93 protein-coding genes and 1 tRNA gene (2 of these 94 cut by a window edge) are annotated in these 114,499 nt (G+C 70.8%); 49 read left to right on the forward strand and 45 right to left on the reverse strand.

From position 1 onward, the window contains the following. Positions 1–725, forward strand: the 3' portion of a protein-coding gene (locus G4D85_RS06005; protein WP_164008733.1) for an FRG domain-containing protein. The gene continues 64 nt to the left of window position 1, outside the view; only the last 725 of its 789 coding nucleotides appear in the window; its start codon lies beyond the left edge, outside the window; it ends in the stop codon at positions 723–725. A 10-nt stretch (positions 726–735) separates the two neighbouring features. On the opposite strand, the gene G4D85_RS06010 is transcribed toward G4D85_RS06005, so the two are convergent. From G4D85_RS06010 to G4D85_RS06025, 4 genes are all read right to left on the reverse strand, one after another. Further along, positions 736–945 (reverse strand): hypothetical protein, encoded by a 210-nt coding sequence (locus tag G4D85_RS06010; protein WP_164008735.1) that lies wholly within the window; start codon positions 943–945, stop codon positions 736–738. A gap of 169 nt (positions 946–1,114) precedes the next feature. Next, entirely contained in the window at positions 1,115–3,457 is a 2,343-nt protein-coding gene (locus tag G4D85_RS06015) for a xanthine dehydrogenase family protein molybdopterin-binding subunit (protein WP_164008738.1), read from the reverse strand. After that, positions 3,454–3,924 carry a (2Fe-2S)-binding protein gene (locus tag G4D85_RS06020; protein WP_164008740.1) on the reverse strand — a complete coding sequence of 157 codons (471 nt, stop codon included), beginning with the start codon at positions 3,922–3,924 and terminating at the stop codon, positions 3,454–3,456. Before G4D85_RS06020 ends, G4D85_RS06015 begins: the two co-directional genes overlap by 4 nt. After that, positions 3,917–4,765 carry an FAD binding domain-containing protein gene (locus tag G4D85_RS06025; RefSeq protein ID WP_164008742.1) on the reverse strand — a complete coding sequence of 283 codons (849 nt, stop codon included), beginning with the start codon at positions 4,763–4,765 and terminating at the stop codon, positions 3,917–3,919. Before G4D85_RS06025 ends, G4D85_RS06020 begins: the two co-directional genes overlap by 8 nt. A gap of 268 nt (positions 4,766–5,033) precedes the next feature. Here G4D85_RS06025 and G4D85_RS06030 point away from each other — a divergent pair, with 268 nt between their 5' ends. From G4D85_RS06030 to G4D85_RS06050, 5 genes are all read left to right on the forward strand, one after another. Further along, positions 5,034–5,849 (forward strand): TadE family protein, encoded by an 816-nt coding sequence (locus tag G4D85_RS06030; protein ID WP_164008744.1) that lies wholly within the window; start codon positions 5,034–5,036, stop codon positions 5,847–5,849. Positions 5,850–5,879: 30 nt separating this feature from the next. Then, on the forward strand, positions 5,880–7,535 hold the full coding sequence (locus G4D85_RS06035; RefSeq protein WP_164008746.1) for a TadE/TadG family type IV pilus assembly protein: 1,656 nt from the start codon (positions 5,880–5,882) through the stop codon (positions 7,533–7,535). 124 nt (positions 7,536–7,659) lie between these two features. Then, positions 7,660–8,739, forward strand: a complete 1,080-nt coding sequence (locus G4D85_RS06040) for a pilus assembly protein (protein ID WP_205525428.1) — start codon at positions 7,660–7,662, stop codon at positions 8,737–8,739. Between the two features lie 268 nt (positions 8,740–9,007). Next, complete coding sequence (locus G4D85_RS06045; protein WP_240359096.1) at positions 9,008–9,628, forward strand: hypothetical protein; 621 nt, start codon at positions 9,008–9,010, stop codon at positions 9,626–9,628. A 35-nt stretch (positions 9,629–9,663) separates the two neighbouring features. Beyond that, complete coding sequence (locus tag G4D85_RS06050; protein ID WP_240359097.1) at positions 9,664–9,831, forward strand: hypothetical protein; 168 nt, start codon at positions 9,664–9,666, stop codon at positions 9,829–9,831. 14 nt (positions 9,832–9,845) lie between these two features. On the opposite strand, the gene G4D85_RS06055 is transcribed toward G4D85_RS06050, so the two are convergent. After that, positions 9,846–10,595: a hypothetical protein gene (locus G4D85_RS06055; protein WP_164008753.1), complete on the reverse strand. Its 750-nt coding sequence runs from the start codon at positions 10,593–10,595 to the stop codon at positions 9,846–9,848. Between the two features lie 88 nt (positions 10,596–10,683). Between G4D85_RS06055 and G4D85_RS06060 the strand changes: the two genes are divergently transcribed. After that, positions 10,684–11,274, forward strand: a complete 591-nt coding sequence (locus G4D85_RS06060) for a hypothetical protein (protein ID WP_164008754.1) — start codon at positions 10,684–10,686, stop codon at positions 11,272–11,274. Positions 11,275–11,277: 3 nt separating this feature from the next. Here the strand turns inward: G4D85_RS06060 and G4D85_RS06065 are convergent, their stop codons facing one another. Next, the gene (locus G4D85_RS06065) at positions 11,278–11,895 is read right to left on the reverse strand and encodes a hypothetical protein (protein ID WP_164008756.1); all 618 of its coding nucleotides are present in this window, start codon (positions 11,893–11,895) and stop codon (positions 11,278–11,280) included. Between the two features lie 223 nt (positions 11,896–12,118). On the opposite strand from G4D85_RS06065, the gene G4D85_RS06070 reads away from it, so the two are divergent. The 5 genes from G4D85_RS06070 to G4D85_RS06090 all read left to right on the forward strand — a co-directional run bounded on the left by G4D85_RS06070 (position 12,119) and on the right by G4D85_RS06090 (position 17,579). Continuing rightward, the gene (locus tag G4D85_RS06070) at positions 12,119–12,613 is read left to right on the forward strand and encodes a hypothetical protein (RefSeq protein WP_164008758.1); all 495 of its coding nucleotides are present in this window, start codon (positions 12,119–12,121) and stop codon (positions 12,611–12,613) included. Positions 12,614–12,635: 22 nt separating this feature from the next. Then, entirely contained in the window at positions 12,636–14,441 is a 1,806-nt protein-coding gene (locus G4D85_RS06075; RefSeq protein WP_164008760.1) for an acyl-CoA dehydrogenase, read from the forward strand. A 139-nt stretch (positions 14,442–14,580) separates the two neighbouring features. Further along, positions 14,581–15,390 (forward strand): hypothetical protein, encoded by an 810-nt coding sequence (locus G4D85_RS06080; protein WP_164008762.1) that lies wholly within the window; start codon positions 14,581–14,583, stop codon positions 15,388–15,390. An 80-nt stretch (positions 15,391–15,470) separates the two neighbouring features. After that, positions 15,471–16,202 carry a hypothetical protein gene (locus G4D85_RS06085; protein ID WP_240359098.1) on the forward strand — a complete coding sequence of 244 codons (732 nt, stop codon included), beginning with the start codon at positions 15,471–15,473 and terminating at the stop codon, positions 16,200–16,202. 165 nt (positions 16,203–16,367) lie between these two features. Further along, entirely contained in the window at positions 16,368–17,579 is a 1,212-nt protein-coding gene (locus tag G4D85_RS06090) for a DUF1615 family protein (RefSeq protein ID WP_205525429.1), read from the forward strand. A 29-nt stretch (positions 17,580–17,608) separates the two neighbouring features. Here G4D85_RS06090 and G4D85_RS06095 read toward each other — a convergent pair whose 3' ends face one another. The 3 genes from G4D85_RS06095 to G4D85_RS06105 all read right to left on the reverse strand — a co-directional run bounded on the left by G4D85_RS06095 (position 17,609) and on the right by G4D85_RS06105 (position 22,333). Next, positions 17,609–19,231 carry a hypothetical protein gene (locus G4D85_RS06095; protein WP_164008766.1) on the reverse strand — a complete coding sequence of 541 codons (1,623 nt, stop codon included), beginning with the start codon at positions 19,229–19,231 and terminating at the stop codon, positions 17,609–17,611. Positions 19,232–19,346: 115 nt separating this feature from the next. Further along, positions 19,347–20,930, reverse strand: a complete 1,584-nt coding sequence (locus G4D85_RS06100) for a M16 family metallopeptidase (protein ID WP_240359099.1) — start codon at positions 20,928–20,930, stop codon at positions 19,347–19,349. After that, complete coding sequence (locus G4D85_RS06105; protein WP_205525430.1) at positions 20,927–22,333, reverse strand: M16 family metallopeptidase; 1,407 nt, start codon at positions 22,331–22,333, stop codon at positions 20,927–20,929. The genes G4D85_RS06100 and G4D85_RS06105 overlap by 4 nt, the downstream gene beginning before the upstream one ends. A 157-nt stretch (positions 22,334–22,490) precedes the next feature. On the opposite strand from G4D85_RS06105, the gene G4D85_RS06110 reads away from it, so the two are divergent. From G4D85_RS06110 to G4D85_RS06120, 3 genes are all read left to right on the forward strand, one after another. Beyond that, entirely contained in the window at positions 22,491–26,714 is a 4,224-nt protein-coding gene (locus tag G4D85_RS06110) for a DEAD/DEAH box helicase family protein (RefSeq protein WP_164008768.1), read from the forward strand. 110 nt (positions 26,715–26,824) lie between these two features. Further along, a complete protein-coding gene (locus G4D85_RS49195) occupies positions 26,825–27,247 on the forward strand; it encodes a hypothetical protein (RefSeq protein ID WP_240359100.1) in 423 nt (140 codons plus the stop codon). A gap of 380 nt (positions 27,248–27,627) precedes the next feature. After that, positions 27,628–28,527, forward strand: coding sequence for a DUF3396 domain-containing protein (locus tag G4D85_RS06120; RefSeq protein WP_240359101.1), 900 nt, complete (start codon positions 27,628–27,630; stop codon positions 28,525–28,527). A gap of 59 nt (positions 28,528–28,586) precedes the next feature. Here the strand turns inward: G4D85_RS06120 and G4D85_RS06125 are convergent, their stop codons facing one another. The 6 genes from G4D85_RS06125 to G4D85_RS06150 form a co-directional block, all read right to left on the reverse strand. After that, positions 28,587–32,456, reverse strand: a complete 3,870-nt coding sequence (locus G4D85_RS06125) for a DEAD/DEAH box helicase (protein ID WP_164008770.1) — start codon at positions 32,454–32,456, stop codon at positions 28,587–28,589. 185 nt (positions 32,457–32,641) lie between these two features. Beyond that, the gene (locus G4D85_RS06130; protein ID WP_164008772.1) at positions 32,642–33,184 is read right to left on the reverse strand and encodes a hypothetical protein; all 543 of its coding nucleotides are present in this window, start codon (positions 33,182–33,184) and stop codon (positions 32,642–32,644) included. Positions 33,185–33,281: 97 nt separating this feature from the next. Further along, positions 33,282–34,427 carry a hypothetical protein gene (locus G4D85_RS06135; protein WP_164008774.1) on the reverse strand — a complete coding sequence of 382 codons (1,146 nt, stop codon included), beginning with the start codon at positions 34,425–34,427 and terminating at the stop codon, positions 33,282–33,284. A gap of 76 nt (positions 34,428–34,503) precedes the next feature. After that, positions 34,504–35,034, reverse strand: a complete 531-nt coding sequence (locus G4D85_RS06140) for a hypothetical protein (RefSeq protein WP_164008776.1) — start codon at positions 35,032–35,034, stop codon at positions 34,504–34,506. 89 nt (positions 35,035–35,123) lie between these two features. Beyond that, a tRNA-Phe gene (locus G4D85_RS06145) sits at positions 35,124–35,196 on the reverse strand. 90 nt (positions 35,197–35,286) lie between these two features. Next, positions 35,287–36,096, reverse strand: coding sequence for a sigma-70 family RNA polymerase sigma factor (locus tag G4D85_RS06150; RefSeq protein WP_164008778.1), 810 nt, complete (start codon positions 36,094–36,096; stop codon positions 35,287–35,289). Positions 36,097–36,215: 119 nt separating this feature from the next. Between G4D85_RS06150 and nhaR the strand changes: the two genes are divergently transcribed. Further along, positions 36,216–37,115, forward strand: coding sequence for a transcriptional activator NhaR (gene nhaR / locus G4D85_RS06155; RefSeq protein WP_164008780.1), 900 nt, complete (start codon positions 36,216–36,218; stop codon positions 37,113–37,115). 12 nt (positions 37,116–37,127) lie between these two features. On the opposite strand, the gene G4D85_RS06160 is transcribed toward nhaR, so the two are convergent. Both G4D85_RS06160 and G4D85_RS06165 read right to left on the reverse strand, forming a co-directional pair. After that, the gene (locus tag G4D85_RS06160; protein WP_164008782.1) at positions 37,128–38,726 is read right to left on the reverse strand and encodes an amidohydrolase; all 1,599 of its coding nucleotides are present in this window, start codon (positions 38,724–38,726) and stop codon (positions 37,128–37,130) included. 120 nt (positions 38,727–38,846) lie between these two features. Next, positions 38,847–39,059 (reverse strand): hypothetical protein, encoded by a 213-nt coding sequence (locus G4D85_RS06165; RefSeq protein ID WP_164008785.1) that lies wholly within the window; start codon positions 39,057–39,059, stop codon positions 38,847–38,849. 220 nt (positions 39,060–39,279) lie between these two features. Between G4D85_RS06165 and G4D85_RS06170 the strand changes: the two genes are divergently transcribed. The 3 genes from G4D85_RS06170 to G4D85_RS06180 are packed head-to-tail and all read left to right on the forward strand — an operon-like array spanning position 39,280 to position 42,798. Beyond that, entirely contained in the window at positions 39,280–40,590 is a 1,311-nt protein-coding gene (locus G4D85_RS06170; RefSeq protein ID WP_164008787.1) for a glycosyltransferase, read from the forward strand. A gap of 1 nt (position 40,591) precedes the next feature. Then, positions 40,592–41,959: an NfeD family protein gene (locus G4D85_RS06175; protein WP_164008789.1), complete on the forward strand. Its 1,368-nt coding sequence runs from the start codon at positions 40,592–40,594 to the stop codon at positions 41,957–41,959. Continuing rightward, positions 41,956–42,798 (forward strand): slipin family protein, encoded by an 843-nt coding sequence (locus G4D85_RS06180; RefSeq protein ID WP_164008791.1) that lies wholly within the window; start codon positions 41,956–41,958, stop codon positions 42,796–42,798. The genes G4D85_RS06175 and G4D85_RS06180 overlap by 4 nt, the downstream gene beginning before the upstream one ends. A gap of 9 nt (positions 42,799–42,807) precedes the next feature. Here G4D85_RS06180 and G4D85_RS06185 read toward each other — a convergent pair whose 3' ends face one another. Beyond that, entirely contained in the window at positions 42,808–43,290 is a 483-nt protein-coding gene (locus G4D85_RS06185; RefSeq protein ID WP_164008793.1) for a DUF2721 domain-containing protein, read from the reverse strand. A gap of 215 nt (positions 43,291–43,505) precedes the next feature. Between G4D85_RS06185 and G4D85_RS06190 the strand changes: the two genes are divergently transcribed. The 3 genes from G4D85_RS06190 to G4D85_RS06200 all read left to right on the forward strand — a co-directional run bounded on the left by G4D85_RS06190 (position 43,506) and on the right by G4D85_RS06200 (position 47,915). Then, a complete protein-coding gene (locus G4D85_RS06190; RefSeq protein ID WP_164008795.1) occupies positions 43,506–44,012 on the forward strand; it encodes a MerR family transcriptional regulator in 507 nt (168 codons plus the stop codon). Next, positions 44,009–46,705 (forward strand): VIT domain-containing protein, encoded by a 2,697-nt coding sequence (locus G4D85_RS06195; RefSeq protein WP_164008797.1) that lies wholly within the window; start codon positions 44,009–44,011, stop codon positions 46,703–46,705. The genes G4D85_RS06190 and G4D85_RS06195 overlap by 4 nt, the downstream gene beginning before the upstream one ends. Positions 46,706–46,808: 103 nt before the next feature. Further along, a complete protein-coding gene (locus G4D85_RS06200) occupies positions 46,809–47,915 on the forward strand; it encodes a hypothetical protein (protein ID WP_164008799.1) in 1,107 nt (368 codons plus the stop codon). A 27-nt stretch (positions 47,916–47,942) separates the two neighbouring features. Here the strand turns inward: G4D85_RS06200 and G4D85_RS06205 are convergent, their stop codons facing one another. After that, positions 47,943–48,770 (reverse strand): SDR family oxidoreductase, encoded by an 828-nt coding sequence (locus G4D85_RS06205; RefSeq protein WP_164008801.1) that lies wholly within the window; start codon positions 48,768–48,770, stop codon positions 47,943–47,945. 188 nt (positions 48,771–48,958) lie between these two features. Between G4D85_RS06205 and G4D85_RS06210 the strand changes: the two genes are divergently transcribed. Further along, positions 48,959–49,813 carry a S1C family serine protease gene (locus tag G4D85_RS06210; RefSeq protein ID WP_164008803.1) on the forward strand — a complete coding sequence of 285 codons (855 nt, stop codon included), beginning with the start codon at positions 48,959–48,961 and terminating at the stop codon, positions 49,811–49,813. Positions 49,814–49,816: 3 nt separating this feature from the next. Here the strand turns inward: G4D85_RS06210 and G4D85_RS06215 are convergent, their stop codons facing one another. From G4D85_RS06215 to G4D85_RS06230, 4 genes are all read right to left on the reverse strand, one after another. Further along, positions 49,817–50,122, reverse strand: coding sequence for a YkvA family protein (locus tag G4D85_RS06215; RefSeq protein ID WP_164008805.1), 306 nt, complete (start codon positions 50,120–50,122; stop codon positions 49,817–49,819). A gap of 89 nt (positions 50,123–50,211) precedes the next feature. Continuing rightward, positions 50,212–51,267 carry an ABC transporter ATP-binding protein gene (locus G4D85_RS06220; RefSeq protein ID WP_164008807.1) on the reverse strand — a complete coding sequence of 352 codons (1,056 nt, stop codon included), beginning with the start codon at positions 51,265–51,267 and terminating at the stop codon, positions 50,212–50,214. A 17-nt stretch (positions 51,268–51,284) separates the two neighbouring features. Then, the gene (locus G4D85_RS06225; protein ID WP_164008809.1) at positions 51,285–52,850 is read right to left on the reverse strand and encodes an ABC transporter permease; all 1,566 of its coding nucleotides are present in this window, start codon (positions 52,848–52,850) and stop codon (positions 51,285–51,287) included. 7 nt (positions 52,851–52,857) lie between these two features. Beyond that, positions 52,858–53,841 (reverse strand): iron ABC transporter substrate-binding protein, encoded by a 984-nt coding sequence (locus tag G4D85_RS06230; RefSeq protein ID WP_164008811.1) that lies wholly within the window; start codon positions 53,839–53,841, stop codon positions 52,858–52,860. A 231-nt stretch (positions 53,842–54,072) separates the two neighbouring features. Between G4D85_RS06230 and G4D85_RS06235 the strand changes: the two genes are divergently transcribed. The 4 genes from G4D85_RS06235 (at position 54,073) to G4D85_RS06250 (ending at position 57,349) form a co-directional block, all read left to right on the forward strand. Beyond that, positions 54,073–54,777: a nuclear transport factor 2 family protein gene (locus G4D85_RS06235; RefSeq protein ID WP_164008813.1), complete on the forward strand. Its 705-nt coding sequence runs from the start codon at positions 54,073–54,075 to the stop codon at positions 54,775–54,777. A gap of 10 nt (positions 54,778–54,787) precedes the next feature. Then, positions 54,788–55,624: a PfkB family carbohydrate kinase gene (locus tag G4D85_RS06240; RefSeq protein ID WP_164008816.1), complete on the forward strand. Its 837-nt coding sequence runs from the start codon at positions 54,788–54,790 to the stop codon at positions 55,622–55,624. A gap of 22 nt (positions 55,625–55,646) precedes the next feature. Next, entirely contained in the window at positions 55,647–55,922 is a 276-nt protein-coding gene (locus G4D85_RS06245; protein WP_164008818.1) for a hypothetical protein, read from the forward strand. Between the two features lie 110 nt (positions 55,923–56,032). Further along, complete coding sequence (locus G4D85_RS06250; RefSeq protein WP_164008820.1) at positions 56,033–57,349, forward strand: glycoside hydrolase family 2 TIM barrel-domain containing protein; 1,317 nt, start codon at positions 56,033–56,035, stop codon at positions 57,347–57,349. 571 nt (positions 57,350–57,920) lie between these two features. Here G4D85_RS06250 and gyrA read toward each other — a convergent pair. After that, positions 57,921–60,755 carry a DNA gyrase subunit A gene (gyrA, locus tag G4D85_RS06255; protein WP_164008822.1) on the reverse strand — a complete coding sequence of 945 codons (2,835 nt, stop codon included), beginning with the start codon at positions 60,753–60,755 and terminating at the stop codon, positions 57,921–57,923. A gap of 210 nt (positions 60,756–60,965) precedes the next feature. Beyond that, a complete protein-coding gene (locus G4D85_RS06260) occupies positions 60,966–61,748 on the reverse strand; it encodes a tetratricopeptide repeat protein (RefSeq protein WP_164008823.1) in 783 nt (260 codons plus the stop codon). 169 nt (positions 61,749–61,917) lie between these two features. Here G4D85_RS06260 and G4D85_RS06265 point away from each other — a divergent pair, with 169 nt between their 5' ends. Both G4D85_RS06265 and G4D85_RS06270 read left to right on the forward strand, forming a co-directional pair. Then, entirely contained in the window at positions 61,918–63,288 is a 1,371-nt protein-coding gene (locus tag G4D85_RS06265; protein WP_164008825.1) for a M24 family metallopeptidase, read from the forward strand. A 77-nt stretch (positions 63,289–63,365) separates the two neighbouring features. After that, a complete protein-coding gene (locus G4D85_RS06270; protein ID WP_164008827.1) occupies positions 63,366–63,734 on the forward strand; it encodes a response regulator in 369 nt (122 codons plus the stop codon). A gap of 75 nt (positions 63,735–63,809) precedes the next feature. On the opposite strand, the gene G4D85_RS06275 is transcribed toward G4D85_RS06270, so the two are convergent. The 6 genes from G4D85_RS06275 to ung form a co-directional block, all read right to left on the reverse strand. Next, complete coding sequence (locus tag G4D85_RS06275; protein ID WP_164008829.1) at positions 63,810–65,081, reverse strand: hypothetical protein; 1,272 nt, start codon at positions 65,079–65,081, stop codon at positions 63,810–63,812. Positions 65,082–65,104: 23 nt separating this feature from the next. Beyond that, positions 65,105–65,911, reverse strand: a complete 807-nt coding sequence (locus G4D85_RS06280; protein WP_164008831.1) for an acyl-CoA thioesterase — start codon at positions 65,909–65,911, stop codon at positions 65,105–65,107. 16 nt (positions 65,912–65,927) lie between these two features. After that, the gene (locus tag G4D85_RS06285) at positions 65,928–66,881 is read right to left on the reverse strand and encodes a TolB family protein (protein ID WP_164008833.1); all 954 of its coding nucleotides are present in this window, start codon (positions 66,879–66,881) and stop codon (positions 65,928–65,930) included. 93 nt (positions 66,882–66,974) lie between these two features. Continuing rightward, a complete protein-coding gene (locus G4D85_RS06290; protein ID WP_164008835.1) occupies positions 66,975–67,511 on the reverse strand; it encodes a hypothetical protein in 537 nt (178 codons plus the stop codon). Continuing rightward, a complete protein-coding gene (locus G4D85_RS06295; RefSeq protein WP_240359102.1) occupies positions 67,498–68,037 on the reverse strand; it encodes an RNA polymerase sigma factor in 540 nt (179 codons plus the stop codon). The genes G4D85_RS06290 and G4D85_RS06295 overlap by 14 nt, the downstream gene beginning before the upstream one ends. Before the next feature lie 95 nt (positions 68,038–68,132). Then, positions 68,133–68,810: a uracil-DNA glycosylase gene (ung, locus tag G4D85_RS06300; RefSeq protein WP_164009188.1), complete on the reverse strand. Its 678-nt coding sequence runs from the start codon at positions 68,808–68,810 to the stop codon at positions 68,133–68,135. Positions 68,811–69,087: 277 nt separating this feature from the next. Here ung and G4D85_RS06305 point away from each other — a divergent pair, with 277 nt between their 5' ends. The 4 genes from G4D85_RS06305 (at position 69,088) to G4D85_RS06320 (ending at position 75,824) form a co-directional block, all read left to right on the forward strand. Beyond that, positions 69,088–70,881 (forward strand): TadA family conjugal transfer-associated ATPase, encoded by a 1,794-nt coding sequence (locus G4D85_RS06305; protein WP_164008836.1) that lies wholly within the window; start codon positions 69,088–69,090, stop codon positions 70,879–70,881. Positions 70,882–71,171: 290 nt separating this feature from the next. Further along, positions 71,172–72,128, forward strand: coding sequence for a hypothetical protein (locus G4D85_RS06310; RefSeq protein WP_205525431.1), 957 nt, complete (start codon positions 71,172–71,174; stop codon positions 72,126–72,128). 14 nt (positions 72,129–72,142) lie between these two features. After that, positions 72,143–73,825 (forward strand): hypothetical protein, encoded by a 1,683-nt coding sequence (locus tag G4D85_RS50190; RefSeq protein ID WP_205525432.1) that lies wholly within the window; start codon positions 72,143–72,145, stop codon positions 73,823–73,825. A 139-nt stretch (positions 73,826–73,964) separates the two neighbouring features. After that, positions 73,965–75,824: a serine/threonine-protein kinase gene (locus G4D85_RS06320; protein WP_164008840.1), complete on the forward strand. Its 1,860-nt coding sequence runs from the start codon at positions 73,965–73,967 to the stop codon at positions 75,822–75,824. 2 nt (positions 75,825–75,826) lie between these two features. On the opposite strand, the gene G4D85_RS06325 is transcribed toward G4D85_RS06320, so the two are convergent. Next, complete coding sequence (locus G4D85_RS06325; RefSeq protein ID WP_164008842.1) at positions 75,827–76,597, reverse strand: transglycosylase domain-containing protein; 771 nt, start codon at positions 76,595–76,597, stop codon at positions 75,827–75,829. Positions 76,598–76,656: 59 nt separating this feature from the next. Here G4D85_RS06325 and G4D85_RS06330 point away from each other — a divergent pair, with 59 nt between their 5' ends. Continuing rightward, positions 76,657–77,349, forward strand: a complete 693-nt coding sequence (locus tag G4D85_RS06330) for a ferredoxin reductase domain-containing protein (protein WP_164008844.1) — start codon at positions 76,657–76,659, stop codon at positions 77,347–77,349. Here G4D85_RS06330 and G4D85_RS06335 read toward each other — a convergent pair. The 4 genes from G4D85_RS06335 to G4D85_RS06350 all read right to left on the reverse strand — a co-directional run bounded on the left by G4D85_RS06335 (position 77,343) and on the right by G4D85_RS06350 (position 82,991). Continuing rightward, positions 77,343–78,977: a WD40 repeat domain-containing protein gene (locus G4D85_RS06335; protein ID WP_164008846.1), complete on the reverse strand. Its 1,635-nt coding sequence runs from the start codon at positions 78,975–78,977 to the stop codon at positions 77,343–77,345. The genes G4D85_RS06330 and G4D85_RS06335 overlap by 7 nt on opposite strands. Further along, positions 78,974–81,154: a penicillin-binding protein activator gene (locus G4D85_RS06340; protein WP_164008848.1), complete on the reverse strand. Its 2,181-nt coding sequence runs from the start codon at positions 81,152–81,154 to the stop codon at positions 78,974–78,976. Before G4D85_RS06340 ends, G4D85_RS06335 begins: the two co-directional genes overlap by 4 nt. A 170-nt stretch (positions 81,155–81,324) precedes the next feature. After that, on the reverse strand, positions 81,325–82,452 hold the full coding sequence (gene dnaJ / locus G4D85_RS06345) for a molecular chaperone DnaJ (RefSeq protein ID WP_164008849.1): 1,128 nt from the start codon (positions 82,450–82,452) through the stop codon (positions 81,325–81,327). Between the two features lie 98 nt (positions 82,453–82,550). Further along, positions 82,551–82,991, reverse strand: a complete 441-nt coding sequence (locus tag G4D85_RS06350; RefSeq protein WP_164008851.1) for a hypothetical protein — start codon at positions 82,989–82,991, stop codon at positions 82,551–82,553. Positions 82,992–83,149: 158 nt separating this feature from the next. Between G4D85_RS06350 and G4D85_RS06355 the strand changes: the two genes are divergently transcribed. Then, positions 83,150–84,913: an ABC transporter ATP-binding protein gene (locus G4D85_RS06355; RefSeq protein WP_164008853.1), complete on the forward strand. Its 1,764-nt coding sequence runs from the start codon at positions 83,150–83,152 to the stop codon at positions 84,911–84,913. 9 nt (positions 84,914–84,922) lie between these two features. Here G4D85_RS06355 and G4D85_RS06360 read toward each other — a convergent pair whose 3' ends face one another. Together G4D85_RS06360 and G4D85_RS06365 are read right to left on the reverse strand one after the other, a co-directional pair. Next, positions 84,923–85,492: an imm11 family protein gene (locus G4D85_RS06360; RefSeq protein ID WP_205525433.1), complete on the reverse strand. Its 570-nt coding sequence runs from the start codon at positions 85,490–85,492 to the stop codon at positions 84,923–84,925. A gap of 9 nt (positions 85,493–85,501) precedes the next feature. Next, positions 85,502–86,779: an AHH domain-containing protein gene (locus tag G4D85_RS06365; RefSeq protein WP_164008855.1), complete on the reverse strand. Its 1,278-nt coding sequence runs from the start codon at positions 86,777–86,779 to the stop codon at positions 85,502–85,504. Positions 86,780–86,930: 151 nt separating this feature from the next. Here G4D85_RS06365 and G4D85_RS06370 point away from each other — a divergent pair, with 151 nt between their 5' ends. Then, positions 86,931–87,308 (forward strand): hypothetical protein, encoded by a 378-nt coding sequence (locus G4D85_RS06370; protein WP_164008856.1) that lies wholly within the window; start codon positions 86,931–86,933, stop codon positions 87,306–87,308. 979 nt (positions 87,309–88,287) lie between these two features. Here G4D85_RS06370 and G4D85_RS48815 read toward each other — a convergent pair. Then, positions 88,288–88,908: a hypothetical protein gene (locus G4D85_RS48815; protein ID WP_205525434.1), complete on the reverse strand. Its 621-nt coding sequence runs from the start codon at positions 88,906–88,908 to the stop codon at positions 88,288–88,290. 180 nt (positions 88,909–89,088) lie between these two features. Between G4D85_RS48815 and G4D85_RS06380 the strand changes: the two genes are divergently transcribed. Genes G4D85_RS06380 through G4D85_RS06390 form a run of 3 tightly spaced genes read left to right on the forward strand, consistent with a single transcriptional unit; the run spans position 89,089 to position 90,685 of the window. Next, positions 89,089–89,313, forward strand: coding sequence for a hypothetical protein (locus G4D85_RS06380; RefSeq protein ID WP_164008861.1), 225 nt, complete (start codon positions 89,089–89,091; stop codon positions 89,311–89,313). A gap of 46 nt (positions 89,314–89,359) precedes the next feature. Then, positions 89,360–90,121, forward strand: coding sequence for a hypothetical protein (locus tag G4D85_RS06385; protein ID WP_164008863.1), 762 nt, complete (start codon positions 89,360–89,362; stop codon positions 90,119–90,121). 3 nt (positions 90,122–90,124) lie between these two features. Continuing rightward, on the forward strand, positions 90,125–90,685 hold the full coding sequence (locus G4D85_RS06390) for a hypothetical protein (RefSeq protein ID WP_164008865.1): 561 nt from the start codon (positions 90,125–90,127) through the stop codon (positions 90,683–90,685). Positions 90,686–90,772: 87 nt separating this feature from the next. On the opposite strand, the gene G4D85_RS06395 is transcribed toward G4D85_RS06390, so the two are convergent. The 5 genes from G4D85_RS06395 to G4D85_RS06415 all read right to left on the reverse strand — a co-directional run bounded on the left by G4D85_RS06395 (position 90,773) and on the right by G4D85_RS06415 (position 98,151). Continuing rightward, a complete protein-coding gene (locus tag G4D85_RS06395; RefSeq protein ID WP_240359103.1) occupies positions 90,773–91,669 on the reverse strand; it encodes a hypothetical protein in 897 nt (298 codons plus the stop codon). Beyond that, positions 91,666–92,622 (reverse strand): hypothetical protein, encoded by a 957-nt coding sequence (locus G4D85_RS06400; RefSeq protein ID WP_164008867.1) that lies wholly within the window; start codon positions 92,620–92,622, stop codon positions 91,666–91,668. The genes G4D85_RS06395 and G4D85_RS06400 overlap by 4 nt, the downstream gene beginning before the upstream one ends. Position 92,623: 1 nt before the next feature. Continuing rightward, positions 92,624–94,165, reverse strand: a complete 1,542-nt coding sequence (locus tag G4D85_RS06405; RefSeq protein WP_164008869.1) for a pilus assembly protein — start codon at positions 94,163–94,165, stop codon at positions 92,624–92,626. After that, positions 94,144–94,938 carry a TadE family protein gene (locus G4D85_RS06410; RefSeq protein ID WP_164008871.1) on the reverse strand — a complete coding sequence of 265 codons (795 nt, stop codon included), beginning with the start codon at positions 94,936–94,938 and terminating at the stop codon, positions 94,144–94,146. The genes G4D85_RS06405 and G4D85_RS06410 overlap by 22 nt, the downstream gene beginning before the upstream one ends. Positions 94,939–95,103: 165 nt before the next feature. Next, entirely contained in the window at positions 95,104–98,151 is a 3,048-nt protein-coding gene (locus tag G4D85_RS06415; RefSeq protein ID WP_164008874.1) for a helicase-related protein, read from the reverse strand. 255 nt (positions 98,152–98,406) lie between these two features. On the opposite strand from G4D85_RS06415, the gene G4D85_RS06420 reads away from it, so the two are divergent. The 8 genes from G4D85_RS06420 to G4D85_RS06455 all read left to right on the forward strand — a co-directional run bounded on the left by G4D85_RS06420 (position 98,407) and on the right by G4D85_RS06455 (position 110,153). Then, positions 98,407–100,257, forward strand: coding sequence for a sensor histidine kinase (locus tag G4D85_RS06420; protein WP_164008876.1), 1,851 nt, complete (start codon positions 98,407–98,409; stop codon positions 100,255–100,257). A gap of 265 nt (positions 100,258–100,522) precedes the next feature. Beyond that, the gene (locus G4D85_RS06425; RefSeq protein WP_164008878.1) at positions 100,523–102,361 is read left to right on the forward strand and encodes a cytochrome c3 family protein; all 1,839 of its coding nucleotides are present in this window, start codon (positions 100,523–100,525) and stop codon (positions 102,359–102,361) included. 29 nt (positions 102,362–102,390) lie between these two features. Next, positions 102,391–103,554, forward strand: a complete 1,164-nt coding sequence (locus G4D85_RS06430) for an FIST signal transduction protein (protein ID WP_164008881.1) — start codon at positions 102,391–102,393, stop codon at positions 103,552–103,554. Positions 103,555–103,558: 4 nt separating this feature from the next. Next, complete coding sequence (locus G4D85_RS06435; protein ID WP_164008883.1) at positions 103,559–106,504, forward strand: response regulator; 2,946 nt, start codon at positions 103,559–103,561, stop codon at positions 106,502–106,504. Then, positions 106,497–106,907 carry a response regulator gene (locus G4D85_RS06440; RefSeq protein WP_164008885.1) on the forward strand — a complete coding sequence of 137 codons (411 nt, stop codon included), beginning with the start codon at positions 106,497–106,499 and terminating at the stop codon, positions 106,905–106,907. Before G4D85_RS06435 ends, G4D85_RS06440 begins: the two co-directional genes overlap by 8 nt. Before the next feature lie 90 nt (positions 106,908–106,997). Continuing rightward, the gene (locus tag G4D85_RS06445) at positions 106,998–107,894 is read left to right on the forward strand and encodes a tryptophan 2,3-dioxygenase family protein (RefSeq protein ID WP_164008887.1); all 897 of its coding nucleotides are present in this window, start codon (positions 106,998–107,000) and stop codon (positions 107,892–107,894) included. Beyond that, on the forward strand, positions 107,891–108,919 hold the full coding sequence (locus G4D85_RS06450) for a methyltransferase (protein WP_164008889.1): 1,029 nt from the start codon (positions 107,891–107,893) through the stop codon (positions 108,917–108,919). Before G4D85_RS06445 ends, G4D85_RS06450 begins: the two co-directional genes overlap by 4 nt. A 445-nt stretch (positions 108,920–109,364) precedes the next feature. Beyond that, positions 109,365–110,153: a dienelactone hydrolase family protein gene (locus tag G4D85_RS06455; protein WP_164008890.1), complete on the forward strand. Its 789-nt coding sequence runs from the start codon at positions 109,365–109,367 to the stop codon at positions 110,151–110,153. Between the two features lie 250 nt (positions 110,154–110,403). On the opposite strand, the gene G4D85_RS06460 is transcribed toward G4D85_RS06455, so the two are convergent. Then, on the reverse strand, positions 110,404–111,093 hold the full coding sequence (locus G4D85_RS06460) for a response regulator transcription factor (protein WP_164008892.1): 690 nt from the start codon (positions 111,091–111,093) through the stop codon (positions 110,404–110,406). 303 nt (positions 111,094–111,396) lie between these two features. Here G4D85_RS06460 and G4D85_RS06465 point away from each other — a divergent pair, with 303 nt between their 5' ends. After that, positions 111,397–113,343: a CheR family methyltransferase gene (locus G4D85_RS06465; RefSeq protein WP_164008895.1), complete on the forward strand. Its 1,947-nt coding sequence runs from the start codon at positions 111,397–111,399 to the stop codon at positions 113,341–113,343. Further along, positions 113,340–114,499, forward strand: the 5' portion of a protein-coding gene (locus G4D85_RS06470) for a sensor histidine kinase (RefSeq protein ID WP_164008897.1). Its footprint extends 151 nt past the window's final position; 1,160 of the gene's 1,311 nt are visible here — the first part of the coding sequence; its start codon is at positions 113,340–113,342; its stop codon lies off the right edge, out of view. Before G4D85_RS06465 ends, G4D85_RS06470 begins: the two co-directional genes overlap by 4 nt.

A 114,499-nucleotide genomic window follows, 5' to 3' on the forward strand; every position in this document is an offset into this window, starting at 1 on the left:
ACGAGGCGCTGGGACGGCACCGCCCCAGCTTCGTCTTCCGGGGCATGCCGCACGTGGAGCACGACCTGTCCACCGCCCTCAACCGCAAGGGCATGTTCGTGCGACAGGAGAAGGACCTGCTGCGCGCCTTCCGCAAGTACGCGCACGCCAATGCCCAGCAGCAGATGCAGTCGCTGTGGGACTGGCTGGCCCTGGCCCAGCACCACGGGCTGCCCACGCGGATGCTGGACTGGACGTTCAGCCCGAATGTCGCGCTGCACTTCCTCACCGAGGACACCGACCTGCGGGACCAGGACGGCGTGGTGTGGTGCGTGGACTACCGCGAGACGAACCGCCTGCTCCCGAAGCCCCTGAAGGCCCAGCTTCGGCGGGAGGGCGCGGACGTCTTCACCGGGGAGATGCTGGCCGCCGTGGCCGGGGACCTGAGCGCCTTCGACCGGATGGCGAAGCACCCCTTCGTGCTCTTCTTCGAGCCGCCCTCGCTGGACGCGCGCATCGTCAACCAGTTCGCCCTCTTCTCGGTGATGAACGGGCCCGCGCTGCGCCTGGACGAGTTCCTCCAGGACCAGAAGCAGGGCGTGCGCCGGCTCATCATTCCCGCCGCCCTGAAGTGGGAGGTGCGCGACAAGCTGGACCAGGCCAACGTCACCGAGCGCGTGCTCTTCCCGGGCCTGGACGGGCTGAGCCGCTGGCTGCGCCGCTACTACAGCCCGCGGCCCCGCTGAGCGCCCGCGCCTATGTCCGCGCGTGGCGGGGGTTGTTGTAGTCCAGGGCGAAGGGGTCGTTCATGGTGGTGTCCCCCGTCAGCCCGGCGGCCTGCTGCTGCTCGGTGAGCTCGCGCAGCTCCTTCTCGTGCTTGTTGCCGACGGCGCCGCCCACGATGACGGCCAGGATGAGGCCGTAGAAGATGACGACCCCGAGAAGAGTGAATCCCAGAAGCAACATGCGGTGAACCTCGCTGTCGGGGACCGCGCGTCGGTGACGGGCGGCCACGTTGACCTCACCCCGGCAAGGTGTGTCTTCCCGACGTTCGCGGCGCTGCCTCCCCGGACGCTCGCCGGGCGGCCGCCCGCCGCTCCACCGGGCAGGCGACCAGGCGCCGAGCGGGCAGGCCTCAGTCTTTCGAGTGCGCCTCCTCGCGCGCCAGCAGCGCCCGCAGCACGCGCTCTCCCGTGGCCGGTATCTGATTCACGCACGCGCCCGTGGCGTGGCGGATGGCATTGCAGACGGCGGGCGCCACGCCCACCACGCCGGCCTCGGCGACGCCCTTGGCACCGAACGGCCCGGGCCCGAAGGCGTGCTCCAGCAGGATGGGATGGATGGCGACGGGCACGTCGAGCGCGCCCGGCACCTTGTAGCCACTCATGGAGGGATTGACGAGGTGGCCGTCCTTCCACACCAGCTCCTCGGTCAGCGCGTAGCCGAGCCCCTGGACGAAGCCGCCCTGCACCTGTCCCTCGGCCGCCGCGGGGTTGAGCGCTCGGCCCACGTCGTGGACGCTCCAGGCCTCGAGTAGCTCCACCTTGCCGGTCAGCTCATCCACTTCGACCTCGGCCACCTGCACGCCGAAGATGAAGAAGCCATTGCCCATGGAGGGCAGCCCCTCCACCGTCGTGCGGCGCGTGTCGAGCTGCCACGCGGGAAACAGCCACCGGGCCGTGGCGACGATGGGCCCACCCTCGACATAGAGGGCGCGGCCGGCGATGGCTCCGAAGGAGACGGACACCCCTGGCTCCCCCCGGACGCCCACGAGCCCACCGGGCCTCAGCTCGAGCACCCTCACGGGACGTTCGAGAATCGCGCCGGCGTGCTCGAAGAGCTGCTCACGGACCTGCTCGCACGCCTGGGCGATGACGTGGCCCACGGTGAAGGTGGTGCGCGTGCCTCCGGTGCACCAGTCATACGGAGACGTGTCCGTGTCGGGACGGCTGAAGTGGAGCTGCTCCAGGGACAGCCCCAGCGCGCCCGCCGCGACCTGCGCGAGCGCCGTGTCCGAGCCCTGGCCGGTGTCCACCGCGCCAGTCATGACGTTGACGGTGCCATCCTCGTTGAGCCGGACGGTGGCGCTGGAGCCCAGCAGCCCGGACACGTGGCCGATGGCCGCCACGCCGATGCCGCGCCGCTTTCCGGGTGACGGGATGGCCGGGCGCTCCCGCCGACGGTGCCAGTCCGAGGCCTCGCGGGCCTTCTCCAGACAGGCGCGCAGCGTGCCGCTCTCCACCGGCGCACCGCCCAGCCACTTCTCCCCGGTCTCCAGTGCGTTGCGGAGCCTCAGCTCGATGGGGTCCATGCCCAGCGCCTCGGCGAGCCTGTCCACCTGAATCTCACTGGCGAAGTGGACCTGCGGGTTGCCGAAGCCCCGGAACGCGCCGGCCCGGAGCTTGTTGGTGTAGACGCTGAAGCACTCCACGTCGACGTGGGGGATGCGGTACGGCCCGCGCGCGAAGTAGCTGCCAATCGCCGCGACGAAGGGCCCGTCGTCCGCGTAGGCCCCGGTGTCGTAGTGGATGCGGACCTGGCGGGCGAGGATGCGCCCATCTCTCGTCGCGCCCGTGCGCATGTGGATGCGGGCCGCGTGGCGCGAGCGCATCATCCGCATGTCGTCCGTGCGGGAGAAGGTCAGCCGCACCGGCGCGCCGGCCGCCTTCGCCAGCGCGGCGGTGATGGGCTGGTTGGTGGACTCCACCTTGCCGCCGAACGCGCCGCCCACCCGGGGCACCAGGACGCGGATGCGGGACATGGGCACGGCCAGCGCCTCGGCGGTGATGGCCTGCACCCGGAACGCCGTCTGCGTCGAGGTGTGGATGGTGACTCTGCCGCTGTCGGGGTCCACCGCCGCCAGCGTGGTGCACGGCTCCAGGTAGATGTGCTGCTGCGCGGGCGTCTCGTAGACGTCCTCGATGATGGCGTGGCACCGCTCCCACATCCGCGCGGGCTCGCCCTCCACCAGCCGGATGTGCGTGGCGAGGTTGGGATGGCCGGGGCCGCGCGGCGCATGAAGCACGGGCGCATCTGGAAGCAGTGCCTTCTCGACGTCGAAGACCGCGGGGAGGACCTCGTACCGGATGTCGATGAGCTCGAGCGCCCTGCGGGCCGTCGGCAGGTCCACCGCGGCGACGGCGGCCACGGGCTCGCCCGCGTAGCGGACCTTGCCCCGCGCGAGCAGCGGCTGGTCCTTGATGACGGGGCCGATGTCGACAGGGGGCAGGTCCTCGGCGGTGAGCACCGCACGGACGCCGGGCAGCGCCTTCGCCCGCGAGGTGTCATACGACAGGATGCGGGCATGGGGATGCGGGCTGCCCAGCAGCGCGCCATGCAGCATGCCGGGGAGGACCAGGTCGTCGGTGTAGAGCGCGCGCCCCGTCACCTTCTCGCGCGCGTCCGTCTTCGGCACGGACTGCCCCAGGACTTCGCCCACGGGCTCCGGCCCGGGCTTCGGCTTCGCGTCGTGGCTCATGGACGCCCTCCCACCGAGGCAATGGCCTCCACGACGCGGGCATAGCCCGAGCACCGGCACACGTTGCTTCCCAGCGCGTGGCGGACTTCCTCCACCGTGGGTGCTGGGTTGTGGTCGAGCAGCGCCTTCGCGGCGAGGACGATGCCGGACATGCAGAAGCCACACTGCACCGCGCCGTGCTGGACCAGGGCCCGCTGTACCGGGTGGAGCTCGCCGCCCGTCTCGAGACCTTCGACGGTGGTGATGGCGCGACCGCTCAGCCGCGCCGGCAGGGACAGGCACGAGAGCACGGGCAGGCCCTCCACCAGGACGGTGCAGGCCCCACAGTCGCCCGCGTCGCAACCGCGCCGGGTGCCCGTCGCGCGCAACTCCTCGCGCAGCACGTCCAGCAGCGTCCGCTCCGGGGCCACCGAGAGCGCGTGGGTCTTGCCATTGACGTTGAGGGAGACGGAGACCTTGTCAGACATGGGCGCGCTCCCGGGCCTGGGACAGGGCGCGGCCGAGCAGGCGCGGGATGAGCATGCGCCGGTACTCCGCCGAGCCACGAACATCATCGAGGGGTGCGGAGCTGTCGGCGAGGAGGCGCCCCGCCGCGGCCACGGCCCCGGGCTCCAGCCGCGTGCCCACGAGCCGGGCGTCCGCCGCGTCCACGTGGAGCGGCACCGGCCCGCACGAGCCCAGCACGACGCGCGCGTAGCGGCACGTGTCCCTGTCCATGGCGAGGACCAGCGACACGGACACCGTGGGGTAGTCGGCGACCACGCGGCTGTACCGGAGGTGGTGGCCCACCGCGCCGTCCACGCCCCGGGGGATGAGGACACGCGTGACGAGCTCGCCGGGGGCCAGGGACGTCTGGAAGGCCCCCACGAGGAGCGACTCGACAGGGACGGTCCTCCGGCCGGAGGCCCCCGCGACTTCCACACGGGCCGAGGCCGCGACCAGGGCCACGGGCAGCTCCGTCTGCGGGTCGGCGAGGCACACGGAGCCACCCAGGGTGGCCATGTTGCGGATGGCGGGGTGCGCGAGCTGGCCCGCCGCGTGGCGAACCACTGACATGGCCCCGCACAGGCGAGCCTCGGCCGCGACGGTGCGGTGCGTGGACATGGCGCCCAGCCAGAGTCCCTCCGCGGTCTCCGTGGTGGTGGCCAACTCCGGGATGCGGTGCAGGCTGACCAGCATCCCGGGCGCGACCTGGCCCGCGTTCATCTTCGACACCAGCGAGGCGCCCCCTGCCAGGCAGCGCGCTCCTGCAGTGGTGGCGAGGAGCGACAGCCCCTCCTCCACCGTCTGCGGCTCCGCATATCTCATCGCGTCCCCATGAAGGCCCCAGGCCACTGAAAGGCCATTGTAACACAGCTACCGACAGGCCCCGGGCAGGGAACAGGCTCCTTGTCCCCACATCTGCCCCCGCAGCCAAAACCCGGAGCAGACATTGAACGAACATTCGACTGTCGGCCGCACGACAGGAAAGACAGACAAAAAGGCATCCACTCCAAACCATTGCAGTACAATCGTAGCCAGGCTTCAGGAAGCAATCGGACCTAAGGGCAATCCACTACACGCGCTTGAGAGGCCCATGTACCCGCATCGCCCACCCAATTCCTGTCAAGCAGGCCAGGCCGCGGTCGAGACCGCGCTCGTGGTGCCGATGATGGTGTTCTTCGTGCTGGGCATCATCCAGCTCGGCATGGTGCACCACGCCCGGCTGATGACCGAATACGGTGCCTACCGAGCCGTGCGGGCCGGCATCGTCAATCATGGCGACTGCACCATCATGGAAAAAGCCGCGCTAGCGGCCTTGCTCCCCACCCTCGCGCCTCTCCCTGACGAAATTGGCCGAGTCGACACCCTCGACAAGGCGATGAATGTCCACAGATTGTATGTCCAGGAACTCCGCATTCGGAAGAATGGATTCTATAGCGACGGCCCTCTGCCGCTTTTCCGGGTCCAGGTCGTCAACCCGAAGCTGAGTGACCTCGAGGGTCTCTTTGGAATCTATGGCTCCCATATGGGGACGATGGAGATCGACTACGACGATGTCCGGGATGACCGGGTCATCGAGGCGAACCTGCTGACCATCCGGCTGACCTACTTCTACGAATTGCGCATCCCTTTCGCGAACTGGCAGCTCCACACCTTCTATATGGGACGTGAGTTCCTGGATGAACTACGCGGGTTGCAGTTCGAGAACCAGCGTGTGGGTGGGCAGACAGCCACCGACTATCTGGAGGGCCGCGGCGCCACCAGGGACACGGACCATCGCGTCCTGGCGGAGCTGGCCGGCAAGGGGCTCTTCGTCATGCCGCTCATATCGACCTGGTCCATGCGAATGCAGTCCAACCTTCTCAACAACAACCAGTACGGACCCGGCAGATGCGCCACCGACAGCTGAGTCGGCGGTAGCCACGAACGGGGAACGAAAATGTTCCATATTCTCCGAAGGATGCGCCGTGACGAGCGTGGCCAGGCCATGGTCATTGGCGTCGTAGCCATGTTGGTGCTGGCCGTCAGTGTGATGGCTTCGGTCAGCATCGGGCATGGCGTCTACGAGAAGATCAAGCTCCAGGATGCAGCCGACGCACAGGCTTACTCTCTCGCCGTCAAGGAGGCACGGGCCTACAACTTCCTGGCGTACACCAACCGCGCCATGATCGTTCACTACTCGGCCATGCTCACGGTGATGTCCTTCGTGAGCCATGCAGTGTACCTGGAGCAAACAGTCGGTGGAGCGGCCAGCCAACTCAGGGTCATCCCGGGATTGGGAGCCATCTTCGCTGGGGTAGCAGCAGCCATCAAAGCCTGGCGAAGGACGGTGGACGCCTTCGCCAGCATCCTCATTCCAGTCCTGACGCAGCTCAACATCGCGCTCTGGATTGCACAGGAAGCCATGCTCTACGGCACGCTCCTCGACCTGCTTACCCGGGCCGATGCCGACGGCGTCCTCAAGCGTACGGATCCAAAAGCCCAACCAGGCTTCGCGATGAACTCCGGGCATCCCTACCCGACCAACCTGGCGCAGGCTGCAAATGAAGGCGTTGACCACTCGAACCTGAAGAACTTCCTTCACATCATGGATGACGGTCCCAAAAGCAGTGACCCAAGCTTTGACCTGACCGACCCGACAGGCCTCCGCATGCGCGCCAGACTCCTGCGGGACAACGCCCTGTCCGACCCGGACATGGCCAAGTACCGACTGCTGATGGGCAACCTCGCCAACTCTGTCCGACGTGAGTGGACGGCGGTGGGTACGGGCCCGCTTCTCATCGGGCGCAAGTGGGATTTCGAGATGTGCCTCCTGATTGGCCAACTCCGTATCGAAAAAACGGCAGACAGTCAGCTCAAGAGCTTCTCCGAGAGCTTCGAAGGGAACCGCAAGGACCAGCTCTTCGCATCGGATGACATCAAGATTGAGGTGCGCCCTGGCTGCTCCGGCCTCTTCGATTACAAGACTGTTTTCGAGCTCCGGTTCCGGGCGACCGCGGATGCACGTGGCGGCTTCCACCAGGAGAACGGCGGGCGCAAGACGACGCGCCACCATGAATGGCGGGGCATCACTCCCTTCTTGACCTCGGACACGAGCTTCGTCAGGCCCTCGCAGAATCACTTCGGCTACCCGTGCAACGTCATCCTCCTGTCCAAGGACATGGGCGCCAGACCGACTCCAACCGACGGTGACACGTCCAAGAAGGCCAAGGTCTTCCAGATGGGCAACCTTTCGAGGAATGCCTTCATGGCGGGGCATGGGACAGGCAAATGGGACGACAGCCAGGAGGAAGTGGGCGGAGGCTTCCTCGACATGACCTGGAAGAACGTTGGAGGCATCTACATGGACAATGGCTCGGTGGACGGCGACGCCTCGGACTTCCGTGCGAAGACGAAAGGAATGATGGCGATGGCGGTAGGCCGTGCCATCTACCACCGCCCCGGTGACTGGAAGGAAGAGCCCAATTTCTTCAATCCACTCTGGACGGCACGCCTGGCCCCGGTGAAGACACACTGGGAAAAAGAGGCCCTCAGTCAGATGGTCCCGGAATGGGAATTCAGTCAGCACTGGTTCGGCGACGCCCTCAACTACTGACGGAGATGTCATGCGACGACGTCCCCCCCCGCTCCCACGCCGCCTGGGCCGGAGTAGGTGCAACGCCAGGCGCTCACGGTCCTCGCGCGGCGCGGCAACGGTCGAGCTTGCCTTGTTGGCCCCCTTGCTGCTGGTTCTGGTCCTCTGGGCCAACTACTTCTGGGAGGTACAGCGTGCCCAGCTCAAAGCGACGGAGCTCGCCCGCTTCGTGGCGTTCGAGCGGACGGTTCGCCCCGATGTTGACGCCATCGCCGCCGAAGCTCACGAGCGCTACAAGGATCTCGACGGCTCCACGAAGACGGGGGCACTGGGGATGGGCTATCGCAACCGGCTCAGCGTCAGCGTGAAAGCCCAGGACACCGCGGCTCCGCTCACCCACACATCTCTGACAGCCTCAGGAGCAGTCGCGGGAATCAGCAGCATGGCAGGTACTGCCTTGCGGACCCTTGGAGAGACTCCGGATGATGTCGCCAGGAAGATGGGACTGGACACCCGGAGAGGGGCCGTCGAGGTGGAGGTCCAACTGGTTGTCGAGAATGGCATCATTCCCTACTTCATTGCCCTCTACACCACGGGCTTCATGGGTCAGGAGTTGAATCTCAAGTTTACCGAGCGCTTTCTTCTCTTCCATGACACGTGGCGCGCGTGGGAATACCGAGACCACCCGGGCGACACCCTTCGGCGGGTCGAGCAGCATACGCACGCTCGCATCACCCATGGGTCTTCCGGTGGACCTATCGTCTACGCCGGCGTTGGCTCGGGACCCGCGGGGGGTGGGCAACGCGCCATTGATGGCGTGCTCACGACCTTGAGACTGGATACGCCCTTCTCAGCGACCTACATCCGCGATTCGGTGCTGATCAAGAACGTCCCTGATGAAGGCAAGTTCGAAGCAGCGACAGGTACTCGCACGGCGCCTGGAGACATCTTGCAGGCAGCCTATTGGGTGAACGATGAAGACTGGTGCTTCGGCACCTGCGAGCCCAGGACCATCCAGCATAAGAGAGGCCTCATCAACGGTGCAGGTCGCGGCGACAACTGGCCGATGCGTGCCTACAACTGCCGAGGACCGTACTTTCAGGGCGCAACGAAGTCCGAGGCGCCGGAAGCGCTCTACTCAGAATCTTCGGATGCTCATGACCCACCACCGGCTGTGCCTCCAGGCGATTACCACAACTATGGAGGAGCCGCATGCGCGCCTTAGTCCCCGTGCTCCTCGTTCGCCCTGAGGTGAAAGGCACATGAAGTGGCGCTCGGACCGAACAGGCAGCGTGATGCGGTTGGTCGGACTTGGAACCCTGTTGTTGCTGGTCACTGTCGCGGCCACGCTCCGTGAGCCCCCACACGAGGCCCCGCCCCCGACCCTGCCATCTCCACCCGGAGGGCTTCCCCAGGTAGCGCCCGTTCCGAAGGCAGGGACGGGACGTATCCAGAGCCTGTTCCCCGTCTTTCCCCGGACCACATTCATCCCCATGGGACAGATGGAAGCCAACGGCAACCCTCTGGAGATGGCTTATTTCGAGACTCCGACAGCCCCTGGAGAAGTGCTGGAGTTCTACGCCCGGGAGTTCCGTCGGAGAGGCCACCGCGTCGCCAATCAGCCGGATGGCACCGGAGGCGGAGCGGTGAACTACTATGACACGGCCCGGGGCTCGCTCGTCTCCGTCACCGCCATCGGTGTGGGCGGAAAGCAGCCCAGGACCATGGTCTTCCCTTCCATCATCGAGGCGCCCCAGGGCATCCACCTTCACGGGAGCGCCCCGACGTCGCTCCCCCGCCCTCCCGGTGCCATGACCGTCATGAGGCTGGATGACCGCGGCACGGGGCCCTCCCAGGGCAGTATCACCCTCACCGAGCTCGCCCAGGGAACCCCGCGAATGCTCGCCGACTTCTACCAGGAGCAGCTCTTAAGCCGTGGCTATGCCCCCGTGCAGACCGAGACCCGCTCCGCCGCGCACGGCGTGGAGTTGCGCGTCTTCGAACGACCCGGGGAACGACTCTCACTCGCCCTCTCACCTGTCACCAAGGAAGGCCGACCCGAATCCCTCATCACAGCGGTTGTCGAGGACACCGCGAGCCCCAAGGAAGAATGACCATGCCCACATGGACTTCACATACCTGGCGTTGGATGCGACGCTCCCGTTCCAGGGGACAGGCTGCGACGGAGTTCACCCTGCTGCTGATGTCGCTCCTGCTCATCGGGTTCGGCATCGACGCCTTCGCGCCCGACATGTTCGCGGCTTTCACCATCTACGTGCGCGGCTTCTATCTCGTGCTCGGGTACCCGCTGGGTTGAGCGGCCCCGGCACCTCACTGTCCCGGCACGCGGGGAATGGCGATGGGCACGGTGCCCAGCTCGGGGCGGGCGCCGGTGCCCGTCTTCCGCGCCACCCAGGTGACCTCGGCCTCCCGGACGGACTCCACGCCGAACACCGGCACCTTCTGCGTGGAGACCACCACCACCGTCCCGCCCTGCTCCCGCCGGAAGGTGCGCTGGCGCACCCTTCCCGCGAAGGCGCCTGTCCGCAGCTCGGTGTCCTTCTCCACCACCGGAGCGCCGCGCAGCTCGGGCTGGTCCACATACAGGTCCACGGGGATGGAGATGGGTGCGTTGGGAGGGACGGAGACGGCCAGCCGTTCAACCATGGGGCGCGCACCGCCGACGACCCAGACCACCACCAGCGTGCGCGGCGTCGTGCCGTAGTCGAGCTCCACCTGATACAGCAGGCTGCCATCCTCGCGTCGCGACTCTCCCACGACGGCGGCCCGCACGGGGAAGCGTCCCTGCTTCGAGCTGAACTCGTACTCCACCCAGGTGCCGACCACGGGCTGGAACTCTCCGTAGAGCAGCGGTGGAGGAACCAGGGCCCGCGCCTCGGCCAGGCGGGAGGGGTCCACGACGGTGCCCCCATCCGCCTGAGCCGTCATGCCGGCATCGGCGACGGCGCCCGGAGCGGCAATGACTGGCGCCGCCTCCTGCGCTCCACCGTCAGCGGCCAGCGCTGTCACGGCGACAAGCAACAGATTGCAGCAACACACGACAGTCGGAAGGCGGGCCATGGAGGCAACACTATTCGTCCCCTTCCCGCCACAGGACAAGGGTGATGTCTCGGATTCGGGTCTCCAACACGACACAACGGGAGTGCGCATGAGCAGGGCATGGGCCGTCTTGGTGGTACTGCTGTGCCTCCTGGCCTCACCGGTGCGCGCCCAGGAGGGCTCCACGGCGGGCATGCTCGGGCTGCCGCTCGTCATCCGCGAAGGCGGCTGGGCCCGCTACGTGACGGAGTCCTCGACCGGGCCCACGCAGTTGGTGTTCAAGGTCGGCGCGCGTGGGAAGTACGGCGGCCGGAGCGGCCGGTGGCTCATCCTCGAAGTCGAGGTGCCCTCCACGGGGCGCGTCGCCCTCCATTTCCTCGTCGAAGGGGAGCGCTTCACGGCCGACAAGGTGCTCCTGCTGCGCACGGTGGTCCCCGGTCAGGCGCCCCGCGACTCTCCGGATGCGTTCGCGGGGGCGAAGAAGCCGCCCCGGCAGCCCCGCCTGCTCCGGCAGGGCACGGAGACCGTGGCCGGCCGGAAGCTCGACGTGACGGAGTACTCCTATCCGGAAGGGCTCACCGCGGAGTGGTCTCCCTCGGTGCCCGTGCTGGGACTGGTCCGCGTCTCCGGGCCCCAGCCCTTCCAGCTCATCGCCTTCGGCGTGGGGGGCGACCCCTGGAAGGGAGTGGCGCAGCCGTAGGTATCAGGGCCTCCCCGGGCGCGACGCGAGTCCCGCCTGAAGGAGCTTCCCGCGCACGGCGCCGACCTCCGCCTCGGCGAGCCGGGCCTCCAGGTGCAGCGCCAGGCCACGTCCCACCTGGAGGAGCACTCGGGGCACCTCCCCTTCCTGCCGACCCAGGCTGAACCACTCCAGCTCGGAGAACCGCGTCCGCCGGCCCAGCGAGTCGAAGAAGCCGTCGCCCGCGAGGAAGAGAGCGGGCACGAGGCGCAGTCCCATGGCTCCGAGCCACGCGGCCAACCCCAGACAGAAGGTCCCCAGGGCGGGCCGCCCCTCCGTGTAGAGGAGGTGGAGCCCCAGCAGCCCCAGGACGCCCATCGCCATGAGCAACTGCACGTAGGTGCCCACTCGCGCATGGGACGCGAGGACCGTCAGCGCGCGGGCCCGTGACAGCACCAGCGCCGCGTGAAGGGACAGGAGCCCGAGCCCGACCGCCGCCACGGTCACCCCCAGGCCGACCATGCCCCGGCGCCCCCCCAGCACCTGGGACTCCTGGACCAACGCCGCAGCGCAGCCGCTGAAGAACACCAGCGCGACGACGTGGAAGCCAACAGCGGAGCGGGGGAATGAGGAGGCCTTCATCCGGTGCGTTGAGCGCACCACATCCACGGCGACTTGGGCATAAGGGAAACCCTCTACCGTTGGCAGGCAACCAGCCTGACAGGCGGCTGTCGTCCCGTCCGGCCTGCCCACGAACGGGCCTGCACGGAATGACCCGCCATGGCCGGCCTGCCTGCCCGTCATCAACCTTCCCGGATGGACGCACCTCCATTGAGGCGCCTTGCGTCCGGGGAGCGTGAGTTCCATGTGGAGTCCTTCCTTCCGAAGAGCGAGCCGCTCGCTCTGGCGGCCCTGGAGCCCGCGCGCGGGAGTGCTGGGCCCCAGGACGGCGGCGGTGACCTTCGCGGTGCTGGAGGTCCTGTCGCTGCGCAAGCCCTTGAGCCAGCTGCTCGCGCGCGCCCGGCCGCGCACGAGGAATGGCCTGGCCTTCGCCACCCTGGGCGGCGCGACGCTGAGCTTCTTGAAGGGCAACCTGCGGCGAAGGAATCGGAGGTCCCGTCCCTGGGGGCCGCGCGCGAAGCAGTCGCTGCGGGAGCCGGTGGAGGCGGCGCTCGCCATGGCCATGCTGAGCGCGCTGGCCATGCCGTTCATGTCTGCGTCCAGCCCGGAGCCCGCGGCACGCAAGGGACCGGCACCCCGCCCCACGCCCCCCGGACAGGACCCGTGCGCTCGCTCGATACATGACGCTGGGGACAACGGGGACGAGCTGGATTTCGACGCGGCCATCGCGTCCTGGTGACGCTCCTGTTAACACCCGGAGCATGACCGCGCCTCGCCCCAACCCGCTGCTGTCGGACCGCGACGTGGACTTCCAGCTCTATGAGGTGCTGGACGCTGCGGCCCTTTGCGCCCTGCCCGCCTTCTCGGAGCACTCGCGCGACACCTTCGCCCTGCTGCTGGACAGCACCCGCCGCTTCGCCCGGGAGGTGCTCTACCCCACCTACCGGCCCATGGACGCGGACCCGCCGGTGTTCAAGGACGGCCGCGTCCACGTCCACCCGTTGATGCGTCAGCTGTACCCGCAAATGGTGGAGCTGGGCCTGCTCACCGCCACGCGCCCGCCGGACGTCGGCGGACAGCAGCTCCCGCTCACCGTGCACGCGGTGTCGAGCGCGTACCTCATGGCGGCCAACCTGAGCGCCTTCGCGTACGTGGGACTGACGCTGGGCGCGGCGCACCTCCTGGAGGTGTTCGGCACGCCCGAGGTGAAGGAAGCCTTCATGGCGCCCCTGTACCGGGGCGAGTGGACGGGCACCATGGCCCTCACCGAGCCGCAGGCGGGCAGCAGCCTCGCGGACGTGAGGACGCGTGCCACGCCCGCGCCGGACGGCACGTGGCGCATCCAGGGCTCGAAAATCTTCATCAGCGGCGCGGACCAGGACTTCACGGAGAACGTCGTCCACCTGACCCTGGCGCGCACCGAGGGCGCCGAGACGGGGGTAAAGGGCATCTCCCTCTTCGCCGTGCCGTCGCGCCGGCCCGAGGGCGGGAAGCTGGTGGACAACGACGTCCGCGTGGCGGGCGTCATCCACAAGATTGGCTGGAAGGGCATCCCCAGCCTCGCGCTCAACTACGGCGAGGAAGGCGACTGCCACGGATGGATGGTGGGCCCGCCCGGACGCGGGCTGGCGTGCATGTTCCAGATGATGAACGAGGCCCGCATCATGGTGGGCATGAACGGGGTGGCCACCGCGCTGGTGGCGTACCACGAGGCGGTGGCCTACGCGCGTGAGCGCCCGCAGGGCCGTCCCGCCGGCATCCGCGACGCCACGCGCCCGCAGTCGCCCATCATCGAGCACGCGGACGTGCGGCGCATGCTGCTGCGGCAGAAGGCGATTGTGGAGGGAGGGCTCGCGCTGCTGCTCGCCGCCTCGTACCAGGCGGACGTGGCGATGCACGGGGCGGACGAGGACTCGCGCAGGCGCGCGCAGCTGCTGGTGGACTTGTTGACGCCGGTGGCCAAGACGTTCCCCGCCGAGCGGGGCTTCGAGGCCAACGCGCTCGCGGTGCAGGTGCACGGCGGCTACGGCTACTCCAGCGAGTACCCGCCGGAGGCGTGGCTGAGAGACCAGAAGCTCAACAGCATCCACGAGGGCACCACCGGCATCCAGGGCCTGGATTTGCTGGGGCGCAAGGTGGTGGCCGGAGGCGGCGCCGCGTTGCAGGCCTTCACGGAGGAAGTGGGCGCGACGGTGAAGCGCGCGCACGCCGCGGGTGTGGAGGCCGCGTGGTGTGACGCCCTGGAGCGCGCGCTGGGTGAGGTGACGGAGCTGGTGGGCGAGCTGGGCGCGCGCGGCATGTCCGGCGAGGTGGAGCTGATGCTGCGCCACAGCGCGGACTTCCTGGACCTGTTCAGCGTGCTCGCGGTGGCGTGGCGCTGGCTGGCCCAGGCGGCGGCGGCGAAGGAGGGGCTGGCGCGGGGTGGAGCCGACTCGGACTTCTATGAGGGCAAGCTGGCGGCGGCGCAGTACTGGTTCGCCGTGGAGCTGCCACGCGTGCCCCTCCTGACGGCGCTGTGCCGGACGGGCGAGGACTCCTACGCTCGCATGCGTCCCGAGTGGTTCTGACCGGCGCACCCCTCGTCTGGTGGGCAGAGCGACACGGAGTGTGAGGGCCCGGGTGCCAGCCTGCCCTCGGCCTGGGGCCTGCCAGGGCGCTGGACACGATTCTCCTGCATCGATGCTTTGTGCACGTAAGATGTAGAACGTGACTGTTTCTTTTCACCTATGCCAACCCGGTGGGGGTGCCTCGTGTGGCGCCTGCTGCGGCCTGTACAACTTCCGGGACCACTCGCGGGTGGCGGTGACGGAGCAGCTCGCGATGCAGACGGAGCGCCTGCGGCGTGTGCCCTGGGAGGCCTCGGCCTGGCAGGAGGCGGCGCGCGAGCTCATCGCGGCGCGGCGCGCGGAGCCGATGTTCCCCGCCGTGCGGGTGTGCCCGCTGCTGGGCTTCCTGGACAAGGACCGCAAGCAGGTGGGCTGCCTGGGGCATCCGCTGGTGACGGGCGGCGTGGACCTGCGGGACTGCGGCGTGTACCGCGCGTCGGTGTGCGAGACGTTCACCTGTCCTTCCTTCGGCTGGCTGTCGGACGCGCAGGCGCGGCTGGTCCAGGCGGCGTGCGCGGACTGGTACCTGTACGGGCTGGTGATTACCGACGTGGAGTTCGTGCGGGGCTGCCTGCGGCTCATCGAGTGGGAGCTGGGCGGGCCCGCGAAGCCCGAGGTGCTGATGGAGCGCCCGGAGGTGCTCGCGGCGGTGCGGAAGCTGTTCGCCTTGAAGGAGACGGCGCCCCGGCGTGACGCGAAGGCCACGGTATTCGGGCGCTTCAGCCGGGACATGGACGGCGAGCCGGTGCCGCGCACGGTGGACTACGTGAAGCTGGGGGTCCGCGCGGCGCCCGAGGACGACGTGGTGCTGTGCCTTGGCTACACGCCCCAGGAGGCCACGGAGCTGCTGGCCACGCGCGAGCTGGTGCGCTCGCACGTGAAGGGCGTGGCCCGACTGCTCGCGGGCTGAGTCCCCTTCGTCCGCCAGCAAGCACGCAGCTTGCAGTGGTAGGGCGCGACTCAACCCGAATGGGAACGCGAGGTGTACGGATGGGCAGTCGATGGGCGTGGGTGGGAATGGTGGGGCTCTGTGCGTTGACCTCGGGGTGCCACGAGCGTGGAGAGGGCAACACTCCGGCCGAGCAGCGCGTGGAAGCCGCGGCGACTCCAGGCAGTCCGGCAGCAGCGGCCACTCCGGGACAGGCTCCGGTGGCGACAAGTCCGGTAGCGCAGGGCACGGCGGCGCAGCAGCCCGGAACGGTGCAGCGAGGTGCCCCGGCCACGGGCACGCAGATACGTGAGCCGGGCCAGGCTGGCACGGCGGCCCCTGCTCCAGCGGGAGCCAACACCGCGACGGCGGATACGCCCGCCACGGGAACGGCGACGGCTGGCACGGCGCAGGTTCCCGCGCGAGGGGGCCGGGTGATGATTGGCTACGAGGCGGTGCAGGCACGGGACGACGAGGACTGGCACCTGGGCGCGGCGCGCGCGGCGCAGGACGCGGCGACGGGTGGCAGCGGCACCGCGGGAAGCTCCCTGGAGGAGGTCGTCATCGCCTCCAGCTCCGTGAGCGGGCGCGTCACGCGGGTGGGGAAGAACACCATCACCGTGCGCGACAGGGAAGGCGGCGTCTACGAGCTGCAGCTGGACAGCCGCAGCCGGGGCCTGCGCCAGGGCCGCAAGGTGTCGCTGCGAGGGCTCGAGGAGGGCACGCCGGTGCGCGCGCGATTCGTACTCATGGGCGGGCGCACCGTCGCGCGCGACGTGCAGATTCGCCCCTGAGCGGCGTTTCCTCCGCCACCGCGGGCGTCGCGCGGTATGACGCCCCGGAGCACTGAATCCCCAGGCCGCCCGCCCGTCGAGGGAGCGGGCGGCACCGGGACGATGGCACTCCGTCGGCTGTTCCAGTGTCCGACGGGGTGGGCGGAGTGCTCCGGAGGCGCGCACATGGAAGGACCAGGCCCTGGGCAGTCGGGGACGCGGCGGCGTCATGCGTGGCTCGCCCTGCTCTTCGTGGCCTGTGCCCTGTCCGCATGTCGGCGCGGAGCGGGGCCGCTGGAACCCTCGGTGCCGCCTCCGCCCCGGCTCAGCGCGGAGCAGGTGGCGCGGCTCCTCCCGCCGAATGTGAAGGAACGCGAGGACTGGGCGCGGGACATCCTCGCCGCGCTGGAGTCGCAGGAGCGCATTCCCTCGCCGCCAACGGTGTGCTCGGTGCTGGCCGTCATCGAGCAGGAGTCCGGCTACAAGGAGGACCCGGCGGTGCCGGACCTGCCGCGCCTGGTGCGGACCCGCCTGGAGGAGCACGCGAACAAGCTGGGCCCGCTGGGCCGCAAGGCGCTGGCCTCGGTGCTGGAGGGAAAGGCGCCGGGCCACAAGCGGACCTTCGACGAGCGGCTGCGCACGGTGCGCACCGAGCGTGACTTGGACCGGCTCTTCCGCGACATCCTCGCGTACTACGAGGACAAGTACCCGACGACGTACGCGGCGGCGGACCTGGCCAGCTCGCTCTTCTCCTCGGGGAAGCTGGAGGACCTCAACCCCATCACCACCGCCGGCTCCATGCAGGTGAGCGTGCGGTACGCGCTGCAACTGGAAGGCGAGGACGCGGACCCGGCCCAGGTGCGCGAGGCGATGTACACGCGCGCGGGCGGCGTGCGCTACGGCACCGCGCGGCTGCTGGGGTATGAGGCCGCCTACCCGGAGCCCCTCTTCCGCTTCGCGGACTACAACGCGGGCGTCTACGCCTCACGCAACGCGGCGCTGCAGGCGCAGGTCACCCGCCTCACGGGAATCCCCCTGGCGCCGGATGGCGACCTCCAGCTCTACGACAAGCAGGGCGAGCCGCTGGACGAGGACAGCAAGTCGCTCCAGGCGCTGCTCGCCTTCCGCCAGCGCTACACGCCGGAGCTCAGCGAGCGGCAGGTGCGCCGCGACGTGCGCAAGGAGAAGGAGGAGGACTTCGAGACCACCGACACGTTCCGCGCGGTGAAGCGCGTCTATGCGAACGAGACGGGCGAGTCCCCCGCCTACGCCCAGCTTCCCCAGGTGACGCTCCGGAGCCCCAAGCTGAAGAACGAGCGCACCACTGCGTGGTTCGCGCGCTCGGTGGATGCGCGGTTCCAGAAGTGCCAGGCCCGCTACCGCGCGCTGGCGAAGTAGCGGGCCCGGGGCCTACGGCTCAACCCGGCTCAGGGCGTGGTGAAGAAGGAGCTGATGGCGTCCGCCTGGGCGTAGGGTATCGAGTCCAGGGAGCTGAACGGCCGGCGCTCGACGTCATACCCGGGCACGTCCAGGGCCGACACGCGCAGGTGGTGGGTACCTCCGGGCACCAGGAGGCCGGGCGGCAGCCGCACCTGCGTGGCGGAGCCGGGCAGGTAGAAGCGCGAGTGGGGGTAGCCATAGGTCTGGCCCGGGGGGTACCAGGTGATGCTGACCCGGTACGCCGAGGGCGTGCCCAGCGTGGGCGGCAGCCAGGCAATGACGGGGCTGGCGGAGCCCACCTCGCGCGGCACGCTCGCGGCCACCCCGTCGATGGTCAGCTCGCGCGGGGGCGAGACGCGCGGCAGCACGGGGCTCGCGATGAGGTTCGCCAGCCGGTCATACGAGAGCAGGGTGCCCGACAGGTAGACCTGGGTGCCCCCGCTGTTCGGCAGCGGCTGGAGGGTGCGGAACGAGTACTGCGCAGAGCCCACCAGGTCCCAGCTGGAGGGGAACGGGTTGCCGTAGCTCAACCGGCGCGTGAAGTCGTACGCGGCGCCACGCGGGAGCTGCAGCGTGAGCAGCTCGCCCGAGTACCCCACCCATCCGTCCTGCAGGCCGTGCGTGGCCGGCATGACGTAGAAGCTCGGAATGGAGGGCGTGGCGGCGGGGTGGACCTCGGTGGCGCGGGCGGTGTACCCGGGCAGCCGCCATTCGAGGGGGAACTCGGCCAGCGGCACCGGCTGCATCGTCCCGTTGATGGACAGGGGCGTGGTGCCGTCCGCGGTGAAGTTGAAGGGGCTCATCTGCATGCTGCGCAACACGGTGCTGTACGCCAGCGCGCCGCCGTCCGGCAGCGTGCCCGCGTCCACCGGGCTGAGCTGATTCACATACAGCCGGTCCCCCTTGGCCGCCTCGAAGACGGGAATGGGGCCGGTGCCGCCCCAGACCTGCGAGTCGGTGGACAGGAGGCTCGTCTGCCCGACGGGGTCGACGTCGAAGATGTCCACGCCGCCGTACAGGTCCACCTGCGCGGAGGCGACCTGCAGCGAGGAGCCGGGCTGGGTGGTGGACTGGTACTGCGCCCAGGGCGCCAGGTTCGACAGGTTGAGCTGTACGGGAGTCTCCCCCCACTCGGTGAAGGTGGTGTCCGCGCGGCCGAGCCGGTCGGCGCCGATGTCCACCTCGCGCTCGTCAGTGATGATGTAGGTGGTGCCGGTGCGCAGGTAGTACGGGCCGGAAGGCACGCCGACGAACTGGTAGCCACCGTCGACCGCCGTGCCGGCGATATGGGTGAACGTCGGTCCGTTGGGGACGAGCACCTCGGGCGGGCTGCCCGACCGGTCCTCGGCCCGCATCGCCACGCCCGCGGCGGTGTGGAAGTAGAGGGTGCTCTTCACGAGCACCGCGTCTCCGCCGGACGTGCCCCCGTCGGGCGCGCAGCCCTCGGCGAGGGGCTCGCCCATCCACGTGCCGTCGCCCACGGGCAGGTCGTTGTCCACCGTCGACTGGCCGTCGTTCAGCGCCGGCGAGGTGCCGGGCTCGCCGCCAGCACAGCCCAGCCACGCGGCGCACGCGGGCACCAACAAGAAGGAAAAGTGACGCAGATGCATGAAACCCCCGGAAGAGTGGAAAGGGTGGAACACCCTACCGGGGGCCTCTGACGCTGGAATGGAGGTGCGGCCCGCCGGCCCGGGAAGGTCCGGACCGGCGGTGTGACTCAGCGCCTCAGCGCTTCGCTGGAGCGGAGGGCGGGGCGAAGCGCTTGTCGGAGATCTTCATCTCCGTGACGGTGCCGTACTTGCGGGCCACGTCGCGGATGGCGGACGCCTTGCCGATGAGGACGATGGTGAGGTCCTCCTTCGCGGGCAGGGTGCGCTGGATGACGGTGCGCACGCTGTCGCGGGTGGTGGCGGAGACGGCGCGGGCAAAGTCATCCACGTCGCTCGAGTCGAGGCCGTAGAAGGCGAGCTCGGACAGCTTGCCCGCCACCTGCGTCCCCGTCTCCAGCGTGGGCGGGAACTGGCCGAGCACGTACGCGCGGGCGGAGGCGAGCGTGGGGTCGTCCATGCCCGACTGGCGGTAGCGCGAGAGCACGTCCAGCGCCATGTCGATGGCGCGGCCGGTGGTCTCCGTCTTCGTGTACGAGGAGATGACCACGGGCCCGGGGCGGGCGTTGCGCATGAAGAAGGCATTGGCGCCGTAGGTGAGGCCGGACTTCACGCGCAGCTCGGTGTTGAGCAGCGAGGTGAAGCGCCCGCCGAACACCGTCTCCGCCAGCTTCACGGTGACGCGGTCCGGGTCATCGCGGGAGATGCCGGTGTTGCCCATCCAGAAGTACGTCTGGGTGGCGTCCGGCTTGTCCACGAGCAGCACGCGGCGGCCCTTGGAGACGGCGGTGGGAGCCACCTCGGGGGCGGGCGTGGCGGCACGGGCCCAGCCGCCGAGCGAGGACTCCAGCTTCGCGGCGAGGGCCTTCGCGTCGAAGTCGCCCACGACGGAGAGGATGAGCCGGTCCGCGCCGAGGTGGTTCTTCGCGTAGGCGAGCACGTCCTCGCGGGAGAGGCCCGGGAGGGACGCCTCGCTGCCGCCGACGGGAGCGCCGTAGGGGTGGCTGGCGAAGTGGAACGCCTGGAAGTAGGCGCCGATGAGGGCGCGCAGGTCACCATCCTTGGCGGCGGCGATTTCGGACACCATGCGCTCGCGCGTCTTCTCCAGCTCGTCCTGGGCGAAGCGCGGGCGGGTGAGCATGTCGGCGAGCAGCTCCACCATCAGCCCGGTGTCGCGCGACATGAACTGGCCACTGATGACGAGGGCCTCGAGCGTGGGAATGACCTCCAGCGAGCCCCCCACCCCATCCACGGCCTCGGCGAACTGGCGGGCATCGCGAGCACCGGCGCCCTTCTGCAGCAGCTCGCCGGTGAGGGCGGCCAGGCCCTCCTTGCCGGCGGGAGCACCGAGCGCACCGCCCCGGAGCCACGCGCTGAAAGAGACGAGCGGTAGATCGCGCCGCTCCACCAGGAGGAGCTTCGCGCCGTTCTTCAGCGTGACGGTGGTGGGCTTGGGGAGCGTCACCCCCTGCGAGGAGGAGGGCCGCGCGGCGGCCGGAGCAGGCGCGGTGGCGGGAGGCGTCGTGGCAGCGGGTGCCGCCGAGGGCTTCGCGGTGGGGGCGCCCTGCGAAGCAGCGGGAGGCGGCGTGGCCGGCTTCGGGGAGGGAGTGCCCTGCGAGGCGGCCGGGCCCTGCGCCGCGGACGGGAAAGCGGAGAGCAGCAGCGTGCTGACGAGGACCTTCCAAGAGGGGGGCGCAATCATCGCGTGGCCTCCTTGCGGGTGTCGGGGGTGGCGTCCTTCGCGTCGGTGGGCACGAGCCACCCGACGGTGAGGCGCTGGGGGTTGAAGATGCGGGCGGCGACCTTGCGCACGGCCTCGCGCGTCACCTTCTCGTAGCGGGCGGGAGCGTCGAAGAGCTGGCGGTAGTCACCGCGGAAGACCTCGGCGGCACCGAGCGCACGGCCCCGGCCGTTGTTGGTCTCCAGGCTCCGCCAGTAGCCGGCGAGGGCGATGTTGCGGGCCTTGCGCAGCTCGGCCTCGCTGACGCCGTCCTTCACGACGCGGGCGAGCTCCTCGGTGAGCATCGCCTCCACCTTCGCGAGGTCGGCGCCGGGCGGAAGGTCCGCCATCACCCAGACGAGAGACGGGTCGAAGCCGGCGCTGAAAAGGGTCTCGACGTTGATGGCGGCGCGCTCCTCCTCGACGAGGCGGCGGTGGAGGCGCGAGGAGTCACCGTCGGCGAGGATGCGCAGGAGTAGATCGAGCGCCTCGGCGTCCGGGTCCTTCCCGGCGATGCCGTGGTAGGCGAGCTGGATGAGCGGGGACTGGGCGAGCTTCTTCACGACGACGCGGCGCTCGCCCTGCTGCTCCGGCTCCAGGGTGCGGACGGGGTCGGGAGCGGGCTGGGAGGGGATGGGCTCGAGGTACTTCTCGGCGAGCGCGAAGACCTCGGCGGGGGTGACGGCGCCGGTGACGATGAGGGTGCCGTTGTTGGGGGCGTAGTACGTCTTGAAGTAGCGCTGGAGGTCCTCGAGCTTCCAGGACTCGATATCGGACGGCCAGCCGATGACGGGGAACTGGTAGGGGTGGGCGACGAAGGCGGTGGCCTGGACCTGCTCCATGAGGGCGCCCGCGTTGTAGTTGTCCACGCCGGAGCGGCGCTCGGAGTAGACGACGCCGCGCTCGGACTCGATGACCTTGGGGTCGAAGGCGAGGTGCTGGAGGCGGTCGGCCTCGAGGTCGAAGATGAGCTCGAGGGCGGAGCGGGGGAACCACTCCATGTAGACGGTGACGTCCTCGGAGGTGAAGGCGTTGTTGGCGCCGCCGTTGGCCTCCATGACGCGGTCGAACTCACCGGGGCCGTACTTCTTGGCGCCGTTGAACATCATGTGCTCGAAGAAGTGGGACAGGCCGGTGATGCCGGGGTACTCGTTGCGGCTGCCGACGCGGAACCAGTTGTAGAGGACGGCGTTGGGGATGGCCTGGTCGGGCCAGACGATGACCTTCATCCCGTTCTTGAGGGTACGGGCCTCGATGCCTGCCCCGAGCTTCGAGGTGGCGGCCGCGGCGGGCTTGCTGGCCCCCCTGCCCTGCGCCTGCGCGCCCGCGACGGGAGCCGCGAGCAGGGCGAGGCAGGACGCCCAGAGTAACGACTGACGGAACATCCGTGCTCCTGTCGTGAGGAAGACGCCCGGGAACGGGCGGCCCGGCACCATATTCCAGGTGCGGCCCTCCCGAGTGACTCAGGAGGGTGGGACAGGGGCACGGACTCCAGCCTGGGGAGGGGAAAGGCCGGGAAGATGGGTGGGTTAGAGTCCCGGAGTGTCCTCTCCCTTCCTGTCGATTCCCGAATCCCAGTGGGTCGCGGCCAACGCGCATGCCTTCGCCATCCGCGACGGCTTCCCGGTGAGTCCCGGCCACACGCTGGTGATTCCCCGGCGACTGGTGGCCACCTGGTTCGAGGCCACGCCCGAGGAGCAACGCGCCATCTTCGAGTTGGTGGAGGTGGTGCGGCACGGGCTGGAGGCCGAGCTCCGGCCCCAGGGGTACAACATCGGTATCAACGTGGGCGCGGCGGCCGGGCAGACGGTGTTCCACCTGCACGTGCACGTCATTCCCCGCTTCCAGGGAGACATGGCGGACCCTCGCGGGGGAGTCCGGCATGTGATTCCGGGCAGGGGCAACTACCTCACCGGGCAGGCGAAGCCGCTGGCCACGGGAGGCGTGGAGGACCCCTTCCTGGCGCACCTGGAACCGCTGTTCTCGAAGGCGATGGAGGTCGCGGTGCTCGCGGCCTTCGTCCAGGACAGCGGGCTGGCGGTGCTGCGCGAGTCCGTGGACGCGGCGCTGGCCCGGGGAGCGAGGGTCCGAATCCTCACGGGGGACTATCTCGCCATCACCCAGGCCGACGCACTGCGCCGGCTGCTCGACTGGATGGACGAGGACACCGCGCTCCAGCGCGAGGGGCGAGGCCGGTTCGAGGCGCGCGTGGTGGAGGTGGAGAAGCAGGGCGTGCCCTCGTTCCATCCAAAGTCCTGGCGCTTCCTGGGGCCCGGACTGGCGGTGGCCTACGTGGGGTCGAGCAACATCTCCCGTGCGGCGCTGAAGACAGGCATCGAGTGGAACCTGCGTGTCGAGCGCGACCGCGACCCACGGGCCTGGAGCGAGGTGGTGGAGGCTTTCGAGGGCTGGTGGGCGCGAGCGTCCCTGCTGGATGCGGAGTGGGTGGAGCGCTACGCCCGCCGTGCACGGGACGCGGGCCGTGCGCTCCCGCCCGGTGACATGGAAGTGGAGGCGACGCTTCCCCGGCGCGAACCCCATGCGTTGCAGCGGCAGGCACTGGAAGCGCTGGCACGAGGCCGGAGGGAGGGGCGCCGCCGGGCGCTCGTCGTCCTTGCGACCGGGCTGGGCAAGACGTTGCTCGCTACGCTCGACGTGGAGGCGTTTGGAAAGGAGTTGGAGCGGACGCCCCGGGTGCTCTTCCTGGCTCATCGCGAGGAGCTGCTCGTCCAGGCAGCGGAGACCTTCCGGCGGCAGCTGCCGGGCCTGCGCTTCGGCTGGTGCGTCGGTGGGCGTTCCGAGCTCATGGGTGACGTGGTGTTCGCTTCGGTCCAGAAGCTCTCCCAGCCGGAGTGCCTGCAGCGGCTCCGCGAGACGGCGACCTTCGACTACGTCATCGTGGACGAGGTGCATCACGCCGCGGCGGCGAGCTACCGGGCCATCCTCGCGTGCCTGGAGCCGTTGTTCCTGCTGGGTCTCACGGCAACACCCGAGCGTGCGGACGACGGCGATGTGCTCGGCATCTTTGATGACCATCTCGCCTGGCGCTCGGACCTGGGCGAGGGAATCCAGCAAGGTCTGCTCGCGCCGTTCGCCTACTTCGGCCTGAGGGATGATGTGGAGTACGACAACATCCCGTGGAAGAACCGGCGCTTCGACGCTGAACAGCTCTCTCAGGCGGTCCAGACGGAAGCGCGCATGCAGACGCTGTGGCGCGCGTGGCGGGAACACACCGCGAGCCGCACGCTGGTGTTCTGTTGTTCGGTGAGCCATGCCCAGTACGTGCAGCAGTGGCTGACCCATCAGGGCGTGCGCGCGGTTGCGGTCTACGCGGGAACAGGCTCGGCTGACAGGGCGCAGTCACTCCGGCAGCTCGCCGAGGGCACGCTGGACGCGGTATGCGCCGTGGACCTGTTCAACGAGGGAGTCGACGTCCCAAGCATCGACCGGGTGGTGATGCTGCGTCCCACGGAGTCTCCGGTGGTGTTCCTCCAGCAGCTCGGCCGCGGGCTGCGGAAGTTCGAGGGCAAGGCGCAGGTCACCGTCATCGACTTCGTGGGCAATCACCGGATGTTCCTCGATCGCGTACGCACGCTCCTGGCGCTGGGGAAGAGCCCGGTGTCGCTGCGCGACTTCCTCGTGGGCGGCAAGGACCCCGAGCTGCCCCCCGGCTGTGCCGTCCAGGTGGAGGTGGAAGCCAAGGACCTGCTCAAGGACTTTCTTCCTGCCGGAGGCACGGAGGTCGAGCGCGTCTACCGTGAGCTGCGAGACGCGCGCGGAGAGCGGCCCACCGTGGGCGAGCTGCACCGCCGGGGTTACACGCCCGCGACCCTGCGCCGGGCTCACGGAAGCTGGTTCAACTTCGTGAAGAGCGAGGGGGACCTCAAGGAAGGTGAAGCCCGCGCGCTGGAGCAAGGGCAGGACTGGTTCGAGGAACTCGAGCTCACTCCTCTGAGCAAGTGCTTCAAGATGGTGCTGCTGGAAGCCCTGCTCGAAGCCGACGCCCTGGAGAAGGGAATGGCATTGCCCGAGCTGGCCCGACGAAGCCTCGCCATCCTCCAGCGTTCACCTGAGCTGCTCCAGGACCTGGAGGAGGTGGAAGCACTGGACGACCCTCGGAACCCGAGCGCCGCGAAGTTCCTCGCCTACTGGAAGGCCAATCCCCTCAAGGCCTGGACCCAGGGCGGCAGGTGGTTCCGGGTGGACGATGACCGGCTCATCTCGCGCCTCCCGATTGCGGCGGAGACGAAGCAGTCCTTCGAGGCGATGACCTACGAGCTGGTGGACTACCGGCTCGCGCAGTACCGGCGGCGACGACAGCCCCAGGCGGAAGGAGCGGCGTTCGAGGCCAAGGTCTTCTCGAACAAGAAAGACCCCATCCTCAAGCTACCGGACCGGGACCAGCGCCCGGACCTGCCCTCGGGTGCCACGGATGTCCGACTGCCTGATGGGAGTGTCTGGCGCTTCGACTTCGTGAAGATCGCCATCAACAAGGCTCGGCCGCCGGGCACGCAGCGCAACCAGCTACACGACCTTTTGAGGCAGTGGTTTGGTCCCACCGCGGGCATACCGGGAACAGCCTTTCGCGTTCGCTTCACGCCTGGGCCTGATGGCTGGTGGGTGGAGCCCGTGCAGGCGGAGGTGATTCCCTTCGCGCGTCCCGGAACGCTGGTGGCATTTCCCAGCCTGCGGGCGGCGGCGGGATTGGTGGACCCCACGGTATCGCTGGAGAGCGCTCCGGAAGCGGAGCAGGTCCGCCTGCCAGTCCAAGCGCGAGGCGAGGGACTGTTCGCGGTACGCGCCTCGGGCGACTCCATGGAGGGAGGCGAGCGGCCCATCCGGGATGGCGATTGGCTGGTCATGCGCTACGCGCGAGCCGCGGGTGCTGGCTCCGTGGAAGGCAAGGTGGCCCTCGTCCAGGTGCCAGACCCCGCCGGATTCGCCTGTCAGGTGAAACGGCTCGTACGGGTCGACGGCCGTTGGCTCCTGCGCTCCGACAATCCGGCGCGCCCCTCGTTCGAGGCAGGCAGGGAGGTGGTGCCCATTGCACTGCTCGTCGAGGTCATCGCGCCCGAGCGCCTCGGCCCCGAGCGGAGTGCACGGCTCACGGATGAGCAACTCATGGAACACTTTGGCCTGAGGTCAGCTCCGAAGACGGGTCGCTACGAAGGCCATCTGTTCCTGTGCATCACCGAGAAGGGAACGCTCGTGGAGCCTGATCGCCTGAGCACGCGAATCGCGGACCGCAGGCCCGCGGAGACCGCCTTCGTGCTCACGAGAGAGGCACCACAGGCCCCTTGGCGATACTGGGGCGTAGCGCACTGGAGCGAGGACGAGGACCAATGGACGCTCGCGGTACCGGTGGACTACGGCACCTGGCGCTCCCTGGGTCAGGGACGTAGCAGCTCAAGGCGATTGACTGACGAGACAACGGCACAGGCTGCCAGATGGGTCGACGATTTCCTGGCGAAGAATCCCCCAGGTCGACTCATCGAGCGTAACGGGAAGCAGTGCCGCATCGTGGGCAGAGCCTCGGCAGGAGGTCTGCGTATCGACGGCGGGGAGGATGGATTCGAGGAACGGACGGTCAGCCTCACGGACATCGCCTGGGCGCTGGCCGCCCAACAGGAGGCCCGTGAATCCGGTGGCACGCTCGATGAGGCGCGCGTGAACCGACTGCGCTACCTCGAAGGCACGCCCAAGGAGTCCACTCGCTGGATTGACACTGGCTGGGCCCTGTTCCTCCTCAGCGTCGTGCCGCACTGACTGGGTCCAACCCAGCTATGACCATGATGGAGATGCGCCTGGAACCTCGCGATGCAATGAACACTCATGCATCCCTCCGCCATGCATTCTCCCCATGTCACTGGAAAGCTATGACGCCACCTCGTTCCCGGCATGCGTGGATGCTCGTGGGCAGCCTGCTCCTCGGAGCCTGTGCGGGTACTCCTGGCCGCCAGCGTGCCGAGGCGTACCGCTTCGACACCGTGACGAATGCCTGCCGGCAGAATCCCGCCAATTGCGTCCTGGCGGCTGGGAAGGAATCCGCGGGACACACCGTGGCTGCGGCGGGCATCACGGGCCATGTGGCCGTCCGCTTGCTGGAAGACCCGGTCAGGGCCCTCATTGACGCGGCACTCGTCGAATGCGCCGACCTGGCGCGCTCGGAAGTCCTGCTCCGGCACCGACAGGACTTCGCGGGCCAGAGCCCTTCACGAGAAGAGTGCAACCAGCAGGTGAAGGACGCGGCGGGCAGGCGCATGATTCGGGCCGTGCAGCTGGGCACGGAGATGCACTAGGCTGCTCGGAAGTGCGCGGAGAAGCGGCTGGGCCAGTTGCGCCCAGGTGGCTTCAACCTGGAGCCGCACTACCGCTACGACTCCAAGTCCGGGCAGACGAAGCACATTCCCGAGGAGGACGTCGCGGCGCTTCGGGAGTCCGGCAATGGCGGCGAGTTGCTGGGGACGCTTGTTCCCGACGTCGTGATTCACGATGGGAATCCGCTCCACATCCAGGCCGTCTATGACTTCAAGTTCCCATGCTTCCATCTGGATGGCATGCCTCAGTGGAGCAGGTATCCACCAGGACATCCGCATCAAGGGCTTGGACAAGATCGGGTCTACCGAATCGCCTTGGGAAAGCCAGCCGCACGCGTAGCCCCCAGGATTGGAGTCCAACGATGAGCAAGCATCATCCCCGGATTCGTCTCCGAAAGCCCAATGGCGTGCCCATCGCATGCGACGCGCTGAGCATCAACTTCTACATGCGCCATCCGCATCGTGAGTTGGCGCCCGGGCTCGTCCGCTCCTTCGAGCTCTACCGGCACGCGATGGGAGGACATGTCCTCGGCCAATACATGGAGGAGACAGGAAACTGGGCGGAACTCGACGACTCCGGCTGGGAGCGACTTCATCGCGAGACGCTTGACGATCCCTTCCCTTACTACGACCTGAGAGAAATGACGGGTGAGGAGTCGTTCTACCGGATCGACTACCGCGGCCCGCTGTTCGTCGCGCCGGAGGAGGAACCCGACAGGGTATGCGCGGTCAGCTTCTGGCTGCCCACCGAGTACCTGGAGGAGCACGGGCCGGGGCAGGTGCGCGAGCTGGCGCTGGAGCTGGCCGCCCCGCTCCCCTTCTGCTCCGGCCACGCGGGCTTCGCCTTCAACACTGAGCACGACCTGCTCTACGCGAAGCCTGAGCTCCGCAAGCTGTGCTTCCTCCATCCGGGAATGGATGCCCCCAGAATCAGCACGCTCTCGATGGAGCTTGGCACGAAGGTCCGTTCGGCCTCGTGGCTGACCTTCCTGGGCCAGCCCGTGCTGGGCGAGTTCGGGGGCGCAAGCGGGCTCCGCGCCCGGCTGCGCTCACCGGACATCACCGTGCAGGAGTTGGAGGGTGAGCGCGTCGTCGTCACCCTGGGCTCCTGGCCGGAAGCGGGAGAGGACGGACGCATGCCACCCTCCTACCGGGAGCTGGCTCGCGTCCTGGAGCCCTGGCTCTTCCATGAGCGGTACCTTGTCGATTCAACCCTCACCCCTGAAGAACTGCGCCGCTGGGAGCGCCGGCTTCTCGACTGAAGGGGCCGCCAGGCGGAGGCGCCGCCCGCCGGACACCCAACGCCCTCGGGCCTACCGCCTCACCCCACTCCACCTTCCCCACCGAAGCGCAGCAGGGCCAGCAACTGGTCGGGTGAAAGCGCCGCGGCACCGTCCGCCTCGGACAACAGGCTGTCGGCCAGCTCTCGCTTCTCCGCGTGCAGCGCGAGGATGGCCTCCTCCAGCGTCCCCTCGGACACCAGCCGCGACACCGTGACGGGCTTCGTCTGCCCAATCCGGTGCGCCCGGTCCGTGGCCTGGTCCTCGACCGCCGGGTTCCACCATGGGTCCAGGTGGATGACGTGGTCGGCCGCGGTGAGGTTGAGGCCCGTGCCTCCCGCCTTCAGCGAGATGAGGAACAGCTCCCCCTCCCCCCGCTGGAAGGCCTCCACCCGCGCCTGCCGCTCCGCTGGCGGCGTCTGCCCGTCCAGGTACTGCATGGACACGCCCCGCGCCTCCAGCGCCTCACGCACCAGCGCCAGGTGCTTGACGAACTGGCTGAAGACGAGCGCCTTGCCGCCCTCGGCCCGCACCGTGTCCACCAGCTCCAGCAACCGCTCCAGCTTGGAGGACGGCAGGGGCGAGTCCCTGTCCACCAGCCTCGGGTGACACGCGGCCAGACGCAGCCGGGTGAGGGCGGCCAACATCGCGAAGCGCTGCTCCGGCCCGGGTGCGTCGCCCAGCTGCGCCAGCGCGGCCAGGCGCACGTCGTCGTAGAGACGGCGCTCCCCCTCGGACAGGGCGACAGGCACCACCGTCTCGATGCGCGCGGGCAGCTCGCGCGCCACCTGCGCCTTGGTGCGGCGCAGCAGGAAGGGCCGCACCACGCGGGCCAGCGACGCGCGGGCGTGCGCGTCTTTCGCGCGTTCAATGGGCGCGGCGAAGCGCTCGCGGAAGGACTCGCGGCTGCCGAGCAACCCGGGGAAGAGCAGCGCGTAGAGGCTCCACAGCTCCGACAGGCTGTTCTCCACGGGCGTGCCGGTGAGGGCCACGCGGGCCTCGGCCTTCACGGCGCGCACCGCGCGGGCCCTCGCGGTGTCCGGGTTCTTCACCGCCTGGGCCTCGTCCACGATGAGTGTCGCGAAGGACACGCCAGCGAAGCGCTCCGCGTCCCGCACGAGCAATCCGTAGCTGGCGACCAGCACGTCACCGGGCCCCAGCGTGTCCAGCAGCGCCTCGCGCTCCGCCTCGCGGTAGGAGTGCACGCGCAGGGACGGAGCGAAGCGCTCCGCCTCGCGCACCCAGTTGAAGCCCACGGACGTGGGGGCTACCACCAGCGCGGGGCCCTCCCCCGCGCGGTGCAGCAGCAGCGCCAGCGCCTGGAGCGTCTTGCCCAGGCCCATGTCGTCCGCGAGGCACCCGCCCGCGCCCCACCCGGCCAGCCGCGCCATCCAGGTGAAGCCCTCGCGCTGGTAGTCGCGCAGCTCGGCCTTCAGCTTCCGGGGCACCCGTACCTTCAGGGCCTGCGCCTCGCGGACGCGGGTGGCCAGCCGGCGCCAGTCGGGCGGGGCGTGCACATGTGCTCCCGCCTCCGCCAGCGCATCCAGGGCGGGCGCCGCCGCCGCGCTCACCTCCAGCCCGTGGCGCGTGGAGTGGGCCAGGTCCGACAGCGGGGCGAGCCGCTCGCGCAGCTCCTCCGTGAGGCGCATCCACCGGCCCGGCCCCAGCCGCGCGTAGCGGTGGCCACGGCGCACGGCCTCCAGGAGCACGGCCAGCTCCACGCGCTCCCCATCCACCTCCGCGCCGCCCTGCACGCCGAACCAGTCCCGCCCCCGCTCCACCCGCACCTTCAGGCCGGACAGGTCCGCCCAGCGCGACACCTTCCAGGGCCGCTCCTCCCACTCCACCGTCACGGCGGGGCCGGCGAGCGGCTCCAGCGCCTCCAGCAGCGCGAGCGTGGACGCCACGTCCTCGCGCGTGAAGCGGTGGGAGTCCGCGGGCAGGCCCAGGCGCTCGAGCAGGGCGGAGGCCTCGGCGCGCTCGGCCTCCAGCGCCCGACAGACGCGAACGCGCTGGCGACCCCGATGGCCGCGCACCACCGGCGGGCCCTCGCCAGGAGGCTGCGGCGGAGCCTCCGGGAGGGGCCGGGCGAGCACCACGCCCTCCAGGGCCTCGTCCCCCACGGGGCGCAGGCGGACGAGCAGCCCGGGAGCCGGCGCCACCTCGGTCCCCTCCAGGGACTCGGGCAGGGAGAGCGGGAAGCGGGCCTCCAGCCCGGCGAGGCTCGACAGCAGCGAGTGGCGCGCCGAGGTGGGAAGCCGGGAGCCGAACTCTCCCAGCGTGGTGAGCAGCGCGCGAGCCTCGGGTGGCACCGTCACCAGGGTGATGCGAGGCACCTCCAGTTCCACCAGCAGCCACGGCAGGGGCGACAAGGGCTCCCGAGTCGGCGGGCACAGGTCTTCCGCCCGGATGGGTGTCCCGTCGATGGAGGGGCGCACGCGGAGGGTGCCGTCCTCCTGCTCCTCGAAGGTGAAGCCGAGCCGGGCCTCGCGAACCCGGAGCGGCACGTCGGGACGCTCCGCCAGGCGCAGCCTTGGGCTGTGCGAGAGCGCCCGCAGCGCCTGGAGGAGCAGCGTCCAGTTGCCCCCGCTCGGGGCGGGCATGTAGCTGGCGCTGGAGGACAGCGCGGAGCCGGCGTCTATCAGCGCGAGCGCGTCCTGCTCGCCGGGCAGGGTGAGCAGGGAGCGGACCTCGCTCCGGTCCCGCCATCCCACCTGGGTCCCCTTGGAGAGCGTGCCCTTCTTCGTCAGCCGGTGGACGTAGGGCCGCAGGATGAAGGAGCGGGAGGTGGCGCCCTCGAGGCGGAAGGTGAGCTGGTCCGCGGGCGACGAGGCCGCGGGAGCCTGGGCCGCGAGTGACGCGGTCTCCAGGGCGGCGAGGATCCGCTGACCGGGGACGACGAAGAGCTGCTCGGCCAGCTGCGTGTTGAAGTCCGCTGAGCTCTTCCGGGAGAGCACGTCCAGCACCGCGTCCAGCGCGGTGAGCGCGTGCACGCAGCGGGCCTCGGAGCCCCAGGAGCACGGGCAGGTCAGCCCCGGGCGGGCCTCCAGCAGCGCCTGGGGCTCCAGGGTGACGCCCTTGACGGCGTGACGCATGGCCTCGAAAGGAGCCTTCACGGGGCCCGACTCCGACACGTACAACCGCAGCGGGCTCTCCTGAAGGTAGACGGCCGGCGTCGCCTCCAGGGCGCGAGGAGCTACCCAGGCACGGACACGCTCGCGCTCCCTCTGGAGCGCCTCCACCAGGGGGACCAGGCGGGCGTCCGTGGGTGGAGGGCGTGGAGCGGCGGCCTGCTCCTGCTCCAGTCCCAGGCGCACCCGCTCCGCCTCCTCCCGCAGGAAGGCCCACGCCGCCTCCTGGAGCGCGGCGTGGTTCCGGCCACCAAGGTGGGCCCTGCCGTCATCCTGAGCCAGGACCGCGAAGACGAGAGTGTCCGGGAAATGGAGGAGCGTCCCGTGCTGCCTGAGGGACTCGGGCAGGTAGGGCCGGAGCTCCGACACGGGGGCATTGCCCGCATAGGAGACCTGGTGGTCGCCCAGCCAGGCGCGGAGCGCCGCGTCGGTGGTGGGAGGCTCGGACGCCGAGGCCCTGGAAGGGCTTTGCTGGAGCCAGGCGAGCCCCACGGCCACGACGTGTTCGCAGACGAACTCCTCGAAGAATCCGGCGCACTCGCAATCGAAGACGTCACCCTCGCCGGTGGCGGAGATGCGGACTTCGTACGGGCCCCGTTTTCCCGCGGCCACCCGGCCTTCGAGGGTGTCCCCCAACTCCCGAACGGACAGCACGCGCCCACGGGCCAGGAGGTCGCGCCCCTGTTCATAGAGGCTGTCGCCGGCCTCGTCGCGGAGCGTGTCGTCGGTCAGCCACTGCCGGAGGGTGGAGGTGGACGCGGGGGAGGAGGATTCGAGCATGCGGGAAGCAGAAGCTACCTGCCGGGTCATGAGGAGGCGAGCCCTACCAGTGGGTCACCTCTTCAAACTCCGCGCCCTCTTGCTCCATGTCCACCGGGCGACATCCACACCGGGCACGCTCCTCCGCCCCACGAGCAGGCCGGGGAGCGGAGGGGCACCGCCGTGGGGCAGTACCTCCGGGGCGCTCAGGCGCCGAGCACGCCGCGCAGCACTTCCTGGAAGTAGTTGATGCTGCCCGTGTGCGTGGAGAAGTGCCTGGCGGACTGGTGGAGGCGCTCGACGACGGCCTCGAACTCCGCCTGGCTGACATCGCGCAGGGACATGTAGAGACGGACCGCGCCCTGGAGGTGGGAGAAGAGCGGGTTGCGGTCGGTGCCGTCAGGGCGACGGAGGAGGTGGCGGTAGAGCCGCTCGAACTCCTGGTCGGTCTCCGTGTTGCGCGTCGCCCGGCAGTAGCCCGCGGCGGTGGCCTCGATGAGCATGAAGAAGGGCTCGTACTCGGGAGGCGGAGCCTTGGCGAAGCTCGGGGGCTGCTTGTCGCCCGTCCACAGCTTGGAGATGGGCTGGAGCGTCACGTGCGCCAGCTGCTCGCCCGCGCGCACCTGGGCGCGCTGGCCCACGGGCAGCACGCGCTTTCCGTCCTCCCACTCCACGGCGACATACAGGCGGTCCGGCTGATCCACCTTCACGCCCGCCTGCTCCAGCTCCGCCACGGCATTCGCGTCCATCGTGTTTCGCTCCTCCGACGACCGCTGCGTATCAGGAGCCGCCCCGGTCCGCCACGAGGTAACCATGGGCGCGTCGGTTGCCCGACGCGGGCGGCCATTACCCCCCCACGCCCTCCAGGCGGGAGATGAGCGCGGGCCTGCGGGCGTTCAGCTCCCGGAGGGTACGGACCCGTGCCGCGAACTCCGCCGCCCGCCCCTGGCGCCGGGCCACTTCTCCCAGGTCCTTGAGGAGCTGGACACCCGCGTCGTATCCGCCGGGCTTCCGAGTGGCGAGGTGGGCCTCCACGTCCTTCCAGGCGGCGGCCTCGCGTGCGGCGAGCGTCCGGAGTGCCTTCTCGCGAGCCTCCGCCAGCTCCCGCTCGCGCCGCGCCTTCTCACGCGCCTGTGCCTGCGCCACGCGCTTCACCTGCGCCTCGTGCCGGACACGAGCGGCCTCGCGCAGCTGGCCTACGGTACGCAGGGAGGGGAGGGCTGACCCTGCTGGGGCCTGCCCCTGACGAAAGCGCTGGAGCAACTCCGTGCCGAGGAGGGGGTCCTGGCCTTCCATGAGGCGCAGGAGCAGTGCGTCCTTCTCCTTGAGGGGCAGGGCCTTGACCCAGGCGGCAAGCGCCTCACACGGAGGGGAGAGCCAGGCAGGAGCCGACGCGCTGACGGCGAGCGCCACCTCGAGCAGGTCCGAGCCGAGGTCGAGGAAGTTGGCGAGGGAGGCCAGGGTACCGGACAGCGGCTTCATTCCGGGAGGCACGGGCGGCTCGACCTCCTCGTCGTCCAGAGCGCCGGACGCGACCGCGCGAAGCCAGCCGAGGTAGAGACAGCGCGGGTCGCCCGCAAGCAACTCCGAGCGCAGCGGCAACAACGCCGCGAGTCCTGGCTCGGCCAGGTCGTCCCACTCCCCAGGCTCCTCCTGGACCGCGAAGGTCAGGATGACGTGCTCCCGGGTGGAGCGGAGGGACAGCCCCTGGTCATCCGTGAGATAGGGCGCCGCAAGCTTGGGGTCGAAGCGCTTGCGCGGCAGGCGGAGCATGAAGACGCGGGTGCCCCAGTTGGCCGTGTAGACGTGAGCGTCGAAGTACCGCTCCATCATCTGGTGCGGTGAACCCTTGAAGCTCCCATAGTGGTAGACGTTGGTGAAGCGGGTGGCGGAGATCTCCGCGCGGGTGGACAGCGCGCGGAGCTCGGCCTGCTCCTTCGAGGTGAGCGGCCTGTCGACTGCCTGGAACTCATAGTATTGGTACTCGCTCATGCTACCCACAGCGTAGTCCTCGGGCGATGGGGGGCAAGTTCCGGGCTGGAATGCGCATCTTGAAGTTGCGAGTCGCCTACTTCTTCGGCTGAACGTCCACCCGGGCCTGAGCCTGTGACATCAGGAGAAGCTTCAAGTCACTCAGCCAGGCATCAATGGTCGCCGTCCCCGGACGTATCGCCCTATACGTGGAGGAGGCTTCGGACCGCGACACCAGCTCGAGCTCGTCCGGACGGGCCTGGATGTGGATCCATGACTGCTCCGGTTCCCGCGACTGCTCGGGATGGACCTGGAACTCCACCTCGTCGTTCACATGAAGAGGCGTCTTCGACACCGTTACCTTGTCGATGCGAGGCACGTCCTGGCATACAGGCTGGCTCACACGCCGCTCCAGGAAGCCCTGGATGGAGCGAGCGAGGGGCTCCACTGATGAGCCACTGGTGTCGCGGAGCTCGACGTAGACGTTGTGGAAGAGCCAGAACACCGTCCGGAGCGGCGTGCCGGGTATCTGGACAGAAATCTCCCCGTCCGGATTCGAGCCGAAGACGATCTGGTCGAAGCCGATCCGCTCCTTGAAATCCTTCAACTTCCGCAGATTGACGAACATGAGCCCCCCAACACGGTACGGCCCATAGCAGCGCACAAAGACAAAGGGCCCTGAACCGGAGTCCAGAGCCCTTCAAGTTCTTCTTTCTGTGCCCAGAGCCGGAATCGAACCAGCGACACGGGGATTTTCAGTCCCCTGCTCTACCAACTGAGCTATCTGGGCGTGTGGGTCGCCGCGAGAAACAGCGCCCTCATAGCGAGCCCATCCCTCACCCGTCAACATCCATTTTGACGGGCCTCCTGGCCCCGGACATCAGGCCGCCAGGGACATCGCCTCGCCGTCCCAGGGTGTGAGACTCGCGGTGAGCCTCCGGCGCAGCTTCGCCCTCAGCGCCTGCTCGATCTGCCGGATGCGCACCGCCGTCACTCCGAACCGGCGAGCCAGCAGCTCCGCGCTCGCTCCCTCGTCCACCAGCATCCGCTCCTCCACCAGCGCCCGCTCCCGCGCGTCCAGCTCCGGCCAGGCCTCCTCCACGCTCGCCTTCAGCTTCTGCGCCCACTCCGCCCGCTCGAGCACCTCTTCCTGCGACGCCCAGTCCGACTCCAGCCCGTCCAGCCGCGTCACCTCCCCGTCCGGCGTCACCGGCGCGTCCAGCGACACGTCCCTCGCCAGCGACTCCGACGCCCGCCCCACGTCCTCCTCCCGCTTCCCCAGCGCCTCCGCCAGCCGCTTCTCCACCTCCGGATGGCCCTCCCCCCACCGGGCCTCCAGCCGCGCCCGCTCCCGCCTCAGCTGGAACACCACCCACGGCGCCCGCCCGCCCGCCATGCTCCAGTTGCGGCCGACGTAGGCACGGATGCGCGCCCGAATCCACTGGCTCGCGTACACGCCGAAGGGGATGCCCCGGTCCTCGAACCGCCCCGCCGCCTCCATCAACCCCACGTTCCCCTCCGCCACCAGCTCCTCCAGCGGAAGCCCCGTCCACCGGTACTTCCACGCCAGCCGCTTCACCAACTCCAGGTGCCCCCGCACCCGCGCCTCCACGACTTCGCCCGACGCCAGCTGCACCGACGCCTCGGACTCAGGGGACTCGCAGGACACGCTCTGGTTGACGGCTTCCATGGACCTCCTCCGGTCAGCCCGCGGAGGAAACCCCCGCGGAACGCAGAGAAACCTAAAGGTCAGAGGTCCATAAGAAAATGAGGTAGTTTGAACGCAATACTTCGGTTATCTCTATGGGTATGAGCTGGCTCAACTACCACCATCTTCTGTATTTCTGGACGGTTGCGCGTGCAGGCAGCATCGCCAAGGCAGGCGAGGAATTGCACCTGGCGCAGCCCACCATCAGCAGCCAGCTCAAGCTCCTGGAGGAGTCGCTCGGCCACAAGCTCTTCGAGCGCCAGGGTCGCAAGCTCGTCCTCACCGACGTGGGCCGCACCGTCATGCGCTACGCGGACGAAATCTTCCGCCTGGGCAACGAGCTGAAGAGCGTCGTCTCCGGCATGCCCACCGGCCAGCAGCTCCGGCTCAACGTGGGGGTGCTCGACGTCATCCCCAAGCTCGTGGCCGAGCAGCTCCTCAAGCCCGCGCTCGACGCCGGTCCGTCCCTCCGCATCATCTGCCGCGAGGGTCCCCTGCCCCAGCTCCTCGCCTCGCTCGCCCTGCATGAGCTGGACGTCGTCCTGGCCGACGCCCCCAGCTCCGAGCCCGTCAGCGTCCGCTCCTTCAACCACCTGCTCGGCAAGAGCGGCGTGTCCTTCTTCGCCGCCGGCAAGCTCGTCCAGCTCAAGAAGGACTTCCCCCGCTCGCTGAACGGCGCCCCGGTGCTGCTGCCTTCGAACGAGTCCTCGGTGCGCCGCTCGCTCGAGCTGTGGTTCGAGCGCCAGGGGCTGCGCCCGCTCATCGCCGGGGACTTCGACGACAGCGCGCTCCTCCAGGCCTTCGGGCAGCGCGGGCACGGCGTCTTCGCCATGCCCACCGCAATCGAGGCCGAGGTGGAGCGCCAGTTCAACTGCTCCGTCATCGGCCGCACCGACGAAATCGAGACCTGCTTCTACGCCATCACCGTCGAGCGCAAGCTGCGCCACCCCGCCGTCGTCTCCATCGCCGAGGCGGCCCGCTCGCAAATCTTCGGCGGCTGAAGTCCGGCCCGCTCACCGCGTCCCGGGCGCGCGGTACACCTCCGCGCCCGCCACCACGGTGGCCACCACCTGCGCCTCCACCAGCGCCCGGGCGGGGCCCTCCAGCGGGTCCGCGGACAGCGCCACGAAGTCCGCGTCCAGGCCGGGCACCAGCCGCCCGCGTCGCGACTCCTCGAACGACGCCCACGCCGGGCCCACCGTGAAGCCCTCCAACGCCTCGTGCGCCGTCAGCCGCTCCTCGGGCCTCCACCCGCCCTCCGGCCTGCCGGTGGCGTCCTGCCGCGTGACGGCCGCGTACAGCCCGGCCAGCACGTCCGGGTTCTCAATCGGGAAGTCGCTCCCCAGCGCGAGGTGCGCCCCCGCGTCGCGCAGGCTGCGCCACGCGTAGGCGCCCTTCAGCCGCTCGGGCCCCAGCCGCGTCTCCGCCCACGGCATGTCGCTGGTGGCGTGGGTGGGCTGCACGCTCGCCACCAGCCCCGCCGCGCCCAGCCGGTGGATGTCCTCCGGCCTCAGAATCTGCGCGTGCTCCACCCGGTGCCGCAGCGCCTGCGTGCCCGTCTCCGCCGACGCGCGCAGCAGCACGTCCAGCACCAACGTATTGGCACGGTCTCCAATGGCATGGATGCACACCTGGAAGCCCCTGGCCATGAAGGCCCGGGCCCGCGCCTCCAGCTCCTCCGGCGCCATCAGCAGCAGGCCCCGCTGCCCGGCCTCGTCGCAATAGTCCTCGTGCAGCGCTGCGCCCCGGCTGCCCAGCGCGCCGTCCGCCAGGAACTTCACCGAGCGCATCGCCAGCATCTGCCCCCGCCACGGTCCCTGCTCCAGGTACGCGTGTCGCTCCTCGCCCTGCCCCGCCGCCATGGCGTACACGCGCAGCGGCAGCGTGCCGGCCGCGTCCCACTCCTGGAGCAGGCGGAAGGCGTCCAGGTCCATGCCCGCGTCGTGCACGCCCGTCAGCCCCACCTGCGCGCAGCGCTCCAGCGCCGCCCGCAGGCGCGTCTCCAACTGCTCCCGCGTGGGCGGCGGAATCGCCGCGGCCACCACGTCCATGGCGTTGTCCACCAGCACGCCCGTGGGCTCGCCCCGCGCGTCCTTCAGGATGCGGCCGCCCTCCGGGTCCGGCGTGTCGCGAGAGATTCCCGCGCGCCGCAGCGCCTCGCCATTCACCCACGCCGCGTGGTGGTCCACCCGCGTGAGGAACACCGGCGTGGTGGGGAAGTGCGCATCCAGCTCCGCCCGCCCGGGGAACGCGGCGCCCGGCCACTCGTTCTGGTCCCAGCCCTTTCCCAGCAGCCAGTCCTCCTGGAAGCTGGAGGCCGGAGCCTGGGCCAGCCGGCGCAGCACCTCGTCCACCGAGGGCGCCTTCTCCAGCCTCGCCGTCGTCAGGCTGCGCCCCAGGCCATGGATGTGCGCGTGCGCGTCCACCAGCCCCGGCACCACCGTGGCGGGCCCCAGCTCCACCTCGCGCGCTTCCGGCCCCGCCGCGGCCTTCACCTCGGCGCGCGTGCCCACCGCGAGCAGCTTCCCGTCGCGCACCGCCAGCGCCCGCGCCATCGGCCGCTCCGCGTCCAGCGTCCACACCCGCTCCGCCAGGTAGACCGTGGTCTCCACCGTGCTCCCTCCGTCTGTCCGTCAGCGCACCCGGGCCCTGTCACCCCGGCGCCGCGCGAACTGTGCGCGAGCCGGGCAGAGGTGTCACGGGCGGGGTGCGCGCGGTGAGGACCGGAGAGGCTATTCCGCGTACGACGGCCCGCCGGTGCCGCCATCGACATCGGGCAGGGGCCCGGCGGGCCCGGCGGGCTCGGCCGGCACGGTCTGGATGGGCTCGCGCATCTGGTCCGGCCCCGCGAGGGGCTCCTGGTCCTCCGCCCCGGGCGGCTGCGTCGTCTTGCAGGCAAGCGGCACGGCGACCAGACACAGGGCGATGAGAACGACGCGACGCATGGAGCCTCCAAGTCAGGTTGAGGGCCGGACCCTAGGGAGCACGCCCTCCAGGGACAATCTGCGGCGTGGACCCAACGTCCACCACCGGATGCACGTCCCGCCAGGCAGGCCCTCCCTCCACGCTCCGGACACCGGCCCACCGCCGGAAGTCACCGGAAGCCTTTCCGCACCATGACCACCGTTGCCTCGGGAAGCACCTTCCTTTCCGGGAGCAGGAGACATGCTGGACGTCGTGGATGTCGGCAAACGTTCGCTCGCGACCTACCGCGACGTCGCTCCCGACTCGCAGCTCGACGAGCTGCTCCAGCTCTCGGACCGCCTGCGCGGCGCGCGCTGCATGCACCTCAGCGCCACCTCGTATGGCGGAGGGGTCTCCGAAATCCTTCGCTCGCTGGTCCCGCTCTACAACGACCTGGGCATCGCCACCGACTGGAAGCTCATCCACGGCGACGAGGCCTTCTTCCAGGTCACCAAGCGCATCCACAACGGGCTCCAGGGAGCGCCCGGCGAGCTCACGGAGCAGGAGAAGGCCATCTACCTGGCCAACGCGCAGCTCAACGCGAGCCGCATCGTCACCGACTCCGAGGACTACGACTTCATCTTCGTCCACGACCCTCAGCCCGCCGTGCTCGCCGCCATCTCCACGCTGCGCGACGCGCGGTGGATATGGCGCTGCCACATCGATACCTCCAACCCCAACCCCAGCTACTGGGAGTTCCTCGCCCCCTTCCTGCACGCCTACGACGCCGCCGTCTTCACCCATCAGGACTTCATCCCGCCCCGGCTGCCCATCCGCGACGTCCACGTCTACGCGCCCGCCATCGACCCGCTCAGTCCCAAGAACTACCCGCTGCCGGTGGACCTCGCCCGGCACGTGCTGGAGTGGATTGGCATCCGCACCCACCGGCCCCTCGTCACGCAGGTGGGCCGCTTCGACCGGTGGAAGGACCCGCTCGGCGTCGTGCGCGCGTACCAGCGCGTGCGCCCCCACATCCCGGACCTGCAGCTCGCGCTCGTCGGCTCGCTCGCCCTGGACGACCCCGAGGGCTGGGACGTGTACGAGGAGGTCCGCGCCGCCACCGTGGGCGACCCCCTCATCCACGTCCTCACCAACCTCGTCGGCGTGGGCAACATCGAGGTCAACGCCCTCCAGTCGCTCTCCGACGTCGTCATCCAGAAGTCGCTGCGCGAGGGCTTCGGCCTCGTCGTCTCCGAGGCCGTGTGGAAGGGCACACCCGTCATCGGCGGGCGCGTGGGCGGCATCCCCCTCCAGCTCCCCGAGGAGACCGGCGGCATCCTCGTGGACACCGTCGAGGAGTGCGCCGAGGCCCTCCTGCGCCTGCTGCGGCAGCCAGAGGAGGCGCGGCTGCTCGGCGAGCGCGGACGCGAGCACGTCCGCGAGAACTTCCTCATGCCCCGGCTGCTCAGGGACCACCTGCGACTGCTGGACCACCTGGCCACCGCGCGGCCCCTGGCTCCGCGCGGCCTCGCCCCCATCCCCCTCGCCCAGGCGAGCCTGCCAGGAGGGTGACATGACGGTGCGCTCGCGAAGGAGGCTTCACGGGGCGGCGCTGCTGGGCGTCCTCGCCACGGTGCTGCTCGCGGCGGCGCCCCCCTCCGAGGAGCAGTCACCCACCGAGCGCGCGCGTCCCACCGTGGCCCGCTGCGTGCTGGACGGCGTGGTGGACTCCGGCTCCGGTGACTACCTGGCGGACTGCGTGGCCCGCGCGGAGACGGAGGGCCATGTCGCGCTGCTGGTGCGGCTGGACACGCCCGGCGGCTCGCTGGAGGCCACGCGCATCATCGTCCGCGCCTTCCTCGCGTCGCGCGTGCCGGTGCTCGTCTGGGTGGGGCCCTCCGGCGCGCATGCCGGCAGCGCGGGGGTGTTCATCACACTGGCCTCCAACGTCGCGGCCATGGCGCCCGGCACCAACATCGGCGCCGCGCACCCCGTCGTCGGGATTGGCGGGCAGGACCCGGAGGTGGCCGGGGGCAAGCAACTGGCGCGCAAGGTGGAGAACGACGCCGTCGCCTTCGTGGAGAGCATCGCCAGGCAGCGGGGCCGCAACGCGGAGTGGGCCGCCTCGGCCGTGCGCGACAGCGCCAGCATTCCGGCGGACAAGGCCCGCGAGCTGCGCGTGGTGGAGCATGTGGCCGCCTCCGAGGCGGAGTTCCTCGCCTGGGCCGACGGGCGGCGGGTGGAGGTGGCCGGGGGTGACGCCGTCCGGCTGGCCACCGCGGACGCCCGGCTGGTGGAGCTGGCGCCGAACCTCTCGCAGCGCGCCGTGCACGCGCTCGCGCATCCGTCCGTCGTCTACCTGCTGTTCCTCGTGGCAGCGCTCGGGCTGGTGGTGGAGCTGTCCCACCCGGGGGCGATTGCTCCCGGCCTCATCGGCCTGGTGGCGCTGGTGCTCGCGCTGGTGGCGTCCTCCGCGCTGCCGGTGCGCACCGGGGCGCTGGTGCTGCTGCTGGTGGGCTGTGCCCTCATCGTCGCGGAGTTGTTCGTCACCAGCGGCCTGCTGGGCGCGGCGGGCGTGGTGCTGCTGACGCTGGGCGGCGTGTTCCTCGTGGACCGCTTCGACCCGGGCTGGTTCGTGGACCGCTCGTTCCACCTGTCGTGGGCGTGGGTGGTGCCCACCACCGTCGCGCTGGCGGGCGCCGCCGCCTACGTCGCGTACCGGGGCGCGCAGACACGCCGGCTGCCCCAGCAGGGCGGCGACGCGGGGCTCGTGGGTGAGCAGGGCACCGCGCTCGACTCCGTCAGCCCCGAGCACGGGGAAGTATTCGTCCACGGCGAGCGCTGGCGCGCCACGTCTCCCGCTCCCATCCGTCCCGGCGCCCCGGTGGTGGTACGCCGCGTGGAGGGGCTCACGCTGTTCGTCGACGAGGTGAAGACATGACCGACCTGGCCGGGCTTCTGGGAGTGCTCATCCCCGTGGGCATCCTGTTCCTGCTGTTCCTCTCCGGGGTGCGCATCGTCAACGAGTACCAGAACGGCGTGGTGTTCCGGCTCGGGCGCTTCGTGGGCCTCAAGCGCGCCGGCTTCCGCTGGCTCATCCCCTTCGTGGAGCGCATGGTCATCATCGACCTGCGCACGGTGGCGCGCGACGTGCCCCCGCAGGACGTCATCACCCGCGACAACGTCAGCGTGAAGGTCAACGCCGTCGTCTACTTCCGCGTCATCCACGCCGACAAGGCCGTGCTCCAGGTGGAGGACTTCCTCTACGCCACCAGCCAGCTCGCCCAGACGACGCTGCGCGCGATTCTGGGCCAGGTGGAGCTGGACCAGCTCCTCAGCGAGAGAGACCGCGTCAACCGCGAAATCCAGAAGGTGCTCGACGCGCACACGGACCCGTGGGGCATCAAGGTCTCCAACGTCGAGGTGAAGCACATCGACCTGCCGGTGGAGATGCAGCGGGCGATTGCGCGTCAGGCCGAGGCCGAGCGCGAGCGCCGCGCGAAAATCATCGCCGCCGAAGGCGAGCATCAGGCCGCGGAGAAGCTCGCCATGGCCGCCGACGTGCTCAGCCGCAACCCGTCCTCGCTCCAGCTCCGCTACCTCCAGACGCTGGTGGAGATTACCGGCGGCGGCAACCACACCATCCTCCCCATCCCCCTGGACCTGCTGCGCATGGTGGGCATGCACCGGCCCGGAGTGGACACCTCGAGCGGAGAGCGCCGGGGCAACGGGTACGGCGCGGAGCAGGAGGAAGGGCCTCCCGCCGGCGGGCTGACGTGAGCCCGGTGCTCAGCGGGGCGGCGGGGGCTGCTCCTCGAACAGCTCCTGCCGCTCCAGCGCAATCGCCCGCCGGCCCAGTCCCAGCGAGGCGAGCGCGAGCACCGCCATGGCCCCCAGCAGCACCACGCCCAGCGAGAAGGACAGCACCGGCAGCATCTCCGGAATGTCCACGTGGCGCTTGGCGAGGTACAGCAGCGACGTCACCACGAAGGACAGCAGCGCCGCGTAGGTGACGCCGATGGCCCGCGCGAGGATGGCGTGGCGCCGGTCGAGGATGGCCACCTCCTCGCGCAGCACGGCGCGCCTCGCGTGCCCCTCCGGCAGCAGCCGCCACTCGCGCGTCATGTCCCGGACGCGGGCCGACATCCGCGCAATCTGGTTGTCCAACCCCGTCGCGACGATTCCGCAGGCCGACACCATCACCGCCGGCGTCACCGCCGTGCCGATGAGCCGGATGGAGGAGATGTCCAGGCCTTCCGAGCCGCCATTCATGCCCCCTTCTGTTCCACCCCGCGCCGGACGAAGCAACCCGCCCGCCGTCCGCCGGCTCGCCTACCCGCCCCTTCTCGACAGTCGTTCCACCCCATCCCGACAGTTGGACTGGCAAGGCCCGGGAGAAAAGTCCCAGGAAGACCACCTGCCAGCACCACCGACAAATCGACACTGACGACTTGACACCAAAACTGTCGGGTCTTACTGTCCGGGTTGTGAGCACGCCCAAGACACAGACCGAATGGAAGTTGGCGGAGCTGGCCGAAGCGGCGGGCGTCTCGCCACGCACGGTGCGCTACTACGTCCAGCGGGGGCTGATACCCGCGCCGCCCTTCCGGGGCCCGGACACCGTGTATGGCGAGGAGCACCTGCTGCGGCTCAAGGCCATCCGCGTTCTACAGGCACGGTTCCTCCCCCTGGACGCCATCCAGGTGGAGCTGCAGCGCCTGTCACCGGACGAGCTGCGCGGACTCGCAAGCTCGGACGTCACACCGACGCCACCGACGTACGGGCCTTCGACGCCCGGCGTCATCGCCGACAGGCCCATGCCACCGACCCCGGGAGTGGGCTCGCGGCCGTCGGTGATGGCACGCTATCAGCGCTGGGAGCTGGCCCCTGGGCTGGAGCTGCACGTGTCGGAGGGGGCCGACGCGAAGGTTCGGGCGCTCGCGGAACGCGTGCGCGCCCTCATCGAAGAGTTCCAGGAAAGGGAGCGGTCATGAAGACGGAGCAGGCTGGGCTGTACACGAGCGAGGGCGCACAGATTCCCCTCCAGGGTGTCGAGGTTACCGGTGAGCTGCTGGGCGGACATGCGCGCGTGCGGGTGCGCCAGCGCTACCGCAACGACGAGAAGCGCCCGGTGGAGGCCATCTACACCTTCCCGCTGCCCTCGGACGGCACCCTCTCCGCCTTCTCCATGACGTGCGCCGGCCGCCGCGTGGAGGGCGTGGTGAAGGAGCGCGAGGAGGCCTTCCGCACCTACGACGACGCCGTCACCGCCGGCCATGGCGCCGCCCTCTTGGACCAGGAGCGCCCCAACGTCTTCACCGCGCAGGTGGGCAACCTGCTCCCCGGTGAGGAGACGGTGGTGGAGGTGGAGTTCCTCCAGGCCGTCACCGCCGAGGAGGGCTGTGTCCGGTGGATGCTGCCCACGCTGGTCGCCCCCCGCTACATCCCCGGCACTCCCTCGGGAGACCGCACCGGCCATGGCGGCATGGACCCGACCAGCCGCGTGCCCGACGCGGACCGGATTACGCCTCCCATCGGCGAGGTGCACTACGGCCTGCGCATGGACCTGCTGGTGGACCTGGGCCGCGAGGTGGTGGTGGAGAGCCCGTCGCACACCATCAACGTCAACCGTGAGAGCGGCACGCGGATGCGCGTGGGCTTCTCCCGCGGCGAGGTGTCGCTGGACCGTGATTTGGTGCTCAGCCTGCGCAGCCCGGACAGCAGCGCGGTGTTCACCCCGCTCGTCACGCACCGCAAGGGTGACGCGGGCCCGGGCACCTTCGCCCTCACGGTGATTCCGGACCTGCTGGCCATGGCGTCCGCGCCGCCGAAGCAGGAAGTCGTCTTCATGGTGGACGTCTCGGGCTCCATGGACGGCGAGAGCCTGCCCCAGGCCCAGGCCGCGCTGCGGCTGTGCCTGCGCCACCTGCGCGAGGGGGACCGCTTCAACGTCATCGCCTTCGAGAGCAGCTTCCGCTCCTTCCAGCCCCAGCCGGTGCCCTTCACCCAGCGCACGCTGGAAGAGGCGGACCGGTGGGTGGCCGCGCTGCGCGCCACCGGTGGCACGGAGCTGCTCGCGCCCATGCGGGCCGCGGTGAAGACGGCGCCGGACGGCGTGGTGGTGCTGCTGACGGACGGCCAGGTGGGCAACGAGGACGAAATCCTGAAGGCCGTGCTGGCCGAGCGGAAGACGGCGCGCGTGTACTCGTTCGGCATCGGCACCAACGTGAGCGACGCGCTGCTGCGGGACATGGCGAAGCAGACGGGCGGCGCGGTGGAGTTCATCCACCCGGGCGAGCGCATCGACGACAAGGTGGTGGCGCAGTTCTCCCGTGCCCTCGCGCCGCGCGTCACGGAGCTGGAGGTGAGCTTCGACGGGGTGGAGGGCGCGGAGCTGGCCCCGGCCGAGCTGCCGCCCATGGTGGACGGCGTGCCCTGGACGCTCTTCGGCCGCTACCCCACGCCGGGCACCGGCAAGGTGACGCTGCGGGGGCGCTCGGGCCGTGAGCCCTTCGCGCTCACCGTGCGCGTGGACTTCCCCGCCGCGTCGGACCGGCCGGCGGTGGAGAAGTTGTGGGCGGCGGAGCGCATCCGCAACTGGGAGTCCGCCCAGCTCACCGGCCGCCGCGCCGAGTCGATGAAGAAGCGCATCGTCGAGCTGGCCGTCGCGCATCAAATCGTCACCCGCTACACCTCCTTCGTCGTGGTGGAGGAGCGCACGGCGGAGCGCCGGGCGGCGGGCCAGCCGGAGACGCGCGTCGTCCCGGTGAACGCGCCGGCCGGCTGGGCCATGTTCGGCACCGCGAAGCAGGAGGAGGCCGCCGATGTGGACGGGGCCGCGACTCACTCGGGTGTCCTGCGCAAGCAGGCCGCGCCCCCGCGGCATCGGGGTGGGCCTGGTGGCCGGCCGATGAGTCCGCCCGCCGCGGCGCCCGCGTCGGGTGGGGCCTTCGCGCCTCCGCCCGCGCCCTCCATGCAGTCGGCGTCCGTCGGAAGCATCCCGCCTCCCCCTCCGGCTCCGGCGCCCATGCGGGCGGCGGCCTCCATGCCCATGAAGGAACAGGGCAGGGCGGCTCCGGCGAAGAAGAAGGGCGGTTTCCTCGCGGGCCTCTTCGGCGGCGGCGGCGCGTCCGAGGAAGCCGAGAAGCGCGTCCGGCTGGGGTCCCTGGCCCAGGAGCCCATGCCCGCCGAGGAGTACGACATGGACACGGACGACGAGGGAGGACTCCAGCACGAGTCCTTCGCGGCGGCCGAGGCCCCCATGCCGCTGGAGGCGGAGCCCGTGGCACTCACCCGGGACCACGGCTCGGGCGCGGAGGCGCTGCTGGGACGGCAGCTCGCCAACGGCCTGTGGGACGGCGCTGGCGCGGGGCCGGAGCCGGTGCGCCAGGCACGCGCCACGGCGTTGGCGCTGCTGGAGCTGCTGCGCGAGGGCATCACCAGCAGCCACCCGCTGCACGGCGCGCAGGTGAAGAAGGCCGTCGAGGCGCTGCTGGCACTCGCCGCCAGCCTCACCGGCGAGCCGCAGGTGGCGGAGCTGGCGCTGGGCGTGGCGTGGCTCGTCGCCGCGGGTCCGCGCACCCGCGGCCGCATCGAGCAGGCCGCGAAGCCGCTGTCCGGACTCAGCGGCCACCTGGGCAACGAAGTCTCACTGCGGCAGCACGTGGACGCCCTGGCGTCGCGCTGAAGCACCCTGCCCCCGGGGGCGATTGACGTTTCCTGTACATGGCCCCCGGTTCCCTCGCCGCGAAGTCGAGGGGGCCGGGGGCCTCGTCTAGAGTGCGCGCGCCATGACGCTCGCCACCCTCCTGCTGCTCACCCTCACCGCGGCCCAGGCCACGCCTCCCACGGACGCGCCCCGGGACACCACCACCGTCACCACGCCGCCCCTCGTCGACTCGCCCGAGGCCTGCTCCGCCAGCGCCGAGGCCGACTACACGGACGGCTTCGACGCGCTGGTGCGGGGCGAGGACGAGAGCGCGCTGGAGGCCTTCGAGCGCGTGCTGGCCGCCTGTCCCCAGCACCCCTACGCCACGGAGCTCGTCCGACTCACACGGGCGCGGCTCACCCCGGGTGGCCAGTTGGCCCTCGCGGCCGTGAGCGAGATGGGCCCCGAGCGCCGCTCGGTCGCCGGGCTCGCGACGATGACGGTGATGCAGACGCTGCACGGCGCGACGCAGGGCATCCTCCTGTGCGCCATCGCCGAGTGCAGCGGCCAGGGCTACGCGGCCGTGTCGCTGCTGGGCGCGGGGGCGGGCGCCGCGGGCACGCTGCTGCTGGCCCGGGACGGCGTGACGTCCGGACAGGCGGCGGTCATCAACTCCGGCACCGTGTGGGGCTTCTGGTTCGGCGTCGCGTCGATGCTCGCCCTGGACCTGGAGGGAGACGATGCGCTCGCGGCGACCATGCTCGGCGGCGCGGGCTTCACCGGGGTGGGGATTCTGCTGGCCACCACCGTGCGCCCCACCGCGGCGCAGGTGTCCATGGCCAACTCGGGCGGCCTGTGGGCGGGCGTGGTGACGGCGCTGCTGGTCGCCACGGCGGACGGCGGCGAGACGAAGACGTTGTTCGCCATCGAGCTGGGTACCACCGCGCTGGGCATCGTCACGCTCGCCACGCTGTCCAACAGCCTCACCGTGTCGCGCGGCCGGATGCTCATCATCGACGCGGGGGGCATCCTCGGCGGGCTGCTGGGCGCCGCGGCCACCTTCCTGGTCGCGGGCGACGACGCCGGGGATGCCATCCTCGTGGGCAGCGCCGCCGGTGTGGTGACAGGGCTCGCGGTCACCGCGTACATCACCCGCGACTTCGACGCGCGGAACGCGCCCCAGGCCGTGCTGACGCCCGCCATCGTCGGTCGCGACGGGGCGGGCGTGGCACTGTCCGGCCGGTTCTAGGCGCGCGCCCCGGCCTCCACCGCCGCCTCAGCTCCGGGACAGGCCGTAGAGGGACATGAGGAGCTGCTCGAAGGTGCGCGAGGGCAGCACCCACTTCGCCAGCAACGCCGCGCGCTGCACCAGCTTGCCCACCGAGTAGCGCACGCGCACGGGCCCGCGCTCCAGCAGCTCCAGCACCCTGCGTGCCACGTCCTCCGGGGGCACGCCGTCGCGCTCGTCGGCTTCGATGGTGCGCAGCGCCGTCTCGAACTGGACCTGGTACGCGGAGCCCGGGCCGGCCTGACTCGCGAGCACCCGGTTCTCGGTGAGGCGCGTCTTCACGTCACCGGGCTGCAGCAGGGTGGCTTCGATTCCGAAGGGCGCCACCTCTATACGCAGGCACTCCGTCAGCCCCTCCAGCGCGAACTTGCTGGCGCTGTAGAGCCCCTGGAAGGGCAGCCCCACCGCGCCGCCCAGCGAGCTGATGTGGATGAAGAGGCCCGACTTGCGCGCGCGCATGGACGGCAGCACCGCCTTGCACACGCGCAGCACGCCCAGCAGGTTGGTGTCGAGCTGCTGCCTCGCCTGTTCGACGGAGCAGTCCTCCAGCGCGCCCGCCAACGCATAGCCCGCGTTGTTCACCACCACGTCGATGCGGCCCTCCGCCGCCAGCACCGCGTCCACCGCCCGCTGCACCGAGTCGTCACGGGTGACGTCCAGCTCCAGCCACTTCCAGGCCGTTGGTGCGTCGGCTCCGGGCTGGCGGCTGGTGGCGTAGACGGTGTGCCCGCGCGCGCTCAGCAGCTCCGCGCAGGCCCTACCAATTCCAGATGAGGCGCCGGTGATGAGTACGACCCTGCCCTGGGATGCGTCCATGTGTGTGCTCCGCAATCCCCCCAGAGCCAGAACGAACCATGGGCCTCCAGAGGCGGCAAGGCGTGGGAAATGACTGCCACCCCGAGTGCGAGCACAGAAGTGCAGCGAGTCCGACCCATCCTGCCGGAGGGTTGAATTCCCCGGTTCTCGCTGCGAGAACGAGGGCCTCCTTCCGCCTCGGAGCATTCATGCCCCGCGTCTCCCTGCTGCTCCCCCTGCTGTGCCTGGCCCTGCTCATCAGCGCGCCGGCCCGCGCGGAGGACACGTCCGCATTCGCGGCGCGGGTGAAGCCGTCCATCGTCCAGCTCGAGGTGCTGGGGCCTTCCGGCCAGCTGGTGGGCTCGGGGACGGGGTTCTTCATCTCCGAGGACGGGCTCATCGCCACCAATGAGCACGTCATCGACGGCGCCTTCGAGATGCGGGCCCGCCTGCCCGACGACAGCACGCGCAAGGTGCTCGGCTTCCTGGCGCGCAGCCCGGAGCGCGATGTCGCCTTGGTGAAGCTGGAGGGGACGGGCTACCCGGCGCTCCCGCTCGCCGTGGACGTGAAGGTGCAGGAGGGCATGAAGGTGCTGACGGTGGGCAACCCGTTCGGGCTCACCCTCACCGTGTCCGAGGGCATCGTCTCCGCCGTGCGGCCCAACGGGTTGCCGAAGGAGTACCAATACAGCGAGGCCTCGAAGCACGCGATGCTTCAGTTCACCGTGCACAGCGCCAAGGGTTCGAGCGGCTCGCCGATTCTCTCCGAGGACGGAAAGGTCATCGCCGTGCTGCAGGGAGGCATGGGCGTGGAGAGCAACCTCGTCTTCGGCGTCCCCGTGGACGTGGTAGCGCAGCTCAAGGCCGGCATCGCCCCGGGCGCCGCGCCCCGGCCCTTCCGGGAGTTCCCCATGAAGGGAGTGGTCGGCTCGGCGGTGTTCTTCGGACTGCTCGTGCTGATGTGGGCGTGGTCCAAGCGCCACGAGTGGCGTCACGCCGCCCTGCAGCGGAAGGCCCGCAAGGCGCGGGCCGCCGTCGCCTCCATCTACGAGGACCGGAACTGACGGCTACAGGGACTTGCGCACGCTGGAAGGCAGGCGCGACTGCCCCTCCTCGTCCAACGGCAGGCCGCCCGAGGCCAGACCCGGCCGGTGGCGTTGCACCTCGCGCACCATGAAGAACGCCGCGGCGGAGAGCACGCCGATGTCGTCCAGCCAGCCGAGCACCGGGATGAAGTCCGGGAGCGCGTCGATGGGCGACACGAAGTAGACCACCGCCAGCACGCCAGCGAGCTTCCGCCAGAGCGACACCCGCGGGTCGCGCACGTAGCTGAAGAAGCGGGTACCCATGCCACGAAGGCCTGCGATGTTCATGCCCACCTCTACGCGTGAGGGGCCCGGGTGATTGCAGCCCCGGCCCGCCCCCAGCGTACGACGGTTGCCCGCCCGAAGGGCAGCCGGGCTCAGTCGGGAGTGTCCTCCAGCACGCCCGCGCGGCCCACCACCTCCAGCCGCGCCCTGTCGCCCGCGCGCAGCGGCAATTCCGGCGCACCGCGCACCGTCAACTCCAGCCCGCCGCAGGCCACGGTGAACTCGGCGCTCGGGCCCTGGAACTCGCGCGTCAGCACCTCCGCGCGCAGGGCGCCGCCCACCGCCACCGCGTCCGTGTCCGGCACCAGCCGCAGCGCCTCCGGCCGTAGCGACAGCAGCACGTTGCCCTTCGCGTGCCCCACCACCGGGAGGATGCCGAGCATGGTGCGAGCCCCGTTCCCGAAGCCCACACCCGGGAGCAGGTTGGTGCCGCCCAGGAAGTACGCGACGAAGGCGGTGCGCGGCGCGGAGTAGACGGACTCCGGCGTGCCCACCTGCTCCACCGTCCCCGCGCGCATCACCGCGAGCCGGTCCGCGAAGGCCATGGCCTCGCCCTGGTCATGCGTGACGAGGAGCACCGTGGCGCCCAGCGACTTGAGCACGCGCCGCACCTCCAGGCGCGTGGAGGCGCGCAGCGCGCTGTCCAGGCTGGAGAAGGGCTCATCCAGCAGCAGCACGCGCGGGCCCGGCGCCAGCGCGCGCGCCAGGGCCACGCGCTGCTGCTGACCGCCGGAGAGCGCGTGCGGCATGCGCGACTCGAAGCCCTCCAGGCCGAACAGCTTCAGCATGGAGCGGGCGCGGGCCTGCGCCTCGGCGCGAGGGACGGAGGTGAGACCGAAGGTGACGTTGTCCAGCACGGACAGGTGCGGGAAGAGAGCGTAGTCCTGGAACACCATGCCCACGCTGCGCTGCTCGGGCGGCACGAAGGTGCCCGGGCCCGCCAACGTGCGGCCCTCCAGGGTGAGGGTGCCCGCGTCAAGGCGCTCGAAGCCGGCCACCATGCGCAGCGTCGTCGTCTTGCCGCAGCCGGAGGGGCCCAGCAGGGCCACCACCTCGCCCGGCTCCACCGCCAGCGAGAGGCCGTCCACCGCGGGGGTGCCGCTGGAGGAGTAGCGCAGGGTGACGGCGTCGAGCGAGAGCAGGGGCATGGACGCGGCGCACCCTATCAGCTCGGCGTCGAGCCGCCCTCCTGCGACACGAGCAACCCCACGCCCAGCGTGGACACGGCGAGCAGCACCAGCGCGGGCAGTGCGGCCTCGGCGAAGCGGCCCTCCGCCGTGGCGCTCCATACGCGCGTGGCCAGCGTCTCGAAGCCGATGGGCGCGAGCAGCAGCGTGGCCGGTAGCTCCTTCATCGCCGTGAGAAAGACGAGCGCCGCTCCCGCCAGCAGCCCGGGCCGCAGCAGCGGCGCGGTGACGCGGCGGAGGACTCCGGAGGGCGGCTGGCCCAGCGAGGCCGCGGCCTCTGGCAGGTGCGGGTTGAGCTGGAGCAGCGACGAGCGCGTCACCCCCACCGCCTGCGGCAGGAAGCGCACCAGGTACGCCAGCACCAACATGGCCAGCGTGCCGTAGAGGAAGGGCAGCGCCTGCACGCCCAGGAAGACGAGCGACAGCGCCAGGACGATGGGCGGCAGCGCGTAGCCGCCGTACGCCGCGCGCTCCAGCGCCACCGTGAGCCGGCCCGGGTGGCGCACCGCGAGGAAGGCCAGCGGCAGGGCGCCCAGCACCGCCGCCACCGCGCCCAGCGCGGAGGCAAACACGGAGTTGAGCGCCGGCCCCAGCACTGGCGCCTCCGCGCCGGAGAGTCCCCGCACGCCCCAGAAGACGAGCACGCCCACCGGCAGCCCCACGCCCAGCGCCACCACCGCGCCACACAGCAGCAGCGCCGGCACGCGCCAGCGCCCCAGCCGCACCGGCGACGCGGCCCTGGAGGCCCCCTTCGCGCTGCGGTGGTAGCCCGCGCGCCCGCGCAGGCGGACCTCCAGCACCAGCACCGCCACCGTCACCACCACCAGCGCCAGCCCCAGCCGCGCCGCGTAGGTGCGGTCATACGCGCCCTCGTACTGGACATAGATTGCGCGCGAGAAGGTGTCGTACTGGAGCAGCGCCACCGCGCCGAAGTCCGACAGCACGTACAGCCCCACCAGCAGCGCGCCCGACGCGAAGGCCGGACGCAGCAGCGGCACCGTCACCCGCCAGAAGGCCCGAGCCGGCGTGAGGCCCAGGCTGCGCGCGCCCTCCAGCCAGGCCGGGTCCTGCGCCTGAAGGCCCGCTCGCAGCGCGAGGAGGAAGTACGGATACGTGGACACCGTCAGCGCCAGCAGCGCCCCGGGGAAGCCATACACCGAGGGCACGGGCAGACCCCACCGGGACAGGGGCTCCTCCAGCGCACCGCCCGTGCCGAACGCGGCCAGCAGCACATAGCCGCTGACGAAGGTGGGCAGCGCCAGCGGCACGCACAGCAGCACCACCCAGGCGCGCCGCCCCGGCAGGTCCGTGCGCGAGGTGAGCCACGCGAGCGGCAGCGACACCGCCGCCGCGCACGCCGTCACCGCGCCGGCCAGCCCGAGCGTGCGCCAGAGCAGGCCCCACGTCCTGTCCCGCAGCAGCAGCCTCCACGTGTCCGCGTCCGCATCCGACGCGCGCACGACGAGATACACGGCCGGCAGCAGCGCGAGCGCGGCCATGGCCACACCCGCCACCCACAGCCACCACGGGGCACGACGCGTCATCCGGGCCTCAGAGGACGCCGGTGTCCTGCAGCAGCTTCACCGTGCCGCGCAGGTCGTCCAGCTTCGACAGGTCCAGGTCGGGCGAGCCCACCTTGGAGAGCTCCGGCAGCGCGGCGGCCGTCTTCACGCCGGACACCAGCGGGTACTCGTACGTCTCCGTGGAGAAGTACGTCTGGGCGTCGGTCTCCAGCAGGTACGTGGCCAGCTTGCGCGCCGCGTCCGCCTTCTTCGTCTCCTTGAGGATGCTCACGCCCGCCACGTTCACCAGCGCGCCCGGGTCTCCGGCGGCGACGAAGTGGTTGGCCACGGGGAGCTCGCCCTTGTCCTTCTTCGCGGCGTACAGGTAGTAGTGGTTCACGAAGCCCGCGTCGATTTCACCGCGCACGAGCGCCTCGATGATGGCCGCGTTGTTCTTGTAGACGCGCGGCGAGTTGGCCTGCATGCCCTTGAGCCACTGCGTGGCGGCCTCTTCCCCCTTGAGCAGCCGCAGCGTGGTGACGAAGGCCTGGAAGGAAGCGTTGGTGGGCGCCCAGCCGAGGCGGCCCTTCCACTTCGCGTCCGTGAAGCCGAGGATGCTCTTCGGCAGCTCCTCCGCCTTCACCTTCTTGGTGTTGTAGGCCACCGTGCGCGCCCTGCCGCTGGTGCCCACCCACAAGCCCTGCGGCGAGCGGAAGCGCGCGTCCACCTTGCCCAGCACCTCCTTGGGCAGCGGCTGCAAGCGGCCCGCGTTGGCCAGGGCGCCGAGCCCCCCCGCGTCCTGCGCGAAGAACACGTCGGCGGGCGTCTTCGCGCCCTCCTCCAGCAGCGTGGCGGCCAGCTGCGGCGTCTCGCCGTAGCGCACCTTCACCTCGATGCCGGTCTTCTCGGTGAACTTCTTGAAGAGGGGGCCTACCAGCTTCTCGTTGCGACCGGAGTAGACGGTGAGCGTCTCCGCCGCGAGCGCGGTGGAGGACAGGGACAGGAACAGGCAGATGGAGAGTAGGCGCGTCATGGCGGGCGGAACCTAACGGACCCGCCTCCCGGCTTCCACCGGATGCGCCATGACTTGCGCGGAGTGTGTCCAGCTCCACGGGCGGCACCACGCTCGCGCGGAGCGTGCACCCGCGGGGGTGCCGGATGAAACGTTGCCCCCACGCACAGCGAGCACCGGATTCGGGCGCGCGGGCGCGTGGCGGGATAGCCTCCGCCGCCGCAAGCCCACCCGCCGTCGCGGAGACCCACCATGCTTCGCCCGCTCATCGCCGCCTGTGCCGCCATCCTGCTCGCCGCTCCGCTCGCCTCGGCGCAGCAGCCGACGAAGCCGCAGCAGCAGCCCGCGCAGCAACCACCGCCGAAGCAGCCCACGCAGCAGGCAGCGCCAGTGCAGCCGTCCGCGCAGCAGCAGCCCGCCGCCAAGGGGACGCAGCCTCCCAACTCGATGAAGACCGCGGGCGAGCGCACCCAGGCGGCCCTGCAGCAGGTGCCCGCGGCGCGGCCCGAGGACGTGGCCTCCATCTCAGGCCTCATGAACGCGCTCTACGACGTCATCAGTGGCCCGGCGGGACAGGCGCGCGACTGGCAGCGCTTCCGCTCCCTCTTCTATCCGGGCGCGCGGATGATTCCCGTCCGCCGCGCGAAGGCCGGAGCGGGCCCCGGCATCTCGCCTATCACCCCGGACGACTACGCCACCTGGGGCGTGGACTTCTTCAACAAGCACGCCTTCTTCGAGAAGGAGACGCACCGGCAGGTGTCCGGCTACGGCGACCTGGTCAACGTGCTCAGCGCCTACGAGACGCGCGACTCCGCCAGTGGCGCGGCGACGGCCAAGGGCGTCAACAGCCTGCAGCTCGTCTTCGACGGCCAGCGGTGGTGGGTGATGAACATCGCCTGGATTGACGAGAAGACCGCGGGGACTCCGGTGCCGAAGGACTTCGCGCGGAAGGAGTAGAAGGAGCCACATGCGCCCCCGGTCCTCTTGTGACGTGCTCGTCGTGGGCAACTACTGCCACGACCTGCTGCGACTCGGCTCCGGCCGGGAGACGCATGCGCTCGGGGGCTCGTCGGCGTACATCTCCTCGGTGCTGGACGCCATGGAGGTGGACTACGCGGTGGCCGCCGTCGCGGGCGAGGACTTCCGCTACGCGGACCGCCTCCGGTATCCGCCGCGAATCGTCCCCGGGACTCGCACCACGCAGTTCACCGCGGAGCTGGGCCAGGGCGAGCGGGTGCTGCGCGTCAGTGCCCGCGCGGAGCCCATCCTCCCTGAGGACATCACCGTGGATGCACGCGTGGCGCTCGCCTGCGGGGTGATGGGGGAGCTGCTCCCGGAGACACTCGTCCGCGTCTCCGAGCGAGCGCGGTATGTGGTCGCGGATGCGCAGGGCCTGCTCCGGGCGCTGGATGGCGAGGGCCGCGTGCTCAACCAGCGCCTGGAAGAGACACCCTACGCCACGCACCTCGAGCGCCTCCACGTGCTGAAGGCCAGCGAGGAGGAGGCACGGGCGCTGGACGTCGAGCAGGTGAGGAAGCGGACACGCCTCGTCATCACCCGGGGACGCGAGGGCTGCACGGTGCTCACCGAGAACGAGCGCATCGACGTGCCCGCCTTCCCCGCCGAAGAGGTGGACCCCACCGGCGCGGGTGACTGCTTCCTCGCGGGCTTCGCGCTGGGTCTGCTGCGGGAGTTGCCGCTCTCGCGGTGCGCGGAGCTGGCCAACTGGTTTGGTGCACAGGCGGTGATGCAGGTGGGCGTGCCCACACTGGACGTGTCCACGCTTCCGGCGACACTGCGGTGAACGTGCGGCATGGAGGTGCCTCGTGGACGTCCCGCCCATCGACTACGCGGAGAAGCTGGTCCGCTACTTCCAGAGGGTGTGCGCCAATCATCCTGAGGACGCGCTCTGGGCCCGAGAGCTCCGCTTCGCGGAGGAACTCGTGCACCTGACGCGGCAGCAGCCCCTGGATGCGGAGGCACTTCGCAACTTGCTCCGTCGGCTGGAGCAAGAGCTGAAGGCGGAAAACATAGGCAGCTCCGCCGGGTATGAGGTGTACATGACGGCGAAGCTCTGGGCGAAGGCAGCGCTTGGTGAGTAGGCGCAAGACCGCGAGCAACGTGAGTCCATGGGCGCGGGCCCCGAGCATCGCCCCGGCGTGGTCCTCGCGGCAGGCGCCGCACCGGACTTTCTTGTTATAACGAACAAACCATGAATCTGGCCCGCTCCGCCGTCCTCGCGCTCCTGTGGGTGCTCGTCGTCGTCCCCGTGGCCTCCGCACGCGCGGCCACCGCCATCGTCAAGGTCGCTGACGGGTGGCAGCTCCAGGTGGATGGGAAGCCCTACGTGGCCAGGGGCGTCACCTTCAGCGGCAGCCGCTCCGCGGACTACGAGAAGGACTGCGCGCGACTCGCGGCCCTCGGGGTGAACACGCTGCGCACCTGGGGCACCGGGACGGAGACTCGGGTGCTGCTCGATGCCGCGCACAAGCACGGGCTCAAGGTGCTCGTCGGGCTCTGGCTGCGGCAGGGCCGCCCCGGCGCCGAGAGCGATGACTCCTTCGACTACCTCCGCGACACCAAGGGCATGAAGAAGCAGTTCACGGAGACGCTCGCGCAGGTGCGTCACTTCAAGGACCACCCCGCCGTGCTCGCCTGGGGCATCGGCAACGAGGTGCTGCTCAACTCACCCGACGACGCGTCGAAGGAAGCCTACGCGCGCTTCCTGGAGCAGGTCGTCAGCGAGGTGAAGAAAATCGACACGGGCCACCCCGTCATCTCCGTCGACGCGTGGATGTTCGGCGTGCCGTGGTGGGAGAAGTACACGCCGTCCCTCGACGCCTACGGCCTCAACGTCTACGGCGGTGGCATCCACGTCCTTCCTGGTGAGCTCAAGAAGGCCGGCGTGACCAGGCCGTGGTTCATCACCGAGTTCGGCGCCCAGGGCGAGTGGGACGCGCCCAAGGATGCGAACGGCGTCCCGCGCGAGCCGGATGACACGCAGAAGTACGACGCCATCGTCGACGGCTGGCGGAATGCCCTCGCTCCGCAAGTGCAGGCGGGGCGCTGCCTGGGCCTGTTCGTCTTCAACTACAGCGCGTCGTTCGACCACACCGGGCTGTGGCTCGGCATGCTGTCGGGCACCTCCACCCGGCCCGCGTGGCACGCGGTGCGCGAGGCCTATTCCGGCCAGAAGCCCGCCACGCCGCTACCCCGGATTGCCAGCGTCACCGTGGGCGAGGTGAAGCGCGAGAAGTCCAGCACGTTCGCCCAGGTCCGCGTCGATGCGAAGGACGCGGAGGGCACCCCGCTCGACGTCTCGTTCGCCTACAACTTCCGAGGCGCCGCCACGCGCCACGAGCGCGACGAGGTGGTGCGGCTCCAGGCCACGCCGGGCCCCACGCCCGACGCCTGGCTCGTGCGCCTGCCCACCGTGAAGGGCCCCATCAAGCTCTACGCGCTCGCGAAGGACCGCGCCGGCAACCTCGTGGCCGCCACCACCTCCGTCGCCCTGCCCGTCGCCCCCTGAGACGCCGGCCGCTTCAGCCTCTTTCAAGACTCAAGAGTCGAGTACAGCGGAGTGGGCTCCTTGGGGCCCAGCGCCCGCCCAATCGGGCAAGGGGCGCCACCATGCACCTCCCGCCCTCGCCCACCCGGGACGGCAGACCTCCGGAAGGAACGTTCGTTCCGCCCTCGCCCACCGGGGAGATAGACCTCCGGAAGGAACGTTCGTTCCGCCCTCCCTTCGCGGCAGAGAGACCCTCGCTCCGGGAGGTAGCCCCCCGGAAGGAATGTTCGTTCCACCCTCCTCGCGCGGCAGGGCGACCCTCGCTCCGGGCCGCAGACCTCCGGAAGGAACGCTCGTTCCGCCCTCCCCGCGAGGCAGGGAGACCCTCGCTCCGGGCCGCAGACCTCCGGAAGGAACGCTCGTTCCTCCCTCCCCGCGCAGCAGGGCGACCCTCGCTCCGGGAGGCCGGCTTCCGGAAGGAACGCTCATTTCGGGCACACGCCCGCCGGGTCCACGTCCGCCGGCTGGAGGCCGCACCAAAGAAGAACGCCTCCCCCCGGGTGGGAGGAGGCGTCGTTCACTTCAGACTGCGTCAGCCCTCTTCAGGCGGTGATTCGGAATCGGAGGCGCCATTGCCCTCCGGCTCCGTGGGCTCCTCCGAAGCGGCCGCCTCGGACGGCTCGGTGGCGCTGGCTTCGGCCGACGCGCTGGCTTCGGCCGACGCGCTGCCCTCGGCCGACTCGCCGGCCTCGGCGGGGACCGCGCCCTCCACCGGGTGGACGGTCTCCTCGTCCTCGGAAGTCTCGCCCTCGGGGAGCTTGGAGATGGCCATCACCTTCTCCTGCTCGTTCTCCAGGGCAATCAGCCGCACGCCCTGCGTGTTGCGGCCGATGACGGAGATTTCCTTCACCCGCATGCGGATGAGCATGCCGCCGTTGGTGACGAGCATCACCTCATCCGACTCCTTCACCTGCAGCAGGCCCACCACCTTGCCGTTCCGCTCGGTGGTCTTGATGTCGATGATGCCCTTGCCGCCGCGGCCCTGCTGCCGGTACTCGGTCTCCAGGGTGCGCTTGCCGTAGCCGTTCTCCGTCACCGTGAGGATGGCCGTCTCGAGCTCCACCATGTCCGCGCCCACCACCTCGTCGCCGTCCTCCAGCGTGATTCCCTTCACGCCGTAGGCCTGACGCCCCATGGAGCGGACCTCGGTCTCCGGGAAGCGGATGCTCATGCCCGTGGCCGTCGACAGCAGGATGTCCTTGCTGCCGTCGGTAATCATCACCGACACCAGCTCGTCTCCCTCGTCGATGCCCAGCGCGATGATGCCGCTGGAGCGCACGTTGGAGAACGCGCTCAGGTCCGTGCGCTTCACCACACCCTTCTTCGTGACGAAGAAGACGTAGCGGTTCTCCGGGAAGTCCCGCGTCACCAGCACCTGGGCCAGCCGCTCGCCCTCGCCGAACTGCACCAGGTTGACCATGGCCTTGCCGCGCGAAGTACGGCTGGCCTGCGGAATCTGGTGCACCTTGAGCGAGTACAGCTTGCCCTTGGTCGTAATCGGCATCAGGAACGCGTGGGTGCTGGCCACGAAGAGCTTGCTGACGAAGTCGTCCTCCTTCGTCGCCGCCCCCGTCTTGCCCCGCCCGCCGCGCTTCTGCGCCCGGTACTCGCTCAGCGGCGAGCGCTTCACGTAGCCGGTGTGCGACAGCGTGACCACCATCGTCTCTTCGGCGATGAGGTCCTCGCGCGTCATCTCATCCACCGCGCCCGTGATTTCCGTGCGGCGCTTGTCGCCGTAGCGCTCGCGGATCTCCGTCAGCTCCGTCTTGATGACGTTGAGCAGGCTGCGCTCGTTGGCCAGGATGTCCTGCAGGCGGGTGATGTCGCGGATGAGGTCGATGAGCTCGCGGAACAGCTCCTCGCGCTGCAGGCCGGTGAGGCGCTGCAGCCGCATCTCGAGGATGTTCTGCGACTGCTCCTGGCTGAAGCCCGCGCCCTCGTACTTGTGCGCCAGCCCCTGGTAGGACGGCTCCTCGTTGCGCGCGCGGGAGACGAGCATCTCCATCTGCGCCTTCGCCGCCGCATAGTCGATGCGCTGCAGGGTGGCGAAGCGCGCGTGCTCGTAAAGCGCGGGCGACAGGATGTTCATCAGGCCCCAGCGCGCCTCGTCCGGGTCCTTGGAGGCGCGGATGAGGCTGACCACCAGGTCGATGAGGTCCTGGGCCACCAGCAGGCCCTCGACGATGTGCATGCGCGCCAGCGCCTTGCGCAGCTCGTACCGGCTGCGGCGCGTCACCACGTCGCGGCGGTGGGCGACGAAGCGGTCCAGCATCTCCTTCAGGTTCAGCGTGCGCGGCTGGCCGCCGTCGATGGCCAGCATGACCGCGCCGAACGTCGTCTCCAGCGCCGTCATCGAGTACAGGTTGTTGAGCACCACCTGCGCAATCGCGTCGCGCTTCAGCTCGATGACGATGCGCATGCCTTGACGGTCGCTCTCGTCACGGATGTCGCTGATGCCCTCCAGCTTCTTCTCCCGCACCAGCTCGGCGATCTTCTCGATGAGCCGCGCCTTGTTCACCTGGTACGGAATCTCCGTGAAGATGATGGCCTCACGGTCCGCCCGCTTGGACGTCTCGATTTCCGAGCGCGCGCGGATGGTCATCTGCCCGCGGCCCGTCTCGTAGGCGCGGGCGATGCCCTCGCGGCCGGTGATGATGGCGGCGGTGGGGAAGTCCGGGCCCTGGATGAACTCCATCAAGTCCCGGACGGTGCAGTCCGGGTTGTCGATGAGGTGCAGGGTGCCGCTGATGACCTCGGTCATGTTGTGCGGCGGGATGTTGGTGGTCATGCCCACCGCGATGCCGCTGCTGCCGTTGACCAGGAGGTTGGGGAACTTGGCGGGGAGGACGAGCGGCTCTTCGAGCGAGTCGTCGTAGTTGGGACCGAAGTCGACGGTCTCCTTGTCGATGTCCGCCAGCAGGTCCTCCGCCAGCCGGTCCATGCGCACTTCCGTGTAGCGCATGGCCGCGGGCGAGTCGCCGTCCACCGAGCCGAAGTTGCCCTGGCCGTCCACCAGCAGGTAGCGAAGGCTCCACTCCTGCGCCAGGCGCACCATGGCCTCGTACACCGAGGAGTCACCGTGCGGGTGGTACTTACCAATCACGTCGCCCACCACGCGGGCGCTCTTCTTGTACGCGCGGCTGTGCGTGTTCCCCAGGTCATTCATCGCGTACAGCACGCGGCGATGAACGGGCTTGAGGCCGTCGCGGACGTCGGGCAGCGCGCGGCCGATGATGACGGACATCGAGTAGTCGAGATACGAGCGGCGCATCTCGTCTTCGATGTTCACGGGGATGAGCTCCCCGGCGCTGCCAGAAGGCAGGGGCTCGGGGGGCATTGCCGGCTTGTCGGTAGTGTCGTCAGCCATGAGCTCTAGAAGGGTCGAGGAGGGGCCCTCGAAAGGGGCCGCCGTCCAGTGGGTGAGCGTTCGTAACCCCTGGATTTCCCTACGTCAATAAGGGAAACGACGGGGGGATGGCCTGAATGCCCGCATGCTTCGAAAGAGGGGTCTGTGCAGGGCATTCCAGTGCCCCGTTTTGAACGCTTGGACGCGCCTTTTTCAGCCCGGAAAAACGGCTCAGGCGGAGCGCGCGGAGCCCTGGGGTCGCAAGGGGGCGGCCAGCCGCTCGGCCTCGGTGCCGATGGGACCTTCCGGGTCACTCTCCTTCGCCTTCTCGAAGGCCGCCAGCGCGCCCTCGCGGTCGCCCTTCAGCTTGAGCGCGACGCCCACGTTGAGGTGCGCGGAAGGCAAATCGCGGTCCATGGACACGGCCTCGCGGAAGAGGGCCAGCGCCTGGTCCACGTCACCCGACAGGAGCGCCTCCTTGCCGGCCTGCACGCGCTTCTCCGCGTCGTTGACCAGCTCCACCTGGAAGACGCTGCCGCCCACCACGTTGGCGATGAGCACGCGGAGGATGCCGCCCCAGTAGAACGTGAGCCCCTCCGCGGCCACCACGGCGGCCAGCGGCAGGTCCGGCAGCAGCTGCTTGCCCCGGAACTTGAAGCGCACCCGGGTGTAGCGGCCCTTGTTGGCCCAGTGCACCACCTCGCCCTGGAGCTTGCGCAGCCCCTCCTCCATGCGCTTCGGGTCGATTTCGAAGGGCAGGACGCGGCCCGCGGGCTCGCCCGAGGGCAGCGCCTTCTGGGGCCCGGGCTCGGTGTCGAGGACGGGCTCGGCCTCCAGCACGAGCGGACGCGGCTCGGCCTTCGGCTCGGGCGGCTTCGCCGGGGCGGCGGGCGGCTTCGTCGGGGCGGCAGACGCCTTCGCCGGGGCAGCGGGCGTCTTCGCCTTCACGGGGGCGGCGCGGGCCGCGGACTTCTTCGCCTTCGCCGGGGACTTGCGGGAGGAGCTCTTGGCCATGTCTCCACCTTAAACGAGCCACGGCCCCGACGCTTGCATGTCCCGGCAAGACGGGCCTTCCGGAATACTTCTTCACACGCGTCCCATGCGACTTCACACCGGGGCCGTCCCCCGCGAGGGCAACCTCGGGGAAGATGGGGCGCTGCCTTCCCGAAAGGACCCCTGTCGAATGACGCGCGCACGGCCCGTGGTGCTCTCCGCCCTGCTCTCCTCCGCATGCCTCTGGGCACCCCTGGCGAGCGCCGCCGGTGGCGCGGACATCGCCACCCCGGAGGCGTGGCCCCGCATCCGCAAGGAGCGCATCCAGAAGCTGCTGCCCCTGGCCATGACTCGCGCCAACGTGGACGCCTGGGTGCTCATCTGCCGGGAGAACGACAACGACCCGCTCGCCGTGCACGTCGGCTGTGAGAACGCGGGGGGCACCGCCGCCTTCCTGTTCTTCAAGCAGGGCGACGCGGTGCGCTCCGTCGCCCTGTCCCCCGCGGGCGAGGCCACGGCCCTCAAGGACGTGGGCCCCATGGACGAGGTGGTGCCGCTGGAGCGCGGGACGGACCTCTTCGCGCAGGTGGCGGCGCGGCTGGCCTCGGCGAAGCCCGCGCGCATCGCGGTGAACTCGTCGGCCTCGGTGACGGTGGCGGACGGCCTGTCCGCCACGCAGCGCGCGGCGCTGGAGAAGGCGCTGTCGCCCGCGCTCCGCAAGAAGCTGGTGTCCTCCGAGGACGTCGTCTCCGAGTGGCTCTCCGTGAAGCTCCCCGAGGAGGTGGACATCCTCCGCAAGGCCGCCGCGCTCACCTCGCAGCTCGAGGTGGAGGCCTACCGCGCGGTGGTGCCGGGCAAGACGCGTGACGTGGACGTGGCGCGCTTCCTCAAGCGGCGCATGGCGGAGCTGGGCGTGGGCGACGCGTGGGCGCCGGACCAGAATCCCAACGTGCAGAGCGGCCCCACGCGAGGCCACTCGCACGCCACCGAGCGCGTGATTCAGCCCGGAGACTTCATCCAGACGGACTTCGGCATCCGCGTGGGCGGCATGTGGGTGACGGACATCCAGCGCTTCGCCTACGTGCTGGCCCCGGGCGAGACGCAGCCCCCGAAGGAGGCGCTGGAGAAGTGGGAGAAGGGCAAGAAGGGCAGCCGCATCGCCCTGGCGGCCCTGAAGCCCGGCGCGCGCGGCTGGGACGTGGACAAGGCCCAGCGCGACTGGATGCGCGAGGCCGGCTCCGAGCCCGTCATGTGGGGCACCGGCCACCCCGTGGGCTACTGGGCCCATGACGTGGGGCCGGCGCTGTCCGGCGCGCAGAAGGACCAGCCGGCCAGGGGGCAGTCAGCGCGCGTGGTCCGCCCGGGGCAGGTGTTCGCCTTCGACGGGTTCTTCGCGTGGAAGGACGGCGGGCCGGACCTGATGCGCCTCGTCTCCGTGGAGGAGATGGCCGTCGTCACCGAGACGGGCGCGGAGTACCTCATCCCACCGCAGGAGGACCTGGTGCTCATCCCGTCGCCAGCGACGGGCGCGGGGCCGGCCCGACCCGGCACGCCCCGCTGAGGCGACGTCACAGGAGCGTGTCAGCAGCGCGAAAGAGGGTCGGCTAGGATGGGCTGGCTCTGCTGGAGAACCCCGCGATGCTGACCGTGCTGGTGATTGACGATGACCTCTTCGTACTCACGATGGTCCGGGACATCCTCGAGAGCTCGGGCTACGCGGTGGTGACGATTCAGACGCCGGAGCAAGCGTTCAACATGGACGTCTCCGGCATCTCCGCCATCCTCTGCGACTTCAACATGCCGGGGATGACGGGCGCCGACGTGCTGACCGCCATGCGCGAGCTTCAGAACTGCCAGGTGCCCTTCATCTTCCTCACCGGGCACGAGGAGCTGGACGACATCCTCCCCGTCGCCATCCGCTACGGCGCGGAGCTGCTCCCCAAGCCCATCCAGCCCGTCGAGCTGGTGCGGCTGCTGGTGAAGCAGCTCGGCTCCGTGGCGGCCTGACGCGCGCTCGGACGAAAGAGGTTGGCTCAGGAGGTGGACCGTAGGTTGGGCCGCTTCCGGATAGCCCCGGACTTGTCAGTCGGACTCGGACAGGGACTTCGGCCCTCGCGCCACCAGCCGACTCAGCACCTCGCGGAAGCCGGGAGGGTGAAGCGCGTCCTGCTCCAGGCGCAGCGCCCTGTCGGGAGTCGTGAAGAGGTAGCAGTACTCACCCTCGGGCAGCCGGCCCGTGCGGCACGCCTCGGCCAGCATCCGCGTGCGCATCCGCAGGTACACGAGCGCCGTCCGGGCCACGAGGTCCTCGCCGTCATCGCTCCGGGTCCAGGGCTGCTCGTCCACGTCCGGCAGCCCGGCGACCCGCTCCAGCCAGTGCAGCCAGGACTCCGCTTCCGCCTCACGGCCTTCCGCTCGCAGGTGCTGGTACCAGTACACGGGCAGGAACCTCGGGCTGCTGCCGCGCCCGGCTCCGGACGCATAGCCCGTCGCGAGCGGTCGGTCGTCCCGCCAGAAGGGCGTGGCCACCGCGCCCACCAGCACGTCCACGCCGAGCGGCGGCGGCGCGGTGCTCGCGAGCAGCGTCTCCAACCGGGCCCACAGCCACTCCGGCCTCGCTGAAAACGCACGGGACTCCCGAGGTGGAAGCGGGAGGTACCGTGCGGCCCCACGCACCTGCCGCAGCCGCTCCCGGTACGCGTCCCGAGTCTCTTCGCGGTCCATCGGCGGCCAGGGCGCCAGGGCCAGCATCCCCGGGGCGTGCCGCCAGAACTGCACGCTCCTCGGGTGCTCCGGCACCGGGAGCGGCAGGCACCGCTCCAGTGACGGCAGCCGCCGCCCCTCCAACAGCCCGGGGTGCTGGGAGACGAAGTACACGGTGTCCTCGTCGATGGCCCACGTGTCCTCGAGCGTCGCCACCGTCAGCGCCTCGGCGGGAGGGTGCAGCCGCACCGCGAGCGTCCGGTGCTTCTCGCGGTAGATGACGACCAGCGCGTCGCCGTACCAGCGCATGAAGCCCACCCGGCAGCCGAAGTACGGGTTGTAGGTGGGCAACGGCACCTGCCCGCGCGGGCTTCCCTCCCAGGCGCAGTGGACGTCGATGCTCACCGGCACGTAGCCGCCCTGGGACTCGCCGGTCTGTTGCTCGACCCAGGCCACGCGCCCGGTCGCTTCATCCACCACGCCGCCGAGCACCTCGCGGCTCGTGCCCACGGGCAGCCACTTCATCGTCCCGAGGTGGAGGGCGTCTCCCGGCGCGCCCTGGGCCTCCGGGTACGGCGCGTCGCTCCCGAGCGCCCGGCCAATGGCGGCGAGCAGTGCATCGTGCTCCAGGTCCCCCGTGTCGTCCGTCATCTCCGCCTCCCCGCGACGCGGACTCAGCCCAGCAGCGCGAAGAGCTGGTGACACTGCGCCAGCAGCTGGCCGTCCTCGGTCCAGAGCTGCTGGAAGTCCTCCGCGTAGCCCTCCGCGGCCTGACGCGAGCGGCCGGTGCGCAGGAAGTGCGCGTCCTCGCGAAGGCCCGGGCGCGGCAGCGCGTGGAAGAAGTCCAGCCGGAAGTCCACCGTCGCCGACGCCTGGAAGCCGTCCACGCGCGCGAGCACCGACGGCGGGTACGCATCCATCAGCCCCACGCACAGCGGCGCGTCCAGCGGCAGGGGCTCGCGGGGACGAATCCAGCCGCCCGTCTCCGCCACCGGCCCTCCCGAGTACGGCGCCCCGCCGAGGCAGAAGCGATACTCGAAGAACTGGCAGAAGGTCGGCATGGGCACGTCGTCCGGCACCATCGGCACCTCGTGCGGGGGTGGCACTTCCGGACGCTTCACCTCGAAGTACTCCATCGTCCCGCCGCGCGCCGCGCCGAAGGTGGCGCTGGCCACGCACACCACGCCCGCCGCGTTCTCCACCCGCGCCGTGGCGTGCGTGACGAGCTTGCCCGCGCGCTCGATGCGCGTCAGCACCTCCGCCTCGCCCTCCACCGCCGGCGCGCAGAAGTGCGCGGTGAACGAGCGCACCGGACGCCCCTGCGCTGCGCCCACGTGGTGCTCCAGCGCTCGCAGCGCCGCGCCCGCCACCACGCCTCCGAACGCGCCCTTCCCCTGGTACCAGGGCGCGGAGAAGCGGACGCGGTAGCGGCCGGGAGACAGGTGCTCGGGTGTGGTGGCGGCGAGAAAGGCGGCGGTCATGGCGCGCCGCACCGTATCAGCGCGTCGTGGCCGTGTCCGTGGCGAGTCCCACCGAGGAGAGGGCCACTTCGTACAGGTCTCCCTGGCCGTTGCCCGGCGAGCGCAGGCGCGCCTCGAACTCCTCGGTGGTGTACGGCTTCGCGCGCGGCTCGTGCTGGAAGGGAAGCCGCGACGCGTACACCAGTACCCCGCGTGCGGGCACCACCACCGGCGTCAGCACGTCGCCCCGGTTGACGGCCGTGCCCAGGTTGCGCGGCGCGCTCCAGCCGCCGCCCTCGCGGAAGGACACCCAGAGGTCGTACCTGCCCACGCCGCCGGGCCGGTCCTCCGAGCTGAAGATGAGGTAGCGCTCGTCCGGGGCGATGAAGTGGTTGCCTGCTCCATAGGTGGCGTCGTTGATGGGCGCGGGCAGCTTCTCTCCCGGGGCGTAGCGGCCGTCCTTCCACGGGTGGCGGTAGATGGCGCGCTTCGCGCCCGGCCCCACCGGCATGCGCGTGACGTAGAGCGTGCCGTCCATGGTGAGGGAGGTGTTCGTCTCCGACGCCTCCGTGCTGACCTCCGGCACATGGCGCGGCGCGCTCCAGCCCGAGCCCTCGCGCTCCACCATCCACACGTCGAAGTCCTTGCGCACCGGTGCGCCTTCCTCGAGCGGCCGGTTGGAGGCGAAGAAGAGGCGCCGCCCGTCCGGGGACAGCGCCGGGTCGATGTCCCGCCACCGCCCCGAGAAGGACGCCACCTCCGGCTTCGTCCAACGGCCCGCGCGGAAGTGGCTCACCATGACGAGCTGGAAGGTGAAGCGCGTGGGGTCCGCACGGTTGAAGTAGACGGTGTTGCCGTCCGGCGTGAAGGCGGCGCCGAACTCCTCGCTGGCGGAGGACACGACGTCGGGAGCGAAGACGCGAGGCGCCTGAGGAGCGGCCGGCGCGGCGGACAGCGAGGCGAGCAGCGCGAGCGAAGCGACGGTGGACATGACTCTCCCATGCGGTCCGCGTCCTCCGGTGAGAGGCCGAGGCCGCGCGTGTGGTGGTTCAGGGCTTCAGGAAGGACGGCTGAAGCGCGGGCGTCAGGCCCGGCGCAGCACCAGCCCGGGCGTGGACGCGAGCGCCAGGCCCGTGCCCACTCCGATGACGCCGGACGCCCCATACAGGACGCAGGTGAGCGCACCACACAGCGTGGCCAGCACACCGGCCGCGAGCACGAAGCGTCCGCGCCCTTCCGAGGGCACCGCTCGCGCCGCGCGGGTGATGAGGACACCCGCCAGCACGCCTCCGCCCACACAGGCCCAGAGACAGAAGGCCCGGCAGCCCGAGGCGCACAGGTGCCCGGTGGCCACCACCAGCGGCGGCACCAGCAGCGGCATCACCCCGCCCAGCACGCCCGGCACCACCGCGCGCCCCAGCACCCCACCCCGCCAGCCGTACCCCACCAGCAGCGCCGTGAAGAGCGCGCCCAGGGCCAGCGTCCCCGGGCTCACGTTGGAGCGCAGCGCCACCGCGCACGCCACCAGCACCACGCCGTAGCCGCCGAGCGGCAGAGCCCGCACCAGCCGGCCCTTCTCGTACGCCCACCTCGCGCGGCGGGCGAGCTCACTCGACTCCATGTCTCGTCCTCCAGGCAGCCCTCAGCCGCGTCATGGCCCGCTCCAACCGCTTGCGAAAGGTGGCCGGCGGCACCGCCGGACGCTCCGCTTCCCCGAGCGCCACGGCCAGCGTGGCCGCGTCCTCGGGCTTCAAGTCTTCCAACACGTCCCGCAGCGCCGCCGCCAGCTGCGCCCCCGCCAGCCGCGCTTCCGGCCCCTCCGCCGCGTCGGGAAGGCCCTCGTCCGGGGACGCCTCCTCGCGACGCCGCAGCCGCGCCTTGCGGTACGTGCGGCACTCATAGGCCGCCAGGGCCAGCACCCACGGCAGCGCGTCGCGCGAGGCCTCGAAGTCCGACGCCCGGGTGAACACCTTCAGCAGCGCCGCCTGCGCCGCGTCCTCCGCGTCCGCCCCGTCCGGCAGCAGCCGCGCGCAGAAGCGCGCCACGAGCGGGTGCAGCACCGCGAAGGCCGGAGTGAACGCACTCCGGTCGCCGTCGGCGAGCCGGGCCATCCACTGCTGCAAGTCCTGCCGTGCCGCGGAGTCCACGTCCGTGTCCGCCTCTTCAGCCTGCCGCCCTGCCAGCGTCGCCGCGCCGTCCCCCTCATTAGGCGCACGCCGGAAAAGCGTGACAGGCCCCCCCGTCAGCGCGCCAGCGTCCAGTCCACCGTCGGACGCCCCTTCGCCTTCAGCGCCTCGTTCACCTGGGTGAAAGGACGGCTGCCGAAGAAGCCGTTGCTGGCCGACAGCGGCGAGGGGTGGGTGCCTTCCAACACCACATGCCGCTTCGCGTCGATGAGCTTCTTCTTCTTCTGCGCGTAGCGGCCCCACAGCAGGAACACCACCGGGTCCTGCTTCGCGCTCACCGCGCGGATGACCTCGTCCGTGAAGTCCTCCCAGCCGTGCCCCGCGTGGCTGTTGGGCTCCGCCTGCCGCACCGTCAGCACCGCGTTGAGCAGCAGCACGCCCTGCTTCGCCCACGGAATCAGCGAGCCGTCCTTCGGGCGCGGCACCTTCACGTCGCTCTCCAGCTCCTTGAAGATGTTCACCAGCGAGGGCGGCGGCGTCACCCCGGGCTGCACCGAGAAGGCCAGCCCGTGCGCCTGGCCCGGCCCGTGGTACGGGTCCTGCCCCAGCAGCAGCACCTTCACGTTCTTGTAGGGTGTCAGCCGGAACGCGGAGAAGAGGTCCTCCTCCGAGGGGAAGACGGTGGCTGACTTCCGCTCCTTCGCGACGAAGCGCTCCAGCTCTTGGAACGACGGCGACGCGAGCGCCGTGCGCAGCTCCTTCTTCCAGTCCTCGGGCAGCTTGTCCGCCAGCATGGTTCCCATCCCTCTTTCCCTATCCGGGGGCGCGGGCATTGAAGCACCTACCCGCGGCGTAGGCCCACTGCTTTCCGTCAGGACGTCCTCCCGACGGGCGCGGGCCGTTTGATGTCCCTGAGTATGCCCCGGGTATCTGACATGGCCGGGAGGCTCCGGACGCGTCCCGGGGCCCCCCTGGGGGGTCGTGTTTGTCGACAGTGACACTGGAAGCAGGCAGGCGGGCTGGCGGGGTTCTTGGGGATGGGGCGGGGGCCGCGCTAGCCTCTCGGTCGCCATGACGATGTACACCGAGTCACTCCGCGCCTTCCTCAAGCCCGTCCTGTCCTATCTGGACGACGAGTCGGTGTCGGAGATCATGATCAACGGTCCGACCGACATCTGGATAGAGCGGAAGGGCAAGCTCACGCGAACCGAGGCCGCCTTCACCGAGGAAGGCCTCATCGGCGCCGCGCGCAACATGGCCCAGTTCGTCGGCCGCCCCCTCACCGACGAGCGCCCCCGCCTGGACGCGCGCCTGCCGGATGGAAGCCGCATCCACGTGGTGATTCCGCCCATCGCTCGCATGGGCACCACCATCTCCATCCGCAAGTTCTTCAAGGAGAAGCTGACCGTCCAGTCGCTCATGAAGTTCGGCTCGCTCACGCCAGCCATGGCGCGGCTCATCGAGGCGGGCATCGCCACCAAGCTCAACATGCTGGTGGCCGGCGGCACGGGCTCGGGCAAGACGACGCTGCTCAACATCGTCTCCTCCCTCATCCCCGACGAGGAGCGCATCCTCACCATCGAGGACTCGGCCGAGCTCCAGCTCAACCAGTCGCACGTCGTGGCCTTCGAGAGCCGGCCGCCCGACAAGTTCGGCAAGGGCGGCGTGGACATGGGAGACCTGCTGCACTCCGCCCTGCGTCTGCGCCCGGACCGAATCGTGGTGGGCGAGGTGCGCGGCGGCGAGGCCTTCCACCTCATGCAGGCGATGAACACCGGCCACGGCGGCTCGCTGGCCACCACGCACGCCAACACGCCCACGGACACCCTGCGCCGCATCGAGTCGCTGTGCCTCATGTCTGGCATAGAGCTGCCCATGGTGGCCGTGCGCGCCCAGGTGGCCAGCGCCATCAACTTCGTCATCTGCTGCGAGCGCCTCCATGACGGCAGCCGCAAGACGATTGCCCTCTCCGAGGTGCTCCCCCTCAATGAGAAGGGCGACTACCGCACGCAGGACATCTTCGTCTTCACCCCGGTGGCCAAGGACGACGAGGGCCACATCCTCGGCTACCACGCCCCCACCGGCATCATCCCCAACTTCGTCGCCAAGGCGCGCGCGTACGGCTTCCCGGACCTGGACGAGTCGTTCTTCGACCCGGCGACGTACGGCCTGCCGCCGCCGCCCACCTTCCTCGTCGGTGAGGCGTACACCGTGCGCTGGGCGCCTTCGCTGAAGCACCGCGAGGAGGGACGGCCGGACCCCGCCCACTTCAAGCAGGAATGGGCCGTGTTCGAGGAGAAGCTCCGGCAGGAGTCCCGCGACGCGAAGGCCGGCAAGGCGTCCGCGCAGGTGCAGGTGCCCGCCGCGCTGCCCGCGCAGCCCGCGCCTCCGCCCGCCGCGCGGCTGCGCCCGGCCGAGTCTGTCGCCGCGAAGCCCGCCGCGCCCACGCCTCCCGCGGGGACCCGGCCTCCGGTGGCCGCGCGCCCGCCCCCGCCGCCGAGCTCGGGCGATGACGACAAGACGCCTCCGCCCACGCGCAATCCCTTCACCGGCCCGCCCGAGGACACCCACGCCGCGCCGCTCTCCGAGCCCAACGTGGAGGTGGACGCGGAGCTCCTCACCGAGGCCGGCGGCCGTTCCGCGCCCCCGCGCCGGCCCCCTCCCGCCGCGACGCCCTCGCGGCCCTCCGGCTCCAACCTCGCCACCGGCGCCCGCCCGGCCCTGCCCGCACGCCGGCCCCCGCCCTCCTCTCCGCCCCGCCTCCCGGACGACGAGGAGGAGGACGCGGGCGGTGGCTCCGAGAAGCTGAATGGCGGGTCCGAGAAGACGCAGATCCGCCCCGCGCCCGAGCGGCCCCGGCGCTGAAGCCACACGGCGGGGGCCCCTCGGGGCCTCCGTGGAATCCATCCTCGCGCGGGCGCGGTCCATGACGCAGCGGCCCGTGGGCGCGGCGGTGGGCCCGGGGCCAGGTCTCCGTCCTCCCCGGGGCGTCGGAGGCCCCGCGCCGGGATGACCACCGCCCGACGCCGGGCTCGTGCCGTGGCCGGTGGGCTGATCTCCCACCGCGCGTTCCGTGGACGGTCCGCCCTCACTGACGGCGCTGGCGGCGATTCCCAACCTTGCGAGGAGCCCGTGTCGGGGGGAAAGTGACCGGCGTGTGGATCTCTCTCCTCGCCGCGCTCACCCTGGCTGCCCAGGCGCCCGTCGCGTCACCCCCGGCGCCCATCACCGTGCTGGTCGCTCCGCCTGACGCGGCGGGCGCCCCCTCCCACGTCGTCGAGTTCGCGCAGGAGCATGTGGCCGAGCAGCTCAAGGCCCGCGGACTGGAGGTCATCCGCGTCGAGGACGTCACCCGGAAGCTGACGGCCTCCAAGCGCCGGGCGCTCTTGCGCTGCAACCGCACGGAGCCCGCCTGCCTCAAGTCGCTCGGCGCGGCGGGAAAGGCGGAGGTCGTCCTGGTGCCGGAGCTGGGCCAGTTCCTCAGCGGCTACCGCGCGGGCGCCCGCGTCTATTCCTCCACGAACGGCGCGCTCATCACCGAGCACCTCGTCCCCGGCGTGGGCGAGGACCAGCTCCTGGACGCGCTCACGAAGTCGCTGGAGGTGGTGGTGCCCCGCACCCGCACGGCGCTGCGCGGCGCACCGGCCATGCCCTCGATGCAGGACGTGCCGCCGCCGGTGGTCACCCGTCCCTCCCAGCCGAAACCCCAGCCGACTCCTGCCCCGACTCCGGCGCAGCCCCCGGAGGTCGTCACCTCGGAGGAGCCCGCGCCTCGCGCCTACCCGCTGCGCCGCTGGGCGTGGCTGCCCGCCGCGGGAGGCGTGGCGCTGGCCGGTGTGGGGACCCTCTTCTACCTGCAGGCCGGCGACAAGTACGACGAGCTGAACACCGGCGGCACCCCGCCCACGACTGTCGAGGACCCGGACGGCGTGGCGTCGTCCGGACGGCGGGCGCAGACGCTCAGCCGCGTGGCCTTCGGGCTGGGCGCGGCGGGCGTCGCCGCGGGCGTGGTGATGTTCCTGCTGCCCGGTGACGAAGAGACGAAGGTGCAGCCCTCTGCCGCCGTGGTCCCTGGCGGGGGCATGGTGGGCCTGTCCGGGACGTGGCCGTGACTTCGAGGAGACTCATGCGGAAGACCTGGACGCTCGGCGCCACCGGCGCGGCGCTCGCGGCGGTGCTTGGCGCGGGCGGGTGCTACGACTTCGACGAAGCCAAGCAGCAGTGCATCGCGGATGGGCGCTGCGAGCCGGAGGGCGTCAGCCCGGACGCGGGAGATGCCGGGGACGCGGGCGACGCGGGCTTCGACGCGGGCTGCACCCGCACCTCCGACGTGGACCCGCCGGATGACGCCTTCGCCGACGAGAACTGCGATGGCGTGGACGGAGAGGCCAACACGGGCCTCTTCATCGACCCGGAGAACGGGGACGACCAGGGCGCGGGCACGCTCGCATCGCCGCTGCGCACGCTGCGCCATGCGCTGGAGTTGCTGCGCAGGGCGGACGGCGGCGGGCCGGTGCGGCGGCTGTACCTGGCGGGCGGCGCGTACGACGTGAACGGGCTGGTGCTGGACGTGCCGGCGTCGCTGCACGGCGGCTACATCCGGGGCACCGAGCAATGGACGCGCGCGGGGAACAACCCCGCCCGGCTCAACGGCGGCACGGTGGGGCTGACGGTGCGGGACCTGAGGGACGCGGGCATCGTGCTGGAGTACGTGCACGTGCGCTCGGCGGATGCGGTGGGGGCCGGTGAGCCCTCCATCGCCCTGCGCGTGCTCAGCGCCTCGGGCGTGGAGCTGCGCCGCCTCACGCTGGAGGCCGGTCTGGGCGGGGCGGGCACGGACGGCGGGGCGGGCACGCGGGGACAGGCGGGCCTGGACGGAGGAACCGGCACCCCTGGAGAGGGCAACGACCCGGGTATCGGCGGTACCGTGGGGGTGACGTCCTGCGCGCAAAGTGACCGCTCGGGAGGCGGTGGCGCCGGAGGCGTGATTCGCACCGCCGGCCTCCCTGGCGCTCCTGGCAAGCCGGACACGGGCGGCGGCACTGCCGGCGGCGGCGCCACCGTGGTCTGCCCCGGGGGGGCTTCCGCCTGCAACTGCGACGGCCTCGAGGGCGGCCCCGGGGACCCGGGAACCCTCGGCGCCGACGGTCCCTCCGGGACGCAGGGGCGTGGCAGGGGGACGCTGGACCTGGTGGGTGGGGCCTGGCGGCCCGACCAGCAGGGGGGCGGCGGCGACGCGGGCCTCCCGGGCGAAGGAGGAGGCGGCGGCGGTAGCGGCGGAAGCTGCACCTCGACCCTGGGCTTCAATCCCGGAGCCAGCGGCGGCGGCGGTGGTGGCGGTGGTGGCGGCTGCGGCGGTACGGGCGGGCAGGGCGGCGGAGGCGGCGGTGCGTCCATCGCGCTGCTCCTGGTCGATGCGCAGGTGGTGGCGGGTCCAGGCACGCAGCTGCTCACGCTCGGAGGTGGCCCGGGTGGCGCGGGCGGCGCCGGTGGCGAGGTCGGCCCTGGCGGCGAGGGTGGTGACGGAGGACTGGGTGGCTTCGTGAGCCAGCCGGGAACCCCCCGGTACAACACCTCGGGCGGCAATGGCGGCAGCGGCGGCAAGGGAGGCAACGGCGGCAGGGGTGGCGCGGGAGGCGGTGGTGGCGGCGGCCCGTCCGTGGGCGTGTGGTGCGGCCCGGACGCGGGGGTGGCCCAGGCGGAGAACGTGGTCTTCACCCTGGGCGAAGGGGGCCCGGGCGGACCGAGCACCGGCAACGCGGGAGCGCCCGGCGAGAAGCTGAACACGGAGGGCTGTCAGAACCCGTAGGGTCCGCCGTTCTCGGCCCGACGTTGGGGGGGCCTGCCAGGGTGACTCGGCGTGCGGTGCCTGACCGCTCGCCTGGTCCCCCGGGCCCGGTACATCGCGTCAGGTGTATCAACCTGCTACGCTGCTCCCCCTGGTTGAGATGGCATCCGAGCTGATCTGCGAGACCTGCGGTCTTTCCGTTCCTCCTGACACCGCCGTGTGCCCGCGCGACGGGACGGTGGTGCTGACGTCGTTCCACGTGCGCCCGCCCACGCCCGAGCCCAAGGTGGTGGTGCACGCCGCGGATGCCCGGCTCATGGACACCGGCACCAGAGACCCGCTCGTCGGCCTGAAGCTCGGCGAGTACGAGCTGCGCACCCGCGTGGGCGTGGGTGGCATGGGACTGGTGTACGAGGGCATCCAGCCGCTCATCGGCAAGCGCGTGGCGGTGAAGGTGCTGCGCCCGGAGCTGGCCCACTCCACCGAGCAGGTGGAGCGGCTGCTGGCGGAGGCCCGCGCCGTCAACGCCATCCGCCACCGCGGCATCATCGACATCTTCGGCTTCGGCCAGGTGCCGGACGGGCGGCAGTACATCGTCATGGAGTTCCTGGACGGCCAGGCGCTCGACGCGGTGCTGACGGAGAAGAACCGGCTGCCGGTGCAGGAGGCCCTCTCGCTGCTGGACGAGGTGCTCGCCGCGCTGGCCGCCGCGCACGGCGCGGGCGTGGTGCACCGAGACCTCAAGCCCAGCAACATCTTCCTCGTGCGCCAGCCGGACGGCTCGCGCTACGTGAAGGTGCTGGACTTCGGCCTCGCCAAGCGCGCGCAGACGCCCACCGGCCGCAGCGCGCAGACGCGCACGGACATGGTGGTGGGCACGCCGGAGTACATGGCGCCCGAGCAGGCCCGGGGCCAGGAGGTGGGTCCGATGACCGACCTCTACGCGCTGGGCGTCGTCACCTTCGAGATGGTGACGGGCCGGCTGCCCTTCGTCGGCACGTCCCCGGTGGACCTGCTGATGAAGCACGTGGAGGCGCGCCCGCCCCGGCCCTCGGAGTTCGTCCCCGACCTGCCGCCCGCGCTGGACGCCTTCATCCTGCAGATGCTCACCAAGGACCCGGAGGCGCGCCCCAACTCGGCGGATGCGCTGCGGCAGCAGCTCAACAAGCTGCGGCGCACGCTCCGCTCGTCCACGCGCTCCAACCCGAGCGCCCTCGCGCCCGTCGAGAAGCCGCGCCCGAAGGAGGACGTGGACTCGCGCCGGCCCACCACGCCCGTGCCCGTGCCCGCGGAGCTGCAGGGCGCGGAGCTGACGTCCCAGGAGCTGCGCGCCGCGGGCGTGTCCCCGTCCGGACGCAAGCGCGTGCCCATGGCCGTGGCCATCGGCGCCGCCGTGGTGCTGCTGGGAGGAGGAGTCGCGCTCGTCAGCCGTGGCTCGGGCCCGGTCGCTCCGACGCCGCCCGCTCCGCCAGTGGCCGTCCAGGGCACGGCTCCCACCGGGGTCGAAGCTCCCGTCGCCGGAGCCGCCACGAGCCCTGCCACGGTGGGGAGCGCGGCGGCCGCTCCGGCCACCGGCCCGAGCACCGCGCCCGTGGAGGCCGCGAAGCAGGGGACGCCCCCCGAGGCTCCCGCCGCCGTGGCGGACACGGCGCCTGGGACTGGGGCCGCGGCGCTGGCGGCTCGGGACCTGGCCCCGCTGACGGAGGCTCGCGCCGAGGCGAGGGCTCCCCGCTCAGGCACCCGCGGCCGCACCTCCGAGTCCGGGAGTTCGACGCCTCGCGAGGCGCGGGCCCTCTCGGGGAGCGCGCCCCGCCTGAATGACCTGCAGCGGCGCATCGACGACCTGGAGAGCCGCATCTCCACGCGTTTGCTCGCCGGACAGCTCCAGGACGCCCAGGTGGAGACGGCGTTCAATATGCTGGACAGGTACCGCAAGCAGGCGGACTCGGCGGACCGCACCCAGCGGCAGAAGATCTCCGCCGGGCTCAACTACCTGGAGAGCGCCTACCTCAAGCCGTGAGCTCAGCGGGTGCAGAACACCGGCTGGGCCATGGCGTTGCGCGCACGGTCCTCGCTCACCAGCTTCCAGCCCGACAGGTCCTCCAGCAGCATGTCGCGGTTCTGCCGGATGACCGTCGGGTTGCGGCACACCTTGAGGTCGCCGTAGTAGCCGAAGGGCGGCAGGGCCAGTTGGAGCTCCGCCAGCTCCGCGAGCTGGAGGTCGGCCAGGTCGCGCCCGAAGAGGGCGAAGGCCGCGTCCTCCACGCCGACGACGCCGCGCTCGAAGTAGATGATGGCCAGGTCGTACGCGATGAGCTGGTCCTTCTGCATGAAGGTGTGCAGCCGGTGCGCGGCCACCGACTGCTGCACGGTGCTCTGGATGCCCAGCGCGTTGGCGATGCGCATGGCGAGCAGGCGCTCGCACCCGCCGTCTCCTGGCGGCGTCGTGCCCGTCGTCACCCCCGCGAAGAGGCGCCACGCCCAGGCGGGCCCGTCCTCGCGCGGCGTCTGGAAGTACCGGGGGCAGCCCATGTGGCGGATGTAGAGCGCCACCAGGTCCTTGGGCAGCCGCGAGAAGTCCGGGCGCGCGAAGGTGATGGGGCGGGGGTTCTTCTGGTACTGCCCCGCCCGGAGGCTCATGCGCTCGCCTTCGATGCTGTGCTTGAGCTGTTTCTCGACGTCGAACTCGCTCTCCAGCGGAGGCAGCTTGCTGGCCGTATAGAGATACGCCAGTGGGATGACCACGCCGGCCAGGCCCAGCAGGAACAGCACTATCCAGAGAAGACTCTTCACATCCCCAGGTTACCAGGGGAGGCACGCACCCGGCGCAACGGGTTAAAACCGAATCCACCATGCGCGATTGGCACCCGGCCACCATCTCCGACACCGCACCCGCCGCCGATGGCCTCACCGACCTCGTGCTCGACATCCAGGGCACACCCCTGGTGGGCACCCATGCGCACCCCGGGCAATATGTCCGCCTGCGCCTGCCCGGCCAGGAAGAGGGCCTGTTCGCCATCGCCTCCCCGCCCGACCCCCAGGGGACACAGTGGGAGTTCCTCCTCAAGGATGGCAGCCCCCTGCCCGATGCCCTCATCCGCCTGACGCCCGGCGCCCGGGTCGAGGTGACCCGGCCCGAGGGCAAGGGCTTCCCGATGGAGCGCGCCCGGGGGCATGACCTGCTGCTGTTCGCCACGGGCTCCGGCATCTCCCCCATCCGCTCCGTCATCGCCAGCATCCGCCGGGACCGCGAGGCGTACGGCCGGGTGACGCTCTACTTCGGCGCGCGGACGCCGAGCGCCTTCGCGTACTCGGACGAGTTGCACGAGTGGGAGGCAGGCAGCGTGCGCGTGGTGCGCACCGTCAGTCAGCCCGGCGCCAGCGGCTGGCAGGGCCTCACCGGCTACGTGCAGGCCCACCTGGGCGAGGAGTCCGTCGAAGGCGCGGTGGCCTTCCTCTGCGGCCAGTCGGAGATGGTGCAGGGCGTGAAGGCCACGCTCCAGGCGCGCGGGATGCCGCGCACCGACATCCACCTCAACTACTGAGGCGCGGCGGCGCCTTCCACCGGCGTGGTGATGGTGGGCTCCGTGTAGCGCACGCCGAGCAGCATCGCGGCCGGGTCACTGTCGCCGCTGCTGCTGGCCACCTGCGGCGTCCACGCGGCCACACCCACGTGACGCCCGTCGGCGCTGAAGCGCACCCGGCGCACGGACCAGTCGAACTCGTGCTCCCCCCGCGCGGCGGCGTCGCCCTCGGTGAACAGGTACACCCGCTTGTCCCAGCCCCCGGTGGCCAGCGAGCGCCCGTCCGGGGAGATGGCCGCGGTGGACACCACGCCCTTGTGGAGCGGCCACTTTTGCAGCACCTGGCCGGACTGCGCATCCACCAGCGCGCCCACGTTGAAAGGGCCCTGCGGCTCGTCGACGCCCTTGCGCTCGCGCTCGTACACCACGCGGTTGCGCTCGGGCTTCTGCTCGGAGAGGCCCACGCCCAGCCGCTGTCCGCGCGCGTCCACGGTGACGTCGCTGACGTAGGCAGGGAAGGTGAAGTCCGAGCGCGGAGACAGCACCAGCGAGTCCACCGCGCGCATGCCTTCGGGGACGCCGCCCTTCAGCGTGAGGATGGCCTCCTGATTCACCTCATCGAACGCCACCTCCACCCTGTCGGTGAAGGGGCTGCCCAGCACCCCCTGGCTGCCCTGGGGCACGCACGAGTCGCACACCGCGACGTCCACGCCCTCCAGCACCAGCGACTTGAAGCGCACGGACTGGTTGCGCGCCAGCCGCGCGGAGATGGTGCCCAGCGCGCCCGGCACGTTGAGCGTCTCCTTGAGGAAGGGCACGTCGATGCCCGCCGCGGTGGCCGCCTCGCTGGTGAGAGCGACGGCCGGCGCGCGCGCGTCCAACACCAGGGACACCGGCGCCTTGCCATTCACCGTGCCGCCCAGCACCGCCGAGCCACCGCGCCGCTCGAAGCGCACGCGCGCCACGCCCGGCCGCAGCGCCTCCACGCCCGTGCGCCACGCGCGCAGGTGCTTGTCCCAGCCGCCCGAGTACAACGTCCCGTCCGGAGCGAAGGCCAGCGCACTCACCGGCCCCACGTGCCCGCGCTCCTCGGAGGCGTACTCCAGCGCCGGCACCGACAGCACCGTCATCAGCCCCTTGAGGCTGCCCGTCACCAGCCACCCACCGTCGGGGTGGAAGGCCACCGCGTCCAGCGGCTCCTCGGTGCGGCGCTCGCCCCGGAGCTCACCGGTGGCCGCGTCGAACAGGCGCACCACGCCGTCCTTGCCCGCCGTGGCCACGAGGCCACCGTCCGGCGAGAAGGCCACGCCCTCCACGTCGAACTCGTACGGGTTGATGCTCGGGTCCGCCACGAGCGTCGGCGGCGGCCCCAGCGACCAGAGCGACAGGAAGTAGGCCTTGGAGCCCAGCCGCGTGTACGCCAGGCGCCCGCCCCGGGGCGAGAAGGCGAGGCCCCAGATGAAGTCCCGCCGGTTGAGGACGACCGCCTCCTGCCACCCCGCCACGCTTCCGGTGAGGTAGCCGCCCGGCGTCGCCTCCAACCGCGCTTCCACGTCCGGGGCCAGCTTCGGTGGCGCGTGCGCACAGCCCGCGCCCACCGCCAGGCACCCTCCGGCCAGCAGCGCCGCCGCCCTCCGGCCCCACTTCATGAGCCCGAGCCGCCCGAGGCAGAGGCCGCCTTCTCCTTCTCCACGTTGATTTCGGTGATGCCCTTGTTGTCGACGGACAGGAGGAACAGCGGCTTCACCGCCTCGCGCTTCTCGTTGAAGGAGGTGCGGCCGGTGGCCCCGTCGAAGTCCTTCAGGTTGGCCAGCGCATCACGCATCTCCGCGCGGGTGCGCGGCGCGCCTTCCTTCTTCTCGATGAGCTGCCGCAGCATGCGGCCCGAGTCGTAGCCGATGGCCTCCAGCAGGCCGGGGTCCTTCCCCGTCTCCGCCTTGTACGCCTCGCGGTACTCCTTCACGAAGCGGCGCGTGGCCGGGCGCTGCGAGTCCACGAAGAAGCCGTCCACGTACACCGAGCAGGTGACGAACTTGCCGCCGCGCTCCACCAGCTCCGGCAGCCCCGAGCGCCCCTTCGGGCTGCTCCACTGGTTGGCCCCGAAGAGCGTCACCGTCTTCAGCTCCTTCTTGCCCGTCGTCTTGCGGATGCGCTCCAGGTCGCGCGGGTCGCACGCGTTGGTGACGATGTCCTCCACGGCGAGCGCCGGGGCCACGAGGCTGACGCGGCGCCAGTCGTCCGGCATGAAGATGGCGTCGAAGTCGATGATGGGCTCCACGCCGCTCTTCACCTTCTCCAGCGCCTTGCGGCGGCGGAACGCGTCCATGTTCTCCCCCTGGAGCTCCCTCACGCCGCCCACGTAGTCGCCGCGGTCCTCGAGGTAGTAGCGGCCCACCAGCTTCTTCGCCTCGGTGGTGAAGGTCGTCTGGTCGTGCGAGTAGCGCTCCGCGCCGCGGATGGTGCCACCACGCTGCACCACGTCGTCCCAGAAGGTGTCCGCCAGCTCCACGCCGTAGGGGATGTTCGGATAGAGCAGCGCGAAGCGCTTGTAGCCCTTCACGTTCATCGCGTAGTCGACGATGGCGTCCGCCTGCGCCGAGTTGGTCAGCATGTTGCGGAACACGTACGGCCCCAGGTCGGTGACGCCCTCCTGGCGGCTCATCGTCAGCAGCGGAATCTGGAGCTCCTCGGCCACCAGCGCCGCGCGCTTCGCGTCGTCCGCCAGCAGCGGCCCCAGCACGGCGATGGCGCCGTCGTCGAAGGCGAGCTGCTCCATGGCCTGGCCCGTCTTGTTGACGTCGCCCTGCGTGTCCTTCACCACCAGCTCCACGTTGCTGCCCTCCAGCCCCAGCTGGATGCCGCGCAGCACCGCCTCGCCAATGGGCTGGTAGCGGCCCGTCATGGGCAGCAGCACGCCCACCGTGCGCGGCTTCGCCTCCACGCGGCGGGTGGCCCGGGCCAGCAGCTCGCGCGCCTGTCCGGCGAAGGCGTGGTTGGGCGCCTGCGCGAGGAAGCGGTTCAGCGTCTCCTCCAGGCGCGTCCAGTCGCGCAGGTGGTAGTAGACGCGCGCCAGCTTGAAGGTGATGACGGGCCACGCCGGGTTGGACGGGGACAGCCCCTCCGCCACGCGGGCGATGTCCACGAAGTCCGCGCGGCCCTCCACCAGCGTCTCCACCCGCGCCACCGCGGCGGCCTGCGCCTCGGGGCCCTGGGCCTGGCCGGCCTGCTCCACCGCCAGCTCCAGCGCCTGGCCATACAGGCCCGCGCCCTCGGCGGCACGAGCGGCCTCGGCCTGCAATTGCACGCGCTCGGCGCCCTCGGCCCGCTCCGCGAGGCTGGAGAGCGTCTGGTACGCGTCGCGGTAGGCGCCCACCTCCATCGCGGAGACGGCCAGCTTGTGCTTGGCGTCATCCGCCTGCGCGTGCAGGGGGTTTTCGAAGAGCAGCTCGTTGAAGGACTTGCGCGCGTTGGCGAAGTCCTTCGACTCGAAGAAGAGGACGCCGGCCTGGTAGAGCGCGTCCTGGCCCGCGGTGGTGGCGGGGTACGCCTTGCGCACCGCGAGGAAGGACTCGGCGGCCTTCTTCTTGTCCGGCGCGGCCTGGGCGGCCTGCTTCGCCTGCGCCAGGGCCGCGTCCGCGGCGGGGTCCTTCTTCGCCTCCACGGTGGGGCGCTTGGGGAACGGGTCGCCCGTGGGGACGTCTTCGCCGGTGGTGCCACCTTGCGGCGGGGTGCGGGTAGTCCGGGGGCAGGCCGTCAACGACAGGGCCAGCGCGACGGCGAGCGAGCGGCGCAGGATGGGAAGGACGTCCATGGCAGGCAGTGGCATAGCAGTGGGGTGCGCCTCCGTCGACAACGGAGCGGGGGGAAGATTCCACAGGGAAACCCCTCCCCCTTGCAGCGCCCGTACCCGTGCCCCACGGCCGTGCGGGCGTCGGCTGCTTCACGCTTCGCGGCCCGGGAGCCACGGCAGCGCGGCCCGACGCCCACGGGACGTCGTCAGCCGAACAGCTCCTTCACCTTGGCGAAGAAGCTCTTGGACTGTGGGTGGGACTCCTCGCCCGCGGCCTCGGCGAACTTCTCCAGCAAGTCGCGCTGCTTCCCGGTCAGCTCCGTGGGCGTCTCCACCACCACGCGCACGTGCTGGTCTCCCCGCTGCTGGCTGTGCAGGTGGGGGATGCCCTTGCCCTTGAGGCGGAACACCTTGCCGGACTGGGTGCCGTTGGGGATGGTCATCTTCACCTTCCCGTCGAGCGTGGGGACGTCGATTTTCGCGCCCAGCGCCGCCTGGGTGAAGGAGATGGGCACCTCGCAGAAGACCTCGTACTCCTCGCGCTGGAAGAGCGGGTGCTCCTTGACGATGACGGTGACGTAGAGGTCTCCGGCCGGGCCGCCGCGGTCTCCGGGCTCGCCCATGCCGCCCAGGCGCACGCGGGTGCCGTTGTCCACGCCGCCGGGGATGGCCACCTCGATGACCTCCTCGGAGGGCACCTTGCCGCTGCCCTTGCAGCGCGGGCACGGGTCCGGCACCACCGCGCCGGTGCCGCCGCAGTCACTGCACGGACGGGACACCGCGAAGAAGCCCTGCGTGTAGCGCACCTCGCCCGCGCCGCCGCACGTGCCGCAGGGCCGGGGGCCCGCGCCGCTCTTGCTGCCGCTGCCGGTGCACGTCTCGCACTTCTTCGGCCGCGGAATCGTGACTTTGGGCCGGCAGCCGAAGGCCGCCTCCTCGAAGGTGATTTCGAGGTTGTAGCGCAGGTCCGCGCCACGCGAGCTCGTCCTGCGTCCACCCCGGGCACCGCCGAAGATGTCGCCGAAAATCTCGCCGAAGATGTCGTTGATGTTGACGCCCTGGAAGCCGCCACCGGCGCCGCCGAAGCCCTCGAAGGGGTTGCCCGAGTGCCCGAACCGGTCGTACTTCGCCCGGCGCTCGGGGTCGCTCAGCACTTCATAGGCTTCCGAGGCCTCCTTGAACTTCTCCTCGGCCTCGTGGTTCCCCGGGTTGCGGTCCGGGTGGTACTGGAGCGCCACCTTGCGGAACGCACTCTTGAGCTCCTGCGCGGAGACCGCCTTCTGGACGCCCAGGACCTCGTAGTAGTCGCGCTTCTGACCCGCCGCACCTGCCATCGATTACAACCCCTGGAAATTGCTGGACTTTTCGCTAGCGTATAGAATCTTGAGTCACTATAACGCAGCGAAACGCACCAGCAATCCAGGGGTGCAACCTAGACAGTCCATACGCGGTTGGCCGTCAGCTCCATGCGAGCCAGCCGGCGCTTGAGCCCTGGGTCCACGGGCCCGTTGGCGGCCCACTTGGGCACCACGAAGTGCAGCTCCGCGTTGTAGAGCTTCGCGGCGCTGGCCAGCAGGCTCCAGCGGTTCTCCGCGGTCGGCTCGTCGACCATGTTCGGGGTGACGATTTCCAGGATGATGGGCGTGCGCGCGGAGTCGGACTGGCGGCAGGTGAAGTCGGGGCGGTGATCTTCGATGGTGCCCGACAGGATGGGAGGCGGCATGAAGCCGGGAAGGCGGGCCTTGATGTCCGTGTACCCGATGGTGCGGAAGTACTCGGCCATGAGCCACAGCAGCCGCCGGCGCTCTTCCTCTTCAACCACCGGCTCGCAGCCCGGATTGAACAGGGCCTCTTTTTCGTTATTGGTTTCCATGGCTCCCATGAAGCTGTCCGCAGGGATGGAGGGGGGCAATGGAACTGGCCTGCCTGCCGCCGGTGGCAGGTGGGTGGGCAGGCGACAAGGCGTGAAATAACGCGTGTCCGTGGCCTTGGACGTCGCGGCGACTCGGTGACAGAGTCCGCCGCCGAACAGTGGCTCCCCGTCCTTCACCCCAGGTCTACCGCCGGCTCCTCGGCTACCTGCGTCCGTACCGCTGGCTGCTCGCGGCGGGCGTGGGCGCGTCCCTCGTCGCCGCGGCGGCCACGTCCGCCTATGCGTGGGTGGTGGGCCCGCTGCTGCGCGCGGTGCTCACCGGCGAGCCAATCACGGTGGCCGGCGTGTCACTGCCGGGAGATGCACTGCTCGAGCGGCTGCCGTTGCTGGTGGTGCTCATCGCGGTGGTGAAGGCCACGGCCCAGTTCCTCCAGGGAGGGCTGATGCAGCGGCTGGGCCAGCGCGTCATGGCGGATCTGCGAGGCTTCCTCTACGCCCGGCTGCTTGGCCAACCGCCCGCGTTCTTCGAGCGGCGTCACTCGGGAGAGCTGCTCACGCGCTTCACCTCGGAGGTCCCGCTGGTGGAGTTCTCGGTGACGCAGGCGCTCACGTCCTACATCAAGGACGGGCTGCAGATTGTCGCACTGCTGGTCACCTGCTTCCTCATTGATGCAAGGCTTTTCCTCTTCACGTTCATCGTGGTGCCCGTCACCGTGCTGCCAATCAACCGCTTCGCGCGCTCGCTCAAGAAGGTTGCCGCGCGCTCGCAGCAGCGGCTGGGCGCGCTGACGGCGCTGACGGCGGAGCAGTTGCAGAACCTGCCGGTGGTGCAGGCCTTTGGCGGGCAGCCGCGCGCGGTGGAGTCCTTTGAAGGCGAGGCGGAGCGCTACCTCGGGGAGATGCGCCGCTCGCTCTTCCTGCGCGGGGCGGTGAGCCCCACGGTGGAGTGGCTGGGCATCGCCGGCGTGGCCATGGCGATTGCGTGGGGCGCGCGGGCGGTGGCGGCGGACCCGGCGCTGGCGGGGCGGCTGTTGTCCTTCCTCGCCGCGGCGCTGCTCCTGTACCAGCCGGTGAAGTCGCTGAGCGGAACGTTCTCCCAGGTGCTGACGGGCCTGGCGGCGGCGGAGCGGCTGTTCGCGCTCGCGGACGAGCCCGCGCCGCCGGACGAAGGGGACGCGGCCGGGCCGCTGTCGAAGGCGCTGGTGCTGGAGGGCGTGCGCGCCACGTACCAGGACGGGCGCGAGGCGCTGCGCGGCGTGGACCTGGTGGTGCCCGCCGGAGCGCGCGTGGCGCTGGTGGGCCCTTCCGGCGCGGGGAAGACGACGCTGTTCTCCGTGCTGCTGGGATTCCTGCCGGCGTCGGGGGGACGGGTGCTGTGGGACGGCGCGCCGCTGACGGGGCTGAAGCCCTCGAGCGTGCGCGGACAGGTGGCGTGGGTGTCGCAGGAGCCGGTGCTCTTCTCCGGGACGGTGCGGCACAACCTGCGGCTGGGCAGGACGGAGGCGACGGACGCCGAGCTGTGGGAGGCGTTGCGGCTGGCGCACGCGGACGACTTCGTGCGCTCACTGCCGGGCGGGCTGGACGAGCCGGTGGGTGAGCGCGGGAGCCGGCTGTCGGGCGGACAGCGGCAGCGGCTGGTGCTGGCGCGCGCGTTCCTGTGCAGGCCGTCGGTGCTGCTGCTGGATGAGCCCACGAGCGCGCTGGACGCGGCGAGCGAGGCGGCGGTGGGCGCGGGACTCGCGGCGCTGATGAAGGGGCGCACGGTGCTGGTGATTGCGCACAGACTGTCGACGGTGCGCGACGCGGATTTGATTGCCGTGGTGGAGGGCGGCCGGGTGGTGGAGGCCGGGACGCATGCGGAGCTGCTCGCGCTGCGCGGGCGGTATATGCAGTTGCTGGGTGAGGGCGCTGTCGCGGCCTGAGGGGCCGAGCTACACCTCGGTGAACCTGAGGCCGGTGGCCTTCGTGCGTTCCAGGGCCGTCTTGATGTCCTCGGAGACGATGAGTGCGATGGACCAGCCCCAGGTACGGAAGACCCTGGCGTCGCCCACCTTCGCGGGGTCGATGCGCATGCCGTAGACGTCCCGATACTGGCCGAGCTTCTCGGGCCGCTCATCCTCGGGCTTCCAGTAGAGCACCTCGGTCGATGCAGCATCGTCGATGCAGCGGATGAGCCGGGTGGCCACGAGAATGAAGAACGGTTCCGTCTGGCCATCGACATCCACGGGGATGAGCTGGACGTCGTCCGGAGCCATCTCGGAGAAGATGTTGGCGACGTTGGCGCGGACCACGGGAGTGCTGAAGCCCGCGTGAGAGTAGTCCAGCGCCCGCCCGGGCTCCTCCACGGGAATCTTGAGACGGCCCTTCACGGAGACGGGCATCCCCTTCCTGAACATCCAGGGGTCATCGACTTCCCGTCCCTGACCATCCGTTGGATGCCCCAGATTCCACCGGCGAGGCGCATAGACGTCGTCAGCCAGGTCGAAGTACCGCTTGGGCATCAGGCAATCCTATGGCTTCACGCGCTGCGTGAGCAGGTTGTTGAGCAGCGTGCCCGGCGTCGAGGCTTCTTTCGCAAGCAAGCGGAGCTCCTTCTGAAGCGCTGACTTGCACGACGCGATATTGCGACAGTCTTCCGTTGCCAGCTCCAATCGTCGGTAGACACGCTCATGGTACGCCTGTGGATGAGGTCCCTTATGGCCCTCGACCGGGACAACGTTCTCCGGGTCCTTCAGCTTCATCCCCGCCTTGTCGAAGATGCGCTTGAACCTCGGCGTCCAGGGCCCGCCCCGCGCGGCGGACTTCTCATTGCGAATCGTGGCGAGGTGATGGTCCTGCTTCCGGCCCCCGCTCCTCGCGGCCATGGCGACCGCATTGGGTGCCAGGGTGATGACGAGCGTGCCCTCCACCACCGCCACCGCGCTCACCTGGTCGATGGCCGCCAGGTCCACTCCAACCTGGGATGCGCTCAGCGCCGCCGCCTGCCCGATGCCCGGGAACAAGGGCAGCCGTGACGCCAGCCATGCGGCGCCTCCCGTCGTGCCTCCGCTCACCACCGCCGCCACCGCGAGAACGAAGATTCGCGCGCCCGCGTCTCCTACAACTCCGCCAAAGCGCGCGCCGGCCTCCTCCAACTCCTGGAACGTGGTGGCCCTGTCCGCGGCCCGCTTCAGCTCACCACACGCCGCCACCACCCTCAGGAAGACCTCGCCTCCCAGGTACGCCACCATCACCAGTGCCACCGCCGCGGCCGCCTTGGTGAAGAGCGGCTCGGGTGCCGCCGCCAGCAGCGCCCAGGACACCAGGGCCGACACCACCACGGCCTTGAAGAAGGTGGGGTTGAGGGTGTCCTCCACCGCGTTCGCGAGGCTCTCGTGCATCGGGTCCAGCGACAGTCCCAGCGCCAGCTTCAGTCTGTCCGTCTCGCCCAGCCCCAGCCCGTCCTCCAGCAAAGACAGACAGTCTCCAGGGGCTTCGTGCGCCCGGCACCAGTGGCCATAGTCCCTGTGCAGCGTGCTCCGCAGCGCCCGGTCCACCATGCCGCCCCGGGTCGAGGCACGAACCAGCCACCCCGCCTCCGAAGGCCGCAGGGACAAGGGCAGCTCCAACACCAGCAGCGCCAGCGCCTCCTCGAAGTCGTCCTCGTCCACTTCGACCGACCCACCCCAGGTGGGTGGCACGTACTCGAGCGGCGCCCCCTCGCCCGTCTCCAGGCGCACCCCGCGCGTGCTCGCGCAGCCTGCTCCCAGGAAGCCCAGCAACAGCGCGCAGATGAAGCGCGACGACATGGCGGCCTCGATTCGGGCGTCCGCGTCCTCTCGGAAGCCAAATCAGGCAATACCAGCACAGACAGACATCCCTGGTCGGAATCCCCTCGGACAAGTCCTCACCTCCGACCTTGCCTCCCCCTGCCCGCTCTGCCACCGTCGCGCGGTACCCATGCGTTACCGGGAGCCCCTGTCCCTCAACGCCCTGCTGCTCGTGCCCTCGCTCGCGCTCGCGGGCCTGGCGTGTGTGGCGGTGTCGGCCCGACAGGTGGCGCTGGCCGCCGCGGCCACCGTCACCCTGGTGCTCGTCCCCCTCGTCTTCAGGCTGTGGACGCGCACCTGGTACCGGGGCCTCGTGCTGCGCGGCCTCGGCGTCTTCCTCATTGGAATGCACGTCCCCCTGCTGCTGGGCGGCGCCCTCGCCCAGGGCCGCATCGGCTGCGCCGAGGGTGGGTGCCCACGGCTCTACCTGCTGGGTGTGCTGGTGTCTCCCGTGGTGGGCGCCCTCTCCAGCGTCGTCTACTGGCTGATCGGTCGTCCCCCGGTCTGAATTTACAGCTTTAACAGGAGAGCCTACTCTCTCTTGAAATGCTCGTACCATTTCGGCCCCGTATCGCGCCCGGGCTCTCCGTGGCGTCGGCCGTGCCTGTCACGGTGTTCCTGTGGTGCTTCACACTTGCGCCACTGATGCACGGCCCCGTCGGTCTGGAGCGGGCCGTGGACGCGGCGGGCCCCTTCGCCGCGGTGGTGGCCGTGGCGCTGCTGGTGGAGCTGCCGCTGCTGTCCCTGGCACTGGCCAGCACGGGCATGGAGCGCCGGGTGCCACTGGCCGTCATGCTGGGCATGGCCACGCTGCCGTGGATGCTGGGGTTGATGGGTACCGAGGCCCTCGTGGAGCGCGCCAGGGCCATGCTTCCCCACCCGGATGCGGTGGAGGCGGGCCTCATGCTCGCCACCGGCACCGGACAGGCCATGGCGCCGCGGCTGCTGGGCGCCTGGACGAGCGCGGCGCTGCTACTGGGCCTCTCCGCCGGACTCGCGCTGGCGTGCTCCGGCTGCGCCCGCGCGAAGACGGCCAGGGAGCGCCGCCATGCCCGGGGCCTGCTGCTGGCCAGCGGCGTCTGCGCGTCTCTCGCCTCGGTGGCGCTGGTGGGCGCGCTGGAGGCCCGCCACCTCTTCGAGCTGCTCACCGGACTGGCCCGCGTCCCCGAGACGGGACGGCTGGAGCTGGTGACGGCGGGGCTCGCGGAGGCGGAGAAGCTGCGCCTGGCACGCTGGATATGCACCGCCGTGCTCTCCGTGCTCGGCTTCGCCCTGCTGGCCCGGCGCACCGCCGCTGATGGCCACTCCCCGCTGGGCTGGTCCGCCCGGCTGGTGCCCGCCGGCGCCGTGGCCGTCCTGCTGGTGCTCGACGCGTACCCCGTGCGCTCCGTCACCGAGCGCGCCCCCATCGCCATCCCCGCCGGCCAGGGCGTGGCCCCCACCCCGCTGGACACGCTGCGCCTGCTGGGCGTGGCGGAGCCGGAAGGTCAGCCGCGCAGGATGAGCACGATGATGGCCAGCCCCACCAGCACCCCCAGGGAGAGCACGGCCACCATGATGAGGCCCTCCGACTTGCGCACCACGGGTGGCAGGACTTCATCCGGCAGCGCCTGGCCGAACGCGAGCTGAACCGACGGCGCCGCCGCCGCGGGCGCCAGCGACGGCAGCGTGGGCTCGGACGGGCGCTGCACGTTCAGCTCCAGCCCCTCGCGCGCCAGCGCCAGCACGCGCTGCATGTGGAGGATGTAGCGGTCCTGCCCCGTGTACGTGCCCAGGGCCAGCGCCGCGCGCAGCAGCCGGTGCGGGACGAGCTGCGGGTCCGCGTTCACCACCACCGCCGCGCTCCCCACCTTGTTCGCGCCGCCGCGCTCCAGGATGCCGGTGCGCACGCCCTGCCCGCTGGCCCAGATGTAGTGGTCATCCAGCAGCGTCAGCTCCTGCCGCTGCACGCGCCCGTCCAGGTCCACCAGCGACAGCAGCTCCGCGCCGTCCGGACACAGGTGCCACACCGTGCGCAGCCCGTTCTCTCCCGGCGGCCCCTCCACCGCGGTGACGCGGTAGAGCGCCTGCACCGCCGTCTTCAACGTCTCCACCGAACTGTCTGCCATGTGGCCCCGAGAGTAGGAGCGACGGGCCCGAAACGGAAGACGGCCTGCCCCTCGGCTGCCCGGCTCCACACGCTCCTCCTCCGCGTGCCGGCTCCCTAGCTTCCCTGGACACAGGAGGACACCGGCCACGTACGACAGCGGACATCCGCACGCCCCGGGACTCCTCGGAGGACTCCACCCATGGCCATCATCGTTCCCGAGCAGCCCATCGACGCGCCCTTCACCGTCCCCGCCAACCGCCGGGCCGTGACGGAAGAGGAGTCGGAAGACTTCCTGCGAGGCCACGTGAGCTGGGACGGGTCCGCCTCGCACGGCGGTGGCTACGTGCCCGAGGACTACGCGTGGCCCTCCAATCCGAAGGAGCACCAGGACGCGCTGATGGGCGAATGGCCCGGCGAACACTGAAGCCACGTGCGCCCGCTCGCCTGCTGGGGTTAGCGTCCCTTCCACCATGAGCCGTTCCCGTGACAGAGGTGCCGAGTTCCAACGCCAGTTCGAGGGCCCGCAGACGCTCGACGGGCTGCTGGACCTGGCCGGCAGCCCCCTCGACAGCGCCGGGGTGCTTGCCCGCATGCAGGCCGCCCAGGCCGAGGGCACTCCCTACAGCGACGTCATCCCCACCTTCTTCGAGGAGGAGCCTCGCTTCCCCTCGCCCGAAATCGCCCGGCGCCTGTACCAGAACCTGCTGGGCCTCTGGGACCTGGTCGAGGAAGGCAAGGCGGTGCGGCTGGATGACGGCCCGCGCCCGCCGCGCCCGAAGAAGGTGAAGCCCACGGCGCCCACCCCCTTCCACCCCGGAGAGCCCTCGGCCGAATTCATCGAAGCCGCCTGGCGTTACCTGGAGGACGACGAGAAGTCGCGCACGCGGCTCACCCACGCCTTCGAGAACCGGCAGGACGCGCTGCTGGGCGCGCTTGACGCCGCGGGGCTCACGGACGAAGGATACGGCGTCGCCCGCCACCTGCTCTTCGAGCTGTACGCCATGCTGGAGCTGGGCTGGCCGCCAGGACTCACACCCGTGAACCCGGCGGCGCTGGAGGCGGACACAGAAGCTCCACCGGTGCCACAGCCGCTGCGGGACTACGCGGACGAGGCGCTTTTCGAGGCGGAGCAGGATGAGGAGCAGCCCCTGTCCTCCCAGGAACTGGAGGCGGTGCGGCGTCTCGTCCGACGCGGACTCGCGGCGCTCTGGAGCGCTCGCAAGGGGAGATGAAGGATGGCCAAGGACAGGGACGACAACGGGGGCGGGTTCTCCGGGAAGCGCAACAAGAGCTGGCGTGAAATCGACGCGAGCCGCAGCAAGGGCAGCAAGTACCACTCCCGGCAGGACGACCCCGCGCAGCAGAAGATCGAGCGCAGCGCGAGCTACGAGAAGTACAAGGCCGCCGCTGACTCGCTCTTCACCGGCGGCGAGCTGCCGGAGGGGCTGGCCAAGACGTTCGACCCCGAAGGCAAGCGCAAGGCCCAGAAGCAGGCCATGCTGAAGGTGACGGAGTCCGAGACACGCGCCGACTGGGTGAAGGCCGTCGTGGACTACCTGGAGAAGTACCCGGAGCTGCCCGAGGACGCGTACTTCCTCGACTCCCTCCTGGACCACCCGCGCGAGCGCATCGTCGACAAGGCGCTGGCGAAGCTGGAGCTGATGTCCGAGGAGGGCAAGCTCAAGACGAAGGTGCCGCAGAGCCTGGATCAGCGCCTGAAGTCCGTGGAGCTGACCAGCATGGACCCCGACATGCAGGGCCGGGCCAAGACGCTGCGCGGGAAGCTGCGCGCCTGAGGTGGCGTGGCGGGACGCCGCGCCGGGGCGTCGAGCAGGGCCGCGTCAGGAGGCCGTGCGCACTGGCCGCTCACGGAGGGCCACCGCTCAGGGAGCGCCCGGCGTCGCGGCCTTCGGGGGAACAGCCCCTCCCCGGTACACCAGCACGACGGCGCGCAGCCCGCCCTCACCCGGCTCGTGGATGAGCTGAAGCTCCTCACCGACACGGGTGTAGAAGTCCGGCGCATCCTCCGCGCGCCTCCAGCCGTGCTGCGCCAGGGCTCGAGCGTAGAAGGCGTCCACGTCGGCCGCGGACAGGGGCACGTGGAAGGCCATCGTCCGTGCGCTCTCGCTGCCCACGCGCAGCACCTTGCTGGCGCCGGGCGGCAGGGGCGCGAAGTCTCCCGCGGCGACGGGCTCGCGGCGCAACATGTGGTTGGCCTCGCCGAGATAGAGCGTGGTGGCGCCGTCCTCCCGTGGCTGGAGGATGGCGGTGTATGTCACGCGCCTGCGCGCATCCACGGCGGTGAGCATCACCGCGCCGCTCGCGAACTGGGGCTGCTCGCTGCCCGGAGGAACATAGAGGCCCGCCCGGGTGAATGCGTCGGCGAGGCGCTGCACCGCTTCCTGCAACCGCTCCTTCACGAGCACCGCGCGCAGGGCCACCGGCACGCCACCGGCCTCGACGATTTCACTCACCTCGACGTGCTCCAGCACCTGGAACCTGGGCCACGAGAAGCGCGGGGGACCGCCGGACTCGTCCCGAGGCGCTGAAGCCGCCGGAGCCACCGGTGTCGGGCGACCGCGAACCGGAGTGCCCGCCGCCGCGGAGCCCGGTGAAGCCACCCCGGAGCCGGCCGTGCGTGGAACGAACGTTCCTTCCGGCACCTTCGCGCCGGGAGCCGTCGCACGTGGAACGAACGTTCCTTCCGCCGCCTTCGCGCCGGGGGCCGCGCCCACGCCGAGGAGGCACACCCCAGCCAGCGCCGCGAGTGTCCACTTCACCGGGGGATTCCGAGCCAATGGTTCTGCCGCCCGGCGTTGTGGCTCTGGATGTTGGGCGCGTCGAAGGGCGTCACCTCCCAGCGCGACTGCCCGCCCGCGTGCGTGGGACCGATGTCCTCCTCGTAGTTGTCCTCCTCGCCGCGGAAGCTCATGAAGAACTGGTCCTCATTGACGGAGGCCGCCCCCACCAGCCCCGCGAGCGCGGACCCGGCAAAACCGCCTCCTTCGTTGGCCCGGTAGACGCTTTGCGCCCACAGGTAGTAGTCCCGGTTCGGGCACGGGGCGCCGCTGTTGATGCTGAGCGGACACGCACGCCCCTCCTGCACGCCCGACAGCCCCCAGTCGTCCAGCAGCATTCCGAAGCGACCGGTGCAGTTGCCGTCCGAGGCACGCCCGGCGGCGCAGACGGTGAAGGCGGCGGCCGCGCGACGGTGGGCCACCTTGAAGAAGCTGTCCTCCATGAACCGCCCCACGCGCACGGCCCGGATGCTCGAGGACGCCGTGCACCCCATGCCCTCCGTGCCCACGTTCATCGCCTCGGCCAGGGGAGCATCCCCTGGCGCGACTTCCGCCGCGCTCGGAGGGAGGCCCGGCACGCCCGCGGGCAGTGCCGGCCGGCAGTCGACCTGGATGGGCTGCGCCCTCGCAATCGCCTGCTGAATCGGCATGCCCGTGCCGCCCATCCGCTCGCGCCCGTCGAAGTCCGCGTAGCGCCCGCCGGCCTCCGCCTCCGCGTCCGCCACCACGCCCCGCCGGCCCCACTGGCCGTCCTCCGGGTCATGCAGCACACGCCCGGTGGCGTCCCAGAGCGCGAAGTTGGCGGCCTCCTGCACCTTGAGCGTCAGCGCCCCCACCTCCGCGAAGTAGATGCCGAATACGAGGATGGTGACGAACACCATGAGGCCCAGCGACGCCTCCACCAGCGCCTGTCCCCGGGACGCGCGCGAGCGCATGTCAGTACCCCCTTCCGCCCGGGCCGCCACCCCGATAGCCCTCGCCCACCAACCGGCGCAGCGCCCGCGCGTGCTCGGTGAAGCCCGCGCCCGCCAGGCTGTCCGCGGGCCGGTCGTCGACGGAGCCCTCGGGACTCGCCAGCGTGGCGCGCCAGAAGGGGTTGAGGAAGTTGGGGGGCTCGCGCCAGCCGCCGCCCTGCGCCGCGGGGCGCGGCCGGTGGTAGTAGACGAGGCCGGCGGCCAGGGCCACCTGGTTGCGCTGCACGTCCTCGCGCCCCGTCGGGCCAATGCGGCCCAGTGGGCTGCTGTTGTCGAAGGTCGTGTCGCTCTCCGCGGTGAAGCGGAAGCGGAAGAGGAGGTTCCACGGGTCCGGGTTCCTCCGCCGCTGCGGGCTGGCGTAGTCCCGGTACAGCATGCTGTACAGCTTGGGCTGGCCGTACTGGTTCGCCGCGCCCCGCTGCAGCTCGCCTACGTTGTAGCCCATGGAGTAGGGCCAGATGCCGGGGCACACGGCGCACGCGCCCAGCGTGTGCATCCTGTACGGGGGGTCGCCGTTCTCCATGGCCTGGCCCGGGGACACGCGGGCGCCGTACACGTGCTGGTCCTCGTGCGTCTGCTCCTCGTCGGACATCACCCACGCATCGCTCGCGACCGCCGGCACCGGGGGCGCCGAGCGGCACTGCGTGGGAATGACGCCGCGCCCATGGTCATGCGCCGTCGAGTTGCGGCCGGAGATGGTGTTGTAGGTGGACGGGTCCATCTCCCCCGCCGAGCTGTAGTGACGGAAGGCGGTGGAGACCGAGGCGCCGCCGGTGCCGAAGCCCGCGCTGCCGCCACCCCGGTTGTGCACCCACGTCCAGCCCATGCTCCCCATGGTGGCATTGAGCGCGAGCGTGCCTCCGCCGGACATGCACACCGCCCCGTCACCCGCGCCGCACGCGCCTCCTCCCGCCTTCAGCGCATTGATGACGTCCTCGCGCGAGCGCACCGCGTTGTTGCCGTTGAGCTCGGAGAAGCTCTTCGCGGCACCTTCCAGGGGGGCCTCCAGCTCGCCATTGACCGCCGCCGCGACCTTCCGCGTCAGCTCCTGTCCCATGACATGGTCGGTCAGCAGCTTCGTGTAGATGGCAATCCCGGCCCTGTGGAAGCTGCCTGCCTGTCCCTGGAGGCTCTTCACCTGGCTGGCCGCTGCTTCGTCCCCGGCGTGCCACTCGGCGGACGGGATGTCCTCCGGGCACACCACGTTGTGCGCCGCGAACTCCTGGCTGCTGTGGCTGATGAGCGCCTGCGTGCCGGCCATGGCCACCATGTGCGCCACCTGCGCGCGGTTCATCACCGCAATCGCGTTGAAGGTGCGCGCGGTGGCCACCGCCTGGCTGTAGGCCGCGGCGTCCGCCGCCATCTGGATTTCGACGCGCTCCTTCGCGCGCATGCCGAAGCCCAGCGTCATCAGGACCATCAGCGTCAGCAGCAGCAACGTCAGCGCGAAGAGCACCAGCGCCTGCCCTCGCCGCGCGCGTATCAGAAGCCGTGAGGGCTGCACGCGGGACCTCCCTGGAAGTACTCGGACATGACGGGCGTCATCATCCGCATGGCAGCGCTCACCTGGATGGGGAAGACGAAGTGGCCCTGGTTGCTCCAGCGCACCATGCGGTCGCCCAGGTCTCCACCCGGCCACCTGTCCCGCCCAATCGTGTCGTCTGTCTCGCCGTACCAGGCCGCGCGCTTCTGCACGGGCATCAGCGGATTGGTGGCCGTGTAACGCTGGAGCTGGAAGTGGGCCAGGAACATGCGGCTCATCACCCAGTTCGCGAACGGGATGCGCATGTAGTACCAGGCCACCATTCGTATCTCCAACGTGCGCGCCCGCAGCGCGCCAGCGTTGTTCGTGGGCTGGTCGAACAGCAGGTCCTCGCCGCCCTCCAGCGACTGGGCCCAGCCGGCGTCCGGCGACTCGCGGACGATTTCAATCATCGGCTCGTTGAAGGCGTCCCCGGAGGAGCTGCGCACCCGGAAGTGGTTGTGGCGCCGGGGTGAGAAGGCCTCCGCCAGCCGCGCCCCCGTGTCCGTGCGCGTCACCGTGGGCAGCATCGTCACCAGCGCCGCGTGCGTCATCGGCAGGCAGCTGCCGTGGTTGAGGCTGCCCGCGCGCACCGCCCGGTACACCGCCACCTGCGCCAGGATTCGCGCCTGCAACATCATGAAGAGCTGCAGCGTCCCCAGCACCAGGAACACCACCAGCGGCAACGTCAGCGCCGCCTCTACCGCGGCCTGGCCTGACTGAGGGGATGTGCGCTGCGTGCCCGGGGGTGGCATGACATCTAACGAATTCCCTGTTTCTGCTTGATTGAGGAATCGGTCAAATGGACGGGGGCCTCACATTTGCGCACAGCCCCACTGTGACAGACACAGTGGGGGCATGCCAGACCCGCCAGGAATCCAAGGGGTTGGCGGGTGGACGCCCCTTTATGACGTGGCGCGTCAGCGGTTGATGACGAAGCCGCAGGCGGAGTCGAGCACCACCTTCGCCCCCGCCAGGGCCTTGAGGAGCCGCTCGTAGTGGGTGCGCTCGGCGTCCAGCTGCGCCTCCACGGCGTCGGCCTGCAGGCCCTGGTGGGCGAGGGAGAGGCGCAGACGCTCGGCGGCCGCGTCGCGCTCGGCCTCAATCGCCTTGCGCGCCCGGGTGGCCAGCTTCGCCAGCTCCGCCTGCGCGGCCTTCTGGCCCACCGGCACGGAGGCGTCCACGAAGGCGCCGAAGCCCGGGAAGGCGCGCGACACCTCGTCGCCCTTGAGCCCCTTCCCCTCCGTCTCCAGCGCGGGCAGCACCGTGGTGTCCGCCTTCGGGCCGTTGGCACCCTCCACCACGGCCACGCGCAGCAGCGTGCGCTCCAGGAAGCGCGCCAGCTGGCGGCTGGGCACGCGCGCGCCCGGGGAGGTGTCCTCCGGCTCGGGGAGCTGCACGTGGTACAGCAGCTCCAGCCCGCGCGCCTTCAGGGGCCCGCGCTTCTCGATGAAGCGGAACGCGCTGCGCCCATAGGGGCCGTCGCGCAGGAAGCCGAAGAGGGCCTCCACCAGCGAGTGGCCGGTGGCGAAGTACTCCAGCTCCTCCGCCTCCACCGCCGTGTCGCGCCAGAAGGTGCCCAGCACCGTCCGGTCCTCCATGACGTCGAGGCCCGGCAGCCCGTCCACCTTCAGCGCATGGCCGAACTGGAAGGCCACCTGGAACGCCTCCACCTGCTCGTCCGTGTCCACGCCGATGCCCACCCGGCGCGCCAGCTCGGTGACGGACTCCTCCAGGCGCTCGTCCAAGTCACGCGCCACGCCCCACAGGCCGTCCTCCACGCTCGCGGCTTCGCCGTCCTCGCCCTCGTCCTCCTCTTCGATGCCCATGCGCTCCTGGGCCCGCTTCACCAGCCGCTCCACCGCCGGCTTGTCGAAGCTGCGCACGTCCAGCAGCGGGTCATACGCGCGCTTCACCTGCGCCCGCGCGGCCTCCACCTTCGCCTTCAGCTCCTGGGCGTACGCCACGCGGGCCTCGCGCGGCAGCAGCGCCAGCTCCGCCAGCCGGTCCTCCACCTCCTCCAGCACCGCGTCCAGGCCGCCCACCGTCTCGCCGAAGACGCCGACGGCATCCGCCAGCAGCATCAGCACGTCCGACGCCAGCGTGCCCGCCGGGTCGAAGACGTGGATTTCCACCGGGTGCGTCTGGCCGATGCGGTCCAGGCGGCCGATGCGCTGCTCCACCGTGGCCGGGCTCCAGGGCAAGTCGTAGTGCACCAGGTGGTGCGCGAACTGGAAGTTGCGGCCCTCTCCGCCCACCTCCGTGCACAGCAGCACCTTCGGGCCCTCCGGGTCTCGAAAGCGCGCCACCTGCCTGTCGCGCTCCACCAGCGGCAGGTCGCCGTGGTAGCCCAGCGCCTCCACGCCCTCGCGCCCCAGCTCCGACTGGAGCGCGTCCAGCGTGTCGCGGCTCTCCGTGAAGACGAGCACCTTCGCCGCCGGCTCCGTCTTCCAGGTGCCGCGCAGGACATTGAGGAAGGCGACGAACTTCGCGTCGCGGGTGGGCAGCCGCAGCGCGTCTGCCTGGCCCTTGAGGACGGGGTTGGCCTTCACCGCGCCCGCGAAGGCGGCGGGGCTGGACTCCAGCCGGCGCAGCACGTTGCCCAGCGGCGCGCCGCGCAGGGTGCCGCCCGCCAGCGCCGCCAGCGCGGCGTCACGAATCTCGAGCTCCTCGGCGGGCAGCTCCACCGGGTGGCGGTGCAGCCGGCGCGTGGAGAAGCCGCCCACCACCGCGCGACGGTTGCGCACCAGCCTGTCGCTGAGGCTGTACGTCTCCGCGAGGTGCTGGAGCAGCGCGTCCCTGTCTTTCAGCGTCGCCAGCTTCGTGTCCTCGGGGAAGCGCTTCGCCAGCGCCTGCACCGCGGCGGAGGGCTTGCCTCCCTCCATCAGCGCGCGCACGGCGGAGGACAGCTCCTCCTGGCGCTTCAGCCGCTCCTCGAAGCCCGCCACCGTGGGCGCGGTGGCCGCGTCGATGAGGGTGAGCAGCCCGTGGTACTCCGCCGGGTCCAGCTGCATGGGCGTGGCGGTGAGCAGCAGCAGGCCCCATGAGTTGCCCGCCAGTACCTTCGCCGCCTCGAAGGCCTTCTCGCCCTTGAGGTGGTGCGCCTCGTCGATGATGACCAAATCCCAGAAGGCGTCCTCGGCGCCGAGCTCGCCGCGGTGCTCCGCGCTGCGCGACAGCAGCTCCAGGCTCGTCACCACCAGCGGGAAGCGCGCCCAGGGCGAGACGCCCGGCGCCTCCTTGAGGGACTGCTCGTAGCGGTCCGAGTCCATCAGCGTGAAGAGCTGGTTGAACTTGTGGAACAGCTCCACCAGCCACTGCACGGTGAGGTGGCTGGGCGCCACCACGAGGCACCGGCGCGCCAGGCCCGACAGCCGCAGCGCGCTGAACACCATGCCCGCCTCAATCGTCTTGCCCAGGCCCACCTCGTCCGCCAGCACGAAGCGGGGCCGGCGCGCGGACAGCACGCGCTGCACCACGCCCACCTGGTGCGGCTTCACCATGATGCGGCTGGCCAGCAGCGCGCCCAGCGCGTCGCAGCGGCGCTCGTCGTCCAGCACCAGCGCCTGCTTGCGCAGGGTGAAGGCCTTCGCCTCGCCCACGCGCCCCTCGCGCAGCGTGGACAGCAGGTCCGAGCGCGGCGGCAGCGCGCGCACCTCGGACTCGGGCAGCTCGTCCTCCTCGCCGGTGTCCGCGTAGCGCAGCACGTAGCGGCGCAGGCCTCGCGCGCCGGGCTCCTCGCGGATGACCAGGGCCAGCCGTCCCTTGTACGTCAGCACCGGCTCGCCCGGCGGCAGCGGGTACTGCACCAGCGCGCCGCCCTTGGTGGACACCAGCACCGGCGCGTCCTCCCGGGCCGGGAAGGAGACGAGCGCCTTGGCGCCCTCCTCCTGAAAGGACATCAGGTGTCCCACACCCCATTCGGGCTGCGGGAGGTAGCGGACCTTCGAACCTTCGACGAGGGACATAGGCTTGGAAGCAGGGCCCCTGGAATTGGGGGGTTCGCCTCATAACCCCCCGCCATCACGAAGGCCATCCCGTCTGCACACACCGTGGATCATCCCGCAAACCGGCCGCGGCGCCCCTGCCGAGGGGTCGGATCACAATCTCCCTGGGGTCACTCCGCCCCGTCCGATGGGGCGATGTTCTCGGTTGCGCATATCGGTGATGCTGACTCGGCCTGTCGTACGGGGTTTCCCGGTGCGGCTGGGGGGGAGTGCCACATGATGCGCCGTTGGACGTTCGCTCAGCGAGTGGGCGCGGGGCTGTCTGCCTGCATGCTGACCGGTGTACTGCTGCTCGGGACGCTGCTGTCCGCGTTGTACGGCCACGGCCCCACCGGAGGCGCGGTGCCAGGAGCCCTACCCCAGGCGCTGGTGGCGGGGCTGCTCGGCCTGGCCGGAGTGGGCGCGCTGGGCTTCGTGCTGCACCGCTCGCTGGTCCCCCTCCACACGCGGCACGAGCACAGCGAGCAGCGCCTGCAGTTGCTGATGGACGGTGTGACGGACTACGCGCTGTGCTTCCTGGACAGGTATGGCCGCGTCACCGCGTGGAGCGCGGGCGCCGCGCGCCTCAGCGGCTGGTCCGAGGCGGAAGTCACCGGGCGCGACGCGGACAGGCTCTACGCCGAGGACGAGGTCTCCGCGGGCGTGCCCCGGGCCCACCGGGAGCGCGCCGCCCGCGAGGGGCGCCTGCTGTCCGAGGGCTGGCGGATGCGCCGCGACGGCACGCGCTTCTGGGCGGAGACGCTGCTCACCGCGCTGCACGACGGGCGCGGCCGGCTGCACGGCTTCGCCGAGGTGACGCGCGACATCACCGAGCGCCGCCGCATGGAGCGCGCCCAGGCCCTCTTCGCGGAGGCCGGCCGCGTCCTCCAGCCGCTGTCCGGCGCGCGCGAGGTGGGCGAGGCCCTCACCCGCCTGTGCGTGCCCGAGGTGGCGGATGCCTGCATCCTCTTCGCCCCCACCGAGGACGGCACCGTGCGCCCCCAGGCCGTGGCCTGCGCGGACACGGACGCCGCCAGCCGCCTGTGGGAGCCGCTGCTGCGCTGCCCGGATGATGGCGAGGTGGGCCCCTCGCGCGTGGTGCGCACGGGCCGGAGCGAGCTGCTGCCGGAGCTGGACGCGGCGTGTCTGCCTCACGCGCTGGACGGCACCGCGCACGGCGAGCTGCTGCGCACGCTGGGCGTGACGTCCGCCCTCACCGTGCCGCTGGCCGTGGGCTCACGCGTGCTGGGCGCGCTGTGCCTGCTGTCCACCGGCCCCCACCGCCGCTTCGGCCAGGTGGACCGCGCCTTCATGGAGGAGCTGGCCGCGCGCGCCGCCCTCGCGCTGGACAATGCGCGCCTGCTGGCCGAGGCCCAGGACGCGCTCGAGCTCATCGGCGTGGCCGCGCATGATTTGGGCAACCCGCTCAGCTCGCTCCAGCTCCGGCTGCGGCGGCTGCGCATGCTGGAAGGCGCCAACGGGCATGATCCACGCATGCGCGACGGGCTGGGCGGGGCGGAGATGGAGACGCGGCGGCTGGGCCGGCTCGTCCACAACCTCCTCGACCTGTCCCGCATGTCCGCCGGCCGGATGACGCTGGACACCGAGGAGCTGGACCTGGCGAAGCTGGTGCGCGAGGTGGTGGAGCGCCATGCCGACCAGGCCGCCGCCGCCGGCTGCGCCCTCACCCTGCGCGTGGAGGAGAGCGCCTCTGGCCAGTGGGACAGGCAGCGCCTGGACCGCGTCGTCACCAACCTCGTCAGCAACGCCCTCAAGTTCGGCCGGGGCCGCCCCGTGGAGGTGCACGTCCACGCGGATGCCGACCAGGCCCGCTTCACCGTGAAGGACGCCGGCATCGGCATCTCCCCCGAGGCCCAGCAGCGCCTGTTCCGCCGCTTCCAGCGCGTCCATGGCGGCGAGCACCACCCCGGCACCGGCCTGGGCCTCTACATCGTCCGCCAGCTCGTCGAGGCCCACGGCGGCTCCATCCACGTACAGAGTCGCACCGGGGAAGGCGCGGAATTCACGGTTGAGCTTCCCCGGACCCCACGTACCACGTCGTGCGTCCCCTCGGAGGCGCGGGCGTAACCAGGGGGTAGGATTCCACCCTCAGTGGGTCAGCTATTCACCTGGAAACACTAATGGTTCGTATCTCAGCGGATTTTTCGCCCTGAAGTTGAACCAATCTGTTCATTGCAGATATTCTTCGTACGGCTAGAAAGGCTCGAACCGGGGAAACCCGGAACCGGGAGAGACCCCGCCCACACCGCCCCCCCCGGGCGACGGGCCACAGGGTCCGCTGGCCGGGACGCCATGGCGGCGTCCGCTTTCATACGTACGAGGAGATTCAACCATGGGTGGACTTGGAGCCCCCCGGGCTGGCTGCGACGGGTTTGTTGCGCGCCTGCCCTCTTCCCTGCTGAGCGGCCGTGCGGCGCTGCTGGCGTCGCTGGCGGGGCTGCTGGTCGCCTGCGGTGGCCCGGACGTCGCGGGTGACGTCGGTGACGACGTGGCGCTGGAGGAGCAGGCCCGAGAGCTGACGGGCTCCGACTCTGACGAGCGCCGTCCGTCCACGAAGCCGGTGGCGCTGTCCCTGGAGGTGGAGAACGGCGAGGGACGGCCGCTGCGCGTGCGCGCGGGCGGCACCTTCTACATCAATCAAATCGACATCCGCGCCGTGGTGCAGGCCACCACCGACGAGGGCCTGAAGACGCTGCGCACCGACAGCGACTTCGCGGGCCTGGGCTGGGCCGGGGCGCAGGTGGCGGACCAGGAGTCCACCGGCCTGCGGGCGCCCTTCACCCGCCGCCGCTTCTACCGGGACGCCGCGTGGATGGACGTGCCCAGCTTCTTCACGGTGGAGCCGGTGGACAAGCATGGCCGCCTCACCGGCGCGCCGGTGCTGGTGAACGCGGGCAGCGAGCACACGCGCCGCACCGACAGCGACGACTTCTTCGTCCGCCGCTTCCGCGCCATCCAGACGGCCACCGGCTGCACCACGCGGACGGACTGCTCGGGCTCCACCACCTTCGAGGAGGAGGCGCTCGTCGAGCTGCGCAACGCGTATGACCACGCCAAGGCGCACACGCTCACCTTCCACCCGAACACCCGCGCCCTGCGCCTGCGCTGGAGCCTGCGCCCGTTCGCTCCCTACGACATCCCCGTGGAGCAGGTGAAGAACCCCGAGTACGCCTACGGCTTCAACCTGGAGCTCACCCCCCTGACGCCGCCCCGGCGCAACGGCACCTACGCTCCGGGCACGGAAATCTCCTTCCAGCTCACCCTGCGGGACGGGGCGGGCAAGCGCCTGCACCCGAAGGGCGTCCTGCCGGCCTACAACGACGTGGCACCGGACGGCACCGAGTCGGGGTTGCAGTACTATCGGGCCTTCTTCGATGCGACGACGACGTACTACCGGCGCAAGCACCGCGAGCGCATGCTGATGACGCAAATCGTCGGCCCCGCGCAGCACGTGCAGCCCATCCGCTCCATCGTCACGCTCGAAGCCTTCCTGGACCCGAACGTGGACGAGCAGGTGGTGGCCACCCCGGAGCGCGACGGCGTCTTCTCGCAGTTCGCCACCCTGCCCTTCTCCAACGTCCTGTTCGGCGGCGCCTTCGTCGACCCGAACCTCTGGAATCAAATCAACACGGACACCTTCCAGTTCACCGTCCCGGCGAACGCCGCCCCCGGCACCTACTTCGTGACGGCGAAGGGCCGCCGCCTGTACCTGGGCGAGGACCTGCCGGGCTCCACGACGATTGAAATCCAGGTGGGCACGCCCGAGCGCACCCGGGCCAACCTCACCACCGGCCCCTGCACGAGCTGCCACAGCAAGGGCGGCGAGCTGAGCCAGGTGCTGCACGCCAACGACAACCGCGCCACCTGCGCAGGCTGCCACTCGCCGCTGGCGTTCGAGCTGGAGGGGCCCATCTTCGTGCGGACCCACTTCATCCACTCGCGCTCCAACCGCTTCGACGCGCCCCTGGAGAAGTGCTCGTCCTGCCACCTGACGAAGGCGAGCGTCCAGCGCACCAGCAAGGCCGCCTGCCTGTCCTGCCACAAGTCCTACCCGGACAGCCATGTGGCGCAATTCGGACCCATCGAGAGCATGTATGTCGGTGGGGGCCCGGAGTCGTTCCAGCAGTGCACCGGGGCCTGTCATACTCAGCACCCGGGTAGCGGCCTCTAACCGCCCCCGCAACACTCCGGAGGTCCTCCATGGCACAAGTGAAGATGCATACGGCCCGCACCACGTTGAAGGAGCCGGATGCCGCCGCGGAGGACCTCCTCAGCCAGCTGGGGGGCACGCACCCCCGGCTGGTGACGATGTTCGCCTCGCGCGAGAGGGACCAGGTGGCCCTCAACCGCGCGGTGCGCGCCCGGCTGCCCCAGGGCACGCGCCTCATCGGCGCCACCACCGCGGGCGAGCTGGACAACACCGGCATCCACGAGGGCAGCGTCGTGCTGTCCGCGCTGTCCGGTGACTTCGAGGTGGGCCTGGGCCTGGGCAGCGGCCTGTCCGTGGACGCCATCGGCGCCGGCGCGGCCGCAATCAAGCGCGCCTGCGAGGATTTGGGCGTGCGCCAGCAGGACCTGGACCCGCGCAGGTATGTCGGCCTCGTCATCGACGACGGCTTCCGCTACAAGAAGGAAGAGCTGCTGCTCGGCATCCTGGAGAAGAGCCAGACGCTGGTGCTCGTCGGCGGCGGCGCCAGCGACGACAACCGGGACCCGGCGAAGCAGTCCGCCCTCGTCCACGTGGACGGCGAGGTGGCTGGCGACGCGGTGCTGGTGGCCCTCTTCAAGACCAACGCCCCCTGGGCCGCGCTCCGCTCGCACTGGTACGTGCCCACCGGCGAGAAGCTCACGATTACCAGGGTGGACGAGAGCCACACCCGCGCGCTCGAAATCGACGGCCAGCCGGCCGCGAAGCGCTACGCGGAAATCCTCGGCGTGGAGGACGTGAATCAGCTCGAGTTCGGCACCCCCCATGGCTTCGCGGTGCGCCCCACCGCCCTGCGCGTGGGCCGCGAGTACTTCATCCGCGCCGCCTGGAAGCCCCAGGAGGACGGCTCCATCCTCTTCGCCAACCTCCTGGAGGAGGGCACCGAGCTGGAGCTGATGAAGATGGGCGACATGGCCGGCATGACGCGCGCCTTCTTCACCGAGGAGCTCCCCCGCCGGGTGCAGAACCCCCAGGCTGCTCTCCTGTTCCACTGTGGTGGGCGTATGTGGTACGCGAGCGCCACCAATACCGTGTCGCAGCTCGCGGAAACCCTCAAGGCCGCACCCACCGCCGCTGGGATGAACGTGCACTTCGAGATCTACTCGGGCTTCCACATCAACACCACGCTGACCACGCTGGTGTTTGGGGCGAACTAGAACCATGCCGAACGCCGAGATTTCGGACAACGCTTCCCTGCTGCTGGTGGGCAGCGAGCGCGAGTGCCAGCGGGTGGAGGAAGCGCTCGCCAGCGCGGGCGTCATGGTGAAGACCGAGCGCGCCACCACCCCCGCCGCGGCCGAGGCCGCCCTGTCCCAGACGTGGTCGCTCGCCCTCTGCGGCTCCGAGGTGCCGGGCATGGGCTTCGCCGAGCTCCAGGCCCTGTGGCGCAGGTACGGCAAGGAGCTGCCCTTCGTGGTGCTCTCGCGCGACTGGAGCGAGGACACGCTGCAGGCCAGCGTGCGCGCCGGCGCGCTCGACTACGTCACCGAGGACCGCTTCAGCCGGCTCGCCCCGGTGGTGAGCCGCGAGCTGCGGATGACGGCCGACCGCCGCCGCCATACCGCCACGGCCGAGGAGTTGGTGCGCACCAACTACCTCATGGAGAACATCATCGACGCGCTCCCCTTCGTCCTCTTCGTGAAGGACGCGGAGACGCGCCGGCTGGTGGTGGCCAATAAAACCTTCGCGGAGGCCTTCCGCACCACCAAGCAGTGGCTGCTCGGGAAGCTGGACCACGACTACTTCCCGAAGGAGCAGGCCGACTCCTTCGTCGCCATCGACACCGCCATCCTCGAGTCGAAGACGATGCGCGCCTTCGAGGAGGTGGCCCGGGCCGGCGGAGAGGACCGCATCTTCGCCACGCGGAAGATACCGCTGGTGGACGAGCACGGCGCCGCCCGCTTCGTGCTGGGCGTCACCGAGGACATCACCGACCGCAAGCAGCACGAGGAGCTGCTGCGCGCGTCCCAGGCGGAGCTGCTGGCCGCCAACAAGCAGCTCGCCGCCAGCCTGGAGGAAATCAAGCGCACCCGCGCCGTCTCCGCCCGCTCGCTGGCGTCCTACCAGCAGCGCGCGCTGCAGATGGAAATCATCCGCCAGCAGAACGAGGACCTGGACCGGCTGGCCCAGGAGCTGGCGGTGGCCAAGCGCAACGAGGAGGAGCGCGCCCGCGAGGCCGAGGCCGCCGCCCGCCTCAAGAGCGAGTTCCTGGCCAACTTCAGCCACGAAATCCGCACCCCGCTCAACGGCATCATCGGCTACTGCGACCTGCTGATGCGCGAGGAGGGCACCCGCCTCACCGCCCACGGCCGCAGGGACCTCAACGTCGTCAAGACGAACGCCAAGACGCTGCTGGCGCTCATCAACGACATCCTGGACCTGTCCAAGATTGAAGCCGGCCGCGTGGAAGTCGTCACCGAGCAGGTGGACGTGCAGGAGCTGGCCGACGAGTGTCTGGCCACGGTGAAGGAGTACCTCAAGGGCAAGGACGTGGCCCTCACCACGCACATCGACCCGGCGTCGCGCATGCTGCGCTCGGACGCGCTGAAGCTGCGGCAAATCATGCTCAACCTCCTGAGCAACGCCGCCAAGTTCACCGAGACGGGCGAGGTGTCGCTCAGCCTGGCGCCCGAGGGCAGCGAGGTGGTGATGCGGGTGGAGGACACCGGCGTCGGCATCCCCGCGGACCAGCTGGCCTTCATCTTCGAGAAGTTCCGCCAGGTGGACGGCTCCACCACGCGCAAGGTGGGCGGCACCGGCCTGGGCCTGGCGATTGTGCGCGAGCTGTCCCGCGTGCTGGGCGGCACCGTGTCGGTGACGTCCACGCTGGGCCGCGGCTCCACCTTCACCGTGCGCCTGCCCAGCTCCCTGGACGCGCCGGTGGGCGGCATCGGCGTGACGTCGCACCCCTCCGAGCGCGGCGTGCCCGTGAGCGAGGTGGTCCAGCACCTGAGCGCCATGGCCCAGCCGGGCAGCACCGTGCTGGTGGTGGACGACGACCCGCTGATGCAGCAGCTGGTGGCGGGGCAGCTGGAGCCCGCCGGCTTCAAGGTGGTGGGCGCGGAGGACGGCATCTCCGCCCTCAAGCGCGCCCGCGAGCTGAGGCCGCAGGCCATCCTGCTGGACATCCACCTGCCCAAGCTGGACGGCTGGTCCGTGCTCAGCCAGCTCAAGGGTGAGCCGTCGCTGGCCAGCATCCCCGTCATCCTCATCTCCGTGGAGGAGCAGCGCGCGCGCGGCTTCTCGCTGGGCGCGTGCGAGTACCTGGTCAAGCCGGTGGAGCCGGAGCGGCTGGTGGAGGTGGTGCAGCGCTGCCTGGGCCAGGTGGTCGGCGCCAGCAACGCCACCTTCGCGGGCGAGGTGCTGGTGGTGGACGACGACTCCTCCACCCGCGAGCTGGTCAGCCGCAACCTGCGCCGCGCCGGCTTCTCCACCGCCGAGGCCCGCAGCGGCGAGGACGCCCTCCTCAAGGCGCGCGTCTCACCGCCGGCGCTCGTCGTGCTGGATTTGATGATGCCCAACCTGGACGGCTTCGAGGTGCTGCGCCGGCTGCGCGCGGAGAAGCTCCAGGTGCCCGTCGTCGTCCTCACCGGCAAGACGCTCTCCGCGGACGAGGAGGCCCTCCTGCGCGACGGCTTCGCCGGCTTCGTGAAGAAGGGCGGCCACGCGCTGGAGGACGTCATCGCCCAGGCCAAGGGCCTGCTGCTGTCCCAGCGCGCCGCCACCGCCGGCAAGCTGCCCCGCATCCTCTATGTGGAGGACAGCGCGCAGAACCGCGACATCGTCCGCCGCTACCTCGGCGGCCTCTTCGAGGTCATCGAGGCCGAGGACGGCGAGCACGGCCTGGAGCGGGCCACCCGCGACAGCCCGGACCTCATCCTCATGGACCTCTCCCTGCCGCGCCTGGACGGCTGGGAAGTCACGCGCCGCCTGCGCGCCCTGCCCTCCGCGGCCAACGTCCCCGTCATCGCCGTCACCGCGCACGCGGGCCGGGAGTACCAGGACAAGGCCCACGCGGCCGGCTGCACCGCCTACCTCACGAAGCCCCTTGATCGTGACCAGTTGCTCGAGATGATCCGCAAGCATCTAGGGAGACCCCATGCCTGAAGAAAAAGCACGCGTCCTGGTGGTGGACGACGACCCGGACCTGCTCGACCTCGTCCAGCGCTCGCTGAGCTCCTACGGGTTCGAGGTGCTCACGCACACTTCCGCGCTGGGCGTCTCCAACCTCGTGCGCTCCGTGGAGCCGGACTTCGTCCTCATCGACGTGAACTTCCCCGCTCTGAAGGGCGACAAGGTCGTCAACCTGGCCCGCCAGTACGCGTCCGCCAAGACGAAGTTCATCCTCTATTCGGCCTCGGACGAGTCGAAGCTGCGCTCGCTCGCGCTGGCCTCCGGCGCCGACGGCTACATCTCCAAGAGCGTCCAGGGCGAGGAGCTCGCCCAGCGGCTGCGCGCCTTCCGCCTCAAGCCGCGTCCGCCCACCCCCACGCCCGCTCCAGCCACCTGAGCTCTCTGACGTAAGCCCACCCCCCGGGCCTCTGGCGGCCCGGGGTTCTCCGCCCCACCTTCCGAAGTTTTCTACCCCCCGGAGGGCACCATGCACACGGCCTCTGATTACAGTCACGCTGAAAAGTTACGCCTTGAACTCTCTGAGCCACTCTTCAACCCGCTGCTGAAGCAGTGGGTGGGCCGTGGCGAGCTGGACTACGAGGTCTACCTCAAGACAGCGACGCTGCTGTCGCTGCAGGCGGCGGAGGGGGAACGCGTCTCGCACGACGAGCTGCTGTTCCAGGTGGTGCACCAGGCGCAGGAGCTGTGGCTGAAGCTGGCCTCGCGCGAGGCGGTGGAGGTGGTGGCGGAGCTGGACGGAGACGCGCTGTGGGGGGCCTCGGCGCGGCTGGAGCGCATCAGCCGGGTGCTGCGCACGCTCGCGGCGGAGCTGACGGTGCTGGAGACGATGACGCCGGACACGTACCAGGTCATCCGGCGCAGCCTGGGCAACGGCAGCGGGCAGGAGTCCCCCGGCTACAACACGTTCCGCCATGTGGCGGCGGGGCTGGAGGCGGCGCTGGAGCGGCTGCTGGCACGGCGCGGGCTGCCGCTGAGGGCCGTCTACACGGCGGGCGGTCCGGACGACCTCAAGCGCATCTGCGAGCAGCTCGTGGACGCGGACGAGGCCTTCCAGGGCTGGCTCTTCGGGCACTACCAGCTGGTGCGCCGCACCATCGGCGTGGACCGCTCGGTGAAGGCGCTGGACGGGCTGCCCACGCAGGTGCTCGCGGGGCGGATGACGCTGCCGCTGTTCCGCCAGCTGTGGGACGTGCGGGTGGAGCTGACGGCTGCCTGGCGCCGCGAGGGAGGCCTCGCTCCCGGGGCCGCGCGCGAGGGCTGCATGCAGGCCGCGCCCGAGCCGTACGCGGCCCGTCCCAGCAGCGGAGGCTGCCCGATGCACGCCGCCGTCGCTGTCGCCGCCGCCGCCCCCGTGGAGCCATGACCCCGGGGACCGCGCCTTCTCCCCGCGCGCTGCTGCACCTGCTCTTCAACGGCGCGCGCGCGGTGGACGTGGTGGAGGCCTCGCTCCAGCTCGGGCTGCTGGACTCGCTGGAGCCGGGCCCCGTCACCCTGGGCGAGCTGGCCGCGCGCCACGGCCTCATCCCCAGGCGCCTCTACAAGCTGCTCGACTGCCTGGAGAGCCTCGGCCTCGTGCGGCGCGAGCAGCGCTCGGACGCGTTGGAGTCCGCGCGCTACCAGGCGGTGCCCGGCCTGCGCGCGGCGGCGGACGCCGTGCTGGGCCCGCGCTCGCTCGAGAGAGACCGCGAGAAGTACGCCTGGGGCGAGCTGCGCGGGCGGCTCCCCGAGGTGCTGCGCGGCGAGCACGCCATGCCCTCCGCCGCCTTCGACTGGCCCCCGCGCACCCCCGAGCAGGTGGAGGGCTTCGAGGCCAGCATGACCGCGGGCCTGCCTCCCATCCTGGAGACGTTCCGCGCCCACGCTCCCCGTCTCTGGAAGGACGGTGGGCGCCTGCTCGACGTGGGCGGCGGCGACGGCACGCTGGCGGCGCACCTCGTCCGCGAGCACCCCGGCCTCTCGGTGGACGTCTACAACCTGCCCGCCACCGCGCCGCTGGTGGCGCGCACGCGCGAGCAGCACGGCCTGCCCCCCGCGCGCCTGGGCTTCGTCGGCGGGAACTTCCTCGAGGAGCCGCTTCCGCGCGGCTACGACGCGCTGTCCTTCGTGCGGGTGCTGCACGACTGGCCGGCGGACACCGCGCGCGCGCTGCTGGAGGCGGCCTGGGAGGCGCTGCCCTCCGGAGGCCGCGTCCTCGTCTGCGAGGAGTTCCGCACGCCGGAGCGGCTCGCCGCGCAGTTCTTCTGGTCCTACTTCCTCATCGGCGTGGACTCGTGCTCCAGCCGGCTGCGCGAGGTGGAGCACTACCTGCGCGTGCTGCGCGAGACGGGCTTCCTCCACGCCGCGGTGCTGCCCGGCCCCTTCGAGCTCGTGGTGGCCACGAAGCCCTGACGGCGCGGTGCGCGCCAGCGCCCTTCACCCCATGTCAGGCCCGCGTCGTACGAAGGGACAATGTCCGTCCCTTGCCGGCGCCAGGGCGAGCCCGAGGTGGTGGGCGGGCCTCCCGTAAAAATGAAAGGCGCTCCCCGCGTCGGGGGCGGCCCTCACCGCCGTGGGGCTGGCGAGCATCCGGTGGACCACAGCACCGCGAGTGCGACTGGCGCCTGGAATCCGGCACCCTGTTACGCTGTCACCATGCAGAGGAGCGCCGGCACTCACTCTGGCTGCACGACACCCTGGGCAGATGCCTCTGGGAGCCCGCCAGGGCCGTGCTGTCCTGAGAGCGCCCGCCTGCTCCCTGGCCTCCTGGTGGGCTGGCATGCGCCCTGCAGTCCCTCTCGCTCGTGGAGTGTGCAACTTCAAGGCTGACGCAGTCCGACAAAAGGAAGGACTCCGCATGAAGAAGCAGGGTTCACGCAGGTCGGATGAGGGTGCAGGGAAGGCGGTCCGCGGACTGGTGGCTTCGGGAGAGGGCTCCGGCACCTGGACGACGCAAGCGAACAACGGCGAGGTGCGGGTGCCGGTGGACGAGGGCGTGGAGCTGCGCGGCATCCTCCAGGTGCCGCCGGCGGCCTCGGGCGTCGTGGTGCTGGCGCGCGGCCATGGCAGCAGCCGGCGCGGCGCGCGTGACTTGACGGTGGCGCGGCTCCTCCAGGCCGAGGGCCTGGCGACCCTGGCGGTAGACCTTTTGACGGGAGCGGAGGAGGAGGCGTGGCGCGAGCGCGACTTGCGCTTCAACCTGGGCCTCTTCGCCGGCCGCATCGCGGGCGTGGCGCGCTGGCTGAGGCGCGCGCCCCGGACCAGCGGCCTGCGCGTGGGCTACCTCGGCTCGTACACCGGCGCGGGCGCGGCCCTGGCCGCCGCGGCGCTGCGCCCCGAGTACGTGGACGCGGTGGTGTGCCGGGGCGGGCGGGTGGCGATGTCGACCACGGTGCTGGCGCGCGTGCGCGCTCCCACGCTGCTCATCGTCGGCGGCCAGGACACGTCCGCCCTGGAGCCGCACCGCCGCACCTTCGCCGCGCTGAGCACGGAGAAGCGGCTGGAGGTCATCCCCGGCGCCACGCACCGCTTCGAGGAGCCCGGCACGCAGACGCAGATGGTGGAGCTGGCGGGCCTCTGGTTCCTCCAGCACCTGGGCGGCTCCCGCTGGGAGACGCAGCCTGAGCCGCGGGCCCTGGGCCTGTAGCGCGAGTGACACGGACCGGGGCAGCCCGCATGGCCTGCCCCGGCCCGCCTGGGGGGACGTCATGGACGACCCAGGTGCCCGCCGTGGGGGGAGCTGAGGCTCGCGGCGGGCACCGAGGCTGCTCCACGATGGCACCGCCGCCCGGGCGCCGATATTGGCCCGCGGTCGAATGCCCTGAAGGATGGGCCAGACGTCGGCGCTGGAGTGACGCACGGCAGCGCCCGGTGCTTCAGCGCCTGGAGCGCGCCGCCTAGACGGTGGCCGGACGCTGCACGCCCAGCTGACACGCCAGCACGGCCAGCTGCGTGCGGTTCTCCGGGCCCAGCTTCTTGTAGATGCTGGTGATGTGGGCCTTCACCGTGCGCTCGGTGATGCCCAGGCACGCGGCAATCTTCAGGTTGTCCGCGCCCGCGGCGATGTAGCCCAGCACCTCGCGCTCGCGCAGCGTCAGCTTGCCCAGCTCGCCACCCGTGGACACCACTTCCTGCTGCGGCTGGAAGCCCTGGAGGGGTGACGTCCACGCCAGCCCCACCGGCAGCAGCCGCTCACCGCGCGCCACCCGCCGCACCGCCTCCACCACCTCGTTGAGCCCCACGCTCTGCTTCCACAGGTACCCGGCCGCGCCCACGCTCAGACACTGCTCCACCAGCTGGGTCTCCTGGTTGCCCGACATCACCAGCGACTTCACGCCGGGGTAGAAGTCGTGCAGGCACTGCAGCGCCGTGAGCCCGCTGGCCGCCTCGTCGCGCCCGGGTACCTCGAGCCGCAGGTCCAGCATCGCCACGTCAGGCGTCGCCTCGCGGACCCGCGCCAGGAAGGGCGCCGTCTGCGCGCAGCTCGCCACCACTTCCATGCCCGCCCCTTCCAGCACGGCCACCAGACACTCCCGGAAGACCTGCTGGTCCTCCAGGATGGCCACCCGGATTCGCTCTCCCACCATGGTGATGTTCCTCTCGGACGACTCTCCACATGCTCCCACTGCCCCACGGAGCGATTTCCCTGTCCGAGATGTAATCGCCAACCCGGGCGACGCACGAGTCCCTCGCCATGAAGGCGGCCCTCCCCTGTTCACGAAAGGATGTTCAAGTGATGTTCAAGGTTGTCCTGGCCGGGCAGCCGGGCGAGCGAGCCTGGGGCGGGCGGGACTTCCTCCGCGACGTCAGCGCGGCGTGCAGGTGGAGCGCGGCGCGGGACATCAGCGCGCCTTGCCGCCCTCCGGCAGCATGGGCTACAGCGGAGCGACATGGCGACCCGTCCCGCGCGCGACAACGAGCTCGAAGCCATCCTGGAGAAGGTGCGGCAGACGCGGAACTTCGACTTCCGCAACTACAAGCGCGCCACGCTGCAGCGGCGGATTGAGCGGCGCATGACGGCCACGCGCTGCCGCACCCGGGCTGCCTACCTGGCCCTGCTGGAGCGCGAGCCGCAGGAGGTCAACACGCTCGTCTCCTCCATGCTCATCAAGCTCACCACGTTCTTCCGGGACCGGGAGGTGTGGATGGGATTGGACCGGGTGCTGCGCGAGCTGGCGCAGCGCCGCCGGCCGGACCAGGAGCTGCGCATCTGGAGCGCCGGCTGCGCCACGGGCGAGGAGGCCTACTCCATCGCCATCGCCGCCGCGGAGGCCCTCGGGCCCGGCTACCCGGGCCCCGAGCTGAAGGTCTTCGGCACCGACGTGGAGGAGGCCGCCGTCGCCTTCGCGCGCCGGGGCATCTACTCGCCGGCCCAGCTGGAGAACGTCTCCAAGGAGCGGCTCGCCCGCTGGTTCACCCCCGCGCCCGGCGGCTACGCGGTGCGCAAGGAGATTCGCCGCTCGGTGGTGTTCGGCGTCAACAACCTGGTGTCGGACGCGCCCGTCTCGCGCATCGACCTCATCCTCTGCCGCAACGTCTTCATCTACCTGGACTCGGAGCTGCAGAAGCGCGTGCTGGGCCGCTTCCACTTCGCGCTGCGGCGCGAAGGGCTGCTGGTGCTGGGCCGCTCGGAGCTCATCCCCTTCGCGGCGCGCCTCTTCGAGCCGCTGGACCTGCCGCACCGCATCTACCGGAAGGACTTCCGCCAGGAGGTGCCCCTCACCCCGCAGCAGCGGCTGATGAACCTGGTGGAGCCGGACCCGCTGCCCTCGCAGCCGCACGCGCCCCCGCGCGAGCTGCCGCGCTCGCCGTCGCGGGACGTGCTCGACTCGCAGCCCTGCCCGCTCATCGCCACGGACCTGGACGGCACGGTGACGCTGTGGAACCGGGCCGCCACCCGGCTGTGGGGCTACAAGGAAGCGGACGTCGCCGGCAAGAAGCTGGCCTCGCTGGGCCTGCCCGGCCTGGGCCAGGATTTGCTGGTGGAGCAGAGCGCGCGGGTGCGCGGCGGCCGCTCGGAGCGCGAGGTCGTCGACGGCGTCTTCGAGTCGATGGACCGCGAGCCGGTGCACCTGCGCGTCCAGGTGAGCCCCCTGCGCGGCCCCGGGAGCGAGCTCCAGGGCCTCATCTACGTGGCCCACGACATCACCGCCCTCCACGGCCTGGAGCAGAACCTCCAGCGCGCCACCGAGGAGCTGCAGGCCAGCAACCTGCGCCTGCAGTCCTCCAACGAGGAGCTGCGCGCCTCCAACGAGGAGCTGGAGACGACGAACGAGGAGCTCCAGTCCGCCAACGAGGAGCTGCAGACGACCAACGAGGAGCTCCAGTCCACCAACGAGGAGCTGGAGACGACGAACGAGGAGCTCCAGTCCACCAACTCCGAGCTGGACGCCACCAACCGCGAGCTGGCCCACCGCACCGAGGAGATGGACGCGCTGACCTTCTGCCAGCGCACCATCATCCGCACCCTCTCCGTGGCGGTGCTGGTGCTGGACGCCCAGGGCCGCATCACCACCTGGAACCTGGCCGCGGAGCGGCTGCTGGGCCTCACCGAGCGCGAGGCGGTGGGACAGGTGTTGTGGACGCTGCGCATCCCCGCCCTCAAGCGGGCCCTGCTGCAGCGGCTGCGCAAGCAGCTGGCGGAAGGCCGCTCGGTGCGCCAGGAGAACGTCAGCTACCAGCTCCTCCACGGAGGCCTGGGCCACGCCACCGTGGTGGCCACGCCGCTCGTCACGGACTCGGTGATGCTGGGCGCCGTCATCCTCTTCGAGGACACCACCCGGGTGACGGCGCTGACGAAGGAGAACCGCGAGCTGAAGGAGCGCAGAGGAAAATGAGCCCCCCCCGGCCACCGCCGCGCGCGGACGGGGAGGAGGCCAACACCCCGCTGCTGCGCAAGTACCAACAGCTGCTCCAGAAGCATGACGCGCTGGTGCGCCGGTTGGCGGAGCACAACGTCGAGCACATCTCCACCTTCAAGCTGTCCTCCTGGGCGCTGGAGACGAGCGCCAGCGGGCTGACGCTGCTGCGCGGCGGCAGGGTGGTGCTGGCCAACTCGCGCTGGCACGAGCTGGCCCGCTGGCCCGGCCCCTGGCGCTGGCGGGGCGGCGCGGACGGCGAGGCGCCCCGCTCGGTCCGCACGCTGCGGGAGGTGGCCATCCAGGAGACCGCCGCCATGCTGTCCGCGGGCGGCCCGCGCGTCATCCGCTACGGCCAGGAGGCGGGCGGGCGGGTGGTGGAGGTGAGCACGGAGCGGTTGGCCGCGCCCGGCGAGGTGCTGGTGCTGGTGCTGGCCCGCGACATCACCGAGCAGGCCCGGGCGGAGGAGGAGCTGGAGCAGGCCCGGGCGGTGCTGGCCCAGCGCGAGCACCTGCGCGCCCTGGGAGAGATGGCGGCCGGCATCGCCCATGACCTGAACAACACCCTCAACGCCATGCGGCTGCGGCTGGAGCTGCTGGGCCGGCACCCGGCGGTCGCCGCCGCGCCTCCCGCGCATATGGACGCGCTGGTGCGCATCGTCACGGACGCGAGCACCCGCATCAGCCGCCTGCAGTCCTTCGCGCGCCAGCAGCCGGAGGGCTCCACCGAGCTGGTGCGGCTCGACACGTTGGTGCATGACGCGCTGGACATCGCCCGGGGGGACATCGACCACCGCGCCACCCGCGAGGGGGTGCGAGTCCACGTCGAGGTGGACCTGGCGCCGCTGCCTCCCGTGCGGGGCAGCGCGACGGACCTGCGCTTCGTCTTCATCAACCTGCTGCTCAACGCGCGCGACGCCATGCCCCGGGGTGGCACCATCCGGGTGCGCGGACGCCACGAGGGGGGCCACGTCATCATCACCGTGGAGGACGAGGGCACCGGCATTCCCCCCGAGCACCTGGGCGACATCTTCCGGCCCTTCTTCAGCACCAAGGGAGACAAGGGCACCGGCCTGGGCCTGTCCATGGCCTATGGCGTGGTGTCCCGAGCGGGGGGCACCCTCATCGCGGCCAA

The organism is Pyxidicoccus trucidator (assembly GCF_010894435.1).
GTDB classification, from domain to species: Bacteria; Myxococcota; Myxococcia; order Myxococcales; family Myxococcaceae; genus Myxococcus; species Myxococcus trucidator.

Excerpts from the sequence above, each read along its gene's own strand:
- G4D85_RS06010 (WP_164008735.1), bottom strand. The coding sequence starts at position 945 with ATGTTGCTTCTGGGATTCACTCTTCTCGGGGTCGTCATCTTCTACGGC.
- G4D85_RS06015 (WP_164008738.1), bottom strand. The coding sequence starts at position 3,457 with ATGAGCCACGACGCGAAGCCGAAGCCCGGGCCGGAGCCCGTGGGCGAA.
- G4D85_RS06020 (WP_164008740.1), bottom strand. The coding sequence starts at position 3,924 with ATGTCTGACAAGGTCTCCGTCTCCCTCAACGTCAATGGCAAGACCCAC.
- G4D85_RS06025 (WP_164008742.1), bottom strand. The coding sequence starts at position 4,765 with ATGAGATATGCGGAGCCGCAGACGGTGGAGGAGGGGCTGTCGCTCCTC.
- G4D85_RS06030 (WP_164008744.1), top strand. The coding sequence starts at position 5,034 with ATGTACCCGCATCGCCCACCCAATTCCTGTCAAGCAGGCCAGGCCGCG.
- G4D85_RS06035 (WP_164008746.1), top strand. The coding sequence starts at position 5,880 with ATGTTCCATATTCTCCGAAGGATGCGCCGTGACGAGCGTGGCCAGGCC.
- G4D85_RS06045 (WP_240359096.1), top strand. The coding sequence starts at position 9,008 with ATGGGACAGATGGAAGCCAACGGCAACCCTCTGGAGATGGCTTATTTC.
- G4D85_RS06050 (WP_240359097.1), top strand. The coding sequence starts at position 9,664 with ATGCGACGCTCCCGTTCCAGGGGACAGGCTGCGACGGAGTTCACCCTG.
- G4D85_RS06055 (WP_164008753.1), bottom strand. The coding sequence starts at position 10,595 with ATGGCCCGCCTTCCGACTGTCGTGTGTTGCTGCAATCTGTTGCTTGTC.
- G4D85_RS06060 (WP_164008754.1), top strand. The coding sequence starts at position 10,684 with ATGAGCAGGGCATGGGCCGTCTTGGTGGTACTGCTGTGCCTCCTGGCC.
- G4D85_RS06065 (WP_164008756.1), bottom strand. The coding sequence starts at position 11,895 with ATGAAGGCCTCCTCATTCCCCCGCTCCGCTGTTGGCTTCCACGTCGTC.
- G4D85_RS06070 (WP_164008758.1), top strand. The coding sequence starts at position 12,119 with ATGTGGAGTCCTTCCTTCCGAAGAGCGAGCCGCTCGCTCTGGCGGCCC.
- G4D85_RS06075 (WP_164008760.1), top strand. The coding sequence starts at position 12,636 with ATGACCGCGCCTCGCCCCAACCCGCTGCTGTCGGACCGCGACGTGGAC.
- G4D85_RS06085 (WP_240359098.1), top strand. The coding sequence starts at position 15,471 with ATGGGCAGTCGATGGGCGTGGGTGGGAATGGTGGGGCTCTGTGCGTTG.
- G4D85_RS06090 (WP_205525429.1), top strand. The coding sequence starts at position 16,368 with ATGGAAGGACCAGGCCCTGGGCAGTCGGGGACGCGGCGGCGTCATGCG.
- G4D85_RS06095 (WP_164008766.1), bottom strand. The coding sequence starts at position 19,231 with ATGCATCTGCGTCACTTTTCCTTCTTGTTGGTGCCCGCGTGCGCCGCG.
- G4D85_RS06100 (WP_240359099.1), bottom strand. The coding sequence starts at position 20,930 with ATGATTGCGCCCCCCTCTTGGAAGGTCCTCGTCAGCACGCTGCTGCTC.
- G4D85_RS06105 (WP_205525430.1), bottom strand. The coding sequence starts at position 22,333 with ATGTTCCGTCAGTCGTTACTCTGGGCGTCCTGCCTCGCCCTGCTCGCG.
- G4D85_RS49195 (WP_240359100.1), top strand. The coding sequence starts at position 26,825 with ATGACGCCACCTCGTTCCCGGCATGCGTGGATGCTCGTGGGCAGCCTG.
- G4D85_RS06120 (WP_240359101.1), top strand. The coding sequence starts at position 27,628 with ATGAGCAAGCATCATCCCCGGATTCGTCTCCGAAAGCCCAATGGCGTG.
- G4D85_RS06125 (WP_164008770.1), bottom strand. The coding sequence starts at position 32,456 with ATGCTCGAATCCTCCTCCCCCGCGTCCACCTCCACCCTCCGGCAGTGG.
- G4D85_RS06130 (WP_164008772.1), bottom strand. The coding sequence starts at position 33,184 with ATGGACGCGAATGCCGTGGCGGAGCTGGAGCAGGCGGGCGTGAAGGTG.
- G4D85_RS06135 (WP_164008774.1), bottom strand. The coding sequence starts at position 34,427 with ATGAGCGAGTACCAATACTATGAGTTCCAGGCAGTCGACAGGCCGCTC.
- G4D85_RS06140 (WP_164008776.1), bottom strand. The coding sequence starts at position 35,034 with ATGTTCGTCAATCTGCGGAAGTTGAAGGATTTCAAGGAGCGGATCGGC.
- G4D85_RS06150 (WP_164008778.1), bottom strand. The coding sequence starts at position 36,096 with ATGGAAGCCGTCAACCAGAGCGTGTCCTGCGAGTCCCCTGAGTCCGAG.
- nhaR (WP_164008780.1), top strand. The coding sequence starts at position 36,216 with ATGAGCTGGCTCAACTACCACCATCTTCTGTATTTCTGGACGGTTGCG.
- G4D85_RS06165 (WP_164008785.1), bottom strand. The coding sequence starts at position 39,059 with ATGCGTCGCGTCGTTCTCATCGCCCTGTGTCTGGTCGCCGTGCCGCTT.
- G4D85_RS06170 (WP_164008787.1), top strand. The coding sequence starts at position 39,280 with ATGCTGGACGTCGTGGATGTCGGCAAACGTTCGCTCGCGACCTACCGC.
- G4D85_RS06175 (WP_164008789.1), top strand. The coding sequence starts at position 40,592 with ATGACGGTGCGCTCGCGAAGGAGGCTTCACGGGGCGGCGCTGCTGGGC.
- G4D85_RS06180 (WP_164008791.1), top strand. The coding sequence starts at position 41,956 with ATGACCGACCTGGCCGGGCTTCTGGGAGTGCTCATCCCCGTGGGCATC.
- G4D85_RS06185 (WP_164008793.1), bottom strand. The coding sequence starts at position 43,290 with ATGAATGGCGGCTCGGAAGGCCTGGACATCTCCTCCATCCGGCTCATC.
- G4D85_RS06195 (WP_164008797.1), top strand. The coding sequence starts at position 44,009 with ATGAAGACGGAGCAGGCTGGGCTGTACACGAGCGAGGGCGCACAGATT.
- G4D85_RS06200 (WP_164008799.1), top strand. The coding sequence starts at position 46,809 with ATGACGCTCGCCACCCTCCTGCTGCTCACCCTCACCGCGGCCCAGGCC.
- G4D85_RS06205 (WP_164008801.1), bottom strand. The coding sequence starts at position 48,770 with ATGGACGCATCCCAGGGCAGGGTCGTACTCATCACCGGCGCCTCATCT.
- G4D85_RS06210 (WP_164008803.1), top strand. The coding sequence starts at position 48,959 with ATGCCCCGCGTCTCCCTGCTGCTCCCCCTGCTGTGCCTGGCCCTGCTC.
- G4D85_RS06215 (WP_164008805.1), bottom strand. The coding sequence starts at position 50,122 with ATGAACATCGCAGGCCTTCGTGGCATGGGTACCCGCTTCTTCAGCTAC.
- G4D85_RS06220 (WP_164008807.1), bottom strand. The coding sequence starts at position 51,267 with ATGCCCCTGCTCTCGCTCGACGCCGTCACCCTGCGCTACTCCTCCAGC.
- G4D85_RS06225 (WP_164008809.1), bottom strand. The coding sequence starts at position 52,850 with ATGACGCGTCGTGCCCCGTGGTGGCTGTGGGTGGCGGGTGTGGCCATG.
- G4D85_RS06230 (WP_164008811.1), bottom strand. The coding sequence starts at position 53,841 with ATGACGCGCCTACTCTCCATCTGCCTGTTCCTGTCCCTGTCCTCCACC.
- G4D85_RS06235 (WP_164008813.1), top strand. The coding sequence starts at position 54,073 with ATGCTTCGCCCGCTCATCGCCGCCTGTGCCGCCATCCTGCTCGCCGCT.
- G4D85_RS06240 (WP_164008816.1), top strand. The coding sequence starts at position 54,788 with ATGCGCCCCCGGTCCTCTTGTGACGTGCTCGTCGTGGGCAACTACTGC.
- G4D85_RS06250 (WP_164008820.1), top strand. The coding sequence starts at position 56,033 with ATGAATCTGGCCCGCTCCGCCGTCCTCGCGCTCCTGTGGGTGCTCGTC.
- gyrA (WP_164008822.1), bottom strand. The coding sequence starts at position 60,755 with ATGGCTGACGACACTACCGACAAGCCGGCAATGCCCCCCGAGCCCCTG.
- G4D85_RS06260 (WP_164008823.1), bottom strand. The coding sequence starts at position 61,748 with ATGGCCAAGAGCTCCTCCCGCAAGTCCCCGGCGAAGGCGAAGAAGTCC.
- G4D85_RS06265 (WP_164008825.1), top strand. The coding sequence starts at position 61,918 with ATGACGCGCGCACGGCCCGTGGTGCTCTCCGCCCTGCTCTCCTCCGCA.
- G4D85_RS06270 (WP_164008827.1), top strand. The coding sequence starts at position 63,366 with ATGCTGACCGTGCTGGTGATTGACGATGACCTCTTCGTACTCACGATG.
- G4D85_RS06275 (WP_164008829.1), bottom strand. The coding sequence starts at position 65,081 with ATGACGGACGACACGGGGGACCTGGAGCACGATGCACTGCTCGCCGCC.
- G4D85_RS06280 (WP_164008831.1), bottom strand. The coding sequence starts at position 65,911 with ATGACCGCCGCCTTTCTCGCCGCCACCACACCCGAGCACCTGTCTCCC.
- G4D85_RS06285 (WP_164008833.1), bottom strand. The coding sequence starts at position 66,881 with ATGTCCACCGTCGCTTCGCTCGCGCTGCTCGCCTCGCTGTCCGCCGCG.
- G4D85_RS06290 (WP_164008835.1), bottom strand. The coding sequence starts at position 67,511 with ATGGAGTCGAGTGAGCTCGCCCGCCGCGCGAGGTGGGCGTACGAGAAG.
- ung (WP_164009188.1), bottom strand. The coding sequence starts at position 68,810 with ATGCTGGCGGACAAGCTGCCCGAGGACTGGAAGAAGGAGCTGCGCACG.
- G4D85_RS06305 (WP_164008836.1), top strand. The coding sequence starts at position 69,088 with ATGACGATGTACACCGAGTCACTCCGCGCCTTCCTCAAGCCCGTCCTG.
- G4D85_RS50190 (WP_205525432.1), top strand. The coding sequence starts at position 72,143 with ATGCGGAAGACCTGGACGCTCGGCGCCACCGGCGCGGCGCTCGCGGCG.
- G4D85_RS06320 (WP_164008840.1), top strand. The coding sequence starts at position 73,965 with ATGGCATCCGAGCTGATCTGCGAGACCTGCGGTCTTTCCGTTCCTCCT.
- G4D85_RS06330 (WP_164008844.1), top strand. The coding sequence starts at position 76,657 with ATGCGCGATTGGCACCCGGCCACCATCTCCGACACCGCACCCGCCGCC.
- G4D85_RS06335 (WP_164008846.1), bottom strand. The coding sequence starts at position 78,977 with ATGAAGTGGGGCCGGAGGGCGGCGGCGCTGCTGGCCGGAGGGTGCCTG.
- G4D85_RS06340 (WP_164008848.1), bottom strand. The coding sequence starts at position 81,154 with ATGCCACTGCCTGCCATGGACGTCCTTCCCATCCTGCGCCGCTCGCTC.
- dnaJ (WP_164008849.1), bottom strand. The coding sequence starts at position 82,452 with ATGGCAGGTGCGGCGGGTCAGAAGCGCGACTACTACGAGGTCCTGGGC.
- G4D85_RS06350 (WP_164008851.1), bottom strand. The coding sequence starts at position 82,991 with ATGGAAACCAATAACGAAAAAGAGGCCCTGTTCAATCCGGGCTGCGAG.
- G4D85_RS06360 (WP_205525433.1), bottom strand. The coding sequence starts at position 85,492 with ATGCCCAAGCGGTACTTCGACCTGGCTGACGACGTCTATGCGCCTCGC.
- G4D85_RS06365 (WP_164008855.1), bottom strand. The coding sequence starts at position 86,779 with ATGTCGTCGCGCTTCATCTGCGCGCTGTTGCTGGGCTTCCTGGGAGCA.
- G4D85_RS06370 (WP_164008856.1), top strand. The coding sequence starts at position 86,931 with ATGCGTTACCGGGAGCCCCTGTCCCTCAACGCCCTGCTGCTCGTGCCC.
- G4D85_RS48815 (WP_205525434.1), bottom strand. The coding sequence starts at position 88,908 with ATGGCAGACAGTTCGGTGGAGACGTTGAAGACGGCGGTGCAGGCGCTC.
- G4D85_RS06380 (WP_164008861.1), top strand. The coding sequence starts at position 89,089 with ATGGCCATCATCGTTCCCGAGCAGCCCATCGACGCGCCCTTCACCGTC.
- G4D85_RS06385 (WP_164008863.1), top strand. The coding sequence starts at position 89,360 with ATGAGCCGTTCCCGTGACAGAGGTGCCGAGTTCCAACGCCAGTTCGAG.
- G4D85_RS06390 (WP_164008865.1), top strand. The coding sequence starts at position 90,125 with ATGGCCAAGGACAGGGACGACAACGGGGGCGGGTTCTCCGGGAAGCGC.
- G4D85_RS06400 (WP_164008867.1), bottom strand. The coding sequence starts at position 92,622 with ATGCGCTCGCGCGCGTCCCGGGGACAGGCGCTGGTGGAGGCGTCGCTG.
- G4D85_RS06410 (WP_164008871.1), bottom strand. The coding sequence starts at position 94,938 with ATGCCACCCCCGGGCACGCAGCGCACATCCCCTCAGTCAGGCCAGGCC.
- G4D85_RS06415 (WP_164008874.1), bottom strand. The coding sequence starts at position 98,151 with ATGTCCCTCGTCGAAGGTTCGAAGGTCCGCTACCTCCCGCAGCCCGAA.
- G4D85_RS06420 (WP_164008876.1), top strand. The coding sequence starts at position 98,407 with ATGATGCGCCGTTGGACGTTCGCTCAGCGAGTGGGCGCGGGGCTGTCT.
- G4D85_RS06425 (WP_164008878.1), top strand. The coding sequence starts at position 100,523 with ATGGGTGGACTTGGAGCCCCCCGGGCTGGCTGCGACGGGTTTGTTGCG.
- G4D85_RS06430 (WP_164008881.1), top strand. The coding sequence starts at position 102,391 with ATGGCACAAGTGAAGATGCATACGGCCCGCACCACGTTGAAGGAGCCG.
- G4D85_RS06435 (WP_164008883.1), top strand. The coding sequence starts at position 103,559 with ATGCCGAACGCCGAGATTTCGGACAACGCTTCCCTGCTGCTGGTGGGC.
- G4D85_RS06440 (WP_164008885.1), top strand. The coding sequence starts at position 106,497 with ATGCCTGAAGAAAAAGCACGCGTCCTGGTGGTGGACGACGACCCGGAC.
- G4D85_RS06445 (WP_164008887.1), top strand. The coding sequence starts at position 106,998 with ATGCACACGGCCTCTGATTACAGTCACGCTGAAAAGTTACGCCTTGAA.
- G4D85_RS06450 (WP_164008889.1), top strand. The coding sequence starts at position 107,891 with ATGACCCCGGGGACCGCGCCTTCTCCCCGCGCGCTGCTGCACCTGCTC.
- G4D85_RS06455 (WP_164008890.1), top strand. The coding sequence starts at position 109,365 with ATGAAGAAGCAGGGTTCACGCAGGTCGGATGAGGGTGCAGGGAAGGCG.
- G4D85_RS06460 (WP_164008892.1), bottom strand. The coding sequence starts at position 111,093 with ATGGTGGGAGAGCGAATCCGGGTGGCCATCCTGGAGGACCAGCAGGTC.
- G4D85_RS06465 (WP_164008895.1), top strand. The coding sequence starts at position 111,397 with ATGGCGACCCGTCCCGCGCGCGACAACGAGCTCGAAGCCATCCTGGAG.